Here is a 115,343-nt window from a genome sequence, read left to right as displayed (position 1 = left end):
ATCCAGCAGGTAGAACTGCGCCTGTTCGGCGGTGTGCGTCAGGGACATCGCCATGACCAGCGCGCGCAATGCGGTCGATTTACCCGATTGCGGGCCGCCGACGACCGCCGCATTGCCACGCGATCCCGACAGATCCACCACCATCGGGTCGCGGCGCTGATCGTAGGGCCGGTCGACGATGCCGACGGGGGCACGCAGGGCCGCGACGGGAGTCCAGTCACCGGTGAGGATCGACCGCGGCAGCAGTTCGTCCAGCGTGGGCGCCGCACCGAGCGGTGGCAGCCAGATCTCATGGGCCGGACGGCCGTACCCGAGTACCCGCGACACCAGCGTCTGCAGGTGGGAGATCTGCTCGGCGTCGGCGGGAGTCATCACCGGCTCTACCGGTTCGGGCAGCGGAATCCGGTCGGCGGGACGGAAATCCACGTATCCAGCGGTGAACGGTCGTACGGTCACATCACTCTCGCCGGATCGGGTGAACACCGCGGCGTCACTCTGTGACCGGCCGCCGACGTAGGGACCGGAAACATAGGCGGACTGGAACCGCTGAATCTCCCCGGAATCGGACTTCAGATAACCGCCGCCGGGATTGTTGGGCAGGTTGTAGGCGTCCGGTACCCCCAGCACCTGCCGAGATTCATTGGCGGAGAACGTCTTCAATCCGATCCGATAGGACAGATGGCTCTCCAGCCCCTTGAGCCGCCCCTCCTCCAGCCGCTGAGAGGCCAGCAGCAGATGCACGTGCAGTGATCGACCGAGACGACCGATCATCGTGAACAGTTCGGCGAAATCCGGGTGCTGCGAGAGCAATTCGGTGAACTCGTCGAGCACCACGAACAACGCGGGCATGGGATCCAGGTCCGCGCCCGCGGCCCGTGCCTTCTCGTATTCGGAGACATTGGCGAAATTGCCCGCCGCGCGCAGCAGCTCCTGGCGGCGGTTCATCTCGCCGGCCAGCGCGTCGCGCATGCGGTCGACCAGGTCGGCCTCCTGCTCGAGGTTGGTGATGATGGCCGCGACATGCGCCACCCCCTCCAGCCCGAGGAAGGTCGCGCCGCCCTTGAAGTCCACCAGCACGAAGTTGAGCTGTTCGGGCGAATGCGTCGCGATGAGCGAGAGCACCAGTGTCCGAAGGAATTCCGACTTGCCGGAGCCGGTCGCGCCGATGCAGAGCCCGTGCGGACCCATGCCGCCCTCGGCCGCCTCCTTGATATCGAGCACCACCGGCAGCCCGTCGGCCCCGATACCGAACGGCACCCGCAGCCGCTCCCGGCCGTAGCGCGGTTTCCACGCGGTCTCGGGGGTGAAGACGCCGATATCGCCCAGGCCCAGCAGCTGGGCCCAGCTGGAGATGACCTCACCGTCCTCGCCGGTCGCCTCGGCCGTGCGCGAGCCGGCGGCCCGGAAGGGCGCGAGCCGGCGCGCGGCCTGTTCGGCCCCGCGGGCGGTGACGCGGTCGATGACGGCGAAGCGCTCCAAACCCCCGGAGGCGCCGCGCCCGGCGCACTCGCCGTTCTCGACCACCAGCTGAATGCCCCGGGAGGCGGCCGGCCGGGGCGCGTAGCCGCACAGGTCGATGACCGTCACGCCCTCGAAGCCGTGCTCCCGCAGGGGATCTTCCCCGGTCTCGAGCAGTCCGCCGTCCACCACCAGCACGATCTGGGTCAGGCCCGGGTTGGGCGGCTGATTGCGGGAGTACCGGGTCCGGTTGTGCAGCAGGGGATTCAGATCGGCGTGCGCCTCACGGATGGAGCCGTACACCATGCGCCCGCTGCCGACGCCGTCCTGGGATTCGGGGTGCTGGGTGTGGGGCAGCCATTTGGTCCATTCCCATTCGCGGGCGGTGTCCGGTCCGCAGACCACGGCGATCAGCACCTGGTCCGGCGCTTGGAACATGGCCAGCTGCAACAGCATTGCGCGGGCCATGTCGCGGGCCTGGATGCGGTCGCCGGTGAGCTGGACGGCGGCGAAGCCCTTGACGGCCAGGGCGGTGGGCAGATCGGGCACCGTGGAGTGGGTACGCACGAACCGCCGCAGCGAGACCGCGGCAATGGGTTCGAGGTCCTCGACGGGCCCAGTTTCCGGGGCGACCAGTCTCGTAGCAAGTCTCTGGCTACCGACCCCGATGCGGGCGTGACAGAAATCCTTGTCTCCCGGCCGGCGTTCCCACATCCGCGTGGTCCCCGCCAGCATCCAGATCAGCCCGGGCTCGGGATGACTCCACTCCACGGCCGCCCGCTGCTGCCCGGCCGTCTCCTCCACATCCCGCCGCACCTGATCCAGATAGCGCAGATAATCCTTGCGATCCTCATTGGCTTCGGCCGCCTGCTGCCCCTTGCCGCCCTGCCCCGCATACATCCCGACCATGGAGAACACCATCATCATCGGGAACATCAGGCTCATCGGATTGGACGCCGGGCCGTTGCCGGAGGTGATCATGAGCGCGACCATCCCGAGCATGCCCACGCCCATCACCACCGGCATGAGCCTGGTGAACAGATTGGCCGGAACCGACCGCGGGATCTCCGGCGGCGGCTGCAGGGTCACCTCGCCGCCGGGCGAGCGGGGCAGCTCCCGGCGCGAAGGGCGCTGGAACCGTACGGTGCTCATCGCAGAAAATCCCCCACGGATTCGGATCGAATTGCGGCCACAGTGTACGGACGGCAACCATCATGCCGTACAGTGCGGGCGTGGCGCAGTCGCGTACCGATCAGCTCGAGGAACTCCGCGGCATGGTCCGCGCGCCGGATCTGGCACGAGTCACCATTCTGGCCAAGCACACCCAGGTCGACCTGGCCATTCCCGTCGATGTGCCGGTGGCCCTGGTGATTCCGAGCGTGGTCGACATGGTCGATCAGCACAATCGCGTCAATGACTTCGACCACAACGGGGAACAGGTCGAACCGCACGAGTGGGTGCTGGCGCGGATCGGGCAGCCGCCGTTCTCCAATTCCCTGAGCCTGACCGAGCAGGGCGTGCGCGACGGCGAACTGCTCATGCTGGAGAGCGCCGAATCCATCGCACCCACACCGCTGTTCGACGACATCATGCACAACGTCGCCATCGCCGACGCCGGCCATTTCCGCGGCTGGACCCCGCGCACGGCCCGGCTCACCGGATCGGCGCTCGCCGTCGCGATCATGCTGACCGGCTGCTTCGGCCTGCTGACCGCGCCCACCGCGATCCCCGGCTGGGTGAGCGCGACCGTGGCCACCTTCGTCGCCCTGCTGCTGGTCACCGCGGGCACGGTGCTCGGCCGCCTGTACCGGGACCGCGCGAGCGCGCTGGTGCTGGGCGGCTGCGCGCTGCCCACCGCGTTCAGCGCGGGCATGCTGTTCGTGCCGAGCCCCTACGGCTGGGCCAACACGCTGCTGGGCGCGGTTCTGGCCGGCGCCACCGCGATCCTGGCCTGGCGGGTGAGCGGCGTCGGGGCGGGCCTGTTCATCGGCGCGACCACGCTGGCGGTCTTCGTCATTCCCGCGGCGCTGGTGGGCCTGCTGACAGAACTGCCGGCGCATGTCATCGGCGGCGGTGCGGCGGCCCTGGGTCTCACCGGATTGTCGCTGGCGCCAAGGCTTTCCATGCTGCTGGCCGAACTGCCGCTGCCGCCGGTTCCCGCACCCGGCACCCCGATCGACCCCACCGAGGACGACCCCGACGACCATCGCGCCCTGCCCACCATGGAGGTGCTGTGCGCGAAATCCGCACGGGCGCGCGACTATCTGGCCGGACTGGTCGCGGCGACGACCGTGGTGGTCGCGGCGGGTGCGGTCGCCGCCGTGGATCCCACCGCCGCGACCCCGTACTGGCCGGGCCAGGCGCTGGCCCTGGTGTGCGCGGTGGTGCTCATGTTCCGCAGCCGCACCTATGCGGGCGCCGACCAGGCCGTGGTGCTGATCGCGGGCGGCACGGCCATCGTGCTGCTGGTGCTGATGGGCGCGGCCCTCACCCAGCGACAGCCGCTCACCATATTCGGGGTGGCGCTGGCGCTTTTCGCCGCCGCGCTGGTGCTGGGCTTCCTCGTGCCCCGGCAGCAGGCGACGCCGCCGGTGCGCCGGGCGGTGGAGCTGCTGGAGTACGGATTCGTGGCCGCCGTGGTGCCGCTGACCTTCTGGGTGGCCGACCTCTACTCGCTCGTGCGCGGGCTGTGATCGGCGATGTCCGGTAGCACCATGGGCAGCAGAGGACTTCATACCGCAGCCGCGGCTTCCGCGCTGGCGCTGAGTGTTTCACTCGGCCCTGTCATCCCGCCGGGTATCGCCGCCGCCGACCGCCCGCCGCCCATCGACGCCGGCCTGCTGCCGCCGGGCGGTCCGGCCACCCCGCCCACCGAGACCGAGCACCCCGCCAACTCCCCCTGCTTCAGCACCCGGTCCGGCGGCGACGGGCCGGCCATCCCGGCCGCCCAGCGCAGCCTGGACCTGACCGACGCGTGGCAATTCTCCCGGGGCGCAGGGCAACTGGTTGCGGTCATCGACACCGGGGTGTCCCCGCACCCCCGGCTGCCCGGCCTGATTCCGGGTGGCGACTACGTGTCCGCGGACGGCGACGGCACCGAGGACTGCGATGCCCACGGCACAGTCGTGGCCGGCCTGATCGCGGCCACCCAGGTCGCCGGGCAGGGCTTCGCCGGGGTCGCTCCGGAGGCGCGGATCATGGCCATCCGCCAGACCAGCGCGCTCTACCAGACCAAGGGCGCGGGCCGGGAGAAAGGGCCCGACGATATGCCGGACGGCTACGGCAAGATCTCCGCGCTGGCCGCCGCGGTGCGCCGGGCTGCCGACGCGGGCGCGGGAGTCATCAATATCTCCCTGGTCGCCTGCCCGACCACCGAGCCCGCGAGTGCGGAGATGGGTGCGCTGGGCGCGGCGGTGCGATACGCGGCCGTCGAGAAGGACGTGGTGATCGTGGCCTCGGCGGGTAATACCGATACCTGCAAAGCGAGCAATCCGGGTGCGGATCCCCTGCATCCCGCCGACGATCCGTGGGATCACCTGGCGTCGTATGTGATTCCGGCCTGGTGGGACGCCTACGTGCTGTCGGTCGGTTCGGTGGACGCCTTCGGCCGGCCGTCGAAGTTCACCGTCCCCGGACCGTGGGTGGGGGTCGCCGCGCCGGGCGAGAGCATCGCCTCGCTGGATCCCCGCAATACCGGTCTCACCACGGCCAAGGTGGCCAATCAGGGGCAGGTGATCCCCTACAGCGGAACGAGTTTCGCCGCGCCGCAGGTCTCTGGCGTCGCCGCGCTGGTGCGCGCCCGCTACCCGGACCTGCGCGCCGCCGACGTCATCGCGCGCATCGAGGCCACCGCGCACGCGCCCGGCGAGGGCTGGAATCCGGCCATCGGTTACGGCACGGTCGATCCCGTGGCCGCGCTCACCGCCCAGGTGCGAAACAGCCTGCCGCCCAAGCGTCCTGCCGGGCCACGCGATCAGCGGCTCGCCCTGCCGACGCCACCGCCCGCACCCGATCACACCTCGCGCGATGTCGCCCTGATCGGCAGCGCGATCGTCGCGCTACTGCTGGCGCTCGGCTTCCTCGCGTCCTTCCCGCTGCGCCGCGGATTCGGCAGGCGCGACACCGACGCGTGAACTCGACACCGACACTCGAGCTCAGTTCGCTTTCGGCGTCCGAGTTTTCACCGGTTCCGCGGCGGGATTCGGATCGGGCGCCACGCCGTCGTGGGCGACCATGGCCGCTTCCCGGCTGAGAGTCGGTCCGGGAGCCAGCAATCCGAGGATCGCCCACGGCGTCGGTTCCGGCCGCGCCCGCTCCGGGTCCATGCCCAGAGCCTTGGCGACATCCAGATTCTCGATGCCGAATCGCACCCCGTAGTCGGACACGAAGAACAGGCCGTCGTGGCGCTGACTGTCCGGCGCGATTCCGGTGGACTGCACGTATGCTCCCGCGCCCGGCTTCATATAGAAGCTGTCCACATTCGGCCCGCTGCCGTCGGCCTGCGCCAGCGGAACCAGCCTGGCGCGGTCGGGAATCGGCACGGCGTGCCCGGTGAGCATGGCCAGTTCGGCGTGCGTACTGCCGTCGGAGGTGTCGGCGGAGCGGACCGGTATCCAGGACAGGCAGTCGACGGGCTGATCCTTGCCGTCCACCAGAGCCGGGGCGCGGTCGGGATATTTCGACACCGGCAAGGCCGACGAAACAGGCGCGCCGGTGCGGTCGGCCTGCGCGATGTAGTCGTCGGCGGCGCTGGCGCGGTGGGCATTTCGGATGATGTCGGCGGTGAGCACCGAGACCGGTTGCAGGCCGTCGGGCAGCACCACGTAGTACCTGCTGTCGGTCCGCACCTGCACGACATCGCCGATGCGGTGGTCACCGATCGGGTAATCCGTTGCGGCCCCGGCATTCTCGATGCGCGGCGCGATCAGCGGGAGCACCTCGGGAATCGCGTTCAGCAGGCCGTCGCTGATGGGCCGCGGGGTCTGGCCGCGCAGATCGAGGGCGTCGACCACAGCCCGATCGTTCAGATCGACCTGGGCGCGGTGATTGTCGTAGATCAGGTACACGTGGTCGCGGCCCCGCACCAGCAGCGCCTTACCCGACGGCATGGGAGATGCCCTGTCCGCCTGGGCCGTATCGCCGGCCAGTACCGAGGTGGTGAGAGTTCGGCTGCCGTCATCGGAGAGCACGTCGCACACCGACCACGCGCGGCCGTCGCCGCCCGTGAAGTTCAAGGAGTTCGGCGCGCCGGGGATGCCGATCAGCTGCCCGCGCGGCTTCTCCGCGAGCTCGGACTCCTTCACGGTCGCCGACTTGGCCGCGTCGCCGGCGGCCAGTCGCGCCGAGGCCAGATTCAGCGCCGGATGCACCACATCGTCGAGCACGACGTAGACGGCGCCGGAGTCCTTGCCGATGAGGATCTTGCTGGACCCGATCTTGTCCTGCGGCCGGAGCAGAGCCAATACTCCGCAACCCGCCAGTGCGACACAGGCGAGGATGAGCCCGGCGGCGTACGCCCGCGACTGTGAGCGCATGGGGTCGTGCAGCATTCGCACGTCCCTGCGAACCAGGGCGTGCTCCATGCGACGGACGAGGAAGCGGTAGCCGCTCACCTGCCATCGGGTCGTGGGTTTCGAAGGCATCCAAGTCCCCGGCAAGTCGTTGCGTTCACCGAACACAGTACAGTGACAAGGACATTCATTCGTACTCGGCCACTGCGCGAGCGCACTCGGGCAGCGCGCGGGCCGACTTCGCGGAGCCGGGGACCGACGATGACGATCGAATCCGGACAGACGGCGACCCGGCCGTTGCTCGGCCGGATCTCCTTCGCGAACCTGGTGTGGGCCCAGCTTGCCGGACTGGTCGTTCTGATCCTCGCCATGGGCTGTGGACTGTCGCGGTGGAGCGCGGTCGCCCTCGGCATAGTGGTCGGTCTGATTCTTCTGCTACCGCTTGGCAAACGGACCGTTTCGGATTGGATCGCCACCCGCGGCAGCTTCCGCACCCGGCGCGGCCACCCGCCGACCGACATCATCGATTTCCGCGCCCCCGACGGTCGCTCGCTGGGCCTCTACCGTGACGGCAGCCGGGTCGTCGCGGTCGTCGAACTGCTGCCGCCCAAGGGCGGACTGACCCGGCTCGGCCGAGCCGCCGTGCGATCCACCCACCTGCTGCCGCTGCCGGAACTCGCGAAAAGCCTGAGCCGGCACGACGTTCTGCTGTCCGGCATCGACATCGTCTCGCACGGCTACCGCAGCCGCTCCGGCACACCCGCGGGCGCGATCTACGAAACCCTGCTCGGACCGCTGCCCGCCACCGCGCATCGCACGGTGTGGCTGGCCATCGCCTTCGACCCGCTCGTCTGCCCCGAGGCCGCGGCCCGGCGCGGCGGCGGACTGACGGGTGCGTGCCGGACGGTCACCATCGCCACCCAGCGCATCGTGCGCACCCTCGAGGACGGCGACTGCACCGCCCGCCCGCTCACCGCGCCCGAGATCCGGCAGGCCGCACTGCAGGTCACCGCGGGCATCGACCCGGGCGCACTGACCCAGCGCTGGCGCTACGCCGAACTCGGCCACAGCGTGAACATCGGTGCGGCCGTGGACCCCCGGCAGCTGACCTCCGATCTCTTGGCCCAGCTGTGGGTACCCGCCTCACGCGGCACCACGGTGGCCGTGCGGCTGCGTCCCGGCCGCAGCGCCGACACCGTGCGCGTCGGTGCGGCCTGGCGGCTCACCGCCCGGGAAGTGCCCGGGGAACCTGTGCAGCGGCACATGATCTCCATGAACGGCCGCCATCGGGAAGGCCTGCTCGCACATCTCCCGTTCGCCGTGCCGGGCTTGGACGCCATCGTGCCCACCGAGATCCGGGACATCGCGGACCTGGAATCCCTGGAACTGCCGGCCGCCGGCTGCGGCCAGCTGCTCGGCTCCGACGACAACGGCAACGGCGTCGCCATCCGACTTGTCGGGCAGGGCATTTCGAGCGTCTATCTGGCCGGGGAGCTCTATCTCGCCCAGCAGATCGTCTTTCGTGCCCTGGCCGTGGGCGAACGCCTCCTCATCCGCACCGACCGTCCCGACGCCTGGCAGCAGCTGGTCACCACCATCGGCAATCCGGAGCGGCTCACCGTCGCCATCGAAACCCACCAGTCCGACGCGGATTTCACCGCGACCCTGGTGGACGGCGTGCTGGCCCCCGCGCCGCACGCCGGCCTCACCACCATCTATCTGACCGGCGATCCGCTCGGCTGGCCCGGCACCACACCCGACCTGTCCGTCCACCAGCCCGGCGCCTCCGGCAACCGGATCGTGCTGCGCACCGGAACCACCGAGGCGCCGCTCACCCTGGTCTCCATCCCCCGCGAGGCGACGTACATCGGACAGCCCCGCGCCGCAGTCACTTTCGCGGTCTAACTACCCGGGTAGGGTTGCGCGGCCCGGGCGGTGCGCAGTGCCGCCGCCCACCAGGCGAGCTGACGCAGCATGCGGTCGGCGGCGTCGATGGCCGCGCCGTCCCGGGTCTCGCCGTCGGCGTCGAACTTGCGTTTGGCCTCATGGAAACTGACGGTCTCGCGGATGGAGACCATATGGATCTCGGCGACCACCTGCCGCAGCTGCTCGACCGCGCGCAGCCCGCCCGACAGGCCGCCATAGCTGACGAAACCGATGGGCTTGCCGCGCCATTCGCGCTTGACGCTGTCGAAGGCGGTCTTCAGCGACGCCGGGTAGCCGTGGTTGTACTCGGAGGTGACGGCCACGAACGCGTCCGCGCCCTCGACCCGCTGCTGGAACGCCCGCACCGCACTGGTCTCGGTGAGATCCAACGGCAGCGGCGTATCGAGGAGGTCGATGACGCCCACCTCGAAATCCGTATCGGCGCGGGCCCTCCGCAGGAACCAGTCCGCGACCACCGGCGCGAACCGCTGGGGACGCACGCTGGCGATGATGACCTCGAGCCGGAGCGGGGAGTCCATGCCGGGAGCCTATCGGCTGGACGGTCAGCGCCGCCCGATCCCGCGCGCCGCATAGTCGGCCAGGCCCTCGGCGGGCTCGGTACGCGCGGTGAAATCCAGGGCGTGCCGGGCTCTTTCCGGATGCGCGACGACATGGCGGATATCGGTGACACGGCACTGACCGGTCACCACCGGGGGCGGCCCGTCCACCGCCCTGGCCATGACCGAGGCAACCTCCCATAATGTCAGCGGCCGCCCCGACGCGATGTTCAACGGCACGAAACCGGGCACCTGGCGCTCCACCGCCGCGACCGTGGCCACCGCCGCATCCCGCACGTGCACGAAATCCCGCACCTGACCGCCGTCCTCGAACACCTGCGGCGAGCGGCCCGCCGCCAGTTCGGCCCGGAAGCGCGCCACCACACCGGATTCCGCCGACCGCACCCGGCGGCCGTCCGCCACCGGTTCCCCGTAGAGCTGGTGATACCGCAACACCGTGGCGTTCCCGCCGGTATTGGCGACCCACGCCAGCGCGTAATGCTCCTGCGCGACTTTGCTTGCCGCATAGGCGCTCCGGGGCCGCAGCGGGGCGTCCTCCCCCATCGGCTCCCAGGTCAGCACCTCCCCCGACCGCGGCGCGCGATGATCGAACAAACCCCGATCCAGGTCCCCGCGCCGCCGCAGGCCCGGATAGAACGGCCCGGAGCGCACACCCCGATAGCGGCCCTCGCCGTACACGGCCACAGACGAACCGAGCACCAGCCGCCGCACGCCCGTGTGCTCCATGGCGGCCAGCAGCACGGCCGTGCCCACGTCATTGTGCGCGGCGTACAGCGCGGCCCAGCGCATCCCGTCCGCGCCCGGCCGCCCCGCACCCGCCCGGTCCGCGCCGACCGGGGCGCGCACACACCGACCGGCTCCGTGCACGGCATCCTCGCGACCGGGCTGCCCGTCCCCGGAGACTCGGCGCAGATGCGGAACATCCTGCGGGGCAGGGAGATTCGACAGGTCTGCGTGCGCCGGCTCGAGCGCGCCCCGCAACTGCGGCAGCGGCACGGCCGCCGCCAGATGGCAGACCACGTCGATATCGGAGAGCAGGGGTTCCAGCGCTGCCTGATCACGGACGTCGATGCGGGAAACATCCTCGGGGGCGGCGGCATTCGCACCGTGCACGGTGTCCAGCAGAGCATCGATCGCGACGACCTCGTGACCGCCGGCCAGCAGAGCACGGTGCACATGGGAGCCCAAGTAACCGGCCGCGCCGGTCAACAACACGCGCACGGGGTCGTGACCACCCGCATTCATGGTTTCAGCCTATTCGACCGGGCTCCGACGCACATGTCCGTGGACAACGTCGCGACCGCATTCAGGTCTCTTCGCATCAGACGCATCGACTGATTTCGCGGCGATCAGGGCAACTCCCCGGGGACGTCCAGAATTGGCTTCGCACGCAACCGGCGGCACGGAGTGCCAACGGCGGACGGCTCTCAGCCGTCCGCCGACGGTGCGGGGAGGCTCAGGGCAGCTCGAAGGGCAGCTGCACACCGGTGCCCGTCAGCACGCGGCACTTGTCGCAGGTGTCGTCGCCCTCGACGGCGGCGACGGCGCGGCGCACCAGCGCCTTGAACGGCACCAGATTGCGCTCGAACTCGGCGAAGACGGCGGCGGCGCTGACGCCTTCACCGTTCTCCAGACCGGCGTCCAGGTCGGTCACGAGAGCGATTGCGGAGTAGCACATTTCGAGCTCGCGGGCGAGCACGGCCTCCGGGTGCCCGGTCATGTTGACCAGCTCCCAGCCCTGGCCGGCGAACCAGCGGCTCTCGGCGCGAGTGGAGAAGCGCGGGCCCTCCACCACGACCATCGTGCCGTGATCGTGCGAGGGCAGGTCGTCGCTCAGCGAGCCGATCGCGGCCGAGCGCAGCTCCTCGCAGTACGGGTCCGCGAAGGACACGTGCACGCCGCCGGTGTCGTAGAAGGTCTGGGCGCGACCGGAGGTGCGGTCCACCAGCTGGTCCGGCACGGCCACGGTGCCCGGGCCCCAGTCGGCGCGCAGGCTGCCGACCGCGCAGGGTCCGAAGATGCGGCGCACGCCCAGCGAGCGCAGGGCCCACATATTGGCGCGGTAGGGCACGGTGTGCGGCGAGAATTCGTGTTTACGACCGTGCCGCGGCAGGAATGCCACCGAGCGGCCCTCCACCTGCCCGATGGTGATGGGCGCGCTGGGGGCGCCGTAGGGGGTCTCGATTTCGACCGTGGTCGCGTCGTCGCCGAAGAAGTCGTAGAACCCGCTGCCTCCGATGATGGCGAGCGTTGCCCGTGGATCCGCACTCATGCCGACGATTCTCGCGCATGCGCGTACGAGTGGTGGGACCAGGGCAAACCATGTACCCTAGGGGGGTATTACTGCCCGGGAGTGAGGACAGCGCAGGTGACCAACGACAAGACCGCGACCACAGACACGGCTGCGCCCGCCGACGCCGAGTCCTGCCACGACCACGCCACCCACGGCTACATCACCGCCAAGGACGACTACCTCAAGCGCCTGCGCCGCATCGAAGGCCAGGCCCGCGGCCTGCAGCGCATGGTCGAGGAGGAGAAGTACTGCATCGACATCCTCACCCAGGTCTCGGCCATGACCAAGGCCCTGCAAGCCGTCGCCATGGGCCTGCTCGAGGATCACATCAGCCACTGCGTGGTCGACGCGGCCATCGCCGGCGGCCCGGAGGCCGAGGCCAAGATCAAGGAAGCCACCGACGCCATCGCCCGCCTCGTGCGGAGTTAGGCGGCCCGTCCGGAGTCGCCCCTCAGCAGGCGGCGGTGCCGCCGGCGGGATAGGTACCCAGCGACATCGGCAGCGCCCAGCGATCGGGGCCGGCCTGCCAGCCGGACGCGACCCGGCGAGAGCCCCGGCGCGCGGGAACGCGGTCACGCTCCTTGCGATCGCGGGTGGCCCGGGCCGAGTCGAACTGCGGGTCGCCGGTACCGGCGGCGTCCAGCTCCAGATCGGCGTAGAGGATGCCCTCCTCACCCTCCCCGAGCGAGGTGACCGCTTCGCTGCCGTCGGCGGCGTAGATGCGGGAGCAGCCGGTGGGATCGGCGACCCGATGCGCCCCGCCCATCCCGTCGAACGCCGACTCCCCCACCACCGCGGTGGGCGCGAGTACGAAGGCGCCGACCTCCAGTGCGTACATCCGGCTGACCGTGGTGCTCGAATCCGGCCCCGCCGCATCGCCGTACGGCGTGCCGGGCCAGGCGGCCACGTGGATCTGCTCCTCGTCGGCGCGCAGCGCGCGGGTGAGCAGCGGCCGCTGATTCTCCTGCCCGGACAGCGCGCCGTACTTGCCGATCGGAGTGTGGTGCACCGCAGGCAGATTCGGGGTTCCGGAGGCGAATATCTTGCGTTCGACACTGTTCAGTCCGGCTTTGCGACGTACGGACAGCAACTCGCCGGAATCGTCGATCACGGCCTGCGACATATAGATTCGGCGATCCTGCCGTTCTCCGAATCCGAGGATGACGTGAATGCCATGTGTAGCAGCAGCTTCCGTGATCGCACGCATTTCCACGCCGTCCCGGGTCATCGAGTTCTCGCGGCACCGACTCGAATACTCGACATTCCACTGATTGGTATCGATCCAGCGCCACCACGGATATCCCGGGAGAAACGCCTCCGGGAATGCGATCAGCCGAGCACCCTGCGTGGCGGCCGCCTCGATCAGTTCGACGACCTGCTCCACGCCGTCGGAGAGCCGCAGCCAGCTGGGTTCGGCCTGGACGGCGGCGACTCGCACCGTAATCCTCATCGCTTTTCCCTCATGGAACGTGATGCTTGCCAAGAGTTTCCACTTGAACAATGGCGATGAGTGCCGAATCACCGACTGATCATGCCAGGGTGCGAAAAGCCCCCGGAGTCGTGCCCATTTCCAAACGGAAGCTTCGGTAGAAACTACGCTCGGTGAGGAATCCCGATGCTTTCGCAACGGCCGAAAGCGGCAACTGTGGCGCATTTCGCAGCAGATCGCAAGCACGTTCGATTCGCATGCGGCGCAACACCGTCCCCGGCCCACCCTCGAACTCGCCGAACACCCGGTAGAGAGTACGCCGCGACATGCGGCAGCCTTCCGCGATCCGATCGACTCCGAGATCCGGATCCGAGCAGTTGCTGCGCATGAAGCTCAGCACCCGCTGCCGGTTCAGGGCGTCCGCGGACTGGTCATTCGGGGCCCGGCCCGACGCCGCGATCACCGCCGCCGCCAGCAGATCCATTCCCGGCTCGGCCAGCAGCGCGGCCCCGGCCGGATCGGTGCGCTGCAATCCCGCGACCCCCCGGAAGAATTGCGCCACGATTCCCGGCGCCGTTCCACTGGAAAACACAGTGGCCGTGGGGACTTCAGGATCGGCGATGCCATAGTGATCGCGCAGCCGGCCCAGCGGAACCTGGACCACGACCTGTTCCCACTCCTGCTGCAAGTCCCACTGATAGGGACGCGTGGTGTCGTAGAAGACGACAGAACCGGGACGAACGTCGGCCACCCGGCCGTCCTGCCTCAGGCGCCCCTGACCCGAAAGCGGAATACTCGCGATCAGATACTCGTCGCTCGTCTGCGCTATCAGCCGATCGGTACGGCGGATTGACTGAGTGGAGGATCCGACGACGGTCAGGTCGAGGTCGCCATATCGCGCGTGTTCGATTTGCCCAACAAAACGATCGGTCGGTTTTGGTGAAACCGCCAAGGGCACATAGGCATCGCTCACGTGCGCTTCCCAGCGCTCGAATGCCTCCGCCGCCGACTGCTCCGGTCCGGACCGCACCTCGATCCGATCGACCGCTTCTGACCCTTCCACTCCCCATCCCTCGATGACAATGGTCGGCCCATGTACGGCCGAATACTCGGGAGAGTGTGTCAGATCGGGGGAAAACGAGCCAATGGACCGGAACGGTACGCAGAGGTACCGCTAGGCCGCCGACCGAGAACTCAGGTCCAGTTCCAGATCGGCGTACAGCAAACCCTGTTCGTGCCCGGCCAGCGGCGACGCCAGTTCCTCGCCACCGGGCGCGTAGATGCGCGCATGCCCGCCCGGCCCGCGCACCAGCTGTTTCACCGGCTCCGAACCCTGGCGGCTCTCACTGCCCGCCACATCCATCACCGAGCACGCCGCGATCACGTTCAGCTGACCGACCACCGCGTACCAGAGCGTGGCCGCATTGTTCACGCGCACACCCCAATCCACGTCCCGCGCCACGATGAAACCCGGCCAGGACACCACGTGGATCTGCGCGCCGCTGCGCTCCAGCTCCCGCCGCGCCGGCAGATGCAGCTGCTCGGAGCCGCCCTGCACCGCGATGCGGCCGATGCCGGTACGGAACACGTGCGACTCGCCGGGCTCGCAGCTGCGGAAGATCTTGCGCTCCAGCGGCGTCAGCTCGGGCTTGCGACGGACTCCGAGCAGTACCCCGCGATCATCGATGAGGCACTGTGACATGTAGAGCGCGCCGGCATTGCGTTCACTGAATCCGAGCAGCACGTGAATGTGATGCCGCCGGGCGGCGTCGGCGATGCGCCGGAACTCGGTGCGGCCCACCGTCATCGAATTCGTGCGATAGCGCGCGAAGAACCCCTGGCCCCAGCTCACCGATTCCAGCCACAGCCACCACGGATAGCCGGGCAGGAACGTCTCCGGGAACGCCACCAGTTGCGCGCCGCCCGCGGCCGCTTGCTCGATCAACTCGATGGTCTGCTGGACACCGGCGCGCAGATCCAGCCAGCGTGGCTCGGCTTGGACGGCTGCGACTCGCACCTTCGTCGGCACGTCGGCTCCTTCGACGGTGATCGGATGATGTGCCATCACCCTTCGCCGAACGCGAGCGGGTCACAGCGACATACCGTGCCGTGCTACCGACCGGGCGTGCCTGCGTCCAGTTGTGACCGAAATTGACCGGGCGTCACTCCGGTTTCCTGGCGAAACGCACGGTAGAAGTGCCGGTCGGTGGCAAATCCGGATGCTGCGGCAATCGCCGAGAGCGGGCGGGCCGGGTCGGCCCGCAACAGCCGCCGGGCGTGCTCGACCCGCATGCGGCGCACCAGCGCGGCGGGGCCGCCGATGTCCTCGCACACCCGGTAGAGCGTGCGTCGCGACACCAGGCAGGCGTGCGCCACCTCGTCGACGGTCAGATCCGGATCGGTGTAGCGCTGCCGCAGCACCGACAGCACCTGCTGGCGGGTATAGAGCGAATCGGACGGCGCCGGCGAGGTCTGCCCGTTGGCCAGCAGCACCGCGGAGGACAGCATGGCCGTGATCTGCGATTCGAGCACATTCGCGGCCCGGTCGGTTTCCTTGACCGGGAGCGCCGCCATGCCCCGGAAGAAGTCGACCACCACGCCCATCGCCCCGGTCGCGGGCAGGGCCTTGGCGATGGGTAGCTCGGCACGCGCCAGCCCGGCATGGTCGAGCACCGCGCCCATGGGCGCGCGCACGATGGTGGACAGCGCGTTCTCGGTGGTGCGGCTCTCGATCGGGCGGGCGCTGTCGTAGAAGGCGATGGTCCCGGCCCCGCCCTGGGTGATCCGGCCGTTCTGTTCGGTCCAGTTCGCGCCCTCCACAATAATGTTCACCAGCAGGAAGTCCCCGGCGGCCTGGTCGAGCTGGCGCTTGGTGCGCACCACCCGCTGCGCGCTGGAGGTCATCATGGTGAGACTGGTGTGATCGAACTGGGTGCTGCGCAGTTTGCCGTGCCACTGCCCCTTGCCGAGCGGTTCGCAGATCGACGGCAACACCGCATCGGCGACGATGGCCTCCCACTGCTCGAATGCCTGCCGCGCGGAAACCCCTGAGGTCGTACGGACTTCGGCGCTGGCAGTGGACGCTATACCCACACCGTGCATCATTCCACTACCGACCGCCGGGAAACTGCGAATGATGCCGACCGATGCCACAAAACGGACCAGTTGCCCGGATTCTGCTGGTAATCAAGCCGATTTCGCGCTCCTGGACCAGAACCACCGGAGAGGCCGCCTGCCCGGTCGCCGGCGGCTCGAAGGCGGCGACCGGGCGGCGCCTCACCAGTATTCCCGGTCGCCGCGCCGTTGTGACTGCCCCGGCGTGCCATCTCACTGCCAATTGACGTCAGCCCCGATATAGCCCCTGATCAGGCATGATTCGACCGGAATTCGCCAGGGGTCATCCCCATTTCGCGCTTGAAGGCCCGATAGAACTGCCGCTCCGACACGAAGCCCGCCGCGGTGGCCACCGACAGCAGCGGCCGGGTGGGGTCGGTGCGGATCAGCGCGAGGGCCCGCTCGACCCGCATACGCCGGAGCATGGCCGCCACACCGTCCTCGCCGTGCTCGAACATCCGGTACAGGGTGCGGCGCGACACCGCGCACGCGCCGGCCACCTGATCGATGGTGAGTTCCGGGTCGGCGTAATGCCGTTGGATGAACGCCAGCGCCCGCTGTTTGGCCAGCGTCTGGGCAGGTTCGTCACGCGGCAGGTCGCCCGCCGCCAGCTGCACCACCGAGGCGAGCAGTCCCGTCCCGTGTTTGGCCAGCAGCGCCGCCTGGTCCGGTGCGGTGTACTGCAATTGCGCCAGACCGCAGAAGAAGCGGCCCACGATGCCGGCCGCGCCCTCGGGCGGGAAGCGCACCGCGGTCGGCAGCCGGTCCGCCGGCACCCCCGACGCCCGCACCACCTCCGCCAGCGGCACCTGCACCGACACCACGCCCCAGGACTGCTCGAAATGGGCGCTGAAGGGCCGGGAACTGACGTGCAGGGTGAGTCCGCCGTCCGCGAGTTCCCCGACCCGCCCGTCCTGCTCCAGCCAGCCGTGCCCGTGTGTGGTCACGCTGGCGAACAGAATGGGTTCCTCGGGCTCGTGGATCAGCCGCGGTATCCGGCTCAGGTGCTGTCCGCTGGCCGTCACCATCGATACATCGATGCCGTCGAATCTCGATTGCACGATGCGCGCCCGGAATTCTCCCGACCGCACCGGTGTCACGACGAGCGGAACATAGGCCGCCGCGACCACGGCCTCCCATTCCTCGAAAGTCTCCTGCTGCGAAACCTCCGGTGTGGACCGAACCTCCATCACCGCGGGCTCGACGCCGCCCCTCATTGCCCGATTCTCGCACCCCATGTCCACCCCGATCCGCGAATTCCCCTAACAACATCCAACTTTCATCCCATCGTCCGAATTTCCCCTTTCCGCGCAACTCGCACCACGAATCTTCATCCCGGACTTGCACTTTCACCCGCACCCCAGCCGTAATCACGCCCCGTCATTCCCGCCCGATCGAATTGGCCGCCCATGCCGGCCGCACAACGGCCCGGCCACCTCAAACGTTCGAGCCGATGGCCCGCAGCCGCGCCCACTCTCGCGTCTTCGGCCCCGCGGCAACACTTCGATTTCCCCACACCGAGGACTATCCGCCTGCGCACGGTCCACCACACGACGAAGGCGAACTTCGCACCCCCGAACCGAACAGGAAGCCGGACTCCGCCTTTCACATCGGCTCACGCGGCGACGAACGGAACCGTCGGCGACCCACCCGGGTCCAGACGAACGGCGGCCGTGGGTTGTCAGCGCTCGGCCCGCGCCGGACGGGCACGAGACGGGTCAGTCGCCGCAGCAGCCTTCGGGGCCGGGAACGGTGCGGACCTCGCGGGTCTGGGCATTGCGGGCGGCCAGGTCTGCGTCGTCCGGGTAGTCGACCGCGATCAGGGACAGGCCGTGCGCCGGGGCCACGGTGACCGAGCTCGAGCGCTCGCGTTCGTTCAGCAAACCGGCGATCCAGGCCGGGGTGCGGCGGCCCTCGCCCACGGCCAGCACGCCGCCCACCAGACTGCGGACCATGGACCAGCAGAAGGCGTCGGCGCTGACATAGGCGGTCAGCAGGTCGCCGTCCTGGACCCAGTCGAAGCGCTGCAATTCGCGGATGGTGGTCGCACCCTCGCGGCGGCGACAGAAGGCAGCGAAATCGTGCAGGCCCAACAGGTTTCGCGACGCCTCGCGCATCGCTTCGACATCGGGGCCCGGGCGGCAGGGGACGACACTGCGCGCCTGAAGCGGTTCCGCGCCATAGGAAGCCGTCGTCAGACGGTAGGCGTAGTGGCGGCGGATGGCGGAGAAGCGGGCGTCGAACTCCGGGGGCGCGAGGCGGACCGCCTTGACGCGCACATCCTTCGGCAGGAAACGCGCCAGCCGGTGCACCAGCTTGGGGCCGTCCACCTCGGTGTGCGTATCGAAGTGCGCGACTTGACCTTCCGCGTGCACACCCGCGTCGGTGCGCCCGGCCACGGTCAGCTGGATCGGTTCGCGCTGCACCTTGCTCAGCGCGTCCTCGAGCACGCCCTGCACGGTGCGCAGGCCGGGCTGGCGCGCCCAGCCGGTGAAATCGGTGCCGTCGTAACTGATGTCCAGCCGTACCCGAATCGAAATCGGCTCGGGCGTCGGATCCTCCACGGTCACAGCGATCTCCTGGTTAACATGGAGAAAGCCCGCCGACCCGGAGGGGACGGCGGGCTCTCTCATGGAATCTCACCCTCGGGGTTTCAGGGGAAGCCCCTGAAACCCCTTGTCGAGTCCGAAGGACCGGATTTACTCCGCGGCCTTGTCCTCGGCGACAGCCTCTTCGGCCGGAGCCTCGGCGACAGCCTCTTCGGCCTCGGCCTCGGCCGGAGCCTCGGCGGCCTTCTGCGAAGCGGCGACCCGGCGGGCACGGTCGGCCTCGTTGGTCACGGTCTTCTCGCGGACCAGCTCGATGATCGCCATCGGAGCGTTGTCACCCTTGCGGGGGATGGTCTTGATGATGCGGGTGTAGCCACCCTCACGGCCCTCGAACGAGGGACCGATCTCCGCGAACAGGGCGTGCACGACGTCCTTGGAGCGGATCACCTTCATGACCTCGCGACGGTCGGCCAGGGTGCCGCCCTTCGCCTTGGTGACAAGCTTCTCGGCGTAGGGGCGCAGCGCCTTGGCCTTGGCCTCGGTGGTCGTGATGCGACCGTGCTCGAAGAGCGCCGTCGCCAGGTTGGCGAAGATCGCCTTCTGGTGCGACGCCGTCCCGCCGAAGCGGGCACCCTTCTTGGGCTTGGGCATTGTTTGAATCTCCTGTGTTGAAGGCCGATTCGGGGCGCTACACCCCGAATGACCTAAAGCTGTTCGGTCTCGGCGTAGTCCTGCTCGCCGTTGTCGGTGTCGCTGAACGAACCGCTGTCGCTCCAGGTGCCGCTGGCCGCGTCGTAGCCGACGACAGAGGACGGATCGAAGGAAGCCGGGGAGTCCTTGAGGGACAGGCCGAGCGAGTGCAGCTTGACCTTGACCTCGTCGATGGACTTCTGACCGAAGTTGCGGATGTCCAGCAGGTCCGACTCGGTGCGGGCGACCAGCTCGCCGACGGTGTGCACGCCCTCACGCTTGAGGCAGTTGTACGACCGCACGGTGAGGTCGAGGTCCTCGATCGGCAGGCCGAACGAAGCGATGTGGTCCGCTTCGGCCGGCGACGGGCCGATCTCGATGCCCTCGGCCTCGACGTTCAGCTCGCGCGCGAGACCGAACAGCTCGACCAGGGTCTTGCCCGCCGACGCCAGCGCATCCCGCGCGGAGATCGAGTTCTTGGTCTCGACATCCAGGATGAGGCGGTCGAAGTCGGTGCGCTGCTCGACACGGGTGGCCTCGACCTTGTAGGTCACCTTCAGAACCGGCGAGTAGATCGAGTCCACCGGAATCCGGCCGATTTCCGCACCCGACGCCTTGTTCTGCACGGCCGGGACGTAGCCGCGACCGCGCTCGACCACGAGCTCGATCTCCAGCTTGCCCTTGTCGTTCAGGGTGGCGATGTGCATGTCCGGGTTGTGCACGGTCACGCCCGCCGGGGGGACGATGTCACCGGCGGTGACGGTGCCCGGGCCCTGCTTGCGCACGTACATGGTGACCGGCTCGTCCTCTTCGGACGACACGACCAGGCCCTTGAGGTTCAGGATGATGTCGGTGACATCCTCCTTCACGCCCGGGACGGTGGTGAACTCGTGCAGCACGCCGTCGATGCGAATGCTGGTGACAGCGGCACCAGGAATCGACGACAGCAGCGTGCGGCGCAGCGAGTTGCCGAGGGTGTAACCGAAACCCGGCTCCAGCGGTTCGATGGTGAACCGCGACCGGTTCTCGGACACGACCTCTTCGGTCAGCGTCGGTCGCTGTGAAATCAGCATTTCTTCCTCCTTCGAGCGCCCACCATTTGACGCCCACTATTTGGGAGCTTGCGCGAACCTCGGGGCTTGCGCCCCAACCCTTTTGGGGGTCCGGGGGCGATGCCCCCAGGTCCCCCTTTCCGGGGGTGTGGGGGCGAAGCCCCCACGGTCCACACCAGCGGCGCGTTAGGCGCCTATTACTTCGAGTAGAACTCGACGATCAGCTGTTCCTGCAGCGGAACATCGATCTGCGCACGCTCGGGGAGCTGGTGCACCAGAATCCGCAGCCGGCCGGGAACGACCTGCAGCCAGCCCGGAATCGGACGGTCGCCGACGGTCTCACGCGCCACCTGGAAGGGGTACATGGCCAGCGACTTCGGCTTGACATCGATGATGTCGTACTGCGAGACCTGGAAGCTGGGCACGTCCACCTTCACACCGTTGACGGTGAAGTGGCCGTGCGAGACCAGCTGACGGGCGCCACGACGGGTCCGGGCCAGACCGGCGCGGTACACGACGTTGTCCAGCCGCGACTCGAGCAGACGCAGCAGGTTGTCGCCGGTCTTGCCCTTCTGGCGGTTGGCCTCTTCGTAGTAGCGGCGGAACTGCTTCTCCATGACGCCGTACGAGAAGCGAGCCTTCTGCTTCTCCTGCAGCTGCATGAGGTACTCGGACTCCTTGATCCGCGCGCGGCCGTGCTGGCCGGGCGGGTAAGGACGACGCTCGAACGCCTGGTCGCCTCCGACGAGGTCGACACGCAGACGACGCGACTTGCGGGTGATAGGGCCGGTATAACGAGCCATTGTTTTCTACTCTTCCTTCCCGCTAGACGCGACGCCGCTTGGGCGGACGGCAGCCGTTGTGCGGCTGCGGGGTGACATCGGAGATCGTGCCGACCTCGAGGCCGGCGGCCTGGAGGGAACGGATCGCGGTCTCGCGGCCCGAACCCGGGCCCTTCACGAAGACGTCGACCTTCTTGACGCCGTTCTCCTGCGCCTTGCGGGCAGCGTTCTCGGCGGCGAGCTGAGCGGCGAACGGGGTCGACTTGCGCGAGCCCTTGAAACCGACGTGGCCGGACGACGCCCAGGAGATGACGTTGCCTTCGGGGTCGGTGATGGACACGATCGTGTTGTTGAACGTGCTCTTGATGTGCGCGTGGCCGTGCGGGATGTTCTTCTTATCCCGGCGACGCGACTTCTGAGTCTTCTTCGGGCCCGAGGCCCGGCTCTTCGGAGGCATACGCTATCCCTACTTCTTCTTGCCGGCGACGGTCTTCTTCGGACCCTTGCGCGTGCGGGCGTTGGTCTTGGTCCGCTGGCCACGCACGGGCAGGCCACGGCGGTGGCGGATGCCCTGGTAGCAGCCGATCTCGATCTTGCGACGGATGTCGGCCTGCACCTCGCGGCGCAGGTCACCCTCGACCTTGAAGTCCTGCGACTCGATGTAGTCGCGGAGCTTGGTCAGGTCGTCATCGCTGAGGTCCTTGGAACGCAGGTCCGGGCTGACGCCGGTAACGTCCAGGATCTCCTTGGCGCGGGTACGGCCGATGCCGAAGATGTAGGTCAGCGCGATCTCCATGCGCTTTTCGCGCGGGAGGTCGACGCCCATCAGACGTGCCATGGTTGGCGATTCCTTACTTTCGCGGAGGTCTGCTCCCTGTCCGTCCCCTCGTGAGCGGGGCCCCGGCCTCCGTACCGGGGGTAGGCCGCCATCCGTCCCCTACGGGACTCGGCGACGGCGACTGGCGCTGGGAGTTTCTTCTTTGTTGCCAATCCGAACCGCGTTCGGTGCTTGGCGGTGAGCGACCGGGGGCGTGAAGAATCCACTGTCCCGGCGATCACGGCACGAGGCCGCAATCAGCCCTGACGCTGCTTGTGGCGCAGGTTCTCGCAGATCACCATGACCCGACCGTGGCGGCGGATCACCTTGCACTTCTCGCAGATCGGCTTGACGGACGGCTGAACCTTCACGTCAGATCCAATCTGGGTCGGTGTTCACTGGCCGTGAACACAGTTTTTCCCCGGCCGGTTTGACCGGGGAAAACCCGGGACTCGCGCCCCGGAAGTCTCGTGCACCCTGGCGGGGTGACTCACTTGTAGCGGTAGACGATGCGGCCGCGGGTCAGGTCGTAGGGCGACAGCTCCACGACGACACGGTCCTCGGGCAGGATGCGGATGTAGTGCTGCCGCATCTTGCCGCTGATGTGGGCCAGCACCTTGTGACCGTTTTCCAGCTCGATCCGGAACATCGCATTGGGCAACGGCTCGATAACCCGGCCCTCGACCTCGATGGCCCCTTCCTTCTTCGCCATATCCTCCGCGATCCCGGTTAGGCTGAACCTGGTTGGTTCAAGCTCATTACGGCAGGTCGGCCCCGAAGATGGTGGTGCATTGCGGCCAACCCGGTGACATACTCACTGGAAGCGGCACTAGGACATGCCGCAGCCACTATGTAAGTCACCAGCGACCTAGCTTACCCGTTCCCCCAGACCCGGCCAAATACGGGTGCCGTGACATGCCCCGCTGCGCAGCGTCGATGCTTCGGGCTCCGTGCGACGGGCGATCGGGCGGACCGGATATGGCGGGCGCGCACCCCGCCGGAGATCGCTAAACTACGCCCTGTCCTGCGAAAGATCGAGCACCCGGGGGTAGATGTGAGTCGCGAGAACGACGGACTCCCAATGCTCCCGCCCTGGCTCTCCGAGAGCGACGTCGCCGCAACCGGTTACGAAGCTCCTGTCGAGAACCTCCCCCAGGACGACATCATCCCCGAGCAGAAGGGCGGCCGCGGCCTCTTCGGCAAGCGCAAGTCCCGCAAGGACGCACCCCCCAAGCGCGCCCCGAATCCTGTCCCTGGTCCCGCCGAGCCGGACCCGAGAACCCAGCAGCCCGGCACCCCCATGCCGATCCGCGACCCAGGCACCCATTTCAACCTGCCGCACCGCGACGACCAGCCGGGCACCGCGCCCCAGCAGTCCGGCGACGGCCGGCCGAACGGCCAGAACAGCCGACAGCCGCAACCCAATGGCCAGGGCGCGGCACAGCCGCCGAACGGCCAGGCGCCCACGCAGTTCCCGCCGAACGGCCAGCGCCCCGCGCCCCAGCCGATCAACGGCCAGGGCCCTGCGTCGCAGCCGTCCAATGGCCGGTTCTCCGCTCCCCCGCCGCCCAACGGTCAGGGCTCGATGCCGCCCAACGGTCAGGGCTCGATGTTGCCCAGCGGTCAGGGCTTCGCCGGTTCACCGCACCCGGGCCAGGCGCCCTCTCCTCCTCCGGGACCGCGCTTCGACGTGCCTCCGGCCAATGACGGGCAACCCGGGCCTGGTCCGCAATTCTCACCCCCGCCGACACCTCAGGTCGATCCGACGCGGCGCATCGCCGGTGCGGAACCGGCTCGGCTGGGCGGGCATTCGGGTCAGCTGGATCCGGCGCAGCGCCCGCAGTTCTCGACGCCGCCCGCCGAGCCCGCGAATCGGGCGGAGCTGTCCGCCCCGGCGCAACCGCGTCACGACCAACCCGAATTCACCCCGCCGCCGCTGCCGGCCTCGCCCAACTCACCGCAGAGCCCGAGTTCGGCCGAGTCACACCCGAGGGGCGCCTCCCTCGCCGGTGCACCGGCCGCGAGCGCTCCCGGCCCCGCCATCGCACGTCCCCCGGCCGATCCGACGACGCGCATGCCGCTCCCGCCCGCCCCCGGCGAAATCGACTCGGCCACAAACGATCCGGCACTCCGGCCCGCACGCCCGCCGCTGCCCCCGGCTCCCGGCGAAGCCGATGCCGAAACCCCGTCGGCGACCGATGTATCCGTAGCTGCGCCCACGATGTCGCACCCGCCGCTGCCCCCGGCGCCGGGCGACCTGGACGCGACCGGCTCCGGCATCATCGCCCCGGTCGGTCCGACCACACGCGTGCCGACCCCGTCGGCCTCCGAAACCGGTCCGGCCGCAGGCCAACCGGATTCCCATCAGCCCGATGACGCCGACCGGGCGGAACCGGACCAGGCCGCCACGGCCGGTCGACGCGGCCCCGGCAGTGCTGCCGGGGATACTCACGCAGCCACCGATCAGCGTCCGCCCGCCGACCCCACCACACGCATTCCCAGCCCGTCCGCCGCGAATGACGCCGCGCCCGTGCCGAGCACGACGGCCGCCGCCCACGAGCTGCTCGAGACCCAGCCGGCCGGCCTGACCGGCGCACCCGGCGCTGGCGAACAGGCCGACCCGAACACCGACTTCGACCAGTCGATGACGCCGGGCCGCCACCGCGCCGCGGAAGTCCCCCTCCCGCCGCCCTCGGATCCCCACCTCGGCAGCTCGGTACCGTCTGCACCGCAGGACAGTTCCGCCGAGTCCACGCACGGCCGACGCGACGGCCGCCCGCCACTGCCGCCGATGCCCGGCACCACACCGCCGCAGTCCGAGTCGGTACCGCAGGGCCCCAGCCCGATTGGCGCGATCCCGGGCACCGCACCGCAGGGCACCGGACCGATCCCGCAGGTTCCCGCACCCGGTCCGCAGGGAGCGGGTCCGCTGGCGCAGGGTGCTGGATCCGTCCCGCTGCCGCACCTTCCCGGGCCCGGGGCACAGATGTCCGGCGATGACGGCCAGTGGATGCCGCCGGCGCCGCCGATTCCGGGACCGATGCCGGGCATGCAGGGAATGCCGCCCGCAGCCGGCTCCGGGGTTCCGCCGATGCAGCCGAATCCCGGCTTCCCGGCGGGTCCCGTTCCGCCGCAGCCGAACCCGTGGGGGCAGGCGTCGGGTCCGAATTTCACCAATGCGGATGTCCAGTCCGGCAACCCCGATGGGGGTGTGAGCCCCTGGGCGAACGCGCCCATGTCCGAGGCAACCGCTGCCGGGTTCAACGGACCGCAGGCGAGCGGTCCGGGCCGGACCGATTCCGGAATGCCGCCGATGCAGCAGACCCCGGGCTTCCCGGCGGGTGCCGTTCCGCCGCAGCTGAATCCCTGGGCGCAAGGACCGGACGGTCCGATGTCGGGTGGCGTGGATGCCAACGCGGACGCGAATCCGTGGGCGAACGCCCCCATGTCCGAAGCGGCGGCTGCCGGGCTGACCGGCCCGCAGACCGTTGGTCCGGGACCACACGGAATGGGCACGCCGAGCGAACCCGCGCAGGGACAGCCGGTTTGGGGCGCGCCGGGACAGCCTGGTGCGGACGGGTCGCAGGGCCCGGGTCCCGGCGGGCAAATGCCCTGGGCCACATCGGGACAGGAACAGGGTGCCGTTCATCCGAACGGTTCCGCCGCTGATATGGGCGCGACGCCCGGCGGCCCGGGACAGCCGGGTGACCTGGGAGCAGCCGGTCACTCGGGTGTTCCCGGGCAGTACGGCGGGGCTCCTGGCCAGTACGGCACCGGCGCTCCGGGATCGGGTGGCGCAGTGCAGCCCGGACCCAGCGGTTTCGGGCAGTACGGCATGGCGTCCGCGCAACCGGGAGTTCGCGGGCCGGGCACCTGGGGCGCGAGCGGGCCGACCGGTTTCGCGGGCGGGTCCGCGCCGTCCCTGGACGATGTGCCGCTGCGCCGGGCCAAGAAGGCTCCGGAGTCGGGATGGCGCCGGGCCGTGCACCATATGTCCGGCGGCGCCATCAATCCCGGCATGTCGGCGGAGGAGCGCCGCCTGCAGGAGCTGGTCGCGCGGATCCGCCAGCCCGTGCGCGGGGATTACCGGATCGCGGTGCTGTCGCTGAAGGGCGGCGTCGGGAAGACGACGACCACCATGGGTCTGGGCTCGATCTTCTCCTCGATTCGCGGGGACCGGGTGATCGCGGTCGACGCGAACCCGGACTTCGGCACGCTGTCGCAGCGGGTGCCGTTGCAGACCCGGTCTACGGTGCGGGATCTCTTGCTGGACGAACACATTCAGCGGTATTCGGATGTGCGCCGCCACACCTCGCAGGGCAGCAGCCGGCTGGAGGTGCTGGCCAGTGAGCGGGATCCGGCGGCGTCGGAGGCGTTCAGCGAGGAGGAGTACCGTGCGGTCGCGCGGATCCTGCAGCGCTTCTACAACATCATCCTCACCGACTGCGGTACCGGCCTGATGCATTCGGCCATGGCGGGTGTGCTGGATCTGGCGCATTCGCTGGTGCTGATCTCGTCCTCGGCGATCGACGGCGCGCGCAGTGCCGCCGCCACCCTGGACTGGCTGTCACTACACGGCCACGATCATCTGGTCCGCAACGCGGTGGTGGTGATCAACCTGCCGCGCCCGGGCGCCCCGAATGTCGGCATCAATCAGCTGCGCGACTATTTCCTGTCGCGTTGCCGTGCGGTGCACATCATCCCGTACGACGCCCATCTGGGTGAGGGCGCGGAGATCGATCTGCACCGGCTGAGCAAGCCCGTGAAGCGCGCGTATGTCGAGCTGGCGGCCGCTGTCGCGGATGATTTCGGGGCCGACCACCGGCACTACCGGGGCTGACTCGCGGTCGGTTCCGGCGCCGGATCCGAATCCGTTCGGGGGCAGTCGCTTCGACCGGGAAGGCTGCGCATGACACGGCTCCGGCCGGGTGCTAGTTTGTGGCTCGATCGCGCCGCTCGCCTCGGTGCGATGCGGGTTTTGTTCGTACGGCCGACCCGCCACTGACCGGTGGGTGAGGGGAACGCATGCGTCTGAAGTCCGGGCGACTGTGCGCCGCCGGAATAGGTGCCGCCGCGCTGCTCCTGGCCACCGCGTGCGGGAACGACGGCGGCGCACCGGATTACGGGCCGTACTCGATTCACGGCGACAACGACTTCGATCGGCGGCCGAGCCGGATTCGCGGGATCTTCGCCGAGTCGTTGCGGCTGGCCGATCACATCGTCTTCGCGACCGACGTCGATCCCGAGCTGACGACGGTGCGCGGCGGGGGCATCTCCGCCGACGACCGCGGCTTCCACGAGACCGCGTTGTCGCCGCAGCAGCGGGCGGCGGCGCGTCCCTTCGGGGTGGCCGGTTCCTTCGGGATGGCGGCCGCGAATCGGGCCGCCGGTGACGGTCCGCAGAAATATCTGGCGTTGTCGCTCACGGCTTTCCGCGATGAGCGGTCGGCGTCGGCGGCCGCGGCCGAGATGGCCCGGGTCGATTTCGAGGCGAGTCCCGACAACGCGCCGGTCGGACTGGACGCGTTCCCGGCCGCGCTGAGTCACTGGCGGCCGGGTGTGCCGTCGCTGGGCAGTCTGCTGGCGTGGAAGAACGTGGTGATCCGGGTCTACGCCGAGCTGCCGGATCCCGATCCGGGCCGACTGGCCGACCTGGTCGCCACCGCCTATCGCAAGCAGGTGGCGGGGCTGGCTGGTTTCGACACCGCGTCCGTGCCGGATCCGGCCACGGTGCCGCTCGATCCGGACGGCCTGCTGACCCGGTTGGTGCGTACCGGTGATCCGCTGGGCGATCCGAAGACGTTCGCCGCGTTCGGGGTCCGCGCCTTCTCGGCGCTCTCCCCGGAGCCACCGCACACCTTCGGCAAATATTCCGGCAGCGGCGTGACGGCGCTGGCGGTGTCCCACAACAAGTACCTGTATCGGATGCGGGATTCGAAGGCCGCCGCACAGTACGGCCGGGATCTGGCAGCCGACCCCGAGAACTCGGAGTACACCTGGATGCGTAATGTCCGCGGCCTGACGGCCGCAACCTGTTCGCAGGCGACCCGCCCGGATCCGAAATCGGTGCGGGCCCGCCGATATCGCTGCGTAGTGGTGCGCGACGGGTTGGTGGCCGCGGTCTACAGCAATACCGAGACCGATGTCCGGCAGCTGGCGGCGGCACAGTACGCGATCATGGGCGATCCGCGATGAAGGCGCTGCTGCCCGACGATCCGCGCTGGATCGGCCCGCACCACATGATCGCGGTCATCGGCACCGGCGAGATGGGCCGGGTGCTGCTGGGCCGCACCCCCACCGGAAAGCTGGTGGCGGTCAAGCAGATTCACCGGTCGACCACGGTGGATATGGAATTCCGGGCGCGTTTCCAGCGGGAGCTGGAGACCACCAAACAGCTGACCGGCCCCTACACCACGGCCGTCGTGGACAGTGACGCGGACGCCGAGCGACCGTGGCTGGCCACCGAATACCTTCCGGCGCCGGATCTCGCGACGGTCGTCGCGGCGTGCGGTCCGTTGCCGGTGCCCGGGCTGCGCCTGCTGGCGACCGGCCTGGCCACCGCCCTGATCGAGGTGCATCGCGCGGTGCTGGTGCACCGAAATCTCAAGCCCGGCAATGTCTTGCTGATGCCGGAGGGCCCGCGCATCGTCGATTTCGGTATCGCCCGGGCGCGCGAGGCCGAGGGCTCTGCACACGCCGTCGCCGACGCTCCGCCCTACCTGGCCCCCGAGCAGGCCGAGGGCGAGCCGGTGACGTCCGCGGTCGACATCTACGCGGTCGGCATGCTGCTGGTGCTGGCCGCCACCGGATCCATGTCCGCCACACCGGATCTGCAGGCGGTCCCGCACGCGCTGCGCAAGCTGGTGGAATCGTGCCTGGCGCCCGATCACGCGCATCGTCCGTCGGCGCGCCAGCTGCTGGAGCAGGCGGAGCGGATTCCCGGGGAATCGGCGTGGCCGCAACCGGTTCTGGAGTTCCTGGAGTCGCATCGGGCCGACGCCGAGTGGTGGTCGTCCAGCGGCGAGCAGGAGACCCGCTATCGGGATCAGCTGGCGCGCTTGGCCGGTCGGCGGCGGCGCACGATCGGCTGGGCGGCGGCGGCCGTCACCGGCATGGTGGTGGTGAGCGGAGCGCTGGCCGGGTTCAGCCGGTGGTCGTCGACCGACGGTCATGCCCAGCCCCGCACGGATCCGTCACTGGACTTGACGGCCGCGGAGTTGCGGCTGCTCGATGTCTGCGCGGTCATCGACAAGGCCGTGCCCGGCAAACTCGGCACCCGCACCGGCGATCCGGAGGCTTCGGCCGAGGGCGGCTGCGGCACCACCGTGGTCGATTCGGCGCAACGCAAGGTCCACTACAACCTGGACATTCCCGACCATGCGATCGGTGTGGACCAGTTGACGCCTACGGGCCGGACGGCCGGCTGGGGCCCGATTCTGAGCGCCGGCGCCGCGGACAACAAGTGCGACACCGTGCTGGTCACCCAGTCCGGCGGCAATGTGCCGCTGCGGATGTCGGCCGAGGAGCTGGACCCGACGGCCCAGCCGGGGTCCGCGTGCGCCGCGTCGGAGGAGGCGCTGACCGCGGTCGCGCAACAGCTGACCTCGTACGTGCCGCAGCGAACGGTTCCGTCGAACTCGATCTTGCGCGTGGATCCATGTTCGGTGGTGCAGGACAGCACGATTCGCGAGATCGTCGGCGATATCTCCGACCATCAGCGTGCCCCGCACGCCTGCGCGACCATCGGCCGAGACGGCTGGGTCCGGGTCGACCTGGTCGACCAGAGTCGCCCCGATCAGGGCGAGTGGACCTATGAGACCCTGCAGGCCGGTGAATTCACCGCCTATGTCACCGGCGCGCGTTCCAGCAACGATTGTTATCTCAGCTACCTGGTGCGGCCGACGGATAAAGGCAATGCCGAGCAACTGAAGGTCACGGTGTCCGATCTGTCGAATTCACCGGACGCATGCGGCAAAGCTGTGAAATTGCTCAGCGAGGCTATCTCGCGACTGCCGAAGTAATCGGCTACCGCGATTGCGAAAATGATCTTTCGCGCAGAACTGTGCGGTCCGGACCACCCTCGGGCCCGGACCGCACAGTTTTCTTGCTATTTACCAGGCGGGCAGCCGCCGCCGACCGGCGAGCACATCACGGACGAGATCGTCGTAAGCGTCCGACAATTCGGCTAAATGGTGCCAAGCGCCGTGCAGCATTTCATCATTCGCGTCAAGGGTCATCAACGCGTGATGAGCCCGAACCGATGCCTCGGCAAGGCGGTCGATGACCGATCCGACGGTTTCGGTGTGCAAGGTCGCACCCAGCCGGTGCTGGGGAACCGAGCGCACGATCCAGTCGTCAATGGCCATGACCAATTCGATTCGGCGCCGCTTTGTTTCAACGATCGAGGTGGGATCGGTTTCCGGACCGATACCGCCGCGCCCGACCAGCCGCCGCCCGTGCAGCACCGCGAGATCGTGAGCGAACCACAGCAGTGGTCCGCCGATCACCCGGTGACCGCGACAAGCGCGCAGGAGTAGGTCGGAGGTCGGCAATAGGCCGGCAGCCAAGGGCTGTGCCTCCATATCCGCATACGAAGCGGACATGTCGGGCCATGCCACAACGACCGTGTTTGTTGTCTCCGAACCTGCCACGTTGCCTCGCGTTCTTCGACGTATAACAACACCGCATTCAGGACGTTGATTACAATAAACCTCAGAATGCTGGTGTCAAGCCTTACACGGCAGTAGAACTGCGGAGTAGACTTCTGAGCCTTGAAGCAACAACCGAGGAGCGAGATGGCGGACGGTCCGAGATATCAACGGATCGCAGACCTCCTCCGCGAGGAGATCCGCGCCGGCAAGTGGGAACCGGGTGATCGACTGCCGAGCCACAATGAGCTGGCCGACCAGATGCAGGTTTCGATTACGACGGCCCGCAACGCCATTCAACTCCTGGTTGCCGAAAACCTGGTTTATACAGCCACTTCCCGGGGCACCATCGTGCGCAGCCAGCAAGTGCTGGAATCCGTTGTCACCAATCACATCCGGCCGGACCGGCCGAAGGCGGCGCACGACATCTTCTCGGAGATCGCGCGGGCGGCGGGACGGGAGCCGTCCAAACAGTTCAGTGCGCGAATGGAACCGGCCAGTCCGGAGGTGGCGCACTGGCTGGGTGTCATGCGCCACGAGTGGGTCGTGTCGCGCACCATCATGCAGTATCTGGACAACGAGCCGTGGTCGTGGGAGGTCAGCTTCTACCCCCGAGATCTGGCCGAGGCCACCGGAATCGACGTGCCGCTCGACATTCCCGAGGGCACCACGCGGCGGCTGGCGGAGCGCGGTTTCGCCGAGACCGCCCATCGCGACACCGTGGTCGCGCGACCCGCCACAGCGGAGGAGGCAGCGTTGCTGGGCGTGGGCCCGGGTACGCTACTGCTCGACCATCTCCGCATCGGAGCGAATCATGAGCGAATCACTCGAGTGACGCGCCACCGTTCCACAGCGGCCCGCAACCGATTGGCATACGAATTGGGCGACGACGAGGGAACGGACATTATTCGCAAAACTCTGGGCGCTCCCTTTCCGTCCGGTAATTCCCATTCCTTCGGTAATTCCCTGCTACCCGGTTCGCCATGAAACCGCACCTGCGCCGGGCCCGCATCGCCGATCTGGGGACCATCACCCGGTTCCGGCTGCAGCGTACGAGCTGGCTGGCGGCGCGCGGCAGTGACCAGTGGACCCGAGCCGGGCGAGGTCTCCCCATCGAGACCTTCGTCCGGTCAGTGGCGCATGCGGTCCGTCAGGGTGAGACCTGGATCGCCGAGGTGGACGGCGAAGCGGCCGGCACCATCACCGTCAACGACCGCGCCGACGAAAACCTCTGGTCCCCCGGAGAACTCGCCGACGCCGTGATCATCCACTACATGATCGTCGACCTCCGCTTCGCCGGAAACCGGGTAGGCGAATCCCTCCTGGCCCACGCCGCCCACCTGGCCCGCCTCCAGCACCGCACCTGGGTCCGCCTGGACGCCTGGACCACCAACGACGATCTCCACGCCTACTACCGCCGCGCCGGCTTCCACCTGGCCCGTATAGCAGGCGGCGCAGCCACCGGCCCCTCCCGAGCCCTCTTCGAACGCCCCACCGCCGCCTGGCCCCACCCGGTCGCCCCCCGCCCCACCCTCACCGCAGGCGAACCCACCCACTTCACCCTCCCTTACGACACCACCCCCACCCGGTCCCTGACCCACAACCGCTTCCTACACCCCCACCCCAACCCCATCCCCAAACCAGGCCCAGCCCCCGCAACCTGACCCGCTCAACCCGCCATCGCCGCGATGAGCACGGCCCGCAGAACGATTACGGCCAGCACCGCAACGAGCCGTTCCCGGCCGGCCCACCCGGGGTCATAGGGGCCGGGTCGCGCTCCTGGGCGGTGGCGGCGTCGAGGCCGGGCACGTATTGCAGGGCGATCCACAGACTGCCCTCGTCCTCACCCTCGTTGTGGACCGTGACGATGTTCGGATGGTCCAGGGTCGCTGCCAGATTCGCTTCCCGGTCGAAGCTGGCGCGGAAATTCCGGGTCTGCCGCGAGGTGGCGCCAGAGGACCTCGAAGCGTCGCGGCGGGGCAGGGCGGGATGGGCGGCCAGGTAGACCGTGGCCATTCCGCCGCTGCCGAGAACGCGTTCGATGCGGTAGCCGCCGATGATCGAGCCGGGGCCGATGTTCATGCGAGTTCACTGTGTTCCGGCGGGTTACAGCGCGGGGAGGTCGGCGATTTGGATCATTTCGTCGCCGCGGGAGCGGGACCAGAGGATGCCGCGGCCGGGGGGCAGGCGCATGGGGCGGATGTCGCCGATGAGTTTGCCCTCGTCCCGGGAGCCGCTCATGAGCAGGGCGGGGACCGAGAGGTTCTTCATCGATCCGAGGACCTGGTCGTAGAGGGCTCGGGAGATGCCACCCATATTGCGGGAGATGATCACGTGCAGGCCGATGTCGCGGGCCTGCGGCAGGAGTTCCACCAGGGCGCCCAGGGGGTTTCCGCCCGCGACGACCATGTCGTAGTCGTCGACGACGACGTAGATCTCGGGGCCGCTCCACCAGTCGCGGTCGCGCAGCTGCTGGGGTGTGATGTCGGACCCCGGGATGCGCTTGGCGAGGTAGTTGACGACCTCCTTGATCATGCCGCCGCAGGTTTGCGAGGAGGTGGAGTACCCGGCCAGCTGATCGCCTTCCAGCACGCCCAGCAGAGTGCGGCGGTAGTCGATGAGGATGACGCGGGCGGTGTCGGCGTTGGAGTTCTCGGCCAGGCCGCGAATGATGTTGCGCAGCACCGTGGTCTTACCGGATTCGACTTCGGAGAAGACCATGAAGTGCGGGTCGGCGCTGAAATCCAGGGCGATCGGCTGCAGCTCGGATTCGCCGATGCCGATGACAACCTTGGTGGGGCTCTGCTGGATTCCGTGGCGGTGCGCCAGTTCCAGCGCGTGTTCGCGGGGCACGCTGCCCGGCAGGGTGCGCACGGCGGGTGCGCGGCGCTCGCCCCAGATGGCCTGCATCTCGGTGCGCGCGGCGGCCACACCCTCGGCCAGGTTCTGGGCGTTGGTGTCGGAGTCCAGGCGCGGCATCGCGATGAGCATGTGCAGCTGGTCCGGGGTGAGACCGCGGCCGGGCCGGTTGAGCGGGACGTTGACGGCGACGCGGCGGCCCATCTCGGAGTCCGAGGGGTCACCCAGGCGCAGTTCGACGCGGGTACCGATCATGTCCTTGACGGAGGCGCGGATCTCGCCCCAGCGGTTGGCGCCCAGGATCACGTGGATGCCGTACGAAAGGCCCTGGGCGGCAAGCTGTCCGACCATCGGCTCCAGGCTGTCGAACTCCTCGCGGATGACCTGCCAGTTGTCGATGACCAGGAACACGTCGCCGAACCGGTCGGCCAGCACCGGGTCGTCGGTCCGCTCGGAGGCGAGCGCGGCGTGCTTGCGCCGCCGGAACTCGGCCATGGATTCGATGCCCTGCGCGGCGAAGCGCTCCTCACGTTCACGCAGCAGGGTGCTGAGTTCGGCGATGGTCCGGCGCACCTTGTCGGAGTCGAGCTTGCCCGCGACCGAGCCGACGTGTGGCAGCCCGACCAGACCTGCCATCGAGCCACCACCGAAGTCGAGGCAGTAGAACTGCACCTGTTCGGGCGTGTGGGTGGCCGCCGCGGACATGATGATGGTGCGCAGCGTGGTGGATTTACCTGACTGCGGACCGCCGACGACCGCGACATTGCCCTGCGCCCCAGCGAGATTGATGGTGAGCACGTCGCGCCGCTGCTCGTAGGGCTTGTCGATGATGCCGATCGGCATCCACAGCTGCCCGTGCCGGTTGACCGGCGAACGCCAGTCCGGATCGGGCAGCAGCATGTCCACGGTCGGCGACTCTTCCAGCGGTGGCAGCCAAACCTCGTGGGCCGGGCGGCCGTGACCGGTCAGGCGTTTCACGACTGTCTGGAGCAGGCTGTCGGGCAGCCCTTCGTCGCCCGACGGTGGCGGGGGCGGCAGCAGGTCGAGCGGATCGAGCGGGTTCTCCGGCTCGGGCTGCTCGAGGATTTCGACCATCGCGGCGGTGAATTCGCGCGGCGGCGCTTCGACGACGGTGGTGCCGTCGGCGGCCTGCCGGGCCGCCCGGGGCGCGACGTAAGGGCCCGAGACATAGGTCGCGTTGAACCGCAGCGGATCCGACGCGTCGCTCTTGAGGTAGCCGGAACCTGGGACACCGGGCAGGTGGTAGGCGTCGGTGATGCCGAGCACCGCGCGAGATTCGTTGGCCGAGAAGGTGCGCAGACCGATGCGATAGGACAGATGCGAGTCGAGGCCGCGCATCTTGTTCTCCTCCAGCCGCTGCGAGGCGAGCAGCAGGTGGACGTGCAGCGAGCGGCCCAGTCGGCCGATCATGACGAACAGATCCGCGAAATCCGGCTTCTGCGAGAGCAATTCGGAGAACTCGTCGATGACCACGAACAGCGCGGGCAGCGGGTCGAGCGGCACACCTGCCGCGCGGGCCTTCTCGTACTCGTTGACGTTGGCGAAATTGCCGGCCGAGCGCAGCAGTTCCTGCCGCCGGTTCATCTCACCGGCGAGCGCGTCACGCATACGGTCGACGAGTTCGAGCTCTTCCTCGAGGTTGGTGATGACCGCCGCCACGTGCGGGAGCGGATCCATGCCGAGGAAGGTCGCGCCACCCTTGAAGTCGACGAGGATCAGGTTGAGCTGATCCGGCGAGTGCGTGGTCACCATCGAAAGAATCAGCGTGCGAAGGAATTCCGACTTACCCGAGCCGGTGGCGCCGATGCACAGACCGTGCGGGCCCATGCCGTTCTCGGCGGATTCCTTGATGTCGATCTCGACGGGCGTCCCGTCGGGAGTGATGCCGATGGGCACGCGCAGGCGTTCGCGTCCGGCGCGCGGCCGCCATACCTTGGCCGGATCGATCTGCGACGCGTCCGGAATCTTGAGCAGGTTCATCAGGCCGGGGTCGGCGGCGGAGGTGTTGTCGCCGAGGCTGACGATCTGTGCGGCGGTGGCGATGCGAAAGCGAGCCAGACTGCGCGAGAACGCTTCCGCCTCGGACAGCGTCACCCGGTCGGCATCGGCGAACTTCTCGGTACCGGCGGCGCTCTTGGCGAACACCTCCCCCCCGGAGGCCACCAGCTGCAGACCGCGGCGCGCGGCGAGGCTGTTCTCGGCGGCGCTCAGGTCGATGACGGTGACCGCGTCCAGACCGGATTCGCTGATCAAACGCTCACTGCCGCTGACGTATCCGTCGTCGATGATGACGACCAGGTGTATACGCCCCTGTGTCGGTTGCGGATTGCGCATGAACCGCCCGCGCTCGAGCAGGTCGTCGGCCAGTGCCGTCTCCAGCTCGCCGAGCGAGCCGTAGATCATGCGGGCCGCGCCCATGCCATCGCGCTGAGTCGAATGCTGTACGTGTGGCAGCCATTTCGCCCAGGACCACGCTTCGCAGTCGGGTTCGGCGGTGACGATGGCGACGCCGACGTGGTCGGGCCCGTGGAACGCGGTGAGCTCCATGAGCATCGACCACACCAGCCCGCGCACATCCTCGGCCGGACCCTCGACATTGATGGCGGGGAAGGCGCGCAACGACACCGCGGTCGGCAGGTGGTGTACCACGGAATGCGTTCGCACGAAACGCCGCAACGCGACGGTGGAGACCGGTTCCAGATCCTCGAGCGGTCCGGTTTCCGGCCGCGCCAGCTTGGCGGCGAGCCGGTGCGTGCCGATGCCGACGCGCACGTGCCCGAAATCGGGATCGTTGGGCCGCCGCTCCCACATGCGCCGGGTGCCCACGATGGATGGCAGGTCGGCGGGTTCGGGGTGACTCCAGACCAGCGTCTCCAGCTGCTTCTGACCGGTGCGCCGAACCTCGCGGCGGGTCTGGTCCAGATACCGGAAGTAGTCCTTGCGTTCCTCGTTCAGCTCCGCCGAACTCTTGCTGCTGCCGCGCTGACCCATGAGCATGCCGGCCATCGACATGATCATCATCATCGGCATCATCATCATGTACGGGTTGGTCAGCATGGACCGGCCCATCAGACTCATCATGGCGAGCATGCCGATCATGGCGACCACCATGACAACCGGCATCAGCTTGCTCATCAACGGCGAGGGCACGGGACGCGGGATCTCCGGCGGTGCGGTCAGCGCCATCTCACCGCCCGGGGCGCGGGGTGGCGCGATGCGGGGCCGGCGCACGAAACCTTCGGTAGCCATGGATATTTCTCCGGTCGTCAGTAATCGAGGTCGGGCAGCTCGTCGTCGCTGCGGCGGCGCCGGAACGGAATCGATACGGCGAGACCGATTCCCAGCGCGGAGAGACAGACGAGGGTGCCGACGGTGGCGACGAGCCGCGGCAATCGCGGTGGGCCGGCCGGCTGCTGAGGTGTGGGGAAAGCCTGAGGTTTCGTGGCCCCGGCGTGGATCGGCAGCTCGGGCGTCTCCGCGGTGAGCACGCTCGCCGGGAACTGCGCGGTGAGGGCGGCGACCGGATCGATCAGGCCCGCGCCGACGCGGTCATCGCGGCCGGTGCCGGGCTGATGCGCGGTGAGCATGATCTGGTTCATCACCTGCCGCGCGGTCCAGTCGGGGTGCTTCGCCTTCACCAGCGCCGCCAGACCCGCCACATAGGGTGCGGCGAAACTGGTTCCGTTGATGGGCTTCTGGCCCGAGTCCACACCGGTGGCGTTGATCAGTCCGGTCCCGCCGGGCTTGTTGTCGAGCGAGACGATATTGGTCCCGATCGCCGCGACTCCGACCCACGGGCCGTAGAGCGAGAAGCTGGACGGGCCGCCGGTCGGATCGACCGAGGCGACCGACAGCACGTACCTGCTGAACCAGGCCGGGCTGGAGATGGTCTTCACCTTGTCCCAGCTGGTCTTGCTGTTGCTGAACTGATCGTTCTGGGTCCCGCAGCCATTGCTCTGGTCCACGTTTCCGGCGGCGACGACCACCACGACGTTCTGTTCGAAGGCGAAGCGCACCGCGTCCCCGAGCGACGAGTCCGCGGTATCGCCGCCGGCCGACGTGCAGGCGTCCTCGGAGATATTGATAACGGTGGCACCCATATTCACCGCGCGCACGACCGCGGCTGCGAGCGTCTGCATATTGCCGTAGCCCGACTTGCTCATGCTGCCCGGCGTGTCCCCGCCGTTGGAGTCCTTGGCCTTGTAGGCATCGCTGAGCTGCCGGATCGACAGGATCTCCGCGTCCGGCGCGACACCCACGAAGGCGTCGTCCGCGCTGGGCTGGGCGGCGATGATGCCGGCGACCAGAGTGCCGTGGCCGTCGCAGTCCTCGGTGGTTCCGTCGCCATCGGAGACGAAGTCCCCACCGCCCTGCAGATTCGCCAGCCGCGGATGCCGATTCACGCCGGTGTCGATCACGGCGACCTTCTGCCCGGCGCCCTTGCGGTTCGGCCCCGGGTTGGCCTGCCAGGCCGCGGGCAGGTCGAGCACCTTTTGCGCGACGGGTTCGTCACGTGGAGTGTCGCCCTTGAGGGACTGCTCGACGCAGACTGCACTCTTCTGGGTCGCCACCGGCGGCGCGGGCTTACCCGCCAGCGCCTGGGCCTCGCCGAGATGGGAGAGGTCGGGGTCGGGCTGGCTGACGGCGGCCGCCGCAGTGCCGTGGGGTCCCAGCAGCGCACCGCCGAGAATCGCCGCCGCACACAGTGTTCGCGCCCAGTTTCCAGGACGCGGGCTCATATGTTCCGGGCCGTCGAGTAGACGTCCATCATCCACAGCACCAGCGGGATGATCGACACGATCAAGCCGTATTCGAAGATCTCGTTGAAGCGCCGGGTGACGGGGGTGACCTCGACATGCGGGCCGATGACACCGAATCCGATGGCCCCCACCGCGAATGCGATCAGCAGACCGGCTGAGACGAGCAGCATGCCGTCGTCGTTCAGTGCCAACAGCACCACCAGACCTACGAAAGTGACACAGCCACCGGCGATCAGCGTGGCGGCCTGGGTGAGGTCGGCGAACGAGCGTCCGCGCAGACAGAGAATGATCGAGATGACGACCGCGAGGGCGATGCCCTGCCAGCGGGCGGAGTTCAGCGGATCGGCCGCGCCGATCGCGCCGGCGACCGCGCCGATCGCACTGCCCATCACGATGCCGGTCTGGAACTGATTCGCGGTGCGGGCCCGCTGCCCGAGTCCGTGCGCGGAGGGCAGCACGGTCGCGCCGATCGCGCCGATACCCTCGATGGTGGGCCGGGGTTCGTGGTCGGCCGGGTCGATGGCGGCGCCGGCGGTGGGCACCGGCGGCACGGGTAGTCGCGCGAGCATGGCGGCCAGTCGCGGCACCATCGAGAGCACGATGATGGACGCGACAAGTACGCCCGCAGCCACTTTCGGCACTCCGGCATCCCAGATCATGCGGACGGCCGCGCCGATGCCGGCCAGGAGCACGACGGTCACGACGGCGGACACCACCGCCGCGCCGGCCCCGATGATGCGGTACCCGACCACGGCGAGCAGCAGGGTCGCGGCCGCGCCGAGCATGAGATGCGGACTGCCGACCGATCCCGGAACCGCCAGCGCCGCACCGCCGAAGGTGAGCAGCAGCATGCACAGCGTGAGCACGGTCGCCGTCAGCTCGTCCGCGTATTTGCGCATGGCGATGGCGCCGGCGACAAGTGCGGCGATGGCACCACCCAGCAGCAGTGGCGGCGCGACGAACTTGTCGCCGGCCGAACGGGAGAGCAGCCCCAGCACGACCGCGAAGGCCACCGCGGCCACTCCGGCCACGAGTCCGGTCCAGCGCGCGGCCGTCGGCGACCAGCTCCGGAACTCCTCGGCCGTCAGCCTCGACACAGCGTCGATGACGTCGTCGAACAGCGCGGGCGCTTCCTTGGCGGAAACCGCGCGCAGCACCAGCAATTCGCCGTCGTAGATCTCGGCGTCGTTGAGGGTCTGGCTGGGCGCGATCATGTCGCGTCCCAATTTGGCCAGCGTCCAATGCTGCGACTGGAGCGGTGTTCCCCCCTCTTCACCGCCGATCGGATCCGGATTGCGGGATTCGATGAGACGCACCAGATCACCGATGAACGCGGCGATCGGCACGTTGGCCGGCAGACCGACGTCGAGCTGGGTATTCCCCCCGATGACGGACACTCGGCACAATTCGGGTTCAGCCGCCCGCGGGCCGCTGATCGACTGTGCTGTCACTTGCTGAACTGCTCCCCTATAGCTCTCAACAGTTGCCCGCCCAGGGCGGTTAACCATAATGTATCCGACTGTCCGCAGCTGTGCGATCGCACCGCGTGGGTGGGGATTGTGAACGAAAGACCAACCAGGTTCGACGAATTCGGGGTTCGACTAGCATGATCGACACTCGCCAGGCCCAACGCGCCTTCGATGCGGGAGTGCTGTCACTGGGGTTGAGCATCGAGGGCCAGGAGTCGAACCGGGACCTCGACTACGCGAAACTCGCCTTTCAGCGCGCGACCGAGTGGGACCCCACCATGGCCGACGCCTGGCTGGGCCGGGCCGCCGCCGGTGAGGTCACCAAGGATGTTCTGAGCAACCTGTACAAGTGCAGCACCGTCTCGCTGGGACGGGAACAGCGCCGGTTGGGGCTGGCGCCGCGGACGCTTGCCGGACGTTTCCTGCCGGGCCTCTACATCGACTATCCGCTGGCCGGTTTCACCGAGATCCACCTGGCGTGGGCCGCGCATCTTATCTCCGAGAAGCAGTACGACGAGGCCGAGCAGGTCCTCGACGAACTCGACAAGCACCGACGGGCGCGGGCTTCGGAGCCGGACTTCGAAATCGACGGGCGCATAGCCAAGTACGTGCGCGGCATCCTGCACTACAACACCCAGCGCTGGCCCGATGTGATGACCGTCCTGAACGGGTCCGAGGGGTGGGAGGATCCGTACCTCGCCGCAGGCGCGCATGTGATGGTCGGCACATCCTGCGCGCAACTGGGTCTGTTCGGTGAGGCGATCCGCCGGATGGAAGCCGCGGAGGCCGGCCCGATTCCGGCGGCGCGCACCGCGGCCATGTTCTGCCGCGGGCTGTGCCTGCGCGAGAACGGGGCCGCGGACGAGGCGCAGGCGCTGTTCGAGAAGGTCTACTCGCAGGCACCGGATTTCGACGCCAACACCGCGGCCATGCGCGACCGCACCTACCGGATCACCCTCACCACCAAGGAGGTGATCGAGGCCCGCACCGACAAGTGGGATCCGGCCTCGGCGCCCTCCTTGGAGGAGAAGCAGGCCGCCGAGCACGAGGACCGGGCCAAGGAGATCCTGGCCCAGGCCCGCGCCGAGCTGGACAAGCAGATCGGCCTGAACGCGGTCAAAACGCAGGTGGCCAAGCTGCAGTCGAGTGCGCAGCTGGCGAAGATCCGTGCGGAGAAGGGACTTTCGAGTTCGGCCCGCGGTCAGCACCTGGCCTTCACGGGCCCGCCCGGAACCGGTAAGACCACCATCGCGCGCGTGGTCGCCAAGATCTATTGCGGCCTGGGCATTCTCAAGACCGACAAGGTGGTCGAGACCAAGCGCTCCGACTTCGTCGGCCAGCATCTGGGCTCCACCGCCATCAAGACCGACGCCCTGATCGACACCGCCATGGACGGCGTGCTGTTCATCGACGAGGCGTACACCCTTATCCAGCAGGGTCTTTCGGGTGGTGACGCGTTCGGCCGCGAGGCCGTCGACACGCTGCTGGCCCGCATGGAGAACGACCGCGACCGCCTGGTGGTCATCATCGCCGGATACGACGGCGAGATCGACCGCTTCCTGGCCGCCAACGACGGTCTGGCCTCCCGCTTCGCCAAGCGCCTCCAGTTCCCTTCGTACACCGCGGAGGAGCTCGGGCGGATCGGTGAAGTCGTTGCGTCCAAGCGGGATTCGGAGCTGTCCGAGGACGCGCTGCAGGCCTTGGTCGCGACGTGCGAGCGGCTCTACACCATGGAGAGCACCGACCAGAGCGGGCAACCGCGCCGCGGTGTGGACGTGGCCGGCAACGGTCGTTTCATCCGCAACCTGATCGAGGCCGCCGAGGAGGAACGCGAATTCCGGCTGGCCAATGACGAATCCATCGATCTGAGCGCCATCGACGAATCGGTGCTCATGCGGATCGAGGGCCCCGACATGAAAGCCGCGCTGAGCACCCTGCTCGCCTCGCTGAACCTGTCGTCGGCCGCCGACTGAGGGGCAACTGAACTGTGAACGACTTTCCGCGGGGAGCGGGCGGCTATCAGCCGGGCGGAAGTGGCGGGAATCCACATGGCGGGGATCGGGGCTACCCCGGAGAGGCACGGCAGGGCCGCCCACCGAGCGGTTATCCGCAGGGTGGTCAGGGTGGGTTCGGGCCTGGCGGCCAGATCTCGAATCCACCGGGAGGACGAGGTGATTTCGCACCCGGCCTGCCGGACAACGCACGCCGGTTCGCGCAGCGCGGATCGAGCGTCGCGGCACCGCCGCGGCCGGCGCCCCCGCAGCCGTCACCGGAGCCGCCTCGACGATCCGCACCGGAGCCTGCGGAGTCTCACCCGCAGCGATCCGTCGGCAGCCCCGCGGCTGCCGTGGCGGCGGAGTTGCGCTCCGATGATCTGTGGCTGCTACGGAATCTGCCGCTGCGACTGGTGATTCCGGTCGCGTTGATCGGCGTCGCGGCCTCGCTGGTGGCGGTCGCGTTGCACGCCCCCTGGTGGGCGGCGCTGGTGGCCGGCCTGGTGCCCGCGCTCATCGGGCTGGCCCCGGTCGCCGGAGTGCCGGTCGGGCTGCGGCTGGGCCGCTGGGTCTCGTATCGCTGGAAACAGGCGCGGCGCAAGAGTTTCGACGAGAACGCTCTGGTCGACGTTCCGCTGCCTGACGGCGGCAGCTGCGGATTGCGCTGGGACGGAACGTTGTTGACCACCATGCTGCGCATCGATCCGCCGCCGGACACGCTGACGCTGCTGCGCCGTGGCTCGCTGAGCACCGATCAGCTGTTGCCGCTCAACGAGATCGCGGCCTGCCTGCGCCAGTACGACGTCGAACTGCACTCGGTCGATGTCATCAGCACCGGCACCCGCACCGCGAGCACCGAGGCGGTGATCTCCGGCTACGCGGCCAGCATCGCGCCCCTGGGCCGCCTCTACGACGAGATCCTGGGCCCGCTGCCCGCCATCGCGCACCGCACCATGTGGCTGGTGCTGCGCCTGAACCCGCTCGACAACGCCAAGGCGGTCGACAACCGCGGCGGCGGACCGGAGGGCGCGCTGCGCTCGGCCCTGGTCGCCACCCGCCGGGTCGCGAATCGCCTTGCCGGACACGGCATCACGGCCTCAGTGCTGACAACCGCGGAGATGACAACCGCGATCCGCGAACTGACCCGCGGCATTCCGATCCCCGAATTCACCGAGAACCCGGACAACTTGGAGCACAACGGGGTTCACCTCACGAGCTACCAGATCGACCCGCAGCTCTTCAATTCCGATGGCCTGGCCAAGATCTGGGCGGTCCGCAGTCTCGCCACCACGGTGACAGTCCGCTTGCAGCCGGTCCCCGAGCCCGGCGCGAAGCCCGGCCAGCCCGCCGGCATCATCGAGGTGGACGCCCGCGTCCGCTACGACACCCCCTACGAGCACGGCGAGCCCCCGGTCGCAGGCCTGAAGGAACTCCCCCGCCGCCAGATGTGGGCGCTCATGGACATCCTGTCCTACGGCACCCAGGAGATCCGCCCCAGCGGCTACCGCGGCCCCGTCGACGTCCTCACCGACATCGCCATGCCGACCGCCGGTTGCGGCCAGCTCATCGGCGCCGACACCACCGGCAGCGGCATCGCGGTCCCCCTCATCGGCGACGGCTCCCGCCGCATCGACATCATCGCCAGTCTCCAACTGGCCCAACAGGTCATCCTCCGCGCCATCGCCCTGGGCGCCGGGGCGGTAGTCCACACCGCCCGCCCCGGCGCCTGGCAGGCCATGGTCGCGAATGTCGCTGCCCCGCAAGCCCTCTCACTGGCCTCCTCGGTCACGCACAGCTCCCGGGGCACCGCCGTCACCGGCCGCCTCCCCAACCCCGCCGCCACCGTCATCGTCTTCGACGGCGTCCCGGCCAGCGCACCCCCGGGCTCGGCCACCGTGGTCACCATCCACGAATCCATCTCCGCCGATTACGAACCCGACGCGGATGTGACGATCGTCCAGCACCCGGACGCACCGCACACCATCTCTGTGCATACACCGGCGACGATGACCACCGCCCAAATGGTCACCACCCCGGCTGAACAGCATTACTTGAGCGGGGCTATAGCCCGGCGCTGATCCGGGCCTTCGGCGGTCCTCTCTCAGTGTGCTCCGCTGAGAGAGGATCCTCTTCCATCACCAACCAGCGATCACCAGCACCGGTTTACCGGGAGTTCCGAGCCGTGTCCGGCAGGCGTGGTGCTCAGCGGCGCGGCAGGTTTCCGACAATCTCCTGCATAATGGATTTCGTTGCGGTGCAGATCTTCTGATAGAGATCTCCACCCTCGCCTTCGCCTTGCAGTTCCAACTGGACCAACTCGACCTTGTCGCCAGCGGTGCGGTAGGGGTATTCGAGCACGCAGATCGTGTCCACGACGTGGGTGTGCGGGATGGCCGTCGTGCCGTTGCCCAGATCGATCGGTGTGTTCGTAGCGACTTCTTCAGGCTTCACGAAGTTGAGCTGAAGTTTCACCTCGGACGTTCCGTGCCAGTGGCATTCGTGCGCCGAGACGTCCGAGGGCACGGCCGGAATCGGCCCGACTGTGCTGTTCAGCCGCTCGTTGGAAACCAGCCCGCACGGATCTATCCGACTCAGCGATGCGGTATCGGCTCGCTGCGGCGGTGAATTGCGGGTGGCGACCAGCCGGGTGAGCACCTTCTCGGCCAGGTCACACGACGACGCTTTCCTGAGCGAGACGACAATTCCCCACTTCTGGTTCAGGTCGGACAGCTCGACGCCTCGTTGACACTGGGAAAAAGTGGCGTCGTCGTCGGCGAGTATCTGCAAGCCATCCGTACTTCGCCCGGTTCCATCGAGCAGGGACGTGTCATAGCCGGGCTTGACCGCCAGGTATTGTCCTCCCGATGTGACTCCGCATTCCCAGCCCAGGTAGGTTTCCGTCTCCCATGTCGACACATCGCTGGGCCAGCCCGAATCCGGCGGGACCGAGCCCTGCATCGACTGCTGGAGCCAAGCGCAGGCATCGGCGTTGCGTAATCGAGCGAGCATCAAGTTGGCAGTCGGTGTTCCGGACGGCCTGTCCGACAGTCGAATCCAGGTGATCGCACCCGCAACCAACAGCAGCACCAGCAGAGCGGCCAGGCTCACCCGCCGGGCCGCTGTGCGTCCTCGTGACGTGCTCTTGCCCGATCCTGGCACATCGGCCACATCGAACCCTCTGCCCATGACAGCGGCCTGGTAGCCACTGCCCGAGACTATGACGGTCGCGTCAGGGTTCGCGGTCAGAGCGGTGAGCCCGGCGAGCTGCCGCTGGATTCCAGCATGCACCGGTCCCGGCCAAGGCGCGGCGCCCTCTGGCAACCATCCGATCTGTTCCAGCAATTGCGCCGGAGTGGGCCGAAACTGCGGCTTCTTGGCCAGGCATGGGGCGATGAGATGACGCAGCTCCGGCGCCACCTGGTCCCAATCCGGTTCCGAGTGCACGATATTGAACAGTGTGTACGCCATGGAAGGGGCAGCGAAGGGGCTTTTCCCAGTCGCCGCCATGACCAGTAGCGCGCCCAAGGAGAAGATATCGCTCGCCGGCGTGATCGGCTCCGCCGAAGCTTGCTCCGGAGACATATAGGCGGGAGAGCCCAGGGCGGAACCGGTTTCGGTCAACCCGCTCGGGTTCTCGTGGAGCTGCGCGATTCCGAAGTCGATAACCCGTGGCCCCTCAGTCGTGAGCATCACATTGGCAGGCTTGAGATCCCGATGCACGAGACCGAGCCGGTGAATGTCCTGCAGGGCCACCGCCAGACCGGCAGCCAGCGCCTTGACGGCGGGCACCGGTAGCGGACCGAACTCGGCCACCACCTTGTCCAGCGGCAGGCCGACCACGAATACCGAAGCCAACCAGGGATTTCCACTGTCTACGTCGAAGTCGACCACCGGAGCGGTGAAGGCGCCCGACACCTGGGTGCTCGCGTTGACCTCACGCCGGAATCGCGCCCGATATTCGTGCTCGCCGAGCAGGTGCTGATGAATCTGCTTGATCGCCACGAATCGTCCGTCGGGCCCGATACCGAGCAGCACCCGGCCCATTCCGCCCGAACCCAGCACTCCCAGAACCCGATAGCGGCCGATGACTCGCGACTCGGCGGGATCGAGTGGCTTGACCGCCATTACTTCGGCAGCCTCGGCAGGACATCGGCCATGACCTTCTTGGCCTGCTCGCACGCGCCCGTGTCTCCGGATCCCCAGTCACTGATCCGGACCCTGACAATTTCGGCATTGTCATTGGTGGTCAGGCGGGCCTGGTACTTCACTTCGCAGTTGCCATTCGGGTTCTTCATCCAGAGGTTCTCGATATAGGCCGTGGATTGCCCAATCTGAATGGTCTTGTACCGGGTGTTGCCCTTGTCGAGCCGATCAGTGTCGTCCAGCGTGACTTCCGCGGTCCCGACGCTGCCTTGGTAGTAGCAGTCGCCGGCCCCTTGCACACGCCGTGCGGGATCACCGGCGAGGCCACCCGCGAGCGTCGGGTCCAGCAACGAGCACGGGTCGACGCGCAGAATCGAGTTCCCCGGAAGCTTCAGCTGCGGCGCGTAGACGGTGAGCTGCTGTACGACGGCCGTGATCGCCTTGTCCGCCATCGAGCAGCCGTCACCGCCGCTGGATGCGTAGCCTGAGACCGAAAGGGCATTGCGACCACCGCTCTGCGTGAGAACGTAGCGTTGGCAGATCCCGAATCCATCCTTGTTTCGGAGGATCGGTGTCCAGCCCACGGTCTGGCCCGTGGGCGTCGTGGTCTCCTCCACCTCGTCGGCCGAGGTCAAGGTATCCAGTTCCACATCGATTTTGTGATTGTCCGAGTCGGTGACCGCAGTCCTGCAGCCGCCGTATTCCTTGTGCGGAGCTGTGACCCGCGTACCCAGCTTCGGCGTCACGAGATCGAGCACCTTGCAGGTATCGAGTTGTTGCAGCTCCATGGTCGTGACCGCCAACGAGGGATCTGCCATCGGCTGCGAATGCCCGCTCTGCATGGACATTTCGCGCACACCGAAGGTTCCCGCTCCGAGCGCTACCAACGTCGCCGCGGCTGCCGCCATCCATCTCAGCATTCTGCGTCGATTGGACTTCGCCTGCTCCAGCTCGTCCTCGAGCCTCGACTCCCGTTCGGCGGTGTGGACCCACCAGTCGGAGTCGGCGCGGTGCGCGTCGATCCGGGCTTTCACCGGAACGGGCCAGATGGGCTCGGGCTGAATCCGGCTCGCCGTGTCCAGCAGCTGGTCCGCTGTCGGCCTTCGTGCCGGATCCTTCGACAGGCAGGCGTCCACCAGATCCCGCAACGCAACCGGTACACCCTCGATATTCGGCATGGCGTGCATGACGCTGTAGAGGATCTGCGGTGTCGAAACGCCCGGGAACGGACTGGAACCCGTCGCCGCCATAGCCAGAATCGCGCCCACGGAATACACGTCCGCGGCAGTTGTGAGGGGCCGGCCCTCGGCCTGCTCGGGCGACATGTACGCCGGGGAGCCCATGACCGTCCCCGTAGCTGTCAGCGCGTCGCTGTCCTGGGCACGGGCAATGCCGAAGTCGATGATCCGGGGGCCTTCGGCGGTCAGGAGGACGTTGCCCGGCTTGAGATCTCGATGCAGCAGACCAGCACGGTGGATCTCGAGCAGCGCCGATGCCAGCCCGGTGGCGAGCAGCCGCAGCCCGCCGAGATTCATGGGCCCACATTCGTCGATGACCGTCTTCAGGTCAGGTCCGTTGATGTATTCGGTGGCCAGCCACGGACTCTCGGATTCGGTGTCACTATCGATCACCGCGGCGGTGTAAGCGCCGGTGAGTTGCCGGCAGGCCTGCACCTCGCGAGCGAACCGGCCACGGAATTCGGGATTTCCGGCGAGATGCTGGTGAATCTGCTTGATCGCCACCAGTCGTCCGGTCGGCGTGCGGCCCAGCAGCACCCGCCCCATACCGCCCCGGCCGATCATCGCGATGGTGCGATTGCGCCCCAGCCACTTCGGATCCTGTGGCGTCAGCGCCTTCATGCCGTCTCCCCCATGATCGAATACTGCGCGGCGGCCAGTTGGCGGACATCGGTATCGGTATTGCTGTACACCATGGCCACGTATGCGCCCCGCGTCACGACGCAACGAAAACGTCTGGCTTCCAAAGAATTCGGCGAAGGCTTGGACAATTGACGGCAAGCCACATCGGACAGTCCGGATACTCCACTGATGGGTGTGGACTCGGCGTCATCGTGCGGTTCACCGAGATATCCGGCGTACTTCACGGCCGTCGCGGCGTCGCGCATCTTGAAAAGGCGCTTGTTGTAGGAAACCGCCACCGCGGTGACGCCGTGATCGGTGTTCATCGCCGCATCCGCCGCCGGGCTCCCCAGCAGCGCGGAGTAGGCGTGTACACCCCAGACGGCGAACTTCATCGCGACAGGCGTGGGGTCGTCGGTCCGCACTATCCGGGTCAACAGCTTGTCCGGATCAATTTGCAGCTTGGGCAGATCCGCCGCCGGCGTCGGTGTGTAGTTCGCGAGGAGATCGATCTGCCGCTGGTATGACCGAGTGACCATGTCGACCAACTGCCCGAGATTCGGATCCGGCAACTGCGCGTAGACCCGGATCACCAACGTCTTGTATGCCATGACGCTGCCAAGCGTGGGAACGCCGGGCCGCCAATGGCTGATTGCGGATGGGAAGGCATCAACTGCGACAGGCACGTTGTCAGAATTCGCCTGGAAGTCGGCGCGATCCATATCGGTCGCCGCCGCGGCCGCAGCCGCCTCATCCGGAAACTCCAGGAGCGACGTGGCCAGGAACTTCTGCGACTGATCAGCCGTGTTGGACTTGTTCGCCGAAAGGGCCCCGAAGGCCGCGAGCGGGTCGTGAGCGTCCGCTGCGTTCGCTTCGGGGCCGGAGATGACCGAATGCTGCACGCCGAGATAATTGGCGAACACGCCGCCGCCTCGCCCGACCTTCAGTTCCGGATCGATGTCCGTTCCATACATGATGTGCTCGCCCAGCCGCAACGACTCCGCCAGCACGCCCCGGGCCTTACTGGGCTTCTGGTCGTATTCGGAATCACCGGGCTTACCGGAGTAAGGGCCGTAATTCGTGGTGCTCCCGGAACTTCCACCACAACCCGACACCCCCGCCAGTACGACAAGCCCGACCGCTGTTGCGGCGGCCCTCCTCAGCCTGAACCGCATCCACCCCTCCAAGGCCACCCCGCGCGTTGTGGGCGCACCCTCCAAAATCTTGAACGCCGAGCCGAACTATCCGCACTGCGGAACCGCCCAGGCTCAGTCAACCTAGCATCGGATGAGTAGCAAGACCATTCGGCGTCTAACGCGCTGCGGGGTCGCCGCTACTGCGTCGGCAGGGTATCCCAGCTCTTCAGGGCATCCTGCTTGGACAGGGTGGAGCCGGGAACCAGCTGACCGATGATCTCCCACGGCGCCAGGTGTGGTGTGGATCCCAGCCCGAGGATCTGTGCGGTTGCGAGATCCGGGATGCCGTATCGAATTCCGTTGTCGGTGATGTAGAACAGATTCTCGCGACGCTGACTGCCCGGTTCGATGCCGGTGGTGCGCACGAATTCGCCGGTGGTGGGCGGCACGTAGACGGCATCGACTCGGTCGCCGGCGGTTCCGTCCTTGGTCGCCAAGTCGACCGGCTTCCGTGAATCCGGCAGCGGCAGACGCGTGCCGAGTAGCAGCTGGACCGTTGCCCGGTCCGAGGGTCCCTCGGTGGCATCCGGCTGTTCCTTGCCGAGACCGCTCTTCTTCGCCCAGGTGATACACGCGACCGGGTTGTCCTCCGCGGTAACGATCTTCGGCGTGGCATTGGGGAAGTCGTCGACCGCCAGCGAATGCACGATGGGCATTCCATTGAGCACATCGGGTGTCACGGATTTGAAGCCGCTCATGCCCTGCGAGTTGTCGGCTCCGATGACCTGCGCGGTGAATGCGGAGATACGCTGCACGCCGTCGGACAGCACTACATACAGGTCAGTTCGATCGGAACCATCCATAGCGGCGACCTTGATGATGCCGCCCACCGGCACAGTGCTCAGCTTGCCCAGACCGTTCTCTCCGACATGCGGAATAGCGGGCGGAACCAAGGGCGGCACCCTGACCGCAGCGCCGATCAGGTCCGTCGTGGCGGGCCGCGGCCGCTTGCCGCTCAAGCCCAGTGCTTGGGCCACCGAGTCCTTCGTCCGATCGAACTCCGCGACTTTGCCGTCGTAGATCAGGTAGTCCTTGCTGCCCTTGCTCGCCCAGATCGCCGAGCTCGGGTCGGACACCTTGATGCGGTCGCTGAGTTCCAAAGTGCTGGAGATGACCGTGGTTTCCGCTCCCGCGGACGAAGCTGCCCCGCCGGATGCCGACAGCGGCACCTTGTCACAGAGCGTCCACTGAGACCGTTCTCCCTGCCCCGTCCCCGGCAAAGCCGCGGGCACACCGGGGATTCCGAGGATCGGGCCACGCGGCACCGAATTGAGCTTGCTGTCCTTGACCGACTTCGGAGTTTCGCTCGTGCCCGAGATCAACCGCGCCGACGCGAGATTCAGCGTCGGATACAGGGTCATCTTGTTCTTGTCGTCTTTATCCCGAACGACGACGTAGAGTGCGCCGCTGTCCTTGCCCATCACAATGTTCGCATCGCCGATGGAGCCCTGCGGGCGAATGAACGCCATGATCGCCGCACCGGCGACCACGAGCAGCGCGAGAACAGCTCCGACCATCAGCGATCGAATCTGCGACCGCATCGGATCGTGGAGCATCCGTACATCGCGCCGCACCAGCGCGTGATCGAGACGGCGCAGCAGGAAGCGATACCCATTGACCTGGGCACGGGTGGTCAATTGGGCTGGCACTAACCAAATCCTCCGTCGAACCGGGAACTGCGGATACGTAGATTACTGAACGCCGACGGACGGCAGCGCACCTCTCATCGGTAAGGGAGGAGAGGTGCGCTGCCGTCCATGGCACCGACGATTTGTCAGTGGCCGAAGGCGTTGCGGACCTTGAGGTCCGCAGCGAGGGCGTTGTTCAGCGCGTTCTCGACCGCGGTGGCAACGGCGTCCAGGGTCGACAGGCACTTCTCGGCATACGCGCTGTCCCATTCGGACTTCGCGGCGATAACACCTTCCAGCGCGCCGTTCTCAGCGCCACTGTTGGGGTCCGACCACGCCGACTTCAGCTTCTCAACGGCCTGGCCGAGGTCGCTGGAGGTGTCGACCGCGGCAGTGCCGTCACCGGCGACAGCGACCAGATCCTTGTGGTACTGCCGGAGGTCGTGCACGAGGGTGGTCATGCCAGCCTTGTCGTAAAGCATGTGTAGTCCTTTGCAGAGTTGGAAAGTTGATGCGGGCGTCGACCGGACTATCCGAGGTTCGTGAGAGCCTTCGAGAAGTCGTCCTTGTTGGTGATGTCCACATTGCTGAACACGTCGGTTCCCTGACCGACCTTGTCCTGGAAATCATCCATGGCCTTGTTCAGCTTCACGGCTTCGTCGTCCCACGCCACCGCCGCAGCCTTGAACGCGTCGGCCGCGTCACCCGAGAAGCTGTTCTTGGACGAGTCCACGCGGTCGGTGATCTTGCTCAGAATGTCCTTGATCGAGGCGACAACGTCCGCCATGTGGCTCTGCGCCGCCTTGGCAACTTCCGCTTCATTTGCAACCATCGTCTGTACCTTGCCTTTTCTTGGGAATGGATAGGCGATGCGTTGCGCATCACCGGTTCGGGTCGATCAGCTGTTTGTGGGTCACAGATGACTCACGACAGCCACCTCCCCCCAGGCAGCGAGTCGATCAATGTTGAAATCGACTGCGCGATACGGTGATCACTGCCCGGTGTCAGCGTGGACCAGAGTTGCTGGTCCGAGGCGACCCCCGGTGCGGCCACGATGCGGCCCCGTGCGGTGTCGTAGACAGCGACGGCTCCGGGCGATCGGTCTGTGAGGCCGTCGGCGTAGGCGTAGGCCACGATTTCGGCGTAGGCGTGGGTGGCGGACAGGGCGAGGCCGTAGCTGGTGGCGTCGGTGTCGGGCACGCCGAGGTTGTAGACGGTGCTCGCGTAGTCCGCGGAAGTCGTTGCGGTGTCGAGGCGTTCGGCCAGGTCGGCGGACTCGGCGCTGAAGGCTGCCAGGTCGGCGGGCGGGCAGGGGCCGAGGGCCTCGAGCAGGGGGCGGGCCAGGGATTCGCCGGAGCCGTCGGACCAGAGGGGATGGATGTCCAGGGTGTCGCCGCGACGGACGGCGACGGCGTGGTCCTCGGAACGGCGGGTGACGCAGACTCGGATGAGGCCATCGGCGGTGTGGACACGCATGGCCAGTTCGCGATCGGGCTGAGCCAGGACGAAAAGTGCTGTTGCGGTGTCGGTGTCGACGTCACCGTGCACGTCGACGATGCGGCGGGCGCGTAGGTCGGCGCGGGCTAGCTCCTGGGCGTATTCCCATTCCTGGTACGAGTCCTGTTGCGGACCGATCGACAGCACCAGCGGCAGAGTCTGCACACCTAGGTGGCCGGCGAGTGCGATCACGCCGTCGTTGGTGAGGGTCGTCATGAGGCGGCCTCTCTACTTCCCCCGGACTCTGTGGCCCCGGAGGAACTTTCGGTTCCGGTGCTGCCCGCATTGAAGGCGATGTCGACCGGTGCGCGCTGGCCCGCAGGGTCGACTCCGCCGAGCACCGCGGGCGCGACCTGCATGCCGGAAGTGAGGCCCAGCTCGGCGTCGCTCGTGGGCGCACCCACGAGTCCGGCGCGCGGGATGTGCTCCTCGTCGCTGTCCTGACCGGCGTTGCCCATGGCGGTAGGCGCCATGGACGTACCGGACTGCTGGACCGTAACCGGCTGCGTCACAACGCGTTGCGTGGTCGTCTCCTTGGCCTCCACCGTTTGTGCGCGCACCTGCGCGAGCGGCATCGGCGGCAGGTTGAGCGAGTCGAGAGACAGGGTCGGCAGCGAAGTCGGCGCGACCGTTGGTGTTTCCGGGGTCTCCACGGGCTCGGCCGGCTGCTCGGCAGGCGTCAGCCCCGCGGTCACCTGCGGTGGCGCCTGGTGTTCCCAAGGCTTCGCCAGCGATTCGGTCGCGGCCTCGTACGTCCGCATCACCCGGGCCGCTTCGGCTTTCGCCTTCTCGGCGTCGGTCTCGGTCGTCGCCAGTCCGCCCAGCAGCGGCAGACCGGCGGCCAGACCGAGCTGCTGCATCACCTGCTGGAGGTCCTCGAGCTTCTCGACCTCGTCGACGTCCGGCATGGTCAGTTTCGCGAGTTCATACGCGGCAGCGTGCGATTCGGCCTGTGTCGCGTTCCCGGCCGCAGCCGATGCGGACGCACCGAGCCAATCCCGCAGCGCCTTGATGCGTTCGATGAACGGCCCGCTGTTCTTGGATTCCCAAGCGCTGTCCAGGATTACGAGAATCCGCTCGTACTCGATGGCGGCAGCCGCGAAACCGGCGCTCAAACGCGTCCACGCGAGACCGGCCTCGGCGGCGGGTACCGCGCCGGCACCCGTCACCAGGTCGCGTGCCAGCTGTTCGGCCGGCCGGGATTCCCAAACCGTCTCGGTGAAGCCGGGTTTCGTCGGTTCCAACATCGAGGAAGGTCCTGGCTCAGCCGGCGAAGCCGAGGACGGACTGCTCCTCGACCTGGCCGAAGGCATCGAACTGGCTGCGCAGCGTCGAAGCGAGAGTGCGCAGTTCGGTGACGCCGTCGCCGCCGGAGGCCACGAACGACGCCGCCACCGCGTTGAGGGTCTGCGCGGCACGCACCGACACCTCGTCCGCCCCGGCGGGCGCGAAGTCGAGCTTGGCCTGCTCGACGCCGAGTCCGCCGGCGATCCGGTCGGCGAGCGCGTCCAGCTGGGCCGCGGCGTCGCGGGCGGTCGAGGCGTCGAAGCGCAGACCGTCGAATGCGTTGGTGCTCATGCCAATCCTCCTGTTACCCCTGGCAATTCAAGTTCAGAGTGTGAGCGCCTTGTCCGGCGGCTCTTCGATGGCCTCGATGGCGCCGACAACCGGCAGAACCACGCCCTCGATGACGCCGACGACCTCGTCGCCGTGCGCGCCGGTGACCAGACCCGAGCGGTCCGACGTGGATTCTTCGTCGGCGGCGCCGGCCCGTCCCGCGGCGCCCGCGCCCGAGGCCATCCCCGGCGAGGTGGTGGCGGTGGTGCGACCGCTCGCCTCGGTGGTGGTCTTGGGGACTCCGGAGCCGGAAGTGACCTCACCGGTCGGAATCCGGCTGGTGCTCAGCGTGTTCGTCGGTGTCGTGGTGGTCGGCGTACCGCCGAACAGCGTGCTGAGCGGACTGCCGCCGCCACCGTCGGTCTTGGTGGTGTCGGGGCTGTCGGTCTTCGCGGCGTCGTCGGTCTTGGTGGTGGTGTCCGTCGGCGTGTTGGTCTTGGCGTTCGTATTGGTGTTGGTGTTCGTATTGGTATTGGTGTTGCTGTTGCTCAGGGCCGAGCTGATATCGCTGACACCCGTGGAGACGACCGACGCGCCCTTCTCCGCGAGATCGGTTGCGGCCGTGGGCAGGGCATTGGTGATGGGCTGCAGCGCGGTACCCACCATGCTCACCAGCGACTGGATATTGGACGCGATCGGCGCACCCGCGATCATGATCTTCGTTCCGGCCGCCGTGATCTCGGCGGTGCTGCCCGCGAGCTGAAGGCTGGTCTTGGCCGCGATGGCCATTCCCGCCTGGATCGCCACGGTCGCGGTTCCGATCAGCCACGGGATGCCGGCGGGCGTCGCCAGCATAGCGATACCCGCAGTCACCTCCGCGACGAAATTTGCTATGAGAGTGCTCATTTCGCCGTAACCCTCGGCGACGATCGCCTCGGCGGCGATCAGGATGCCGTGCTGCTGCGTCCCCTGCGCGGCAACCTCGCCGCTCTGCGCCTCGACCGCGTTGCTGGCCGCCTGAGCCGTGTACGCGGCATCTCCGGTCCAGCTGTTCATAACCGTACTGGTGGCGGACTTGCTTTGCGACGCAGCGGAAGTCAGCGCACTGACCAGCGAAGTCAGGATGGTCGCGGGATTGAAGCTGCTGTTGCTCAGGCTCCCCGTCCCGAACGACTGCAGCAGGCTGACGACCGGCTGGATCAGCGAGGTCACATCGATCGTCGGCAACGTCGGCAGCTGTATCCCCGACAGATCCGGCAGGGTGATGGACGGAAGCTGCGGCAGCTGCGGCAGCCCCAGGTTGCTCAATACGTCGGTGACCGGCGTATCGAGGTAGGGGCCGATGGGACTGCTGCGCAGCTCGTCCAGCACCGTCGGGTTGGACGGATTGGTCACAGCGTCGATAGGAAGCTGGCCGCAGAGGTGATCTCATTGGTGCTGTAGGCGCCGACGGCCGCGTACGCCGTGGTCGCGGTGTTCGCGTGCACCGCCGCGATCTCCGCCGAGGACATCAGGAAGTTCCCTTGCGCGACAGCGAAAGCCGCCAGGAACTCCTGCCCGATCAGCCCGAACACCGGCACCGCCTGCGCGAGCGCGGTGCCCACATCGGCCGCGGCCGTTCCCGCGACCTGCGCGGCGATGCCCGCCTTCTCGGTGCCATACGCCAGAATCGGCGGAAATTCCGCCGCCACGTGATCGGCCATGAGTGTCCCTCCCACTACCTATGATCTTGCCCAGACTACAAGTGCGAAAATTCTTGTGCCAGACCGTAAGATGCAAACTCTGGCGCAAACTTCTGTTAACAAACCGGCCTAGCCGGCCATCTCCTCATTGAACCGGTTCACGACCTCGGCCCGCCGCTCGAACGCCCGCCGCGCCGCCTGCGCCGCCGTAGTCACCACAGCCTGCTCGAACTCCGCCGGCGTCATCCGCGAAACAGCGCTCGTGAACTGCAGATCCTTGAGCGCGCCATTCCCGTCGACCTCGGCCGTCACGGCCCCGTCCTCGGAAGTCTCCCGCCCCCGAACCGCAGCCATCTGATCCGCCAGGTCCTGAAACCGATACAGCTGCCGCCGAACCTGCTCCTGCAGCTCATCCATGGACGAAACCATGTGCGCCCCCTCTCACACCGACCTGAGCCAACTCTGCGGCTCAGTATCGTAGTCCTGCTCCTCGACAATCTCTTGCCGAGCAACATCGGCCTCGGTAGGAAGCCCGGTCCGGGCAAGGCCCTCAGCCCCAAGCCCGGCCTCCTCCAACCGCTTCCGCAGCGCGAGGCCGGCGCGGTTCGCAGCCTTCTGACACAGCCGTAGGACTTCCCCCGCCAGCTGAGCTGGATCTCGGTGCAACTCAGCTGGATCCACCTTGATGGCCAGCGGAAGCCCTTGCTCGGTGGTCCGTACACGAATGGAGCCAGTAAATGTGGCGGTGGCCACCGAGGGCCAATCCTCTTGAACTGCCTCGGAACTCACGTCCCCCTCGTCCGTCAATCGCGAACTCCCTCCCAGTTGGCTTGGCGTATGAATACCATACGGCAGCACCGAGCTGCCATCGTTTTTCCATGACCGACGGTCCGATAGCCCGTGGTACGGTGGCGCCGTGTCACACTCGGGGGCTCGTCAACATAGGGGCGAGAGGATCGCCAGGCCAATAAGGGATCTTCGTTCGGAGAGTCGGCGCGATGGGCACTACTAACTCACCAGCGTCCTGGACCGACGAACGCAAGAACGCCGAAGCGGGACTGCTGACATACACGCCAGATGTTGCGATCTCCGCGATTAACATCTGCAATGACCTGCTCGGTCAGATGTTGGATGTCCAGTTCAGCCTGAACAACAACAACATCACCGAGATGAAAGACTTCGCGGGGCCATCGGACCCCTTCAAATCCGGTCACCGGATCACTCAGGTGTTCAATGATTGCGGCACCAATTTCAAGGACGTGCTCAAGAAGCACATCGACACCGTTACCGACATGGCCGAAACTTTCAAGGCCGCAGGCAAAGCATTCGAGGGAGCCGATCAGAATTCAGCGGATGCCCTGGACAAGATTGCAGTAACGAATCAGCCCGCCGGCTCCAAGATACCGCCTGTCGACTATGGACATGTCGCCGGAGTACCGAAAGACGCGGCCAAGACTGCCGCCGACATAACTGTCACTTCTACCGATTTGAAAGCGGTACCTTGCGAAAATTCCACATCATTGTCATGGGAGAGCCTGCACCTTCTCAAGGTCAATATTGATGCCAACGCTCCCGCCATAGCCGGGAAACATTGGGATTGGATGGCCAGCGAGCTCAGTGCTGCATTTGGTGACTTCAGGAACCAGATCGTGGGACTCAAAGGGGAATGGAAGGGCACCGGCAGTGACAGTGCCCAGCAATCGGTGAACAAGTATGCAACCGAGGCCGACCAGCAACTGACACCCGGAATGAAAGCCATCAGCAAGGCTTTGACGAACCTGTCTGGATGGCTGGCTGCCACAAGGGAAAAGATGCCGGATAAGGAACATGAGCCCGCTCCCCCTGCCTCGGATGGCCAATACATGAACCCGGGGACCGGGGACATGTACGTTGATGGCGACAGTGACCTCAGCCTCGCTGAGTATCAAGACCGATTCAGCAAAACATACGCGGTCGGAATAAAGGAATACAACGAGGCACTTCCGGCCAGTCTGCCGGATCCAGCTGTATCTTTCGTTCCGGTTCAGCCAACGCCCCCAGAACAACCGCAGTTGAGCCCCGGGCCGGGCGGCACCAACCCTTCACCCGGCGGCACAACTCCCGCTTCGCCGACCACTCCGACCACTCCGACAGTACCGACCGACCCCAACACCCCAAGCAACCCCAATAATCCAACCACCCCCAATACCAACAATCCGACGAACACAAACGATCAAACGTTGACGACGGTAGTCTCCGCAGTCGAGAACCTGGCACAACAAGGCGTATCGCTCGTGGAATCACTGGCTCAGTCGGGCGAAACAATGGTCCAGCAAGGCATTACCTCACTGTCGTCCCTCTTGACAGGTCAGCAAACCCAGCAGACCACGACGACCGAACAGCAGCAGATGCAGCAGCTGCTCTCCTCGCTGACGAACCCTGGGAGCGTTCCGGCTTCACCGGGAGGGTCGCCCTCGGTTACACCGACTGGGTCGAATCCGACACCGGCGAAAGACAATCCCCAGAGCAAGCTCTTTCCCCGCGCGGGCATTCAGTCGAATACCGACGACAAGGAAGAAGCCGTCACCGCCACACGCGCAGGGCTCGCGACTGGTGGATCAACCACAACCACTTCGGGCACGTCGGGCAGCAGCGGTATGCCGATGAGCGCCGGCGGACAAGCGGGTAGTCAGGGCGGCAGCAAGGAACACAAGCGGCCCGAATTCCTGCGCTCCGGTGAGAATCTCGACTCGGTGTTCGAACAGATTCCGGCGGCAGTGAGGCCGGTGGCCGAAGAATGAATCAACAGTGGCGGTTCGGTGACCTGGAGTTCCTGGTGCTTGCCGAGCGGCTCGGACACGACTATCTGCCCAAGCCCTTCACCTTCATGAGCCGGACTCCGTTGCACGACGACTATGTGCGGGAGAAACGGGAGATGGTGCAGCAGGTGAGCAGCAGGCTGCACGCCGATGGGTCGTTGAACCGGGTCCTGGAGTCGCTGGTGCAGCCCGACATTCGGATCGTGATCGAGGGTTGGGACGGACGCGATCCGAAGCGTGCGGACAAGAGGATTCGGATGATGGCTGCGCGTCGAGGCGGTCACGGCGTGCTGGTCACGCAACTGCCAGGTGAAACCTATATGCACAGCGGTGGATTCACGCTGACCGAGTGCGACCCGATCATGTTGGCGGATGGGATCGTCGCCGAGCTGCCAATGGGTGAGCCCGCAGGTGATGCCGAGCTACCTCTGACTCCGCCGGATGAGAAACGTGACGACGTCGATTATGGATACGGTCATTCCCCGATCGGCGCGCCAGTGGAAGACGACCTGGGACGCATGACTCAGCGGTTCTTGAGAACACCTGTAAGTCTGGTCGGCACGATCAACGTCATCCAAGGAACCTCCGTATATGGTCCCCGCGGAATCACCGAGCACCGGCTCGAGTGGCGAGATCTGGAAGGACAAGGGCGGTACGCGATTGGACACGCGCCCCCTTGGAAGGCCGTCCCTGCGGATGCTAGGCGGTTGACTTCGATGATCAATGCCCGTATCGCCGAGGTGATTCGAGTGATCAAAGAAGAGCGCGGGTGACAGGGCGGACGATGAACCAGCCTGAAGGCCCGTCGGCAGCGTTGCCCACAGAGCTGCGCTCGGTGTAAGCGTCCTGTCGAACAGCTACCTGTGGGGGACGGCTGCAAGGATATCCCGTGCGAAGGCGAAGGCGGTTGTACTGGCTGCGTCAGGGTCGGGGTGCCCGGTGGCATCCGTGGACCCACCGGCGAAAACCCGAACGCATGCGTTCGACCGTCGCACGACGAGATCCGCCCGGGGCTGGCTATCGGATCCGCTGCGGCCGAACATGCCCGAGATCAACCATCCTTCATCGACGTCAGGTCCATTGGAGCCGAGTTGCACGAGCGTTCGTTGTGTTTGGGATGAGTAGGACGGTGCTGCGGTCTTCATTTCCTGCCGAGCGTTCGCGAAGCAATTTGTCGCGGCTCCCACCGTTACCGTCGCCTCGACGGCCGAGGTGCCACCGGAGCCGCTTGTCCATCGGGCATACCTGGTCTCGGGGACGTTGTCGCGGGAGTCGCACGTTGCGTTCTGTACGTAGGTCTTCACCGTCGCCGCCGTGACGAGGGCGCATCCCTGCTCCGCGTCGGCGAGGGAGTAGGTCGGCGCACTCTCTCGGAAACCGTTCAGGGCGAACGCGATCGTTAGCCCGAGAACGAACACGACACCTAGGACCAGCACACCCGCTGTCCTCCGTGAAAGGTGCGGGATCCCGCTCGGTCGGGCCTTCAATCGACGTTCCATCAGTTCGAGCGCCGCGTCGGGAAAAAGGGCACGTGGGAGAACTGAGCCCCGCGTGCCCTGTTCTCGGAGAAAGATCCCTCCACCGATGGCGAACAGGTCCTTGACCTTGCAGTAGGGGATGGTGATCGTGCCGGTGGCCAGTATCAGTTCCAGCGAATCATGGTGGAAGCGGGCCGATACGGGGGTTCCTGGGGACGTGTAGGCCGCGATGCTCGGATTGCGTTTGAGCATCTGGATGCCGGTGGCCACGAGGCCCATGCCGACTGCGATCACCAGCCAGACGAAGTACGACAGGAACAAGCTCGAGACGCTCCAGCCTGGTGAGTTGGCGGCGATGAAGATCTCAATGAAGCGGCGCGACATCAGAATCAGCGGAATCAGAAGCACGAATCCCCAGGTGTACGGGGAGCGCCATCGCGCCAGTGCCAGGACTCGGCTCAAGCGTCGGGTGGTTTCGGCATCCGACACGACGGTCACTTCCATCGGCAGTCCGGGTACCGCCGCACCCGACGCTGAAAAAGGCTGTTGCGGCTGGTTCATCGATGCCCCCGATCAATCGTGTCCTGCCCGGCACGATAACGCATGTGAAACCGCCTCGACCACTAGTCGACAGCGGCCGGCGCCACCGGCCGCTGTGCGATTCATCCACACCTGTGGCGAGCTCGAGCTCCCCCATACGAACCCGCTCGTCTGAAGCCCTGCTGATGCTGGATCCGACGGCCGGCGTCGCCGGGATCTGGGTAATCGGCTGAGCGTTCCTGGACAGCGAGACCTGTGCTGCCACAGCAGAAGTCGACCCTCAACGCCACGCCGGGATTGGTTAACCTGATGTTCGCCTCGAGTACAGCGCCATGGCGGACATGCGGTAGAGGATCGGGACGGAGCTTTTCGTTCACCTCGGGGTGGGGCATGTCATGGACGACCGCGCTCGGGAACAACATTCCGAGCTGGCTGATGTGGGCGCTGAATTTCGGGCAGGCGTATCCGAAGGGCGATGAGGATCGGCTCTACGCGCTGGGAGATGCCTGGCATCAGGCCGCGTCCGCGCTGGAGAACTACGAGCCCGAGCTGAAGCACATCACCGGGCAGGTGCCGCAGTATTACGAAGGCGACGGGGCGACCGCGGTCGGCAAGGAATTCGCGGACCTGTTCGACGCGAATTCGGAGCACTCGATTCCGAAACTGATCGAAAGCATGCACGCACTCGGTCACGACACCCGCGCCACCGGAACCGAGATCGAGTACGTCAAGATCCAGGAGGAGGTGTTCGCCGCCCTCACCCTCTGGACCGTGCTCTCGCTGATGGCGTCGCTCTATGGTGATGCGCTGGTTCCCGGGTTCCTGCGCGCCGCACAGAAGGTCGTGGCCGAAATGGCCGACGCCGCCGCCGATCGCATCGGCGCTCTGGCGGCTCGCGCGGGTCTGGACACCCTGGCCAAGCCGCTGATACGAGAGATCGTCATGCCGCTCACCGAGGCGACGGCCCGCAATGCCCCTCTGCGATATGGCCTCCGCACCCTGGGCGGGACTGTGGGCGGCGCGCTGATGGGCGCTGAACTGGACGCCAGCACGCAAATCGTGCAGATGTGGGAAGGGCATCGGGACGACGGTTTCGACCTGAAGAAGACCTTTCAGACCTCGATCGCATGGGGTGCGGGCGGCCTGCTGGGCGCACCCGCCCACCTCGGAGCAGCCGAGCTGCTCACCAATCGATTGTCCTCGCGGCTGGGTGGTTTGGCGGCCGGCGGGATCGGCGGAATGGCCGGGGGCGTCGGCATGTACGCAGGTGGGCTCGGGAATCAGATCTACGACCACTTCACCAATGGCGCCCGGGTCGATTGGGACTTCGATCCGAAGTTGCTCGTCGGTGGTGCCGTACTCGGCGGTCTGGGCGGGGCCAAACACGGTCTGAACAATGGCGGCAGTCCGGATGGCGATCTGCCGGGCGGAGGGACCGGACCTGATACTTCGCGCGCCGGCGATCCGGAGGGTCCGAAGGGACCGCCCGTCATCACACCGGAGTCGGATGCCGAGGGTCTGAGGCTGTTCCGGTCCTTCGCCAAGGAGGCCCACTCCGATGTTCTCGGCAATCAGCCCGAGCACATCCAGCAGGTCGGCGAGGATCTCACCAGGCAGGCGCTCCGGATCCGCGAAACCGCCAAGGACCAGGGCGGATTCAGCGAACAGCAGGTCACGGCGCTCGAGGACCTGCGGTCGCAGTGGCATGCGGTGAAGCCACCGGACGGCAGCGCGCCCCATCCGGCCGGAAATCAGACTCCGGAATTCCGCGCTGGGGCAGCCGATCCGACGGCACGCCCCGTGCAAGCACCGGTGCTGACTCCCGAGCCCGCGGTGCGCCCGCCTGCTCCAGAGCGGACGGCGCTGACCGGCCTGGAATCGAACGGGCGGGCCGCGGTAGTCGGACCAGAACGTGGTGCTGGACAACCTGATTCCCGAATCGAAGGCAAGCCGACCGGAACGACGCCGGAGGTCGGCCAGGACGAGAAGAGCACGACCCACCTGACCGGGCGGCACACCAAGCGGGTGCCCGCGGTCGTTTATCTGATGGCCCTGTAGCGGATTCCCCCGGCGCACGAGGTCCAGGTAGTGCTCCATCACCGTAATTCGGCTACCGCATCGGGGCGGCTCGTGGAGCCGACTTCGACCGTTACCTCGAGGTCCCGGCCGGTGACGTCGTCGTGACTGGCATGTCCACCTCTGATGACGGGGCTGCCGTCGGGCCGGAAGATCCGTTCGCCCCCAGGTGAAGCCGGGTGATGTGGGTACCATCCTGGATAATCTGGCTAACCATGGGGCCGGCCGAGAGATCGCGGAGGCCATTGCGTCCCGACGATTCGAGGAGGTCCCCAACTATTCGATGGTGGTATCGAGCACTGTCCGTCCCAACTTGTTTCCGGGCGCACTGGAGCAGGTACGACTCGGCGGGCGATTGCTTGACAGCGGGTATACAGATATAGCATTCGAGATAAAGCGGGGCGGTCACGAAATCAGGCCGGGTGTATTCACACAAAAGGAAACCGATCTAGACGTCACGGCCAAGGACACCGACGGCAAGACTCACGGCTGGCAATTCAAAAACGTTGCGTCAACCAATCCCGGCAAAGTGGTCGGAAAAGTATTCTCGGAAATGCATCAATTGGTCGACTCGAATGCCGATTACCAGACCTTCGTCTTGGATACCGTAGTTTCGATGCAGGACTTGGCGCCACATCTCGGACGGCTTGAGAATAACTTCGCAGACAAAGGCGTACAGGTCATTATCCGAACCCCGGACGGAATAGTGTTTATCCCGCCTGATGGAACATTCATGCCGGAAGGAGCGCAATGATTACAACTACGCCGGTCGCTCGCTGGACCTGGGGACACGACCATGACGGAGGCGTGGACACGGTTGACCTATGCCTGCGAGACCTGCTGGGCGCATACCGCGCGCTCGTGTCCCATCACCTAGTGGTGGACTCGACCATCATCCATATCAGGGTTCCCGAAGCAGGAAAACCGAAGCACTTACTGTTCGACGGCAGTTTTACCGTGAACGTATCCGAACCTCAACAAGTAATCGCATCACGACTCGCGGGTCAAGTTCGATCCAGTCGTCACGTCGGCATTCCAGGCTCCGTCGATGGCACTATCGACTGCACGGGAATCATCAAGAATCCAGGGCAAGATGTTATCCAACCGGAGTTGTTCCGATTGAGCACTCATGCGTATAGGGATTACATCACAACCAGTTTGGTTACGTATTCGGATATCTGGATGCAATATGACCTCAAAGGTCGCGCTCAGCCCGACATTCATGCCGCGAACCAACCAAGCTTGGCAGCCGCATTGACAGAGCTTTCGGAAGTTCTGGATTCAGAGACCGAACCCGATGACCCCACCTACTTCGGGACACCAACCGAATCCGGAGTAGACAATTACTTCGAGCCGGATGGCAGCCCGTCCGATGTCTGGTCAAGATTCGAACTTTAATTACCCGATCCCGAAACTCCGACAGGGGCGAGAACTTCCGTGAAATCGGAAAAGGAACGCCGGGCGATCACATCACTCAACGAAATTGACAGAGCATAGCAGAATGGCGAGACCACGATGAGCGATTGGAATCGCAGCATTCGACTGGACTAGTTCAAATTCCATCATCGCAGAGTTCGAAACCAGCCCGGTTGGAGTGGAGGAGCCCCTGCTTCGATTGCCGTCCTGGGAACAATGCCGACAGACTCACACTCCGCGCTGACGGCGCCGCTCGCCACCATAGCGTCCGATCTCGCGAACGGAGAGTCGACCACCGAACCGAGAACCACGTTCCGGACTTCGGACCGGTCCCTGAGTGCCATCAGCCGACCCGATCCAGCCGAATCCAGTTCGCCTCGAGTCTCCGCGCACGACGCGTCGGTGGATCCGACCAGTAGGCTGGGCGGCGTTCATAGTCATGCGATATCGGGGGTACACGGTGTCCGGATCGACGACGGCGGGTGGGTTGAAGCCTGTCGGGATCTACCGCGAGATGTACCGGAAGGTGCGGGAGGAGTTGCCGTTGATGCGGGACTCTTACGCGCGGCATCCGGTTGAGGATCGAAAACTGGTGGCGGAGTATATGAAGGCGGCTACGCCGGTGTTCGATGTACCGGGGGAGGTCAGCGATATGCTCGACACCGCGAAGACGATCCGAAGCGGTCCGTCGCTGATGTCGGATGGGGTGTGGATCTGGCGAGTCGATTCGATCCACTATCTGGAGAACTACGCGCTGGAGATTCCGGCCGAGTTCCTCGACCACGTACGAGGTTTGAACTACCGGCCCCGCGGTGGCGTCGACGTAGCCGACGCGAAGTTCGACGCCGCGATCGCGGCCTACTTCTGAGCGAGGAGTCGTTCATGCAGCTACCGCCCTTGCCACCGTGGATGGACCCTGCTGAGCCCGACAAGCAGCGGGAGATCGACGAACAGACCGCGGCACGGATGGGAATCACCGTCGAGCGATTGCACGAGATCGACCGGCAGATGGCAGCGGATATGCGGGCTCGTGACGCATTGGATCTCACCGAGCGCGTCATCGACGATAATCCCAAGTTCACCAAGGGATTTGGCCCGGTGACACCGGAGAACATCATTGCGCCAGGCGAGTTGCGTGCCCATTACGAGTCGTCGGAGCAACCCGAGCGCTGAGGCCTGGGGTTCAAATCACCACAGTCTGATGGCGCCGTCGTTGATCATCTGCATCCGGCGTTGGCCGGGGAGGTCGAGGTAGGGACAGTCGGCGGCACCGGATCGGAGGGTGATGGTGGAGTCTTCGGGAGCAATCCACAGGAGCTTGCCCGAGTCCAGCCAAGGGCGCAGATCAAAGGAGTACTCGTCGGGGTCCTGGGGGTGTTCGCTCCAGGCTCGCCAATGGCCCGCATCATCGTAGAGGTCGTATTTCTGTGTGCCCCACGTGTTTTCCAGGGGGATTCGGTGGGGGCGGCGGGTGGTGAAGTAGGTGATGGTCCATCCGGTGTGGTGACCGACGGGTACCTGGGCGATGACCGCGCGAGTTTCGGGCAGGTCCAGCAGGCGCGGAACAACGTAGGGTACGTCGGGCCCCGGCATGCAGAAGTCGAACGGCATCGGCGTCAGCGGTTGGGACAGGCGCATGGCCCCACCCATGGCCAGCCAATCCGAGGGAACGGTCGACCGCCCGCGCCGGGCAGGGTTGTTCCAGTTCCAGAACCAGCCATCGAGATCGACGGTGTCGATCGGCCAGGTCGTGAGCTGGTTGGTGAACGGGCTGCGCGCCACCGGAACGTCGGGCAGCCACTCCAGGTATCGCTCGAGCACCTTGCCGCCTTTGTCGAACGCGTCCTGTCCCTCGGGTGTGGTGCCGAGTCGCTCACGGAGCGCTTTCAGGTGATTGCCCTCGGCCAGCAATTCGTTGCGATAGCGGCGAGTTTCGCCGGCGTCATCAGAGCGCGCGCTCTCCAGAGGGCTGTCGACAGCACGCGCAGACTGCGAGCGCTCCTCGAGTTCAGTGAACCTGCGGTCCCGCTCCGCCCGCCAGCGCGCGGTATTGCTGCCATCCAACTGCCCGGCGAATGCGCGACGAGCAGCGCCCAGGAGATCGTCGGTGACAGCCGGGTACGCCTTGGCGATCATCCACAGCGCTTCTTGGGTTTCGGTGTCGAGACCGCTAGAGCTCGGAACACCGTCTCCCGAGAGGACCATCGACAGCACGCGTTCGAAGCTCTGCTGCAACTGTTCCTTGGTGGGATGGCCACGCCGCACGTCGGACCCCCTTCTGTCGAGCGGACCTTCAGCATCGCACACAACTCGCGACCCCACGGCAGCCGAACTATCCGCTCGGGTCGCCACCTCGGCAACCAGCCCCGAAGGATAGAGTGCGTTTTGTCTGGGCGGGAATCTCCGACCACCGGTCAGTGGTCACAGTGGGTGAATTGGAGAGGCTACGAGTGTTCCACGAACGCAACACATGCCACTTTTGTGGACGATTCGTACTGGAGGTCGAGGGGTGGGCTGAGTCCATCCCGCCCTACCACACGATCCTCGCGACCTGGGACGACGACGCAACGTTCTTCACCGGCTCGTTCCATCTGGAATGCGTACGCAGTTTCGACCGCCGCGCAGAGTTCCGGCAAGCGCTGGTCGATTGGCTCACCACAACCAGCAGGCTGGTCGTTGTGCACGATGAGGACGGCCAACCACACGAAATCTCGAGCACCGGGCTGGGGTACACCGAGAAGGTCGCCGAGCTGCCGGACGGCGAGATCTACGAGGACCCCCGGTTCAATCGGTGGGTCTTCATCGAAGAAGCCGGTCCGTACCATTTCCTCGAGCTGCGGGCGGTCGAGGCGTTGTGCACCGGTGAGCGTGTACGCGGCGATAGTGGGGGGACCTCTGCTGTCCTGCCCAAGAAGCCCGCAGCGAACATCGAGTCATGGAACCTGCCCGAACTCTTGGATTTCCTCGAAGTGCGCGATCTCTATCAGGGCCTGCTGGACACGCTTGAACCGAAGTACAAATTCTGGGAAGGCGGTTTCGGCAAGGCGGGCTACGTCCAGACCTACTCGCTGTCAGCGGTCCGGCCTATCCCCAATAGTGTCCGTGACTTCTTCGCTCAGTACCTCCCAGGCTATGGACGCAAGCGGTTGGAGGATGCCTGAGCATTATGGCCGGCGATCGCCGCAAGCCGTACACCTTCAATGCATCCGAGAGGCTACCCCCGTGCTCTGGCTCCGAGAATCCCCGTCGTACTTCCGGTTTCGGAACGGAACCATCCGTCTCGAGGAACCCGTTCACGATGAAGTGACCGGCCACAAACTCAACATCGACACGGGCGCCTTCGAACCCGCTACGCAGGACGACATCGACGCAGTCTTCGAACCCGGTGCGGACCTGGACTTCTCGGCACTCACCGAAGAACAGTTCGTCAAGGAAACCGAGGAGGCTCGAAATCACTATCTGCGGGGGGAGGGACCGATCTTCGACATCTACCGGCAGATCGACCAGATTCTCGATCAGGCCCGGCAGGAGCGTCGACAGCTCGAGCCGCGAGAACACGAGATGTTGACGGTGCTGCGCCGCAAGACGTTCGACATGTGGGAGCAAGAGTTCGCTCGCCGCGCCGCAGGAGAACCGCCCTCGTTCCGCTATTCCGGCGACGACGCGCAATAGACAAGGGACTGCGAACGCGGATCGTGCCGTCGGTCCGCATAGGGTTCAGCAGCGCCGCCGCAGGACCGATCGGCTACTTGTGTGGGAGCTCTGTCTCCATGGCGAGCTTGTCCAGCAACCGGTTTCCGGCATCGGTGGCCTGAGTGTCGTTGAGCAGCCAGGGGATCGAGTAGGAGACGGCGGTGTTGGGTGGTAAGGCGGAGGAGAGTTTGGAGTTGCAGGTGGTGAAGCAGGGCTGGCGTTCGCTGTAGAGGGAGGTGATCTGGCCGGGATTGAAGCCCCTGGCGGTCAGCTTGCTCAGGAGGTCGTCCTCGGAACGGCCCGAAGCGTCGCCGGGTTGGGCGTCGCCGGAGCCGATGACCAGGTCGCCGTTGGCGGGGTCGTTCCAGCCGGGAACCACAGCGATGAGGATGTTCGCGCCCGAGCCGGGGTTTCCGGTTCTGCGGGTTCGATCGGCGGCCTGGCTGAGTTTGTCGCTGCCATAGGGGATTTGCTGGTACGTGCAGGATTGGCCGCAGGTGTCGCGGTTGCGGCGAGTGTCTTGTTCGGCGCGGACTACGGTGACCAGCTTGTCGATTTCGGCCTGCACCATGGCCACGGCTTGGACTTCGACGTGGCTCTTGATGCTGATCGAGTATTCGACCTTGACATCGCGGTTCTGGGCGCGGGCCTGCGCGTCGGCCTGTGCCTGATGCTGGGCATTGATGCGAGCGATGATCGGGGCGACGCTAGCGTCGACGCAGTTCATGACGGAATTGCCGTTGATGGGTAGGGTTTGGGCGGCTGAGCAGCCGGCGCTCGGGGTGCCGTCGACGGTCAGGGACGCCTTCATCACGGCAGAGACATTGCCCGACAGCTGGGCGGCGTGGGCCGTGGTCGTCGTGGTGGACACGCTCGTGGAGACGGTGCAGCTGTCGTTGGTGCACTTCAGATCGCCGGATTGCTGGAAGTTGAACTGTATTCCGACATCAACGGCGTCGGTCAAGCTCTGAGTCTGGGCGATGATGTCCTTGAACGCCTGGTCGCGGTCGGCGGGAGTCATCACGGTGAAAGCTATGGGGCCCAAAGAATCATCGTCGGCAGGAGTCGAACCGCCACCGAGGACCAATGAGTCGGGCGTCGTGGTGGCGGAGGGATGCTGGTCTTTGCGCTCGGGATCCCAGCGTAGGAGGTGGTATGGCGCAGTCGCCGAAACATCCAGCGTGCCATCGGGTGTCACAACCTCGTAGGCTTGGTCGGCGCCCACCTGCACAGTGGAGTCACCGACCCGAGGGAAGGTGTGTGCCTTGTCGAGCGCCTGCATCAGCGCAGCGGCCATACTGTAGGGAGACTGGGCGCCGGCCGGAACCAGCTTGGCGAGATCATCGGATCCAGACACCCACTTGCCCGCCACCGACGAAGGCGATACTCCCGACGGGAGATCCGAGACCTGGCTGCCTGCAGAGGGTTTGACGTAGGTCTTGCCACCGATGGACAGGACACCCACCTGTGGCTGCCCCTGCGCGCCCACACTCCCCAGCATCTCGCCGGCAGCGGTGGTGCGCATATCCCAGGTGCCGCCTTGGGAATTGGTTCCGGTGTAGTGCGCGACCTGCTGAGTCATGAGGTCGAGGACCGCGGAGTAGAACGGGGTGGTGTTGGGTGCAGCTACGGGGTGGCCTGGCACAGAGGAGCATCCGGCGACGAGCAGAGCAGCGGACAAGGCCGCACCGGTGAGCGCGATTCGACTGTCACGCAGTCTCACCGGACCTCTCAACTCCTGATCACGCGCGTTCGGAGCCCATTTGGCCGGCATCCTGATTCCCCCTGATCAGCGAGTGTTGACCGAAAGCCGATCACCGCCGGCTCAGTGTCGACTGATCTTAACCAGGTCCCGAAAACATCGCTGGCCATGGAACATAGCTATTGACTAGCAGACATTCGATGCGGCGGTCAGGCTGCGTGGCGCAACGCTTCCCAGATGACCTGGCCCCGGTTCCTCGCCGCCGCAACCGACGACGACACCGGAATCAGCCTGATGCGAGAGTTCTACGAGGAGAACCCGAACCTGGTCGACCCGGGGCCGTTCATCGAGCTGATCATGGTGCGAGACGAGTGCAAGAAGCCGGATGCGAACACGACGGTCCGCAACGTGGCCGAGTAAGCGCTCGACGGCCCGACCCGGTTCAGCGCTACGACACTGATAATGAGATCCAGCCGTGCGCTTCGCCGATATTGGCCCACATGACCAGGAGCACGACGATGTAGCCCAGTACGCTGCAGCCGCCGATCCAGACCAGCCCTCTGCCTATCAGGTTCTTCTCGCCGATTTCGGGATTGCCTTTCACCAGGGTCAACAGGGGAATGTGGTATTCGCTGTTGTCCCCGCCGTCGGGCACGGTGAAGGCAGCTACCAGCAGGAACATGTCTGCGAGTTGGAGTAGCGAATGCTGTTCGGGGGTGGACAGATACGCAGCGAACAACAGCGGAGCGCACACCACGAACGCCGGCAAGCCGAGCGTCCAGAGGGTCATCAGGATCAGCCATCCGGGCGCGAGCAGTCGGATCAGGATGAGGCCGAGAACCAATGGCCACTGCCACGAAACGATCGTCAATTCGCGCTCCCACTCCCCGGCATAGCGAACCTGACCTCAGACACCATACCGCTGCGCAGGCGGGCCTCCGCGAATTCACGAGACCATCGCCATTCACCAAATGTCAACGACCCTGGCGTCTTTGACTGCCAGCGGGCCGAGTTGGTCCCTTCCGACACCGATGCCATCGCTCTTCTGCAGAAATCAGCCATCACCGCTCTTCCGAAGCTGAGCTCTCAGCCGAGCCGACAAGCAGCCCTCTGGCCACCGGCACTACGTGTTCCACGTTGGCATCGACAGGACAGGCCAATTAGTGTCGGCTCCCGTATCCGATGGGGGAGGAACAGTCATGGCCGACGACAGTGCGCGCACGTCTGAGCCGATGCGCCAGGACGGTCGGTGACGTCGTGGCGCTACTCGTCTATTACCGGCAGGTTCGGGATGAGCCTGCGGAGGCGGAGTACTGGTTCGGGCCGGCGCATGAGGAAATGAGCCGGACTCTGATCATCGACAAGGTTCGGCGGGCGGCTCGGACGGATGGGGCCGAGGATGGACTGTTCCGGGCGGCGGCGGGGCATATCTTGCTACGGGAGAGGCGCGAGAATCTATGGCCTACACACGGAATGAAGGCTTCATGAATGGGCCCGGGCAGGCGCCGGGGAACACGGTGCCTGGGGTTGGGAAGGTCGGGCGGGTCAGTGGGTTTTTGCTGATTGCGGCGGCGGTGTTGACGGTCGCGATGTTCTGGCTGCCGGTGACGACTCTTCGGTTCCACGGCAGTTCGCGGGATTGGTATGTCTGGAGGAGCGCGATGCGGGGAGGGGGGCTGCGAACCTCCGACTATCTCTCCGCTGTGCCGTATGTGCTGATGGTGATCGTCGCCGGTGTGGCGGGGACGTTGCTCGCGGTGGGGATGGGGGCTCGGCGCGGGGTGCTGTTCTGGGTGGCGGCATTCGCGGGCGGGCTGGTGCTGCAAATCGCGTCCGGCGATGTGGTGGGCTATGCGCGAGGGTTCGGGGAGGACAGTTCGCCGGGGCCCGGATTCTGGGTGATCACGCTGGTAACGCTGGTTGCCCTCGCGGCTCTGGTGACCGGGTTGCGTGATGCCGTGGTGTCGAAACGCGGTGCGGCGCAGGAGATGGGCGGGGCGCCGAGCGGCGGCGTGGCGGACCGGGTCACGGGCGTGTTCCTGGTTGTCGCGGCGGCGGTCGGATTCGGGAGTTCGTTCGTGCCGCTGGTGGGCGACCGCTCGATTTTCCTGAGCATGTGGCGTACGGGAGAGGGCGGCTCTGTTCCGTTGTTCGCCGTGCATTTCACCGTGGGATCGCTCGCCGTGGCTGTCGTGGCCATCGCCTTGCTGGCGGGTGCCGGCCTGCGGAATCCGGCTGTGCGCGCGGCCGGCGGGGCTGCTGCCGCGGTCATCGTCGCGAACGCGACCGGCGGACTGAGTCTCGTGTTCGCCGTGCTGGGCTTCAACTTCTGGGAATACGCGGGTGTCGGGTTCTGGTTGACGGTGCTCACGCTGGTGCTGTCCTTCGCCGCGGCCGTCGCGGGGCTGGTGGCGCAGTTGTCGCGGCCGCGGCTACCGGCCCATCCGAGGGTGGGCTACGCACCGGGATTCATGCCGCCGGGTTCTATACCCGCTGGGCCGGTCGGCGCGATGAATCCGTACGCGGTCGCCCCTGGAGCGAATCCCTTCGCGCCTGGTGGTCAGCCAGGTGCGGCTGCGGGGAATCCGTTCGCATCATCGGCCTCGCCGTCCAATCCTTTCGCGCCATCGGCCTCGCCGCCCAATCCTTTCGCGCAGCCGACCGCTGCACCCAATCCCTGTGCGCCCGAGGGCATTGCGCCGAACCGTGTCGCAGCCACCGCACCGGATGTCGAAGCCACCGTGAAACGTTCGCCCGAGTCATCCTTCGTGCAGCCGCCACGGATGGCCAAGGTGTATGACGGGAAGGACGCTGAGGGGCGGCCGGTGGTGGATCGGCCTGCGGTGGAGGGGAATACGCGGACCGCGGTGCTGGCGTATTTGGAGTCGGCGCCGATTGTGCTGGCGGCCAGGAGCTTCGAGCAGGATGAGTTCGCGCCGGCGGATCGGGATGTGCCGTTGAATTTCCGGACCGATGGGACCTGGGTTTGGGCGGGGGCGGTGTCGCACTATCTGCACAAGCACGGGGTGGCGCCGGAGGCGGAGCTGGTGCAGCACATCGTGAGTCGCGGGTTCCGGGTCGGGACGGTTGACGACGCGGCGCAGGATGCGGCCATCAAGGTGATTACCGGGGGTTGAGGCGGGTGGGTCAGTTCTCGATCGGGTTTCCGGACTCGTCCCAGGTCCGGGTCTCGATCGGGTCGCCCTCGTCGTCGAATTCCTGCTCGCTCGCGAGCTGTCCGTTATGGTGCCAGGTGCGCCAAATACCTACCGGCACACCGTAGTTAACCTGGCCTTCGGACTTGATCGGGCCGTCCGCCCACCATTCCCGGTCGGGGCCGTGCGGGATGCCGTCGACGTAGAAGACCTGGAAGAGGAGCTGGTCGCCGATGGTCTCGACCGCTTCACCGGTGAAGGGCTCGCCGCGATAGGTGAGGCGCAGGTCGTCGTCCGTGGCGATCTCGCGCCGGCTCACGCTGTAGTCGATCCGCTTCATGCTGTCCCTCTCACCGGCGGTCTTCACCCGAACCATCGAATCGTATGCAATGCCCGGCTAGCGGCCGGCGAGGGCGGCGGCGTAGGTGTCGCGCAGGGCCTGCAGGCGGGGGCGGGTGAAGCGGCCCGGCTCGGCGGTGTAGGTCGCGTGGCCCCTCGACGAGGTGAAGGCCGCGGCGGGGATCCGGTCGCCGCTCGGCGGGAGGAACTTCAGCGTTTCCTCGACGGCGGCCAGGGCGGTGGCCAGGGTGTGCCGGGCGGCGCGTTCGGCGCGGGCGTCGAGGCCGGCGAGTGTGGGTGGGACCTGGCGGATGCAGTTGTCGGAGTACCAGAGCCACACACCGGGATCGAGCAGCTCTGAGGGGTTGTCCAGGCCGAAGCGGACGGATTCCGCCGGCGGCGGCAGGATGTCGGCGGGGAGCCGGAATTCGTATTCGCGGGCCGCGCCGCAGGAGGGGCATTCCCCGGTGTAGCGGCTGGCCAGCTCACCGTCGATGGTCACCACGGCGCTGCGGAACCGGCAGCGGGCCGCGCCGCAGGTGGGACACGGCTGGAGGGTGAGATAGAGGCGGGCTTCGGCATTGGTTCTGGCCAGCGGGAGGGTGCCGGACATGGGGCTCCTTTCGGCCTGCCGGATGCTGCGGGTTCGATCTTGCCAGGCGGACGGCGGCACGTCTCGTTCATGTTGTGTTCACTGATCGGTTGTGGGACAGTCGATCTTGCTGTGCTGGGCATGGCGTCACGGAATCCGTTTACTCGCAAGGGGCATGTCATGGCCGGGAGAGTGCAGGTAGATCCGGATGCGGTGCGCGACGCCGCGGCAATCGCCGGGGACATCCAGGCGCGATTGCAGTCCATGGCCGACAATGCCCGGTCGGCGGTCTCGCCGGGGACCTCGGGGTGGGGTGACGACGATTTCGGCGGCAAGTTCGCCGACGGCGCGAAGGGCTTCTCCACCAGCAGCGCGAACATGGCCACCGGGACCGAGAATCTGGCGAATTCGTTCCAGAATCTGCACCGGGGGCTGAACAAGTCCGCCACGCGGCTCGAGAACATGGAGCACGGCAACTTCGACACGTTCGCCTAGGCCGGCGAAATGGTGAGGGAGAACGGGGAAGTCGCGAAGTCCGCGATACTCGAGGGATTCACGACGCAGATGCGGGAGATCGCGGAGGCGTCGCGCAAGCGCACCCAGCTGATCTCCAGTGCGAGCGCGGCGGGCGGGCGTGTGCAGGTCACGGTGAACGCGGACGGCGTGGTGATCGCCACGCGATTCTCCTCCGACATCGGCGAACTGACCTATGAGGAGATCGCCAAGGCGGTCACGACGGCCGCGCAGAACGCTGCGAACGATGTGGCCCGGCAGGGTCGAGAACTGTTGCAGCCGTTGCGGGATCAGCGCGCCCGCATGCCCAGGCTGTCGGAGCTGATCGAGGGGATGCCGGATCTCGAATCCAAGGCGCCGACAGTCGAGCCGGCCTCGCTGGCACCCCCGCGATCGCGGGAACGGCTGTCCCAGCTCAACGAGCCCGCGCCCGACTTCGGTAATGCCGTCGGCTACGAGACGTGGACCGAGGGGCAGGAGAATCGCGGAGCTACCGACTCCGGATGGTGAATCACTCAGGCGCCCGGCGCAATTCGGGATAGTGGGTGCGCTGGAAGGGTGACAGCTGGGAGACCGCCAGCTGGCCCGCGCCCCGGCAGATCGGGCACACCCGGGCACCACGGCATTCGGGGCAGGTTTCCCCGCCGGCCAGCCGTCCCCGGCCGCCGCATTCCGGGCAGGCGCCCAAGCCGTCGCACTCGTAGCAGAGGACATGGCCGGGAGTCAGGGTTTCAGTAATGCGCACCGGGTCCGGCCACCGGAACTCCTCCGGATCGCGGAGCGCGAGCGCCGAGGTCCGGCCGCTGAACATCACCGCCGAAGTATGGTCGCCCACACGCACTTCGATACTGCTGCCATCGCGGTGACCGGTGATCACCACGGCGGGATACGCGCCGGTGGAGTCCGATGACTCGCCGACCTGCCAGCCGGCCGCGGCGAGCAGGGCGGCCGCACGGCGGGCGAGATCGGCGGCCGGGACAGTGGCGGGGCGCTCGCCGCGGATCAGACCCGAATAGTGGTAGCGCGGCGGCTCGGTCCACTCGGCGATCGTCGGTTCGTCGAGGAACAGCAGGCCGAGGTCGGCGCCCGGGGTCAGATCGGTGACGAGTTCGGTCAGCTGCGCGCGCAGAGCCGCGCCAAGCCGGTCCAGTTCGTCACGTGCACCCGAGATGTCGCCCATGCGGCCTCCTTACCGCCGGACCTTACCACCGCCGGGTGTACTCGAATCCGTCACCGGCGACTCATTCGCCGTTCGTGTTGAGTTCACCTGTATCCCTGTGGCACAGTCGGTCTCGCCGAAGATCAGATCAGACCGGCGTGAGGTGGCCTGTGGCGCTGGAGTTTCCATCGTGGCTCGAGTGGATGAGCTGGCTGGTGGGCTCCACATGGCCGCATGGCAACGAAGACACCATGTGGCAGATGGCGCGTGATCTGGAATCCGTTGCGGGACAGGCCGATGACCTGCTGCAGGACCTCGATCATCTGCTCGGCGCGATCGGCGACGCCTATCCGGACGGCACCGGTGGCGACGAGATTCTCAAGTGGCTGAAACCGCTGCGCTACGGGGACGATTCCGGGCACGGCTCAGTCAAGGAATTCGGCGACAACTACCGCCAGCTGTCCACCGCCGCCGACGGATTCGGCGATCAGTTGCAGGCGGCCAAGCTCAACTTCTATATCGCGGGCGGGTGGCTGGTGGCCGAACTCGCCTGGGCTGCTGCGACGGGGCCCTTCGCGCCGGAGTCCGAGGCCGCCGTCATCTCGATCGCACGCGTGACGTTCCGCAGGCTCGGCGAGATGTTCGCGGACCGGATCGCGGAGCTTGTCGAGAGCCGGATCACCAACGCCCTGCTGCGGGAGATCCTGCCCAAGCTCATCTACGAGATCGGCCAGGGCGCGGTGATCTCCACCGTCCAGGCCACCGCCCAGGAACTGCTCGTCGAGTCCATCCAGAATCTGGACGGGCACGGACATGGCTTCGACTGGAACGCGATCGGGAAGAACGCGCTGGTCGCCGGGCTGTCCGGCGGGGCGGGCGGCGCGATCGGGTTCGGCGCGCACAGCGTCCTTCCCACCGGAACGGGCGGCTGGAAGGGCGCGTTCAACGGCATGCTCACCGGGGCGACCGCCGGGGTGGGCGGGGCCGGAGCGGGCTGGCTGGCCAATGGTCTCGTCAACGGCGACTGGGAATTCGACCCGCGCACCCTCGCCGGCGGCGCCTTCGCCGGGGCGGGGCCCAGCGGCCTGCACGGATACAACGGCGAGTCCAATCACGCCGGTCGCCCGATGGGCAGCGACGGCGACGGCAGCGCGCGCGTTCCCGGCGAAAACGGCAACAGAACCACCACATTCGACCACCCGGGCACGGCGCCGGACGGCCATACGACGGGGTCCGATGCCAATGGCAACGGTCACGACACATCCGGCGACCCGAACGCCGACCGGAACGGCGGCGCGGACGAGACGAACACCAGCAGACGCCACAGCATCGTCGGCGACACGAGCACCGCTGGGCAACAGGGGAACACGGGCGATTCGACCGGCGGGCAGGGAGGCGAACAGTCCGGCGGTCCCAGTCTGCACCCGGCCAGCGCGACCACGGCCACGGACGCCCCGCCCACCGACCAAGCACACGATCAGTCGACGGACCACAGCGGCGACTCCACGCGGTCCGACAACAACGGCTCGTTCGCGTCCGACGGCCGGCGGGAGCGGCAGGACGCGAACGCGGAGGATACCGGCGGCGCGACCGATTCCGGGTCGCACCGCCCCGCCGATACCGCGACGTCGGGAGGCGACCACACGGGAGACTCGTCCGCCGGCGATTCGACGCGGGCCGACGGGAGCGGCGCGCCGGAGTATCGCGCCGGGGACGGCACGGCCGCAATGGATCCAGCCGGTCGTGCGCACGACACCGGAATGGATTCGCGCACTGCGGAATCCACGTCGGACCACTCGGAGCCGGTCAGGGATACGAATTCCACTGCGGCGACGAACTTCTCGAACGAAGGCAACACCCGCCCGGGCGGTGAGCCCGGCAAGGGCGTGACGACCGGACACACCGGCACCGCGAACAACGCCCCCGAGACTCGCGCACCGGCAGCGGATCCGGCCAGGGCCACTGGCACACCGCGTGATCCGTTGCGCACTTCGGCGGACGGCAGTTCGCCCAAGCCCGTGGAAGGCAGCACCCCCAAGGCCCCCGACACCCGTGCCGGAGTCGATCGTGCCACCCGGCCGGATGCACCGGTGCAGGCAACCCGCACCGGCCTCGAACCGACTGCGCATCTGGCCGAACCGAATACCGGCGGCGACCACGAGCAGCATGCGGACGCGCATGCGGCCGGACCGGACGATTTCCTGAACCTGCCGGGCGACACCCCACGGCCACCGGTCGATCACGACGCTGTGCCGCACGACCGGGCCAGTAGGTCCCAGGACGACAATCGCCTGGCAGATGACCGCGGCGGACTTCCCCGCAATCATCGCGCGCCCGATGATCGCGCGGATTCGCCCGGTGGGCACCCGGAGGTAGCGCCCTTCGTCCCAATTCCCGTCGATGCGCCACCGCCCGCGGACCGGAGCACCCGAGCCGGAGACGGGCGCAGGTACGAGCCCGCCGCGGCCGGTCCCGTCGGCGATTTCCATGGAAACGCCCGGAGCGACGGCGATCTCACACCGGAGTTCGTGCACGGGCAGATCCAGGACAATCTGCGGCTCATCACGCCCGAGGGGGTGGCCTGGAATCCGGACGAGCGTCATTTCGTCCTGTCGGACGGGCGCATCGTGCGGATCGAGGTCGGTCCGACCTCGGACGGGCATGTGGCCGAATTCGCGCCCAGTGCGGACGGTTACGACGTGCGGGTGTCGAACAAGGCGCGCGACGAGGACGTGGTGCGGGCGCTGGCGCACGAACTGGCCGAGATCCGGCTGTCGCAGGACGACGACATTCTGATCGACACCCGGGATGACCGGCCCACCCGGATGTCCACCCACCTGGGCGGCCGCTTCGCCGAATTGCGTGTGCTCGCGGCCCATATCGATCGCGCCGTCATGGATCCGGCCCGCGCCGCCGAGCTGCCGAGGCTGCGGCACGATCTGCACGATCTGAGGGATCACCTCGGATTCCGCGATCCGGCACACGCGCCGACCGTGGAACGACTACTGGCCGAACATGATCCGGGACTCGCACGACGGATGGAGCTGGAGCGGGCGGGCGTGCTCACCGACCGGCCGGCCTTCGACCCGCATCTCACCGAGGACGATTTCCGGCACGCCGCCGAGAACCACCTCGACCGGCTGCGCGAGCTGATGACCGGCGACCACGCCGCCGATCTGGTGCGCGTCGAGGAGCACGGGCTGAACGGCCGGATGCGCGAAGAGCTTTCGCGGCGCGTGTTCGAACCGCTCTTCGAGGCCGAGGCCAAGGCCGCCCGGCGTCAGGTGCCCGGCCTGCTGCCGGCGCTCGATCCGATCAACGCTGCCATCAACCATCCATCGTTACGCGGGCCGGAACAGGCGGCGGCCCTGCATCGCGCGATCGACGAATTCCATGACGGCATGCCGCAGGCGGCGCGCGACGCCCTCGGCGCCGACCGCTTCGCGCGGATGCACGCCGCCGCGGACGCGTTCGAGACCGCGCCGGACCGCGTCACCGGCGTCATCGATCACGCGACCGGGCGCATGAAGATCGGCAGCGAGCACACCACCCTGGCGAACTTCCTGCACGGCATCGACCGCGCCAATCGCGCCGCGGCCGAGCACGGGCTCAATGTCGAGTACACGGTCGTGCTGCACGATGCGGTCGACGGCCTGTCCACCGTCGAGGTGCTGCCCCGCCCGCAGCCACAGCACCGGCTTCCGTTGGAGCAGTATCGCTTCGGCGCGGACAACGAGGCCATCGAGCACCAGCCGCGGCCCTCGGTTCCCGCGGCCGCGGCGGGTGGCCACACCATCGATGTCGGTGTCGGCCGCGGCGCGTTCGCCGTCGAGATGACTCCGGCGGCCGATCGGGCCGGTGGCGGGCTGATCATCAAGACCGAGCTCGCCGATGCCGCGATCGGCGCGCAGCGCCGCCGTGATCTCGGCATTCTCGACGCGGGTCCGCTCATGGAACCGGGCACCGTCATGGTCTACGGCGACATGCTGGGCAATGGTCACCTGCTCGGCGGCGATATCGCCCGGGTCTTCATCAACAATGTCAGCGCGGATCTTCCCGAGGCGGCGTACCACGGGATCGCCGAGCATCTTTCGGAGATCCTGGCACCCGGCGGGCGCGTCGAGATCCAGTGGGACATGAAGCCCGACACGGTCGGCGGGGAGCCGGGCAGCCGCAAACACATCCTCGGCACCAAGCTGTGGGAGGCGCTGGAAACCCTGCACCGCGACGGCCGGAACCCGTTCACGCTGACCGAACGCGAGGAATTCCCGCATCCGGGCAACCGCGACTACTACTACACCATCGACGCGGGCTCCAGTAATGCCCTGCCGCACGAGCGGATGGCGGAGTTCTCGCCGCCCCAGCCCGAACATCGGTGGACGATCTCCCGCGATGTGGATTCGCCTGGGACACACGAGACGCTGCGGCCCCAGTCGTCAGCGGTACCCACCGCCGAATCCGCGCAGCCGCAAGAACATTCGCGCACTGATGACCATCGTTCGGACAACTCGACGCCTCATCGGGCCGGCGCGACCGCCGCCCACGAGCGCGGCGCTCCCGAATCCGCGCACGAGACAAAGGACTCGGCGGCCGAGACATCCGCGGACCCGCACCAGGTCCATCCGTCGAGCACGCTGAGCCACGATCATTCGGAAGCGCCGACCACCCCGGACACCAAGCCTGTCGCGGACCTGAACCAGCATCCGGGTGGTGTCGAGCGGACCGGCGAGCTGATCACCGCTGTCGACGGCAGGCCCGTCCAGGAGCATGTCGACAGGATCGCGCGTGAGCGTGCCGACAAGTTCCGCGCCGCCTCCGACAGCTTCTCGGCGCAACCGGGTGAGAAGCCGATCAAGACGCAGAAACGAGTGATCAAAGCCCAGGCGGATGGCAGCTACGTAGGGGTGAAGTCACACGGCAGCGTGACCGCCACGGTGGTCGACCTGCGGACCGGCATCGCCTACGAGGGGGCCAACGGCGGCCGCAACGAGGTCGTCCCGAAGAACGAGCGCCACCCCACGCTGCAGGCCAATATCGACGCGATGAAAGCCGCCGGGCTGGCGCGTCCCGAGGGTGGTTACCCCAACCTGAGCCGTCACGGCGGACCCGACAGTCAAACCTATCCGGGCTACGCCAAGGAGGTTCGGCCGTACCCGCATTTCGACCGGCCCTGGGGCCACGCCGAGGTCAAGGCCGCCAACGCGGCGCTGTGGGCGCGAGAGCGCGCGAACGTGGAACGTCGCGAGCAAGGGCTTCCCGAATACCCGACCGGCCCCGAAGCCCTGGCCGAAATGTATTCGCAGACCTACAAGCCGTTCGAAGGCGACGCACCGCGGGCCTGCCCCTACTGCGCCAACTGCAACCACACCATGGGAGAAGCCCACAACTTCAGTGGCCGCTACACCGGCTTCCCCTCGGGACCCGACAATCTCGTCGATCGATACCGCCCTTCAGCGGAACCCGATGACCCCGTCGGCACTTCGCATGCGGATCCGCCGGCCGATCACGGAACGGCGAGCCCGGTCGGCGAATTCCGCGGTGACGCGCGGCCGGGCGACGCGGACCCGCTGACCCGGGAATCCCTGGTCGACAAGGTCGAGCACAATCTGCGGCTCATCGAACCCGCAGACGTCGCGTGGAATCACGATGCGGGCCGGTTCGAGATGGCGCACGACGCACGGACCCTCGACATCACCGTGGACGTCGGGCCGACCACCGGCAATGCCGTCGCCGAATTCACCGCCCACAGAGACGAATCCGGCCGGATCACCGGATACGACATCCACGTCTCCCCGCACGCCCGTGACGAGGACGTGGTCCGCGCGGTCGCGCACGAGCTGGCCGAGATCCGGCTGGCCCAGGACGACGACGTGGTCATCGATCCGGTCGACGATCGGCCCACGCGGATGACGTCGCATCTGGGCGGACGCTTCGCCGAGCTGCGCGTGCTGGTCGACCAGATCGGTGATGCGGTCGCGGCGCGGGCCAAGGATGTGGTCCTCGCACCCCTGCGCCGCGATCTCGACGACCTCATGTACCACCTGGGACTGCACGATCCCGAACATGCGCCCACCGTGGAACGGCTACTGGCCCAGCATGATCCGGGACTGGCGCGCCTGATCGATCAAGCGCGCATACCGGATTCGGGCATCCTGCGACCCGGGCCGGTCGATCACGACGCCACGCCGACCGCGCACGATCTCGGGCGGATCCGGCAGTTGCGCGAGCTCGCCGAACGGGCGCCCGACGGCAACACCCATCACGAAGCGCTGGCTTTGGTCGAACGCCTCGGCTTGCGGGAGGGCACACCGGGCGCGGCCGACCGGCGCGCGATCATCGCCGACCATCTGACCGAACACGCGCGCCGGCAGGTGGCGGATCTGCTCGCCGATGTCGGCCGGCGCGAATCCGAACTGCCCGCCGCCGATCGAGACCATGCGGAGACGGTCCGCCTCGAACTCAGGGCAGCGGATGCGCTCGACTACCTTTCGATTCCGTTCCACAAGGCCGTGATGAAGGCCCACATGGCATTCCGGGCCGAAATGGCGGTGCATCTCGCGCGCACACTCGACGCGGCAGCCGACGCGCCCGGCTCCGAGACGGGCTCGCAACACCTGCGGCTGGTGGGCGACCACATGGTCGAGGATGTGCGTTCCGGGGAGAAATGGTTCCGGTGGCCGCCGGGCACCGACGAGTCACCCGAGCACACGCCGGTGCCGGATGTCGGACTGCCCACCGATCCCGACCACCGGCTGCCGGTCGACCCGCGGCAGCTGTACGAGGCGTGGCAGCGCCTCTCCCCCGCGGAGAAGGACGCCTGGCATGCCGCGGACCCGTTCATCGGAAACCGTGACGGCATACCGCAGTCCGACCGCGATATCTACAACCGGAAAACCCTCGAGATGCTGTGGGAGCAGGCCCGGTTGGCGCAGGACGAGGAACGGCTGGCGATCCTCCGGGACATGAAGGAGAACTATCTCGACCTGCCGACCCCCGAGGGCATGCCGGCCGTCCATCTGTCGTACCTCGACGAGAAGCTCCAATACATCTACGCCCTCGGCAATCCGGATACCGCCCAGAACATCGCCGTCGAACTGGCCGGAGCGTTCCGGCGGCGCAGCGGCGTCGGCTACGCGCTGGAGACGCTGGCGCAGGTACGGCAGGCCGCCCTGGCCATCGATCCGACCGCGGAGACGTCGGTGATTCTGTTCGGCGCCTACCACAATCCGAATTCGCTGGTCGAGGCGCTGCATTCCGGTCACGCGGAGGACGGTGCGGCGAAGGTGCGGGAATTCCACGACGGCCTGCGCGTCACCCATCAGGGCCCGCCCGCGAACACCACCACGATCGCGCACTCCTACGGTGGCGTCACCGGCGGGCATGCGGCCGGGCACGGGCACGAGCTGAACACCGACGCACTGGTCTTCCTCGGCAGCTGGGGCACCGGCGCCGCGCATGTCGGGGATCTGCGACTGACCGGTGTCGACCCCGCCGACATCGGCGAGCACGTCTTCGCGACCATGGCCGAGCACGACTCCATCCAGCTCATGCCGCCCACCCACGGCCCCGCACCGAGCGATCCGGCGTTCGGCGCTAGGGTTTTCGAATCCGGCACCGCACCCAGCCGGACACGATTGGGGTGGAATCCCGACGACCATGTGGGCAGGAACTACTTCAGCTCCGGCCACCAATCCTTCCGGAGCCTGGGACTGATCCTGACCGGCAATGCGAATCTGCTGCGCTGAACGGCCCCCACGACCGGACGGATCGACGAAACGAGGACGGAATGCCCACGGCGACAACGCAGGCCGCCGCCCGCGCACAACTGCTACGGCATCTCAGCGAGACGCTGCGAGAGCTGCCCGAACTGGCACTGGTGCTCCGCCATCCGGATCTGCCCAAGGCGCAGTTTCACGCCGGGGTCACGCTGCCCTGGGACGACAGCGATCCCGACAATCCGCTGATATTCCTGGACATCAGGTACTGGGTGCTCGGCGCGACACCGGAGACCTCGGATCAGGATTTCGATCTGATGCTGCGGGGCTGGCAGGACCGTGGCTGGGCGACGAGCACCGAGCACGACGCACGGCCGCGCATCGGGTACGCGCGCACGCCCGACGGATACACCTTCGCCCTCACGCAGAGTGTGAACGGGTATCTCAGCCTGGCCGGGTCCACTCCACCCTTCGACCCGGAATCGAAGGCGGGAGAACCGCTTCCCGCCCGCATCGACCACCCGTCCGCACCGCCGCGGTGAGGCGACCGGTCGCAGGTTGACGAAGACCGGTCAGAGGTTGGTGAAGTCCGTCGCGTTGTCGACCTCGACCTGGCCGAAGGTGTTCGCCTGATCGCGCACCACCGCGGCCAGCCTGCGCAGCTCGTCCACGCCGGCACCGCTCTGCGTGACGAACGACGCGCCGACCGCGGTGAGAGTGTCGGCGGCGGCCAGCGAGACCTTGTCGGAACCCGCGGCGGGCACCGAGAGGGCCGGGGTGTCAGCGCCCAGCGCGGTCTCCAGCCGATCGGCCATGGCTTCCAGGTCAGCGGCGGCGGCCAGCACCGTGTCCGCGTCGAAACGCACACCGCCCAAGTTGAATTCGCTCATCGTCCCTCCCTTTCCGCGCGAATCCTACCGCGTCGCCCCGACATACACCGACCGGGTTTCCGCGTCGCCGCGCTCGTTCACTGTGCCGGGCGCGGGCCGTTGGTGCCGACCGCGCCGACGACCGGCACGCCGGTGTAGCCCAGCTCGCCGACGACCTCGTCGCCGTGCTCGGCGGTGACCATATTCGTGCGCACGTCCTCGTCGGCGTCACCGGCCTGCGCGGCCACGCCGGCGGCGCCCATGGGCGGCACCATGCCGCCACCCATACCCGCGCCACCGGTGGCGGGCATCGGTGCGGGCACGGGGACGGGCGGGGTGGTGGTCGCGCTCATGGTGCGGGGGCTGGTCTGACCGAGTGGAGTGGAGGGCGTGCCCAGGCCGCCCAGCCCGCCCATCGGGGCGAGACCGCCGCCCCCGAGCGCACTCGAATCCGTCGGCGCGGCAACCGGTTCGGCGTCCGGAGTCGGCTCCACCTCGGCGGTCTGGCTGATGGACTGGAGCTGCTGCAGTTGCTGCACGCCGGTGCTCGCCGCGCTGCTCAGCGGTGAGATCATGCCCAGCAGCTGCGTCACCTGCGACAGCGAGTCCACACCCTTCGGGGCGTCCGTGACCTTCACCTTCTGTCCGGCCGTGGTCATATTGGCGCTGTGCACCGTCATCTCGGTGCGGGTCTTGGCCACCACCGCGGTCGCCTCCGCGGCCGTCTCGGTGGCCAGCGACAGCAGGAACGCCTGCCCGGGCGGGGTGCCGATGAACGGCGCGGCCACCGTGACACCGGTGACGAACTTGGTGATGATGGCCGACATCAGGGCCCCGCCGGTCGCCACCGACGTCGCCGCGCCGGCCATGACCGTCTTCTGGTGCAGATTCTGGCCGGCCAGTTCCACCGCGTTGGTCTGCGCGGCGGCGCCCTTCTCGGCCGCACCGGTCGCGCCGGAGCCCTGCCACGAATTCGAGTTGGCCAGCGACATGACCGACTGAGCGATCGACATCACCTGCTGCAGCGCAGACGACACGCCCGACAGCATCTTCGACGCGTCCAGCCCCTGACCCAGCTGGCCGGTGCCGAACGCGGAGGCCAGATCGGTGAGCGGCTTGGTGAGCGCGGTCAGATCCAGGGTTGGCAGCGGCGGCATGTCCGGCAGCGGGGGCACCGCCGGCAACTGCGGCAGCGCGGGCAGGCCCAGGGTCTGCAGGACATCGGCGACCGGACTGTCCAGCAGCGGCGCGAACGCGGTGTCGCGCAAGGCATCCGCGACCGACTGGCCAGTCGCCGCCGTGGGCGTGGCCTGGACTGCCCCGGTCGAGCCCTCGAAAGGAGTGCTCACAGGTCCCGCGACAGCGAGAGGAAGTCGACACCCGAGGCCTCGTCGGTGGCCTGGTAGCCCGCCGCCGCCTCGTGGGCGGTGACGGCGGTGCCGGCGTGCACGGCGGCCAGCTCGGCCACCGACGACAGGTGATTGCCCTGTGCGCCCGCGTAACTCAGCAGGAAGTCCTGACCGATCAGGCCGAAAACGGGTACCAGGCCGACGACCGTGGCGACCTGGTCGACCGCGGCGGCGCCGGCGACAGCGCTCGCCATGGCGGCCGACGCATCTCCGTAAGCGCGAATCGCATCCGGTGTGGCAACGAGGTTGCTCATAAGACCCCCATCAGGAAGATCATTTCGAATCGAACTATACAGAGCTGACATTCGCACGGCATAGCGAAGAGTTCACGAAACTGAAGAACAGCGCGGTGAACGCCGGGTATCCAATTCCGCCTCCCCGGAACTTCAGCGGGCTGCTCGCGGAGCGCCGCAGGCCGTGCATCCGTGTCAACGTGCAGTGTCACAACGATTTTGGGCGTACCCGGCGAGTTGCCCTCGCCTCCCGAAACCAGTCGTCACGTTGGGACCGAACGACGTTGGCGCATCATATATTTCATCACGTCTCAGCGGATCTTGACGTCCTTGGTCAGGTCACCGGCCGCGTTCCAGCGCTTTCTCGTCATCTCCTGGCCGTCCGCGTCCAGCACGACCTGCTCCGACATCTGGCCGTTCTCGTGCCAGTACCGCCACTCCCCCACCGCGGAGCCCATTTTGGTGACGCCCTCGGCGCGCTTGTTCCCATTGGGCCACCACTCCTGCTGGAGGCCGTTCTCGATGCCCTCGTAGTAGGTGGAGAGCTCCACCAACTGCCCGTTCTCGGCGTACTCCTCGACTTCCCCGGTGTAGAGCGCGCCGTCGTGGCTGATGTAGCCGAATTCGTCGCGGTACACCTGGTCACCGCTGATTCGCATGATTCACTCCATCGCGGGTCGGGACACGGCCTGGCGGCCCAGGTCGGACGGGAACACAGTATCGGGGTGGTCCAGTCGGACCCGGATCGGCTCAGATCGGGCGCAGCCAGCTGTCGGGTTCCGTCTCGTACTCCTGTTCCTCGACATACTCCTGGCGAGTCACCTCCTCCGCGGTCGGCAGGCCGGTCAGGGCCAGCAGTTCGGGGGCCAGCCCGGCCGCCTTCAACTGGGCACGCCGCTCGATCCCGGCGCGGGCCGCGGACTGACGGCACAGGCGCAGGATCTCCGCGGCCAGCAGGTCCGGGTCCTCCCGCAGCCGGTCGCGTTCCACCGAAATCGCCCGGGGCAGGCCCGCTTCCGTGGTGGTCACCACGATCGCGCCGGTCCGCGAGGACAGCGTGAACTCGGTCGGGAAGTCCGGGGATCCCATGGGTGCGCTCCCTTCACTCATCGGCCATCACCTGCACCACCTCGGCGATGTGGGCGTCCAGCGTGGCGACCATGCGGCGGCGGTCCGCGGCCGCGGCCACCGGGGGATGGTCACCGGTCACCACATAGCGGCCGTCGTCCTCGAGGTCACGCCACTGCAAGCGATAGCGGGCGATGCCGCGCGGGCCGAAACGCGAACGGCCCTGCACCACGTCGATGCTGCCCATGCTCGGCACGGGCGCGGCCAGGAAGTCGGCGGCCCGGGTCACCGTCGTGCCCTCCATCGTCTCGTGCGCGGGCGACATGCCGAATTCGTAGTCGACCTCGTCGACATCCTCGGTTTCGGCGAGCACCAGGTCACCGCCCTGAGCGCCCGGGAAATCCCGGCCCGCGGGGGTGTCCGGCAGCGCGGCCACCACGCGTTCGGCGAGCTCCTCGGCATAGAACTCCGAGAGCGTGAAACCGCTGCTGTGCCGGTAGGTTTCGCCCGGATGCTGCACCAGCAGGTACCCGGCCTCGCCCGAACGGATGCCGAGCAGCCGGATGCTGCCCGACGCCGAGAGCCGGTCCCGGCCGTCCCAGCCGTGCACCTCGACCCGCACCTCGGGCATGAGCAGGGCGTGCAAAACCTCGGCGTAATCGGCTTCGCGGATCCGCAGGCTCTCGCGGGCGCGCGCCATATTCGCCAGATGATCGTTCCACCACTCGGTGCGGCTGGCGAAGCTCAGCGGGTACGGCAGGAACTCCTCACCGAGGTCCTGCCACAGCGACAGCAACTCCAGATCGGTGAACTTCCAGGTTCGAAGCACCGATTCAGCCCTCCACCACGGGTTTCGCGACGATCGGCGCCTTGCCCATGGCCTCGTCCAGATACTCGTTGGAGTCCAGGAAGTCGGGGCGCTTGTGCTCCTTGCCGCCCTGGGCGCCGTGCGCGCCGCCGCCATGGCCCATGCCGCCCATACCGCCGCCCATGCCACCCATGCCGGCACCGGAGGCTGCGACACCTGCACGGGCGACACCGGAGACGCTGGACTCCACCGCTTCCGCCGCCACGGCCGCCCGCGGGAACAGGCGGGCATTGGCCGCCTCCAGCAGCGGCTTGGCGGGCGAGCCGCCCGGTCCGCCGCCACCGGGAGAACCACCCGGCTGCTTCAGGTCATCGAGCAGGTTGGTCAGCGGGGAATCCTTCAGCGCGTCCTTCAGGTCCTGCTGCTTCTTCTGGTCGGTGTTCTGCGACGCCGCGGACGTCATCGACTGCAGCGCGCTCTGCAGACCCGACAGGCCGGAGTTCTGGCCGGAAGTCGACGAGGAATTCGGGTTCGACGAATTCTGGTTCGTGCCATCGGGATTCGAGCCGGTGCCGTTCGGGTTCTTGCCAGTGGGATCGGTCTTGCCCCCGTTCGGGTCCTTGCCGTCCTTGCCGTGGGAGTCCTTGCCGTCCTTGCCGTTCGGATCCTGGTGATCCTTGGCCTTCGGGTCGTCCTTGCCCGGATGCGTGCCCTTGGGATCGGTCTTGCCTCCGGGCTTCTTCGAGCCCGGATCACCGATGGCGCCCGGCCCGGTCGGCGAGACGGAGCCGTGCGGGCCGCCGCCCCGGTTATCGGGTCCGGACCCGCGGTAATCGTTGCGCGGGGACGACGACGGCGCGTGCGACGACGGATCGGTCGGATCCACCAGAATCGGAATCGTGGTGCTGGAGTTGCCGATTCCCGGGATGTACCACGAGGTGAAGGCGGCGGTGCCGGTCTTGATGATGTACGTCTCGGTGGAGGTCCCGCGGTAGTCCTCCTGCCAGACCAGTGGCATGCCCGCCTTGGTCTGGCTCAGCCAGGTGGCGGTGTACAGCAGGTTCTCGGCGACGGCGTACAGGTCCGTGGAGAACTCCGTGGCCTGGGCCTCGAAGTCCCGCGACGCCGCGATCGCGGCCTCGACACCCTGCCCCGTCCAGTGACCGTCGGACTCCAGGCGTTTGACACAGCCGGTCAGGGTCTCGAAGGACGAGGAGATCACCTGCGCGATCCACTTCCACAGCGCGCTGCGGTCGGCGATCGGCGTCGGGTTGATGCCCTGTCCCACATCGAAGAACCACTTGCCGTCGTGGTGGGACGGGTCCTCGGAACCGATCGAATCGGTATAGCGGCCGGACTTCTCCTTCGCGACCTTCGCCATGTCCCCCATGCCGTTCGCGTCGGAGGGCGTCGGTGACGACTGATCCGACCAGGTCGACAGTTGGGTCGCACCGTCCAGCGGAATTCCGTCGAAGTGCACGTCGATGTTCGCCTGGGTCTTGATGGCGTCGAAATCCGACTTCGACTGATCGTCGGTCATCCGGTACGTCTTGCCCGCGGCCACGAAGGTGTCGCCCATGGCGTTCAGCAGCGCGATGTAGTCATCGATGATCCCGCCGACCCGGCCGCCCTGCTTGGCGAACCGGTCCTGCAGGTTCAGGGCCGATTGCAGGACGCCGTTATTGCTGAAGCCCGAGTACTGATCGAGCAGATAGGCGTAACCCCGGGCCGCGTTGAGCGAGGTGATGGCCTCGGCGGCGTACTTGGCGCCGGCCTCGGCCGAGCCCGGGTCCAGCCGCAGCCGGTCGTGTTTCGCGTGCGCGTCCCGGGAAAGCCCGAGCCACGGGTTGTCGACCTTGCCACCGTCACCCATGTACCGCTCCTAACTCGACCAACACATGAAAGATTACGGGCCGTCGCCACCGATTCCGCACTCCTCCGACCGGCCTCACTGCGAATGTCGTTGGCGGAAGCGCTGTTCCAGACCAGGCAGATAGACCGACGCGGGCATGCTGGAGGTGGTCGCCTCCACCACGCCGTCGTCGGCGACGTAGTAGAGGGCGCGGTCGATCACCGGATCCTCGGCATCGGCGGGGAGGTAGACCATCCAGCCGACCGGAAGCCGTTCCGCGCGAAGCTGATCGAGCGGAAACGCGGTGGTGTCGATGCCCTCGGTGCCGACATGGTGCCGGACGGCGTCCAGGGCTTCACGCTGAGGCAGCGGCTCCGGGCCGATGCGCGCCACCCCGGCCATGGCCAGCTGGTAGTGAGCGGCATCCAGATCGCCGGACGCACCGAACGCCGCGTCCAGCACGGCCTGCGTGACATCGCGGCGCTCGGCGGCGGCGACGAATTCGGCTACCGCGGAGCGCTGTTCATCGGTGGGATCGACGGCGACCAGATCGCTGATCACGCCCGTGACGGTGGCGGCGGTCCAGATGCCGGGCACGGCGGGGGCGAGTTCGGCGGCGACCGGGGAGTCCCCGCGGTACCAGCGACCACGCTCCCACCAGTAGCAGAAGGTGAGCATGCCGCCGCTCGCCCGGGTGTTCAGCACCGGGTTGGCGACCCACTCGGGGGCGCCGGCGTACAGGTTCGGATGCGCTGCCTCGCCGTCGTAGGCGGCGGCCAATTCCGGTGCGTTCCAGACGCCTCCGGACAGCACCGCGCGGCCGCCGGGCAGCAGGTAGAGCGATGAACCCGAGCGGCGGGAACCCTCGAACCAGCCGAACGACGGGAGCACCCGCGGGCCCCATTCGGAGCCGATCGCCACGAACGCGGCGGCAATGGCGGCCCAGCGGGCCCACAGCACCGGCAGATTCGGGAAGTCGTTCTCCGAAACCGTTGGGAAATAACCTGATTCCCGGTCCGCGCGGGCCGCGACCGCCGCTTGACCGGGGGTCCGGGACTGGCGGTCGCCGTGCCGCAGGAGGGCGGCCAGCCAGGTAGGCAGGGTGTCGCGGGGGTGGGCCTCCAGGTCGGCCAGATAGTCCTGCGGAGTGAGCATCTGGTCGGCGGGGAAGGGCTCGTCGCCGTAGTCATGGTCGACGGTGAGCTCGCCCGCCACCGTCAACTGCAGCTCGAGCCGCCACCAGGGGTCACCCAATTCGATGGCAAGCTTGCGGTGTTCGACCACCAGGGCGAGGATTTCGGGCGATGCGGGCAGCTGCAGGTGGCGCATCTCGTCGTCGGAGTAGTCGATGCGCGCGCGGTGATCGGTCACGGTCAGCGCGAAGGCCGCGTGCACGCGCGCCCAGCCCTCCGGGGCCTGGTCGCGCAGTTCCTGAGCGATACGGTGCGCCAACCTGCGGGCGCGCTGCGGGATATCCGGTTCGGCCGCGGTCATGCTGAAACCGATATCGGGGGCGGGCTCCTCGGCGGGTTCCCCGACACCGATGACCGCGGCCATACTGTCGAAGTCCGGGGTGTCGGCGGCTGCCTCCGTTGTGCCGCTGGGGTCTTCGTTGGGCTCGTGCGAAATCGTCACGCGATCGTCTCCTGTACGCGCCGCTAGCTCTGGCCCGCCGAACCGAATTCGGCGATGCGGCGGGACATCTCCGCGCGCCAGCGCTCGGCATTGCTGCCGTCCAGCTGACCGGCGAAGGATCGCTCGGCCGCGGCGATCATGGCATCCGGGATCTCGGGGTGCGCGCGGGCGATCGCCCACAGGGCGTCCTTGGTGGGGGCGTCGAGGCCGGTCTCGCTGCGCACGCCGCTCCCCTGCCTGGCCGCGGCCAATGCGGACTCGAAATTGTGCCGCAACTGTTCCTCGCTCGGCCGGCTACCGCGCACGTCCGCCCTCCTCCGTATCGAAAACCAACTGTCAGCATCACATATCGCGAATGACTGTGCGGTTGCCGAAACCATAAGAATCGGCGAACTCACACGTTCGAGCCTTTGACGATCATCCGAAGATGCCCGCCCGGCGCTCCGGATCGGCGAGCACGTCGCGGATCAGCAGACCCAGGTCCGCGTCCGCGGGCACGGTGCGATAGCGCACCTCGCACTGCTGATTCCCGGCCACGCCGACCAGCAGGCGGTTGTAGCCGTGCTGCGTGCGCTCCCAGCGGACCTCCGCCCCGAGGCGGTCCACTTCGAAGGCCTGGTCGCCGATGCGCAGCACCAGGCCGGACTGGCGGTCGCGGTAGAAGATCACCCGCAGGCCCTCCAGGTTGTCGTACACGCCGGCCAGCGCGCCCACGCCCACCGGGATCGACTGCAAATCACCGGTGTTCGGGTCCAGGGTCGCGAATTCGCCGTAGCCGGAATGGGATCGCAGGTAGATGCCGTTGCCGCCGCCGGAGGCCGGGGCCGAGGCACGCGGGAAGCGGCTCGAGCTGCGTCCGCGGCCGTTGGCCGCCCCACCCGGCTGTCCGCCGGGTGTGCCGCCGCCCATCGGCGCGCCGCCCGGGAACCCGCCCGGCATGCCGTTCGCACCGGATCCATTGGCGGAGCGGCTGTTCCAGCCGTTGCCCGGATCCTGGCTCGGTGGCGCGAAGCCGCTCGGCAGATGGGGAGGTTGCAGCGGCGTCCCGTTCGGCGCGGACGGATGGCCGACCGGTCCGCCACCCGGCGAGCCGGGCGCGTGCGGGCCATTCCCATTGGGGCCCGACGGCGCCTGCGGCGAGCCACCCTGATTCTGCTGCCAATCACCCGGGTCCTGCTGTGCGCCCTGATAATTCGAGGTTCCGGGGGCCTCCGGCCAACCATTCCGGCTCCACGGCGTCCCCGGAATCTGATGCCAGCCCGGATTATTCGCGCCCGGGATCTGCGGCCAGCCGCCCGGCGGGGCCACCGGCGGCGTCGGGATGTGCGGCGGCTGCGCAGGGGGCGTGAGCCACTGCGGCATGCCCGGATCCGTGGGCGAATGCGGGCCGCGCGACGGTACCGCGCCGCCCGACTGTGAAGGTCCACCCGGATAACCCGGCCCACCTGGGTAGCCGGGTCCACCCGGGTTGTTCGGCCCGCCCGGATTGTTCGGCCCACCAGGGTTGTTCGGGCCGCCGGGGCTGTTCGGATCGTTGTCGTCCGGCGGCAGCGTCCACGGGTACGGCTGCTGCGACGGCTGCGGCGTGTAGTTCGGGAACGTCGGATTGAACGGTCGCGGCGGATGCGGCACATGCGACCGCCAGACGGGGTTGCGGCGCTCGGGTGAGCCGCCGCCCGGCTCCTCCTCGTCATGACCCGAATCATCGTGCGGCGGGCCATCACCCGAATCCGGGCCGGTGCCCGCTCCGTCGTCACCGTCCGCAATTCCGTCATCGTGTCCGGCCTGCGTCCCTGCCTCGGTCTCCGGCTTGACGACGTTTACCCGACGCCCGTTCTCCGCGCCGCCATCGCCCTCATGCTCCTCGGCATCCTCAGGGCGTGGCTCGGTTCCGTGCGCCTGGTTCTCGTTCGGCACCGCGGCGCCGCCACCCTGCTCGGGTTCGACCGGCCCTGCTGGCCGTCCCGAATCCGCCTCGGACTCTGGCGTGACCTGCTCGTCCAACAGGAGCGGGTTCGTGTGCGCGCCAAGCTCATCGGGCCCGGCCGCCTCCTCGACCACCGGTTCGCTCGGATCCACAGCAGAGTCACCGATGTCGTGCGTGACCGCGGGTCCGCGACCCGACAGCGGGGATTGGCGGGATTCCTCGTGGGCAGGCCGGGGCTCGGGCGGTTCCCCGACCGCCGACCTGTCGGGCATGCCGGACTCGTGCAGGATGACCGGTTGTGGCGGAGTCGCCTGAGGCCCGGTCGGATTGGGTCGCTCGCCTTCCTGCACGGGCGTTGCGGCTCGTTCATTGACGGGGGCCGCCGCTGCGGCCGGCGGGGCCTCGTGCGGGACGGGCGGCGGAGTCGCCGGAGCTGCCTCTGGGAGGTAGCGGGTGGCGCGGACCTCGGTGAGGGTGCCCTGTATGAGGACCTGGGAGAACTCGTCGGGGAGATCGTAGATCGGCTTGAAGCGCCAGGTGGCGCCCTCCGGCGGGGCACCGGTGCGCCATTCCACGATGAGGCCGTCGCCCTCGGCGAAATGGCCTGCGATGCGCGGGTTCCGGGTCCAGGAGGTGGCGTCGCTCTCGGCGCCGAGGTGGGAGGTGTGGCCGTCGTAGTCGAGGTCCAGGGTGCCGCGCGCGCTCACGATGCCGCGCAGTGCGTTCAGATAGGCCGGGTTGGTGCTGCCGTCGGGGAGCAGGCGTGGGATACCCCGGTACAGCGCGTCGTCGCCCGGCGGGAGACTGCCCTCGTACAGCACCGCGCCATGCTGAGCGGCGGCCGCCGCGGCGACCATGGCGGGATCCACACCGGCGTCTTGCTCACCACTCTGCTCGTTCCCGGCGGCCTCCGGCCCGGCTTCGCCTTCGGCCCGGGAGGAGGGGGCATGCGGGGTCGCAGCGGCAGGTTCGCCCGCCGGATGGCTGGGCGGAGTCGCGGCCACAGAGCCCGGGTCACCCGACAAACGACCAGGCGGAGTCGCGGCCACAGAGCCCGGGTCACCCGACGAACGACCAGGCGGGGCGGCGGCCACAGAGGCGGGGTCGTTCGGGGGACGGTTGGGCGGGGTCGCGGAGGGGTCGGCGGTGCCCGGATCACCTGGGGGACGGACGGTTTGGACGGTGATGGTGCCGTCGTCGGCCACGTGGATGCGGCGGTATTCGATCGGGACGCCCTTGGAGGCGAGGTCGTCTCGGATCTCGGACCCGATGACGTGGCCGGGGTCGTCGAGGTGGGTGACGACCACGACCTTGGGCGGGTTGCCGATCATGCCGACACCCGGGCCCACCGGGCGCGTGGTGGTGTTCGCCAGGATGTCCTCGGCGGCCTGGTGGTTCGCCTGTTCGCGCAGGCGGAACGCCGCTTCGGAGTGGGCGCGGTAGGCGTCGAGATGGCCCGCCGCGGCGCGGCGAATGTTCGGCAGCTCGGCTATGCGCGCCTCGGCCGCGGCGACCTTCTGCCAGTACGGGCCGTGCCCCGCGCCGGTGACGCCCTCGCCCTGCCACCAACTCTGGTAGCCCTCGATCTCGGCCCTGTCGGCCTCGCGGATATCGCGCGACAGCTGGTCCGCCGACATGTCGGCCAGCCGGCTCTCCACCTCGCGCAGACGGGCGTTCCGCTGCTCGGGCGTCAAGGTCTCGTCGTTCCGCAGGGCCTGCGCGTGCATGTCGCGCGCCAGGTCTCGCAGCGCCCGGTGGGCCGCCGCGGCCGCGTCGGTCTCCGTCAGCGCCTTACCCATGAGCTCGGTGATCTCGGCCTCGACCCGCACATCGACCGGCACGTGCTGCTCCGGCGGACCGACCGGCTCCCACCCACCGACCGGCTCCGAACCATGCTGTGCCACCGCCGGATCCACGCCAGCGGGATCGGTCGCGACGCCGCCCGCGGGCTGCTGCGGATCGGACGCGGGCTGCTGCGGTTCGGACAGGTTCCGCTCTTCACCATGACCGGACTCCGGCTCGCGCAGGACCGCGCCCGACTCGCGCGGCATGGCATACGCCTCGCGCGAATCCGGCCTCGCCGCGGCGGCACCGTGATCACCGGAACCGGGTTGACGCGGATCAGGGGTGGCCGGGGTCGCGCCCGGGTCACCGGAATCCGATTCCGGCGGCATGCGATAGGCCTCGCGCGAATCGGAAGTCGCGGCCATGGCGCTCTTTTCGCCTGTGTCCGACTCGCGCGGCATGGCATACGCCTCGCGCGGGTCCCGCGGCGGAGTCGGAATCGCGGCGCCGAGGTCGGATTCGGGGTGCCTGCGATAGGCCTCGCGGGGGTCCGGGATGGGGTCGGGCCGGGTGTGAGCGTTGATGAAGTCGGCGAAAGCTGCTGCACGGTGGAGGGATTCGGTGGCGTGACGCAGCGCGGTGACGGCACCGTGGGGGTCGCCGTTGGGATGGCGAGAAGCAGTGGCCTCGAGGGCGTCCAAGGCGGCAGGGGTCAGGTCGTCACGGGTGACGACGAGACCGGTTTCGTCGGCCAGGCGGATGATGGCGTTGTCGAGGGCGGTGCGGGCGTTGTCGAGGGCGCGCGCCGCGGCGGCGCGCGGGGTGTCGGCGGCGATGACGGCGTCCACACCGAGGTGGTCGCGCTGCGTTTCCCAGCGGGAGACCCGATCCTGGGCGTCGCGGTAGCGCTCGGAGTCGCCCGCCGCCGCGGCGTCCGCCATATCCTGCTGGGCGGCAAGGAGTTCACGCTCTGCCCGCTGGTGCGGGGTCTCGGCCACGTGTGCCGCCGCGGCCGCGTCGCGCTCGGCCAGGCCGAGGAATTCGCGCGCGGACTCGTAGCGGTGCACGGCGTCGCGGATCGGGGTGAGCTCCGGAGTCCAGACGTCGCCGGCGTCACCGGGCAGCCTCGACATCCAGTCGATCTGCTGGATGACCTGATCCAGATCGCCGGAATGCCAGACCACCGGCGAGGCGTCCACCACGGCCGCCAGATCGGCTCGGGCGCTGTCGACTTCGCGCCGCCACGTCTCGACGGGGGTGTCCGCCGGGCGCGCGGTGTCCTCGACCGACGAGCGCAGCGCGGACTCCAGGTCCCGCACCCGCTGGTCGGCCTGGTTGAACTCACGGGCGGCTCGCTCGAGATCGCTGATCCGGGTCTCGTAATCGGCCAGGTGACCGCCCTCGTCGGCGGTGCGGGTCCGGAGGTATTCGACAGTGCCGTGCAGATGCTCCGGCGTCAGATCGCCGTCGGCCAGGGGCCGGTTCTGCTGCAACCACATCCGGTCCTTGGCCTGCTCGCGGTGTGCGTTCGCGAGGGCCAGGTCCCGCCGCGCCGCGGCCAGGTCGGCCGCCAATTCCCGTGGGGTGCGCGGGACTTCCGGCGGACGCCAGGGCTCGGTGAGCTTGTTGTGCTCGTCGGCCAGCCGCTGCAGGGCGTCGATATCGGCCTCGCGGGCACGGATCTCCTCGCGCAGGCCTTCGATCAGCCCGGCCAGCTCGGCGGGCTTGGGCCGCTCATGCTTCTCGATCTTGCCGTCGCGGTAGACCTCGTACACCTCGGCGGAGCGGGCGTGCCGGACCTGCCTGACCACCTGGTCGAGCTCGGCCTGCGACAGCGGCTGATGCAGCGGGTCCGGCGTGCCGCCGCGCAGCACCTTCTCCAGTTGCTCGGGCGAGAGCCGATCGTGGAGCTCGGGCAGCCGGTCCCGATACAGCTGGACCATGCGGTCGACGTCGTGGACGTCCACGCCCAGCAGCCGCGACCAGACCCCCGCAGCCTGCGACGGATTGTCGGAAACCGGTGGCTCACCGAAGGAATCGCTCATCAGGCGCTTCAGGATCGCCGGCGCGTCGTGATCGTAGATCGGGACCACGCCGTCCGCCGCGCGCGGATCGGTCCGCGCGTCGAAGCGCATGCCCGACCGGAAGGGATCGAGTTCGGCGATGGTGTGCGCGTACTCGGCCAGCGCGGCCAGCAGCTCCGGGCGCTCGCCCGAACGCTTCAGCACATCGTTGATGGCATGCAGCAACGCCTTCGGCTTGGAGCTCTTGGGATCCGGCCCGTAGCCGACGATCTTGCCGTCGCCATCCTTGATGTGCCTGGACGAGTACAGCTCCGCGGGATCCACCCCGAGCCGGCGCGCCAACCGGTCGCGCGCCTCCAACACCGCCTTGGCGTCGTTGTTGTCGCGCAGCACCTTCGCGTAATCGAGCAGATCCTCGATGCGCTGCATGCGGCGGACCTTGGCCACGTCCGGATCGCCCATCGCCGCGGCGAGCCGCTCCGGGGTGAGGTGCTCGGGATCCACGCCCAGGGTGTGCGCGAGGTTGTTGAGCCGGCGATCCAGGTCGTGGAAGTTGTCGATGGCATCGCTGCTGCGGATGAAGTCCGCCATGCCCTCGATCTGCGCGGCCCGCAGGGCATTGTCGTGGCGCAGCGCCCGGATGGTCTCCGCGAGCTGTCCGGGCTCGGGACCGAGGTCCATGAGGTAGACCGACAGCCGCGCCGCGACCTCATTGCGTTCGGCCCGAACCACATCGGGGTCACGCGGGACGGCGTGCGCCGGGTCGGCGCCGGGCAGTTCGGTGGTGTGCGGCGTGGTCGCGGGCTCGTGCGGTCCGTGCTCGCCGGGTTGCACCACCTGCCACGGCTCGTTGCCCTCGCGCACCATCAGCACCGGGGTGCGCTCGCCGTTCACGTCCAGCTCGTGGAAGCGGGCCTGGGGCGGCTGGGCCTCGCGGACCACGACATGGCCGTCGGCGTCCGCGCCGACGACGCGGTAATCCAGTTGCAGCTCACCGCGATTGAGCAGTTCGCCCAGATCGGGATGGGCAGCAAGGGCGTCGGCGAGCCGGGCGTCGTGGTCGTCGTCGCCGCGGATCACGACCAGGCGGTTGGGGTCGCCGGGGCGCTCACCCGGGCGCACGCCCACGCCGTCTTCCAGCATGGTTCCGCCGTGGGCGTCCAGCCAGGCGTGTGCGGTGCGGTCGCTGAGCTGCCGGGTCAGATCGTGGGCCTCATTGTCGAGGCCGATGAAATGCTCCGTCGCCTGGGCGAATTCGAGCAGCGCGGCGGCATCGTCGCGGACCCGCATGCGCAGATCGGCGATGGTGTGCGCCAGCTGGTTGGGATCCTTCTCGGTCGGGATCAGTTCGTCGAGGCCGACCCCGAGCAGCTGCGCCCAGTTCGAGCGCTCCTCGCGGATCTGGTCGCGCCGCAGGGCGTCCTCGAAGAGCCGGCCCTCCTCGCTCTGGAGGAAATCCGGTTCCGGATCGTCGAAGTGGCGCGCCCATTCGCCGCCATTGTTGACGCCGGGGTGATCCAGCGCCGTGACACGGGGCTTGCGCGGCTGGAGGAATCGGGCCGCGTTGTCCTCCGAGGCCCCGTACCGTTCCCGTCGGCGCGCCGCGCGCTCCTCCTGGCGCTGCAGCTCCTTGACCTCACGGACCTCGCGCACATAGCGACCCAGCGGATCCTTGTCATTGATGCTGACTTCCCGGAACGGAACCGCCTCGGCCTCGACATTGAACCGCTCGGAGGCGTCGCGCAGGGCCTCGATGGCGCCGGCGCGGCGCATGAGTTCGTAGGTGGCGTTGTCGACCGCGCGGCGCAGCGCGGCCGGGTCGGCGTCGGTCAGCTCGATGCCGTGGTCGGCGGCCAGGCGCACCAGCTCGGTGAGGGCGGCATCGCGGGCGTCGAGGGCGTCGACCACCGGCTGCGGCACATCGTCGGCCAGGCGGCGCTCCGGCGGCGCCTGCAGTTCGGAGTCGGGATCCTTGGGCGGCGCGGGGGTTTCGACGTAGTCGTCGGGATGGCTCAGGCGGAAGAGCGCGACGCTCTCTTCGTGGGCTCGACGCTCCTCCGCGCTGCGCTGGTTGTCGGTCTCGGTGCGCCAGGGCTGGTATTCGCCGCCGTCGCGGGTGCGCATGGGACGGATATCGGCCGAGACATCGGCGATCTTGCGCGTCAGGTGCTCGAGCAGCGGCATCTGCTCGCGCACCTTCAGGATGGTCACGACCTCCTTGACGATGCGGGCGGGGTTCACCTTGACGTCGTGCCAGTCCTCGTGGAACACATCGCCCGCGAGGTGGACCAGCTCGGACTGACCCTGGCCGTCGAGACCGGAGCCGGACGGGTATTTCGGTGTGTGCGGATCGAATCCGCCTTTCAAGCGGTTCCAGAGACGGCGCATCAGGCCCGGTTTGGCGGACTCCGTCGCGGCGACGGCGTGTTTGGGCGCGTCGGGCAGGCCGGGGCGGTCGACGACCTCGACGTGCCGGTTGCCGGCGGCGTCCTCGGTGACCTTGACGTGCACGCGGTGGCCGTCGGACTCGAGTACCAGGTGCTGCCCGGCGGCCGGGTCCTGGGCGTGGTGGGTCGCGGCCATCAGGTCCGCGACATCCGAAGCGCGGCGCAGGGTTTCGTCACGCAGCTCGACCAGGGTGCGGGCGGCATGCTCGGGCTGCACCCGGGCCGGGTCGATGCCGAGCAGGCGGGCCCACTCGTCGCGGGCCTCGGCGAGGCGCTGGTGGTCGCGCGGATGGGAATTCGCGTGGAGGTCGATCACGTTCCGCAGGGCCTCGACCGCACCGGCGCGCAACAGGTTCCGGTACTGCAGCTCGCCGACGACCTCGGACAGGTGCGCGGGGTCCAGGTCCTCGGGGCGCAGGCCCAGCTCGGCGGCCAGCTCCTGGCGCAGTTCATCGAGGGTGAGCGCGCGCGGTTCATCGCGCGCCGTCCGGTGATTCGCGTCCGACCACGGTTCCAGCGGGAGGCTGCGCGGGGTCTCGCCGGGTATCGGCTCCGAGCGACGGGGCGCGATCCGTTCCCGGTTGTCGAGACGGCCGTAGTCCTCGGCGCGCGTCGCACGCGGCGGCACACCGCGGTCGGGATCGCCGAAATTGCCACGGGCGCGGGCATTCTCGGCGATATCCCGGAAGGCCGCCAGCGGATCGCGATTTCCCAGCGCCCGGCCCAGCCCGAGCGCGTCCCGCAGTTGACGCCCGTACTCACGCTCCTCGGGCGAATGCGGGCGCAAGCCCGGCATGGCCGCACTACGGCCCAGATACTCCGACACGGCACGCAGCGCCGGGGACGCCTCCACCGGATCGCGCGGCACGACCACCGGGTCCGTCTCCTGGTGCGGGACAGCGACTTCCGCCGTCGGCGCTTCATGCGGCGCAACCGCACCACCCTGCTGCAACTCGACCGTCGCCGCATTGGGGTCGTGCACCGCGGACCCCGGGCGCGGCACCTCGACCGTCGCCGCATTCGGGTCGTGCACCGTCGAGACCGGGCGCGGCTGTTCGACCGTCGCGGCGTTCGGGTCGTGCACCGCCGACTCGTTGCGCGGCGTCTGAACCGTCGCCACCTCCGGATCCGAAGCCGCGGACTCGGACTTCGGGAGTTCGGCAGTCGCGGCGTTCGGGTCGTGCACCGCGGACTCAGAACGCGGCACCTCGACCGTCGCCGCCTCCGGATCCGAAGCCGCGGACTCGGACTTCGGGAGTTCGGCCGTCACCGCGTTCGGGTCGTGCACCGTTGAGTCCGGGCGCGGCTGTTCGACCGTCGCGGCGTTCGGGTCGTGCACCGCCGACTCGTTGCGCGGCGTCTGAACCGTCGCCATCTCCGGATCCGAAGCCGCGGACTCGGACTTCGGGAGTTCGGCAGTCGCGGCGTTGGGGTCGTGGACCGTGGACTCCGGGCGTGGCGGTTCGACGGTTGCCGCGTTGGGGTCGTGGACTATGGGGGTGGGGCGCGGGAGTTCGGCGGTTGCGGGGTTGGGTTCGGGGCGGCCGCCGGCTATCTCCCAGAGGAAATCGGCGCGGTGGGTGGCCATGCGGGCGCGCCAGTCGGCATGATCGGCCTCGAAGTCGGCGCGGAAGCGGTCGAAGCTGCCGGGTTCGAAGAACTCAGCGGCTTCGCGCAGGAACTCGGCGCGCTTCTGCTCCATCCGCATTTCCCAGTCGGCCTGGATGGCGCGTTGCCGCTCCAGCCAGGAGCCGCTGGATTCGGCCGGACCCGTTGGGACCGACCAGGCGTCGTCGGGGCGCGGCGACCAATCGGGAGCGGTGTCGTGGCTCGTGGAATCACCAGCGTTGTGGTCGGTTTCGCCGCTGCGGCTCGAATCATGTTCCGCCGGAGTGTGTGCGGCGGGGTCCTCGGCATGATGCGGCAGGGTGACGTGTTCCGCCACCGGGACGCGGCGCTGCGCCGGACCCTCCGGAGCCGGACGCTCCGGGGTCGAGCCGTGTTCGGCCGCACCCGGATCTGTTGGCGGACGGAGGGTTTGGACGGTAATCGAGCCGTCATCGGCCACCTGGACGCGGCGATATTCGACCGGGACGTCCCGGTCGGCGAGCGCGGCGCGCAGGTCGGGGTTCAGGACGTGACTCGGGTCGGCGCGATCGGTGACCACCAGGACGGAGGGCGGATCGCCCTTCAGGCCGATGCCGGAGTCGAGCGGGTGCTCGGCCTCGGTCCGCAGCACATCCTCGATGGCCAGGGCGTGCGCTTCCCGGCTCAGGCGCGCCGCCTCGAGATTCTGATCGAAGTATGTGGCGAATTCGCCGCCCGCCCGCTCGGCACCGCCGGCCTCGTCGACGGCACGCTCCAGCGCGCGCCCGGACAGCGCCTCGGGCTCGGTGATGCCCAGCTCTCGTGCCAGGTCGTCGAGCCGGGCGCGACTGGCCGCGGCCTTCTCGCGGGCCTGCCGCGCCCGCTCAGCGAGCTCCTCGACGCGGGCCTCGACCCGCGCGTCGGGCGGGACATGCGGTTCCGGCGAACCGACCAGCTCCCACTGTTCGTGGGCGTTCGAAGCTTGCTGCTGAGCCGGTTCCGGCTCGCGCGGCATGGCGAAGTCCAGTCGCGGATCCCGCGGCGTCGTACCCGAGCCATGCTGCTGAGCCGCATTCGACTCGTGCGCAACCGGAACGGCCGCTGCCGCCGGCTCGGCCCCCGGCTCCGGATCGTGCGACATGGCGTAGGCCCGGCGGGGGTCGTCGGGCGGAGTGTGGTCCTTGATGAAGTCGGCGAAGGCGTCCGCGCGATGGAAGGCATCGGTGGCCATGCGCAGCGCGGTGACGGCTCCGTGGGGATCGCCGTTCGGGTGGCGCGGGATCTCGGCGTCGAGCGCGGCGAAGGTGACGGGGGCGTTGTCGCGGGTCAGGTCGGCGACGGTGATGTCGCGCCCGGTTTCCTCGGCGAGGCGGGTGATGGCGGCATCGAGGCCGGTCCGGGCATTGTCGAGGGCGCGGGCGGCGGCGGTGCGCGGAGTGTCGGCGGCAATGGCCGGGTCCACGGCAAGGTGATCGAGCTGGGCTTCCCAGCGGGAGACACGATCCCGGGCGTCGAGGTGGTGTTCGGCGGCATCGGCCAGTGCCAGGCGAGCGCGGTCCTCGGGTGTGAGTTCCCCGGGCGGGGTGTCGCCCAGCTCATGGCGGGTCGCTTCGATCCAGGAGCGGGTGAGCTCCCGCTCGCTGAGCGGCTGTCCGAACAGGGCCGTGTCTCGCGCCGCCTCGGTGCGGGCCAAATCCGCTCGCGCGTCCTGAAGTTCGCGTTCGGCGCGCTGGTGCGGCGTTTCGGCCGCCCGCTCTGCCTCGAGCGCGTTGTGTTCGGCTTCTACGAGGTGTTCCCGCGCCGCCTGATAGCGGTGCACGGCATCGCGTACCGGCTCGAGTTCGTGCGGCCAGGCGGTGCCCGACTCCCGCGAGGCCTTCGCCATCGATTCGACCTGGCGGATGACCTGATCCAGATCCCCGGAATGCCAAGGCCCGGGCGTGGTGTCGACGGTGCCCGCGAGATCGGCGCGCGCGTTCTCGACTTCGCGCTGCCATGCCTCGACCGGGCCCGCCGCCGGACCAGCGCCGTCCTCGACCGCCGAGCGCAGCGCGGACTCCAGCTCCGTCACCCGCTGCTCGGCCTGGTTGAACTCCCGCGCGGACCGCTCCAGATCCGCGATGCGCGTCTCGTAATCGACCAGATGGCCGCCCTCTTCGGCGGTGCGGGTCCGCAAGTACTCGACGGTGCCGCGCAGGTGCTCCGGCGTCAGATCGCCGTCCGCGAGCGGGCGGGTGTCCTGCAACCACATCCGTCCCTTGGCATGCTCACGATCATCGGCGGCGGCCAGCAGCCGCTGCTTCGCCTCGGCCAGATCTGCCGCCAATTCCCTTGGCGTGCCAGATGTTTCGGGAGGCGCGCTGCTGGTGAGGTCGTCGTGTTCCTTCGCGAGCCGGTAGAGCTCCTTGATATCGGCGTCACGGGTGGCGATCTCGTCGCGCATCTTCTCGATCAGCGCGTCCAGCTGCTTCGGTTCGGGCCGCTCGTGCTTGTCGATCTTGCCGTCGCGGTAGACCTCGTATACCTGGCTGTAGCGGGCATGCTCGACCTGGTGGACCAGCCCGTTCAGTTCCTTCGCCGACAGCGGCTCGTGCTCGGGATCCACGCCCATGAAGTACTCGGCGTACAGCACACGCGGATCCGCCTTGTCGGCCCTGCCGCGCAATATCTTGTCCAGCTGTTCCGGCGAGATCCGGTCGTGCAGCTGGGGCAGCTCGTCGCGATAAAGCTTCACCTGGGCGTCGATGTCGTGGACATCCACCCCGAGCAGATGCGACCACGCCTCCGACGCATGGGAGAGCACGTCGGAAATCGGTGGCTCGCCGAGGGATTCGTGCATCAGCCGCTCCAGCAGCGCGGGCGCGTCCGGGTCGTGGATCGGGACCACGCCGTCGGCGGCGCGTGGATCGGCGCTCGGGTCGAAGCGCATCCCGGACCGGTAGGGATCGAGTCCGGCGAGCGTGTGGGCGTATTCGGCGAGCGCGCCGAGCAGCTCCGGCTGCCGGCCGGACCGCTCCAGCACATCGTTGATGGCGTCGACGACCGCCTTCGTGCTGGTGCTCTTGGGATCCGGCTCATAGCCGACGACCTCGCCCTTGTCGCGGCCCTCCTTCGGGATGACGTGCTTGTTCGCGTACAGCTCCGAGGGATCGATGCCGAGCCGGCGCGCCAGCCGGTCGCGCGCGGCCAGGACGGCCTCGGCGCCGCCGTTGTGCTTGCCGTTGTCGCGCAACGCTTTCGCGTAGTCGAGCAGATCCTCGATCCGCTGCGCGCGCGCCGCCTTCCTGACATTGGGGTCCGTCATCGCCTCGGCCACGCGCTCCGGCGTCAGATGCTCCGGATCCACCCCGACAGAGTTCGCGAGATAACTGAGGCGTTTGTCGAGGTCGTGAAATGTGTCGATGGCGTCGCTGCTGCGGATGAAGTCCGCCATGCCCTCGACCTGCGCCGCCCGCAGCATATTGGCCTGGTGGAGCGCATTGATCGTCTCCTCGAGGTTGCGGCCCAGGTCCATCTGGTAGGTCGAGAGCCGGGCGGCCACCTCGTTGCGTTCCGCGCGAACGACATCCGGATCGCGGGGCGCGGACTGCCGGGGTGCGGATTCGACCTCCTCGGGCGCGTGCCGCACACCAGCGAGGTCGTGGGACCCGTGCTCGTCGCTCCGGGGATGCACCACCCGCCACGGCTCGCTTCCCTCGCGGGCCATCAGCACCGGGGTGCGTTCGCCGTTCACCTCGATCTCGTGGAAGCGAACCTGCGGGGCCTCCGCCTCACGGACCGAGACGTAGCCGTCGTCCAGGTGGATGACGCGGTATTCCAGCCGCAGCTCACCGCTATTGAGCAGGGCTGCCAGATCGGGGTGGGCAACCAGCGCGTCGGCGAGACGGACGTCGTGATCGATGTCACCGCGAATCACGACCAGGCGGTTGGGGTCGCCGGGGCGCTCACCCGGGCGCACGCCGACGCCGTCTTCCAGCATCGTGCCGCCGTGCGCTTCCAGCCAGGCGTGCGCGGACCGATCGACGACCTGGTTGCTCAGCCACTTGTTCTCGGCGTCCAGATGCTGGAAATGCTCTACCGCCGCGGCGAATTCGAGCAGGTTGGCGCGATCGTCGCGGACCTGCATGCGCAGATCGGCGATGGTGTGCGCCAGCTGGTTCGGATCCCGCTCGGTCGGCTCCAACTGGTCCAGGCCGACATCGAGCAGCTGGGCCCAGTTCGAGCGTTCCTCACGAATCTGGTCGCGCCGCAGGGCGTCCTCGAAGAGCTTGCCCTCCTCGCGCAGCGGCAGGTCCGGGTCCGGATCGTCGAAGTGGCGCGCCCATTCGCCGCCATTGTTGACGCCATCGGCGTCCAGCGCCGTGACGCGGGGTTTGCGCGGCTGGTAGGCCCGGATCGGGGTGTCGTCCGGAACCCCGTCCCGCTCCCGGCGGCGCGCCGCCCGCTCCTCCTGGTACTGCTGTTCCTTGACCTCGCGGACCTCACGGACGAAGCGGCCCAGCGGATCCTTGTCATTGATGCTGACTTCCCGGGACGGAACCAGCGCTTCCAGTTCATTGAATCGCTGGGATACCTCGCGCAGGGCCTCGATCGCGCCCGCGCGGCGCATCAGCTCATAGGTGGCCTCGCGGACGGCGCGGTGCAGGGTGGCCCGGTCCACTTCGGTCAGGTCGATGTTGTGGCGGGCGGCCAGCCGGACCAGGTCCACCAGCGCCGCGTCCCGGGCGGCGGACGCGTCGGCCAGCGGCTGCGGGACATCGGCGGCCATTCGGCGGTCCGGCGGCGGCGCCTCGCTCTCCGGAACATGTTGCGGCGCAGGGGTTTCGACAGCGTGATCCGGGTGGTTCAGGTGGTAGAGATCGACGCTCTCCTGATGGCTGCGGCGCTCCTCCGGGGTCCACCGGTGATCGACCTCGGTGCGCCAGGGCTGGTATTCGCCACCGTCGCGGGTCCGCATCGGATGGATATGGGCGGAGAGATCCTCGACCCGGCTCGTGGTGCGCCGGAGCAGCGGAATCTGCTCGCGCACCTTCAGCAGGGTCGCGGCCTCCTTGACGATGCGGGCCGGATTCGCCGAATCGATCTCGTGGTAATCCATGTGGATCACGTCGCCGACGAGATGGACCAGCTCGGACTGGCCCTTGCTGTCGTAGCCGGAGCCCGACATGTATTTCGGTGTGTGCGGCTGGAATCCCTTCATCATGCGACGCCAGGCGCGTCGCATCAGGCCCCGCCGCTCTTCGGGATCGGCGGGGGATTCCTTGGCCTCGACCGGCCGATCGGGGCGCTTGGCCGGCTCGAAACGGCGGTTGCCGTGCCTGTCCTCGGTGACCTCCACGTGTATCCGGTGGCCGTCGGACTCCAACACCAGATGCTTCGCAGCCGCCGGATCCTGGGCATGGTGGGTCGCGGCGAACAGATCCGCGACATCCGCTGCGCGGCGCAAGGTGTCGGCGCGCAGTTCGGCGAGGGTGCGCTGCGCGTGCTCGGGTGCCACCCGATCCGAGTCGATGCCCAGCAGGCGGGCCCACTCATCGCGATTCGCGGCGAAACGCTCGCGCTCGCGCCAGGCGGTGGCGCGGTCGAAACGGTCGACCGCGTCGCTGAGCGCCTCGATCGCACCGGCGCGCAACAGGTTCCGGTATTGCAGATCACCGACGGTCTCGGAGATGTGCTCGGGAGTCACGTCCTCGGCACGCAGACCCAGCCGGACGGCCAGCTCGTGCCGCAGCTCGTCGAGAGTGAGGGCACGCGGCTCACCGTGAACCGGGCGGTTGACCTCCGACCACGGTTCCAGCGGGAGCGCTCGCGACGGCTCGCCGGGCACATGTTCGGAGCGCGGCTGCGGATCGAACCGCTCGGGGCCCTCGAGATGGCCGAAGTCCTCGGCGCGCATGGGACGCGGCGGCACATTGCCCTCGGGATCGCCGAAACGACCACGGGCACGCGCGTTCTCGGCGACATCCCGCAGGGACGCCAGCGGGTCGCGGTTCTTGCCGATCGCCCGGTCCACGCCCAGTGCCTCGCTCAGGCGGCGGCCGTACTCGCTCTCGCCCGGCGTGTGTTCGCGGACGCCCGGCGGCGGCGCGCCGCGGAACAGATGCTCCGCCGCCGCGCGCAGGGCAGGAGACGCCAGGACCGGATCGACCGGAATCGGACGCGCGGGCGGTTCCGGCGCGGCCATTTCCGCCGTCGGGGCCTCGTGCACCTGGACCTCGGCACCCTGCGGCTGCGCCTCGGTGCTGTGCGGCTGCGCCGGCAGATCCGGCTGGGTCGGAGTATAGCCGGGGCGGGACGGGTCCGAACCGGCCTGGCCCGCAAGCGGATCCGGGCCCCGCTGCCCCGCCTCCGCGGGCTGGCGGGCGCCCTCGGCATCCAATCCGGACCACGCCGCCCGGGGATCCGGCCCCGCAGGTTGCTTGCCCTCGGAGCCCTTCCCGGTATCGGGGGATTCGTGATCGCCCGCGCCCGCGTGGGGAGCGGTCGGCGGGTTGCCGCCCGAGCCGCGGCCCGCCCCGGCGCCGGAGGGATCCAGTCCGGCCCAGCTCGCCCGCGGGTCCGGTCCGGTGGGCTGCCTGCTCTCCGTGCCCTTCCCCACACCGGCGGCCGGAGTGGGCTCGGGCGTTTGGGCATTCGTGTCGCGTGCGGCGGCGGAGGGAGACTCCTCCGTGCGGCCGCCCGCGATCTCCCAGAGGAAATCGGCGCGCTGCGCGGCCATCCGGGCCTCCCAGGCAGCGCCCTCGATCTGGGAGTCGGCGATCCGGCGCTCTTCGCTGCCGGACGGGTACAGATCGGCGATCTCGCGCAGGAACGCGGCGCGCCGCTCGGCCATATTCGCCGTCCAGTCGGCCTGGATGGCGCGTTGCTTCTCCAGCCAGGAGTCACTGTGGCCGACATCCGTTGGGGTGGAGGGTGTTTCGCCAGGGATGTCGCCGCCCCGGGGATCGGGGTCGGCTCGGTGCTCGCTGGGTTCGTCGCCGGGGAGCCCGCGGCGCTGGGCAGGTTCGGCGGTGCGGTCGTCCCCGCCGCCGGGTTCCGCGGCGCGATCGGCGCGCGCCTGGTGGGCGTCGATGAGGGCCTGGCTGAGCACCTTCGACTGTTCGGTGGCCCGCGCGCCGTTGAGGACGTCGTCGGTGAACGCCTCGGCCATCGCCTCGGCGGGATCCCACTGGCCGTGCTTGTCGAAGGCGTAACCGCGCTGGTCGTTGAACCAGTCCTCGAAACCGTCGAGGCTGCCGCGGGTTTCGACGTAGTGCCGCATCATCGCGTCGAAGGCCAGGTGGTGGGCGTCGAGGCCGCCGGAGAAGTCCAGGGCGTGCGCGAATTCGTGCACGATCGTCGAATACACCGGGCGCTCGGCCGATCCCGGGGCGAGGTAGCCGGCGTCCTCGGCGCGTGCCACCCGGCGAGCGAGATCTTCGGGCTTGTGCGCGAAGCGCTCGTTGAGGGTGATGCGCTCGACGCTGATCCGGCCGTTCTCGAGACGGCCGGGGGTGGTCTCGGCATAAACGTGCGACTCCTCGAGCGGGCCGACGTGAATGCCGGGCCGCCGCGTCGGGTCGGGGAAGTTCGTGAACATCTCTTCGACGGCGCGCGCGTACTCGCGCAGCGCCTCCACGTCGAGGTGCTTGTCGAAGCCGGTGACCTGGACTTTCCAGTCCGCCGCGAGCTTTTTCGCGATTTCGCCGTGGTCCAGGCCCGACCATGTGTCGTTGGGCCGCGGCGACCAGTCGAGATTTGGCTCATGGGTATCGGCAGCGGGATCGTGCGGCGCGGCCGCGTCGGGTTCTGCCGGACCGCGCCGCTGTGCCGGGCTCTCCGGTCCCGGATGCTCGCCTGGGCGCGTCATTTCTCGCGGACCGGCCGCCGGGGCCTCGGGACCACGGCCGTCGTGGGCTGCGGGCCCCCGGCCGCTGAGGGCTTCGGGCCCCCGGCCGGTGAACCGGTCGGTCATGCGCCGCCACAGCGAGCGCGCCCGCTCCGGCTCGGTGGCGTGCAGCGGGGCCGAGCCGTCCTGCAGCATGTCGCGAATCCGGTTGGCCAGCTTGACCGGATCCCGATCGCGCATGCCCTGGAAGCGGGTCGCCAGCGCATCCGACATGTCACGCTTGCCGGTCGCGGCGGGCACCCGCCAGCCGCCTTCGCCGTCCCGTTCCAGCCACAGGCGCAGGGTGGTCGAGCCGACCTCGAACTCATGCAGGGTGAACCGGTCGGGCGAGCGGTACCGGTGGGCGTCGGGACCGGACTGCGGTCCCAGCTCGACCTGGCGGTTCATCAGATCGCGGGCGACCGCCGCCGGGTGCGGGTGATCGAGCGCCCTGGTGCGCTCGGCCATCCGGTGCCCGGCCGCCATGAAGCCGTCCGAGAGCCGCACCGGCGGTTCGCCGCCGCGCAGGCGGGAACGACGGGGCCGAGTGGTCGGTTCGAACGCGTCGTCGCCCAGGCCGCGCATCCATTCGTCGAAACCGACGCTGACCCGGCCGTCCTCCCGGTAGCGCAGGTAGTGCGCGAGCATCTCGCCCATCGCCTCGTCCGGCGTCGGCCGGCGCATCGGGCCCTCGGCCACATCGGGATGGATCTTCTCCACCCAGGCGCCGTGCTCGCCGTCCGGGCGGATCTCGCGATACTCGATGCGCACCATGGGGTTCGTCAGCGCTTCCGCGTACCGCGGATGAGCCTCGGCCAGCTCCCGCAGGGCCCGCATATGCCCGCCCTCGCCCGCGTAGACGACCAGGCGGCTGCCGGTGATGGTGGTGTCCGGCAAACGGACCACATTGTCGGTGAGGCGTTCGAAGCCGTTGCGCACGTTGCTCATCTGGATTTCGGAGACCTCGCGCGCCAGCGCACGGTCCCGTTCCTCGGACAGGCGCGGGCCGTCGGCGGCGGGCTCGTGCACGGTGTCGGCCGGGAACAGCAGGTCGCGCAGGTTCGGGTTGCCCCAATGGGTGTCGCCGGACTCGCCGAAGGTACGCGCCACGTCAAAGGCGATCTCGGCGTCGTGCAGGCCGGTGCGCTCCAGATAGCGGCGCAGCGCGGTCAGTCCGGCCTCGCGCACGCTGGACTCGGAGGCGTGCGGCCGCTCGGCAGCGGCCGCCTGGGCGTCACGGTAGGCGCGCTCGGCCGGGCCGACCGGGATCGGCGACCCGGCGTCACGCAGCCCGCGCAGCTGCTCGATCTCCTCGGCGTACTCGCGGGCCCGCCGATCGCGCGCCTGCGGGGTATCGCGGGCCGGGCGCGACGGCCGCACCGGTTCGCCGGACTCCCGAATACCGTGCGCCCGATCCCAATTCGCGGCATGGACGGCCGCCGGATCGCGGCCCTCCACGCGCGGGCCGTCCGCCGCGAGCCGCGTCTCGACCTCTCGGACACCGGCCCGGTAGGCGGCGGCCTCGAGCATCCGGTCGGTCGCGGCGTTCCCGCCGCGGTAGGCATCGCGCGCGGTCTGCAGCGCCTCGTCGTGGGCGCGTCGGTAGGCACGCTCCAGCGGATCGGCCGGGCGCGGGCGGGCGCCGTCGGCGGGACCGGGGGCGGTGCGATTGTGCTCGTAGGCCAGGGCCAGCGCCTCGGCCTGACGGGCCAGCATGGTGCGCACGTACTCGTCGCGAGTGAGCGCGAAACGCTCGAGCGGACCCTCCACCCGCGCGCGGGCCTCCACCTCCGAGGCGGCGCGCACCAGTTCCGCCGCGTGCTCGGCGGGAGAGGAATCCCGGTGCAGCACCACGGTATTGGTGGCCGGATCGTATCCGGCCAGCGGGCCGCGGTCCGCGCGGCCCTTCGGCCCGGCCGTCACGGCGGCGGCCGGATCGTCGGTGACCCGGAGGTCGACGCCGTGCCGGCTCAACGTCTCGAGCGCCCACCGCGAAACGTCACTGCCCGACGCGTGGTTCAACGCGAATTCCCGCATGTCCCAGTACGCGTCGTCGCGACGCGGGTCGGGCTCCTCGGCGCGGGCCGGAGTGGGCTCCTGGCCGCCGGCCGGGTCGTGCGCGGGATCGGCGGCGTCGCGAATCACGGTGTCGCGCGCCGCGGGCGATTCGGCGTAGTGGTCCGCCAGCGGATCGGCACGGTGTTCGCCGCCACCACCGGTGAAACGGTCGTCGGCCAGCAGCGCCTCGACGCCCGCCGTGTGCGCGATCTCGCGCGCCCGCTCCGCCGACAGGTCCGGATCGGCGGCCCGCGCGCGGTCGACCGCGGCGTCGGCCGCGCTCTGGTAGGTGTCGCGGACACCCTCGGTGTAGGTGCTGTCCGCGGTATCGTGCAGCGGGCCGCGGCCGGGGTCGTAGCCCGCGTCCCGCAGCTCATGTACGAATGCGGTTTCCCTGCCGAAGGATTCGGCGGCGCCACGAACCGGATCGGACCCGCTGGACTGCGCGCCGGGAGCCTCCAGGTGCGCGGCGGCCGCCACGATGGCCGCGGCCTGATCCAGTTCACCGCGCTCATGCGTATCGATGATCAGTTCACGACGGGCCGGATCGTAGGAGTGGCCGGGCGATTCGCCCCCGCCGTCGACCAGGCGGACCGTCACCCCGGCCTCGTGCAGGGCCGCGAGGGTGGCGCGACCGGATTCGGTGTGCGCCAGCACTTCCCCGACCGCCACCAGCCGCGGGTCGGCGCCCTGCGACAGCTTTCGCGGGTCGTCCTCGCCCGCGTAGACCAGCTCGCGCACGGCCTGCTGCTCCGGCGTCACCGCGTCCTGGGACGGCAGATCCTCATCGCGACGTACCGAATCCCGGGGCTGCGGCGGGGCTTCCGGTGTCTCGACAGGTGTGGATCGCCCGGAGTGCCCGGCGGGTTCCTCGGACTCCGGAGGCGCGAGCTGCGCCCCGCCATCGCCGGTTTCGGGACCAGCGGGCCGGCGCCCGCCCGCGCCGGGGGCCGGGTCGTCATCGCCCGGCTCGTGGCCGGGGGCCGTCGGACCGTCGGCCTCACCGTCACCCGGTTTCGGGGTGGTGGCAACGGATTCGGGAGTGGCGGTGGTGGTCTCGTGCGGGATCTCGGGCGGAATCACGCCATCGGGCAGGTTCGATCGGTAGTCCTTGGCGTTGAACAGAATTCGACCGGCGTTGCTCGGGATGTCGTGCAGCAGTGAGCTGCAGTTCGCGCATGCGGGCGCCGCATCTCCCACGTGCAGGATTTCGCCATTGTGGGTCCGCTCGGCGATCCAGCGCGGGTCGAAGCGCAGCTGCTTCAGCACCTCGCGACTCAGCGGTGGCGGGGTGGAATCGGCACCGTGCCGGTCACGCCACTCCTGCTCGTGGGTGCGCTGACGCTCCCACAGCAATTCGTTGACGGCCTTCACCTCGGCGTGGCGGAGCGGCTTGTCCTCGTGTGCCTGCCCCTGCAGGATCCAGTCGCCCTTGGCCGGCTTGCCGTCGGGGCCCAGCAGCACCTTGCCGTCGGGACCCCGGAGGCCCTTGCCATCCGGACCCATCAGCGGCGCCTGCACATGCGTGTTCTCGGAGCTCATGACCGGGTGCTGCCAGTCGCCGAGCGCGCGGTAGTTCTCGCGCAGCAGCGGATGCAGGTGACGCTCGTCGATCAGATCGGTCCCGCGGCCGTTCACCCCCTCGGTGATCAGACCCGTCTTCAGGTCGATCGCGAGGGCACTGCAGGGGCCTTCCTTCTTGCCGCCATAGTTCTCCGCGTGCTCCAGAGCGCGAGCGCGGGAGCGTTCCGCCAGGTACTCGTGCACGGGCTTGTCGTCGACCGTGTGAATGAGGCCGTCCCGCAGGACCACTCGGCTCCCGTACGGATCGATCTCCTCGACGATCGCGCCGCGGGTCTTGTCCTGCTCGAAGCCTTCCTCGCGAATGTCCGGCGCCGCGCCGGGATCCAGGACTTCCTCCGGGAAGACCTTCGGGCGCTCCGCGGGCTCGGTGGCCGACGGCGGCTTGTACGGCTCGTCCTGCCCGTGGTGGGTGTGATCGGCGCCGTCGCCCGCACCGCCTCCGGCGTGGTCGTCCTCCGGTTGCTTGGCCGCGGCACCGTCCTCATGCGAGGTGAGCGGGTGCTCCTCGTGGTCGGGACGGGCGTGCTCCTCGATCCGATCCAGGCGCTGGCGCATGGCCTCGTGCCAGTCGGGGTGACCCATCCGCTCGAATTCGGGCTTCAGGGCATCCAGCCGCTCACGCACCTGGGCGATCTCGGAGCGAGTGAGATCGTGGTCGTGCCAGACGGTTCCGCCGTCCGCACCTCGTTCGGTGAAGTGCGTGGCGAACTGGCTCGGACCGCTCCCGGGGCGGCCGCCGCCGAAGGCCAGACTGTGGTCGATACCGCTGATGCCGCCGTCCGGGCGGACCATCCAGTTGGCGGCATTGCGGTCCGGCATGTCGATCAGCGCGTCGAACAGGCCCATCCGCCGGCCCTGGGGGGTATCGCGGTACAGCGCGGCCGGATTCAGCTCGCGCGGATGGTGGTCGTTCGCGGTCTCCCCCGGCACCACCTCCATGTAGACGACGCGCTCGCTCTCCCAGTGCACGCGCGGGACATCCGCGCCCGCCGCGTGGCCCACCAGCGCCGCGAGATGCTCGGCGTCGGCGTGGGACGGGACGGTGACCGTCTTGCGGATGAGCTGGGTGCCGTCCTCGAAGGTGACCAGCTCGACCCGCTCGGCGCGGCGCATGGCGCCCTCGCTGAGCAGTTCGGACGAGACCTCGCCGGACGCGACGGCGTCGCGGACCTTGTCCGAGAAGACGCGCTGGTCCGGAACCGGTTCCTTCCCGATCGCGGGGATGTGCTCGGGCTCGGCGTCCTTGACCTCGCCTCGCTTCTCGGGATCGTCTGCGGCCTGCGGTGTTTCGGGATGCTGGTGGGGTGCGAACTTCGGGTCGAGGCCGTGGCGGGTGCGGATGCTGAGCGGGTCCACCGCCCTGCCGTCCGGCTTGAACAGGACGGCGTGGGTGCCCTTCGTCTCGACGGGGACGATGGGCGGGTGGCCGTGCTCGCGGCCCGCGACCGGGTCCTTGACCACGATCTCGCCGCCCTCGTTGACCAGCAGGTAGGCGTGCGCGCCGACACCGTGCTCGTCGACGGGACCCGCGTAGTGGTCGACGACCAGGGCCGCGGCGCCGGGGCCGAGTTCCCGCAGGCGATCGGCGATGGCGTCGTGATCGCCGAAGGTGCGCAGCCGGCCGCCCGCCGCGGCCACCAGCTGCTTGGCGGACATGCCCTCCGGGCCGATCTCGTGCTCGGGCACGACGATCGAGTCATTGCCGGTCAGCTGCTTCAACAGCTCCAGCGACATCGCGCCGCAGTTGCCGCGCCGCGGGTCGGCCGGTGCGGGCTCGTCCGAATCACGCTGCGCGGCAGTGGCATCGGATGGCTCGTCGAGGTGGCCGGGGTGCGCCGCCGCGCCATCGCCGCGTTCGGGCACGCCCGCGCGGCCCTCGGCGGGCCGTTCGGCGGATTCGCCGCGCTCCGAACTGCGCTCGCCGCCGGTGGTTTCGTGGACGCGCTCCCCGGCCGGTGTGTGCCGGGTACCTTGCTCTGCGCCGCGCGGGGCCGGATGATCGCCGAACGGGATCGGGGCGACGAGAAGACCGTCGCTCGGTGCGCCGACGTCGTGACGATCCTCGTTCTGCGCGGAATCATGGTCGCGCTCAGCCGGTTTCACCGAACCGTCGCCCGCAGGGCGCTCGCTCGCCGGATGAGTCGCGCCGAGCTCGTTGCCGGGATGCCCGGGTGTCTGCCCCTCGGAAGGATCACGGGGAGATCCGGTCGATTCCGGCCGATCGGCAACATGAGCGGGTGCGTCATCACGGGCGCGCGCGTCCGGTTCGGACGGATGATCGTCGCCACGCGAACGGGAGTCGTCACTCGCGAGAGCGGGATCGTCTGTGCGCGAGCCGTCCTCACGTTCGGCGGGCGGCGCGTCCTCCGCCTCGGGACGCGTGGTGGGCTCACCCCCGTCGGCGACCGGTTCCGGCTCGTCCATGCCCGGGTGGGGCTCGACCTCGGACTCGGGGTGGGGGCGGGCCTCGCCGTCGGCGGCACGCGGTTCGTCCGCTCGGGCATGCTCGGCCTCGGGCTGCCTCGCATCCGGCTGTTGCGCAGGGCGGTCGGACGGCTCTCGCGGGGTCTCATCCCGCTCAGACCGCGATGGCGATCGCTCGTGATCCGTGGTGGCCGGGTGCTCCGGGTCGTCGTGAGCAGCTGCCGGATCGGGCGTCTCGTCGCCTTCGCGCGGGGCGGACGGGTCGTGGGCTGCGGAGCCATCCTCGGGGCCCGGCTCGACGATCTCCTCCGCGTCGGCACGGGGTGCGCTTTCCGGCGAATCCGACTGTTCCGCAAGATGATCCGGGGGCACGACCTCGTCCCGGGCGACGGGCTCGCGGGCTGCACCGGCGCGGGGCTCGGAATCGGCCGAGGGCGGTTCGGGTTCGTGTCCGACGGCAGGCCGTTCGGATTCCTCAGCGAGAGCGGAATCCCGTTGGCTCGCAGGCAGATCGAGGTCGGTCGTCACGGGGCGATCCGCACCGGCCGGAATCGCGTCACGGGGTTCGGTCCGGTCCGAGGCCTGCTGGCCGGCGGGGATCGTGTCGGCGTCGGTGACGATGGGCTCGGGGTGCTCGGAGGCCAGACTCCGGCCGGGCTCGGCGCCTTCGGGGCGGGCCGTCGAGCGAGCGTCGGTACCTGCCTGCGGGCGGGCGTCCGTACCGGCTTGGGGGCGAGCGGTTTCCGGGCGGCCGGTGCCGGTGGCGTCGCCGGCCCGGGCCGGAACCGGGCGGGGGTCGGGTGCGGTGTTACGCGGGGCCTCGAGGCGCGCTTCCGGGGTGGAGGTGCCGTGTTGCGGGCTCGCCGCGTGAGTGGCCGGCGCGGGAGCCGGGGACGCGGCGGCCAGAGTCGGGCGGTCGGCCGCGACGGAGGGGGTCGCGACCGGGGCGGCTCCGCTCGAGGAGGCGGCGATCGGGGTGTCGGCCGGGCCGGAGGCGGAGGACGCGTCGTGCGGGGCCGCGCCGGGGGCGCTCTGGGGGGACAGGCCGTGGGCCGGCACGCTCGCGTCGGGCTGAGCGG

Annotated in this window: 77 protein-coding genes and 1 pseudogene (1 of these 78 running past the window's edge); 26 read left to right on the top strand and 52 right to left on the bottom strand. The window is 68.2% G+C overall.

Annotation, left to right across the window (positions count from 1 at the left end):
• Nucleotides 1-2,610 carry the 5' portion of a type VII secretion protein EccC gene (locus ON33_RS04635; RefSeq protein ID WP_040855491.1) on the bottom strand. Its footprint begins 1,422 nt before the window's first position, so only the first 2,610 of its 4,032 coding nucleotides appear in the window; the start codon lies at nucleotides 2,608-2,610; the stop codon falls past the left edge of the window.
• Between the two features lie 80 nt (nucleotides 2,611-2,690).
• Between ON33_RS04635 and eccD (ON33_RS04630) the strand changes: the two genes are divergently transcribed.
• Both eccD (ON33_RS04630) and mycP (ON33_RS04625) read left to right on the top strand, forming a co-directional pair.
• A complete protein-coding gene (eccD, locus tag ON33_RS04630) occupies nucleotides 2,691-4,151 on the top strand; it encodes a type VII secretion integral membrane protein EccD (protein WP_085996673.1) in 1,461 nt (486 codons plus the stop codon).
• A gap of 21 nt (nucleotides 4,152-4,172) precedes the next feature.
• On the top strand, nucleotides 4,173-5,591 hold the full coding sequence (mycP, locus tag ON33_RS04625; protein ID WP_083868594.1) for a type VII secretion-associated serine protease mycosin: 1,419 nt from the start codon (nucleotides 4,173-4,175) through the stop codon (nucleotides 5,589-5,591).
• Between the two features lie 21 nt (nucleotides 5,592-5,612).
• Here mycP (ON33_RS04625) and eccB (ON33_RS04620) read toward each other — a convergent pair whose 3' ends face one another.
• On the bottom strand, nucleotides 5,613-7,100 hold the full coding sequence (eccB, locus tag ON33_RS04620) for a type VII secretion protein EccB (RefSeq protein WP_040855488.1): 1,488 nt from the start codon (nucleotides 7,098-7,100) through the stop codon (nucleotides 5,613-5,615).
• A 129-nt stretch (nucleotides 7,101-7,229) separates the two neighbouring features.
• Between eccB (ON33_RS04620) and eccE (ON33_RS04615) the strand changes: the two genes are divergently transcribed.
• Nucleotides 7,230-8,873 (top strand): type VII secretion protein EccE, encoded by a 1,644-nt coding sequence (gene eccE, locus ON33_RS04615; RefSeq protein WP_083868593.1) that lies wholly within the window; start codon nucleotides 7,230-7,232, stop codon nucleotides 8,871-8,873.
• Here eccE (ON33_RS04615) and ON33_RS04610 read toward each other — a convergent pair.
• The 3 genes from ON33_RS04610 to ON33_RS04600 form a co-directional block, all read right to left on the bottom strand.
• Nucleotides 8,870-9,433, bottom strand: a complete 564-nt coding sequence (locus tag ON33_RS04610) for an NADPH-dependent FMN reductase (RefSeq protein WP_040855486.1) — start codon at nucleotides 9,431-9,433, stop codon at nucleotides 8,870-8,872. The two genes, eccE (ON33_RS04615) and ON33_RS04610, sit on opposite strands and share 4 nt — an antisense overlap.
• Before the next feature lie 24 nt (nucleotides 9,434-9,457).
• Nucleotides 9,458-10,717 (bottom strand): NAD-dependent epimerase/dehydratase family protein, encoded by a 1,260-nt coding sequence (locus tag ON33_RS43055; RefSeq protein ID WP_063710939.1) that lies wholly within the window; start codon nucleotides 10,715-10,717, stop codon nucleotides 9,458-9,460.
• A gap of 211 nt (nucleotides 10,718-10,928) precedes the next feature.
• Entirely contained in the window at nucleotides 10,929-11,744 is an 816-nt protein-coding gene (locus ON33_RS04600; RefSeq protein WP_040855484.1) for an S-methyl-5'-thioadenosine phosphorylase, read from the bottom strand.
• Nucleotides 11,745-11,840: 96 nt separating this feature from the next.
• Between ON33_RS04600 and ON33_RS04595 the strand changes: the two genes are divergently transcribed.
• Nucleotides 11,841-12,194, top strand: coding sequence for a metal-sensitive transcriptional regulator (locus ON33_RS04595; protein WP_040855482.1), 354 nt, complete (start codon nucleotides 11,841-11,843; stop codon nucleotides 12,192-12,194).
• A 22-nt stretch (nucleotides 12,195-12,216) separates the two neighbouring features.
• Here ON33_RS04595 and ON33_RS04590 read toward each other — a convergent pair whose 3' ends face one another.
• From ON33_RS04590 to infA, 13 genes are all read right to left on the bottom strand, one after another.
• Nucleotides 12,217-13,215: a nitrilase-related carbon-nitrogen hydrolase gene (locus ON33_RS04590; protein ID WP_157184409.1), complete on the bottom strand. Its 999-nt coding sequence runs from the start codon at nucleotides 13,213-13,215 to the stop codon at nucleotides 12,217-12,219.
• Nucleotides 13,216-13,294: 79 nt separating this feature from the next.
• The gene (locus ON33_RS04585; RefSeq protein WP_040855480.1) at nucleotides 13,295-14,257 is read right to left on the bottom strand and encodes an AraC-like ligand-binding domain-containing protein; all 963 of its coding nucleotides are present in this window, start codon (nucleotides 14,255-14,257) and stop codon (nucleotides 13,295-13,297) included.
• A 111-nt stretch (nucleotides 14,258-14,368) separates the two neighbouring features.
• On the bottom strand, nucleotides 14,369-15,223 hold the full coding sequence (locus tag ON33_RS04580) for a nitrilase-related carbon-nitrogen hydrolase (protein ID WP_040855603.1): 855 nt from the start codon (nucleotides 15,221-15,223) through the stop codon (nucleotides 14,369-14,371).
• Between the two features lie 83 nt (nucleotides 15,224-15,306).
• Nucleotides 15,307-16,287 (bottom strand): AraC family transcriptional regulator, encoded by a 981-nt coding sequence (locus ON33_RS37935; protein WP_169336774.1) that lies wholly within the window; start codon nucleotides 16,285-16,287, stop codon nucleotides 15,307-15,309.
• Between the two features lie 272 nt (nucleotides 16,288-16,559).
• Nucleotides 16,560-17,525 (bottom strand): helix-turn-helix domain-containing protein, encoded by a 966-nt coding sequence (locus ON33_RS04570; RefSeq protein ID WP_040855478.1) that lies wholly within the window; start codon nucleotides 17,523-17,525, stop codon nucleotides 16,560-16,562.
• Nucleotides 17,526-18,026: 501 nt separating this feature from the next.
• Complete coding sequence (truA, locus tag ON33_RS04565; protein ID WP_083868590.1) at nucleotides 18,027-18,941, bottom strand: tRNA pseudouridine(38-40) synthase TruA; 915 nt, start codon at nucleotides 18,939-18,941, stop codon at nucleotides 18,027-18,029.
• Between the two features lie 66 nt (nucleotides 18,942-19,007).
• The gene (gene rplQ / locus ON33_RS04560) at nucleotides 19,008-19,508 is read right to left on the bottom strand and encodes a 50S ribosomal protein L17 (RefSeq protein WP_040855477.1); all 501 of its coding nucleotides are present in this window, start codon (nucleotides 19,506-19,508) and stop codon (nucleotides 19,008-19,010) included.
• A gap of 53 nt (nucleotides 19,509-19,561) precedes the next feature.
• On the bottom strand, nucleotides 19,562-20,620 hold the full coding sequence (locus tag ON33_RS04555; RefSeq protein WP_040855475.1) for a DNA-directed RNA polymerase subunit alpha: 1,059 nt from the start codon (nucleotides 20,618-20,620) through the stop codon (nucleotides 19,562-19,564).
• A 176-nt stretch (nucleotides 20,621-20,796) separates the two neighbouring features.
• Complete coding sequence (gene rpsD, locus ON33_RS04550) at nucleotides 20,797-21,402, bottom strand: 30S ribosomal protein S4 (RefSeq protein WP_040855473.1); 606 nt, start codon at nucleotides 21,400-21,402, stop codon at nucleotides 20,797-20,799.
• A gap of 22 nt (nucleotides 21,403-21,424) precedes the next feature.
• On the bottom strand, nucleotides 21,425-21,838 hold the full coding sequence (rpsK, locus tag ON33_RS04545) for a 30S ribosomal protein S11 (RefSeq protein WP_040855472.1): 414 nt from the start codon (nucleotides 21,836-21,838) through the stop codon (nucleotides 21,425-21,427).
• Nucleotides 21,839-21,847: 9 nt separating this feature from the next.
• Complete coding sequence (gene rpsM, locus ON33_RS04540; RefSeq protein ID WP_040855471.1) at nucleotides 21,848-22,219, bottom strand: 30S ribosomal protein S13; 372 nt, start codon at nucleotides 22,217-22,219, stop codon at nucleotides 21,848-21,850.
• Between the two features lie 236 nt (nucleotides 22,220-22,455).
• A complete protein-coding gene (gene rpmJ, locus ON33_RS04535) occupies nucleotides 22,456-22,569 on the bottom strand; it encodes a 50S ribosomal protein L36 (RefSeq protein WP_033085975.1) in 114 nt (37 codons plus the stop codon).
• Nucleotides 22,570-22,688: 119 nt separating this feature from the next.
• The gene (gene infA / locus ON33_RS04530) at nucleotides 22,689-22,910 is read right to left on the bottom strand and encodes a translation initiation factor IF-1 (protein WP_040804562.1); all 222 of its coding nucleotides are present in this window, start codon (nucleotides 22,908-22,910) and stop codon (nucleotides 22,689-22,691) included.
• A 369-nt stretch (nucleotides 22,911-23,279) separates the two neighbouring features.
• On the opposite strand from infA, the gene ON33_RS43050 reads away from it, so the two are divergent.
• The 3 genes from ON33_RS43050 to ON33_RS37925 all read left to right on the top strand — a co-directional run bounded on the left by ON33_RS43050 (nucleotide 23,280) and on the right by ON33_RS37925 (nucleotide 30,219).
• Nucleotides 23,280-27,038, top strand: a complete 3,759-nt coding sequence (locus ON33_RS43050; protein WP_245550301.1) for a MinD/ParA family ATP-binding protein — start codon at nucleotides 23,280-23,282, stop codon at nucleotides 27,036-27,038.
• Between the two features lie 185 nt (nucleotides 27,039-27,223).
• On the top strand, nucleotides 27,224-28,393 hold the full coding sequence (locus ON33_RS04515) for a DUF7373 family lipoprotein (protein ID WP_040855468.1): 1,170 nt from the start codon (nucleotides 27,224-27,226) through the stop codon (nucleotides 28,391-28,393).
• Nucleotides 28,390-30,219, top strand: coding sequence for a serine/threonine-protein kinase (locus ON33_RS37925; RefSeq protein ID WP_051151631.1), 1,830 nt, complete (start codon nucleotides 28,390-28,392; stop codon nucleotides 30,217-30,219). The genes ON33_RS04515 and ON33_RS37925 overlap by 4 nt, the downstream gene beginning before the upstream one ends.
• A gap of 90 nt (nucleotides 30,220-30,309) precedes the next feature.
• Here ON33_RS37925 and ON33_RS04505 read toward each other — a convergent pair whose 3' ends face one another.
• Nucleotides 30,310-30,780: a DUF4254 domain-containing protein gene (locus ON33_RS04505; protein ID WP_040855587.1), complete on the bottom strand. Its 471-nt coding sequence runs from the start codon at nucleotides 30,778-30,780 to the stop codon at nucleotides 30,310-30,312.
• 213 nt (nucleotides 30,781-30,993) lie between these two features.
• On the opposite strand from ON33_RS04505, the gene ON33_RS04500 reads away from it, so the two are divergent.
• Nucleotides 30,994-31,833 (top strand): GntR family transcriptional regulator, encoded by an 840-nt coding sequence (locus ON33_RS04500; RefSeq protein WP_051151629.1) that lies wholly within the window; start codon nucleotides 30,994-30,996, stop codon nucleotides 31,831-31,833.
• Nucleotides 31,830-32,510, top strand: a complete 681-nt coding sequence (locus tag ON33_RS43900) for a GNAT family N-acetyltransferase (protein ID WP_083868589.1) — start codon at nucleotides 31,830-31,832, stop codon at nucleotides 32,508-32,510. Before ON33_RS04500 ends, ON33_RS43900 begins: the two co-directional genes overlap by 4 nt.
• Before the next feature lie 127 nt (nucleotides 32,511-32,637).
• Here ON33_RS43900 and ON33_RS04490 read toward each other — a convergent pair.
• The 4 genes and pseudogenes from ON33_RS04490 to eccD (ON33_RS04475) all read right to left on the bottom strand — a co-directional run.
• Nucleotides 32,638-32,928: pseudogene (locus ON33_RS04490) on the bottom strand (serine/threonine-protein kinase); the annotation flags it as partial.
• A gap of 24 nt (nucleotides 32,929-32,952) precedes the next feature.
• Nucleotides 32,953-36,975, bottom strand: coding sequence for a type VII secretion protein EccC (locus ON33_RS04485; RefSeq protein ID WP_040855464.1), 4,023 nt, complete (start codon nucleotides 36,973-36,975; stop codon nucleotides 32,953-32,955).
• 17 nt (nucleotides 36,976-36,992) lie between these two features.
• Nucleotides 36,993-38,501, bottom strand: coding sequence for a type VII secretion-associated serine protease mycosin (mycP, locus tag ON33_RS04480; protein ID WP_306307502.1), 1,509 nt, complete (start codon nucleotides 38,499-38,501; stop codon nucleotides 36,993-36,995).
• Nucleotides 38,462-39,883 carry a type VII secretion integral membrane protein EccD gene (eccD, locus tag ON33_RS04475; protein WP_245550300.1) on the bottom strand — a complete coding sequence of 474 codons (1,422 nt, stop codon included), beginning with the start codon at nucleotides 39,881-39,883 and terminating at the stop codon, nucleotides 38,462-38,464. Before eccD (ON33_RS04475) ends, mycP (ON33_RS04480) begins: the two co-directional genes overlap by 40 nt.
• A gap of 209 nt (nucleotides 39,884-40,092) precedes the next feature.
• Between eccD (ON33_RS04475) and eccA the strand changes: the two genes are divergently transcribed.
• Entirely contained in the window at nucleotides 40,093-41,928 is a 1,836-nt protein-coding gene (gene eccA / locus ON33_RS04470) for a type VII secretion AAA-ATPase EccA (RefSeq protein ID WP_040855460.1), read from the top strand.
• Between the two features lie 386 nt (nucleotides 41,929-42,314).
• Nucleotides 42,315-44,027, top strand: a complete 1,713-nt coding sequence (eccE, locus tag ON33_RS04465; RefSeq protein WP_245550299.1) for a type VII secretion protein EccE — start codon at nucleotides 42,315-42,317, stop codon at nucleotides 44,025-44,027.
• 124 nt (nucleotides 44,028-44,151) lie between these two features.
• Here the strand turns inward: eccE (ON33_RS04465) and ON33_RS04460 are convergent, their stop codons facing one another.
• The 12 genes from ON33_RS04460 to ON33_RS04405 all read right to left on the bottom strand — a co-directional run bounded on the left by ON33_RS04460 (nucleotide 44,152) and on the right by ON33_RS04405 (nucleotide 55,928).
• Nucleotides 44,152-46,074, bottom strand: coding sequence for a serine/threonine-protein kinase (locus ON33_RS04460; protein WP_051151628.1), 1,923 nt, complete (start codon nucleotides 46,072-46,074; stop codon nucleotides 44,152-44,154).
• Nucleotides 46,074-48,056, bottom strand: a complete 1,983-nt coding sequence (locus tag ON33_RS37920) for a serine/threonine-protein kinase (RefSeq protein ID WP_157184407.1) — start codon at nucleotides 48,054-48,056, stop codon at nucleotides 46,074-46,076. Before ON33_RS37920 ends, ON33_RS04460 begins: the two co-directional genes overlap by 1 nt.
• Nucleotides 47,948-49,126 (bottom strand): DUF7373 family lipoprotein, encoded by a 1,179-nt coding sequence (locus ON33_RS04450; RefSeq protein WP_444543754.1) that lies wholly within the window; start codon nucleotides 49,124-49,126, stop codon nucleotides 47,948-47,950. Before ON33_RS04450 ends, ON33_RS37920 begins: the two co-directional genes overlap by 109 nt.
• Before the next feature lie 158 nt (nucleotides 49,127-49,284).
• Nucleotides 49,285-50,796, bottom strand: coding sequence for a type VII secretion protein EccB (gene eccB, locus ON33_RS04445; protein ID WP_040855456.1), 1,512 nt, complete (start codon nucleotides 50,794-50,796; stop codon nucleotides 49,285-49,287).
• A 125-nt stretch (nucleotides 50,797-50,921) separates the two neighbouring features.
• Nucleotides 50,922-51,257, bottom strand: coding sequence for a hypothetical protein (locus ON33_RS04440; RefSeq protein WP_040855455.1), 336 nt, complete (start codon nucleotides 51,255-51,257; stop codon nucleotides 50,922-50,924).
• A 47-nt stretch (nucleotides 51,258-51,304) separates the two neighbouring features.
• Complete coding sequence (locus ON33_RS04435) at nucleotides 51,305-51,607, bottom strand: WXG100 family type VII secretion target (protein WP_083868587.1); 303 nt, start codon at nucleotides 51,605-51,607, stop codon at nucleotides 51,305-51,307.
• A gap of 92 nt (nucleotides 51,608-51,699) precedes the next feature.
• Complete coding sequence (locus ON33_RS04430; RefSeq protein WP_040855453.1) at nucleotides 51,700-52,488, bottom strand: ESX secretion-associated protein EspG; 789 nt, start codon at nucleotides 52,486-52,488, stop codon at nucleotides 51,700-51,702.
• Entirely contained in the window at nucleotides 52,485-53,519 is a 1,035-nt protein-coding gene (locus ON33_RS37915) for a PPE domain-containing protein (protein WP_051151626.1), read from the bottom strand. Before ON33_RS37915 ends, ON33_RS04430 begins: the two co-directional genes overlap by 4 nt.
• A 16-nt stretch (nucleotides 53,520-53,535) precedes the next feature.
• Nucleotides 53,536-53,850: a PE family protein gene (locus tag ON33_RS04420; RefSeq protein ID WP_040855452.1), complete on the bottom strand. Its 315-nt coding sequence runs from the start codon at nucleotides 53,848-53,850 to the stop codon at nucleotides 53,536-53,538.
• A gap of 33 nt (nucleotides 53,851-53,883) precedes the next feature.
• Nucleotides 53,884-55,224: a hypothetical protein gene (locus ON33_RS04415; protein WP_040855450.1), complete on the bottom strand. Its 1,341-nt coding sequence runs from the start codon at nucleotides 55,222-55,224 to the stop codon at nucleotides 53,884-53,886.
• Entirely contained in the window at nucleotides 55,221-55,532 is a 312-nt protein-coding gene (locus ON33_RS04410; protein WP_040855449.1) for a hypothetical protein, read from the bottom strand. Before ON33_RS04410 ends, ON33_RS04415 begins: the two co-directional genes overlap by 4 nt.
• Before the next feature lie 108 nt (nucleotides 55,533-55,640).
• Nucleotides 55,641-55,928 carry a YbaB/EbfC family nucleoid-associated protein gene (locus ON33_RS04405; protein WP_245550298.1) on the bottom strand — a complete coding sequence of 96 codons (288 nt, stop codon included), beginning with the start codon at nucleotides 55,926-55,928 and terminating at the stop codon, nucleotides 55,641-55,643.
• Between the two features lie 581 nt (nucleotides 55,929-56,509).
• On the opposite strand from ON33_RS04405, the gene ON33_RS40920 reads away from it, so the two are divergent.
• Complete coding sequence (locus ON33_RS40920; protein ID WP_157184406.1) at nucleotides 56,510-58,291, top strand: hypothetical protein; 1,782 nt, start codon at nucleotides 56,510-56,512, stop codon at nucleotides 58,289-58,291.
• Entirely contained in the window at nucleotides 58,288-59,082 is a 795-nt protein-coding gene (locus ON33_RS04395; protein ID WP_040855445.1) for an ESX secretion-associated protein EspG, read from the top strand. The genes ON33_RS40920 and ON33_RS04395 overlap by 4 nt, the downstream gene beginning before the upstream one ends.
• Nucleotides 59,083-59,166: 84 nt before the next feature.
• Here the strand turns inward: ON33_RS04395 and ON33_RS04390 are convergent, their stop codons facing one another.
• Entirely contained in the window at nucleotides 59,167-60,291 is a 1,125-nt protein-coding gene (locus tag ON33_RS04390; protein ID WP_040855442.1) for a hypothetical protein, read from the bottom strand.
• Between the two features lie 426 nt (nucleotides 60,292-60,717).
• Between ON33_RS04390 and ON33_RS04385 the strand changes: the two genes are divergently transcribed.
• From ON33_RS04385 to ON33_RS04375, 5 genes are all read left to right on the top strand, one after another.
• Complete coding sequence (locus ON33_RS04385; RefSeq protein WP_040855440.1) at nucleotides 60,718-62,385, top strand: WXG100-like domain-containing protein; 1,668 nt, start codon at nucleotides 60,718-60,720, stop codon at nucleotides 62,383-62,385.
• A gap of 202 nt (nucleotides 62,386-62,587) precedes the next feature.
• Complete coding sequence (locus ON33_RS40915) at nucleotides 62,588-63,157, top strand: hypothetical protein (RefSeq protein ID WP_157184405.1); 570 nt, start codon at nucleotides 62,588-62,590, stop codon at nucleotides 63,155-63,157.
• Nucleotides 63,154-63,801 (top strand): hypothetical protein, encoded by a 648-nt coding sequence (locus ON33_RS40910; protein WP_157184404.1) that lies wholly within the window; start codon nucleotides 63,154-63,156, stop codon nucleotides 63,799-63,801. Before ON33_RS40915 ends, ON33_RS40910 begins: the two co-directional genes overlap by 4 nt.
• A 544-nt stretch (nucleotides 63,802-64,345) precedes the next feature.
• A complete protein-coding gene (locus ON33_RS04380; RefSeq protein ID WP_157184403.1) occupies nucleotides 64,346-64,687 on the top strand; it encodes a hypothetical protein in 342 nt (113 codons plus the stop codon).
• 14 nt (nucleotides 64,688-64,701) lie between these two features.
• Nucleotides 64,702-64,992, top strand: a complete 291-nt coding sequence (locus tag ON33_RS04375; protein ID WP_157184402.1) for a hypothetical protein — start codon at nucleotides 64,702-64,704, stop codon at nucleotides 64,990-64,992.
• 15 nt (nucleotides 64,993-65,007) lie between these two features.
• Here ON33_RS04375 and ON33_RS42495 read toward each other — a convergent pair whose 3' ends face one another.
• The gene (locus ON33_RS42495) at nucleotides 65,008-65,955 is read right to left on the bottom strand and encodes a hypothetical protein (protein WP_174391479.1); all 948 of its coding nucleotides are present in this window, start codon (nucleotides 65,953-65,955) and stop codon (nucleotides 65,008-65,010) included.
• A gap of 314 nt (nucleotides 65,956-66,269) precedes the next feature.
• On the opposite strand from ON33_RS42495, the gene ON33_RS04365 reads away from it, so the two are divergent.
• Nucleotides 66,270-66,980, top strand: a complete 711-nt coding sequence (locus ON33_RS04365; protein ID WP_040855436.1) for a hypothetical protein — start codon at nucleotides 66,270-66,272, stop codon at nucleotides 66,978-66,980.
• 142 nt (nucleotides 66,981-67,122) lie between these two features.
• Nucleotides 67,123-67,491, top strand: coding sequence for a hypothetical protein (locus tag ON33_RS04360; protein ID WP_218001370.1), 369 nt, complete (start codon nucleotides 67,123-67,125; stop codon nucleotides 67,489-67,491).
• A gap of 73 nt (nucleotides 67,492-67,564) precedes the next feature.
• Here the strand turns inward: ON33_RS04360 and ON33_RS04355 are convergent, their stop codons facing one another.
• Nucleotides 67,565-69,001, bottom strand: a complete 1,437-nt coding sequence (locus tag ON33_RS04355; protein WP_157184400.1) for a nucleic acid/nucleotide deaminase domain-containing protein — start codon at nucleotides 68,999-69,001, stop codon at nucleotides 67,565-67,567.
• A 450-nt stretch (nucleotides 69,002-69,451) separates the two neighbouring features.
• On the opposite strand from ON33_RS04355, the gene ON33_RS04350 reads away from it, so the two are divergent.
• Complete coding sequence (locus ON33_RS04350) at nucleotides 69,452-69,634, top strand: hypothetical protein (RefSeq protein ID WP_040855431.1); 183 nt, start codon at nucleotides 69,452-69,454, stop codon at nucleotides 69,632-69,634.
• Between the two features lie 28 nt (nucleotides 69,635-69,662).
• Here ON33_RS04350 and ON33_RS04345 read toward each other — a convergent pair whose 3' ends face one another.
• The gene (locus ON33_RS04345) at nucleotides 69,663-70,085 is read right to left on the bottom strand and encodes a hypothetical protein (protein ID WP_157184399.1); all 423 of its coding nucleotides are present in this window, start codon (nucleotides 70,083-70,085) and stop codon (nucleotides 69,663-69,665) included.
• A 586-nt stretch (nucleotides 70,086-70,671) separates the two neighbouring features.
• On the opposite strand from ON33_RS04345, the gene ON33_RS37910 reads away from it, so the two are divergent.
• Nucleotides 70,672-72,351 (top strand): hypothetical protein, encoded by a 1,680-nt coding sequence (locus ON33_RS37910; RefSeq protein ID WP_157184398.1) that lies wholly within the window; start codon nucleotides 70,672-70,674, stop codon nucleotides 72,349-72,351.
• A 10-nt stretch (nucleotides 72,352-72,361) separates the two neighbouring features.
• Here the strand turns inward: ON33_RS37910 and ON33_RS04330 are convergent, their stop codons facing one another.
• Nucleotides 72,362-72,736, bottom strand: coding sequence for a toxin-antitoxin system YwqK family antitoxin (locus ON33_RS04330; protein WP_218001369.1), 375 nt, complete (start codon nucleotides 72,734-72,736; stop codon nucleotides 72,362-72,364).
• Nucleotides 72,737-72,766: 30 nt separating this feature from the next.
• Complete coding sequence (locus tag ON33_RS04325) at nucleotides 72,767-73,321, bottom strand: hypothetical protein (protein WP_040855423.1); 555 nt, start codon at nucleotides 73,319-73,321, stop codon at nucleotides 72,767-72,769.
• A gap of 159 nt (nucleotides 73,322-73,480) precedes the next feature.
• Between ON33_RS04325 and ON33_RS04320 the strand changes: the two genes are divergently transcribed.
• Nucleotides 73,481-73,795, top strand: coding sequence for a WXG100 family type VII secretion target (locus tag ON33_RS04320; RefSeq protein WP_157184397.1), 315 nt, complete (start codon nucleotides 73,481-73,483; stop codon nucleotides 73,793-73,795).
• A gap of 9 nt (nucleotides 73,796-73,804) precedes the next feature.
• Entirely contained in the window at nucleotides 73,805-74,323 is a 519-nt protein-coding gene (locus ON33_RS04315) for a YbaB/EbfC family nucleoid-associated protein (RefSeq protein WP_040855419.1), read from the top strand.
• A gap of 1 nt (nucleotide 74,324) precedes the next feature.
• Here the strand turns inward: ON33_RS04315 and ON33_RS04310 are convergent, their stop codons facing one another.
• Nucleotides 74,325-74,993, bottom strand: coding sequence for a hypothetical protein (locus tag ON33_RS04310; protein ID WP_051151623.1), 669 nt, complete (start codon nucleotides 74,991-74,993; stop codon nucleotides 74,325-74,327).
• A 182-nt stretch (nucleotides 74,994-75,175) separates the two neighbouring features.
• Here ON33_RS04310 and ON33_RS04305 point away from each other — a divergent pair, with 182 nt between their 5' ends.
• Nucleotides 75,176-82,717 (top strand): WXG100-like domain-containing protein, encoded by a 7,542-nt coding sequence (locus ON33_RS04305; protein ID WP_444543755.1) that lies wholly within the window; start codon nucleotides 75,176-75,178, stop codon nucleotides 82,715-82,717.
• Between the two features lie 41 nt (nucleotides 82,718-82,758).
• Complete coding sequence (locus ON33_RS04300) at nucleotides 82,759-83,229, top strand: hypothetical protein (protein WP_040855405.1); 471 nt, start codon at nucleotides 82,759-82,761, stop codon at nucleotides 83,227-83,229.
• Between the two features lie 30 nt (nucleotides 83,230-83,259).
• Here ON33_RS04300 and ON33_RS04295 read toward each other — a convergent pair whose 3' ends face one another.
• From ON33_RS04295 to ON33_RS04250, 10 genes are all read right to left on the bottom strand, one after another.
• Nucleotides 83,260-83,577: a PE family protein gene (locus tag ON33_RS04295; protein WP_040855403.1), complete on the bottom strand. Its 318-nt coding sequence runs from the start codon at nucleotides 83,575-83,577 to the stop codon at nucleotides 83,260-83,262.
• A 77-nt stretch (nucleotides 83,578-83,654) separates the two neighbouring features.
• Nucleotides 83,655-84,905, bottom strand: coding sequence for a hypothetical protein (locus ON33_RS04290; RefSeq protein WP_051151622.1), 1,251 nt, complete (start codon nucleotides 84,903-84,905; stop codon nucleotides 83,655-83,657).
• Nucleotides 84,902-85,219, bottom strand: a complete 318-nt coding sequence (locus ON33_RS04285) for a type VII secretion target (protein ID WP_040855400.1) — start codon at nucleotides 85,217-85,219, stop codon at nucleotides 84,902-84,904. Before ON33_RS04285 ends, ON33_RS04290 begins: the two co-directional genes overlap by 4 nt.
• A 290-nt stretch (nucleotides 85,220-85,509) precedes the next feature.
• The gene (locus ON33_RS04280; RefSeq protein WP_051151621.1) at nucleotides 85,510-85,857 is read right to left on the bottom strand and encodes a toxin-antitoxin system YwqK family antitoxin; all 348 of its coding nucleotides are present in this window, start codon (nucleotides 85,855-85,857) and stop codon (nucleotides 85,510-85,512) included.
• Between the two features lie 91 nt (nucleotides 85,858-85,948).
• On the bottom strand, nucleotides 85,949-86,308 hold the full coding sequence (locus ON33_RS04275) for a hypothetical protein (RefSeq protein ID WP_245550297.1): 360 nt from the start codon (nucleotides 86,306-86,308) through the stop codon (nucleotides 85,949-85,951).
• Nucleotides 86,301-87,095 (bottom strand): ESX secretion-associated protein EspG, encoded by a 795-nt coding sequence (locus ON33_RS04270; RefSeq protein ID WP_040855394.1) that lies wholly within the window; start codon nucleotides 87,093-87,095, stop codon nucleotides 86,301-86,303. The genes ON33_RS04275 and ON33_RS04270 overlap by 8 nt, the downstream gene beginning before the upstream one ends.
• Before the next feature lie 4 nt (nucleotides 87,096-87,099).
• Complete coding sequence (locus ON33_RS40905) at nucleotides 87,100-88,947, bottom strand: hypothetical protein (protein ID WP_040855392.1); 1,848 nt, start codon at nucleotides 88,945-88,947, stop codon at nucleotides 87,100-87,102.
• Nucleotides 88,948-89,022: 75 nt separating this feature from the next.
• Nucleotides 89,023-90,561, bottom strand: coding sequence for a hypothetical protein (locus ON33_RS04260; protein WP_245550296.1), 1,539 nt, complete (start codon nucleotides 90,559-90,561; stop codon nucleotides 89,023-89,025).
• A 23-nt stretch (nucleotides 90,562-90,584) separates the two neighbouring features.
• Nucleotides 90,585-90,866 carry a hypothetical protein gene (locus ON33_RS04255; protein ID WP_040855389.1) on the bottom strand — a complete coding sequence of 94 codons (282 nt, stop codon included), beginning with the start codon at nucleotides 90,864-90,866 and terminating at the stop codon, nucleotides 90,585-90,587.
• A 112-nt stretch (nucleotides 90,867-90,978) separates the two neighbouring features.
• Nucleotides 90,979-115,323: a toxin glutamine deamidase domain-containing protein gene (locus ON33_RS04250; RefSeq protein ID WP_218001368.1), complete on the bottom strand. Its 24,345-nt coding sequence runs from the start codon at nucleotides 115,321-115,323 to the stop codon at nucleotides 90,979-90,981.
• Between the last annotated feature and the right edge of the window lie 20 nt (nucleotides 115,324-115,343).

This window comes from Nocardia niigatensis NBRC 100131, assembly GCF_000308655.1.
Lineage (GTDB): Bacteria > Actinomycetota > Actinomycetes > Mycobacteriales > Mycobacteriaceae > Nocardia > Nocardia niigatensis.
The sequence above is the reverse complement of the archived record's forward strand: the minus strand, read 5'-3'. Positions and strand labels throughout refer to the sequence as shown.

Bases quoted from the DNA above. Each gene is read 5' to 3' on its own strand.
- rpsK (WP_040855472.1), bottom strand. From the start codon at position 21,838: ATGCCTCCGAAGAGCCGGGCCTCGGGCCCGAAGAAGACTCAGAAGTCG.
- ON33_RS40905 (WP_040855392.1), bottom strand. From the start codon at position 88,947: ATGGGTGACGGTGGCAAGGTCGACAACCCGTGGCTCGGGCTTTCCCGG.
- ON33_RS40910 (WP_157184404.1), top strand. From the start codon at position 63,154: ATGATTACAACTACGCCGGTCGCTCGCTGGACCTGGGGACACGACCAT.
- mycP (WP_083868594.1), top strand. From the start codon at position 4,173: ATGGGCAGCAGAGGACTTCATACCGCAGCCGCGGCTTCCGCGCTGGCG.
- ON33_RS04600 (WP_040855484.1), bottom strand. From the start codon at position 11,744: ATGAGTGCGGATCCACGGGCAACGCTCGCCATCATCGGAGGCAGCGGG.
- ON33_RS04515 (WP_040855468.1), top strand. From the start codon at position 27,224: ATGCGTCTGAAGTCCGGGCGACTGTGCGCCGCCGGAATAGGTGCCGCC.
- ON33_RS04555 (WP_040855475.1), bottom strand. From the start codon at position 20,620: ATGCTGATTTCACAGCGACCGACGCTGACCGAAGAGGTCGTGTCCGAG.
- ON33_RS37925 (WP_051151631.1), top strand. From the start codon at position 28,390: ATGAAGGCGCTGCTGCCCGACGATCCGCGCTGGATCGGCCCGCACCAC.
- truA (WP_083868590.1), bottom strand. From the start codon at position 18,941: ATGAGAGAGCCCGCCGTCCCCTCCGGGTCGGCGGGCTTTCTCCATGTT.
- ON33_RS04505 (WP_040855587.1), bottom strand. From the start codon at position 30,780: ATGGAGGCACAGCCCTTGGCTGCCGGCCTATTGCCGACCTCCGACCTA.
- ON33_RS04375 (WP_157184402.1), top strand. From the start codon at position 64,702: ATGCAGCTACCGCCCTTGCCACCGTGGATGGACCCTGCTGAGCCCGAC.
- ON33_RS04485 (WP_040855464.1), bottom strand. From the start codon at position 36,975: ATGGCTACCGAAGGTTTCGTGCGCCGGCCCCGCATCGCGCCACCCCGC.
- ON33_RS04320 (WP_157184397.1), top strand. From the start codon at position 73,481: ATGGCCGGGAGAGTGCAGGTAGATCCGGATGCGGTGCGCGACGCCGCG.
- ON33_RS04350 (WP_040855431.1), top strand. From the start codon at position 69,452: ATGACCTGGCCCCGGTTCCTCGCCGCCGCAACCGACGACGACACCGGA.
- ON33_RS04280 (WP_051151621.1), bottom strand. From the start codon at position 85,857: ATGCGAATCAGCGGTGACCAGGTGTACCGCGACGAATTCGGCTACATC.
- ON33_RS04440 (WP_040855455.1), bottom strand. From the start codon at position 51,257: ATGCTTTACGACAAGGCTGGCATGACCACCCTCGTGCACGACCTCCGG.
- ON33_RS04420 (WP_040855452.1), bottom strand. From the start codon at position 53,850: ATGAGCACCAACGCATTCGACGGTCTGCGCTTCGACGCCTCGACCGCC.
- ON33_RS04430 (WP_040855453.1), bottom strand. From the start codon at position 52,488: ATGACGACCCTCACCAACGACGGCGTGATCGCACTCGCCGGCCACCTA.
- ON33_RS04385 (WP_040855440.1), top strand. From the start codon at position 60,718: ATGTCATGGACGACCGCGCTCGGGAACAACATTCCGAGCTGGCTGATG.
- ON33_RS04405 (WP_245550298.1), bottom strand. From the start codon at position 55,928: ATGGATGAGCTGCAGGAGCAGGTTCGGCGGCAGCTGTATCGGTTTCAG.
- ON33_RS04310 (WP_051151623.1), bottom strand. From the start codon at position 74,993: ATGGGCGACATCTCGGGTGCACGTGACGAACTGGACCGGCTTGGCGCG.
- ON33_RS43900 (WP_083868589.1), top strand. From the start codon at position 31,830: ATGAAACCGCACCTGCGCCGGGCCCGCATCGCCGATCTGGGGACCATC.
- ON33_RS04590 (WP_157184409.1), bottom strand. From the start codon at position 13,215: ATGAGGATTACGGTGCGAGTCGCCGCCGTCCAGGCCGAACCCAGCTGG.
- ON33_RS37915 (WP_051151626.1), bottom strand. From the start codon at position 53,519: ATGTTGGAACCGACGAAACCCGGCTTCACCGAGACGGTTTGGGAATCC.
- ON33_RS04435 (WP_083868587.1), bottom strand. From the start codon at position 51,607: ATGGTTGCAAATGAAGCGGAAGTTGCCAAGGCGGCGCAGAGCCACATG.
- ON33_RS04610 (WP_040855486.1), bottom strand. From the start codon at position 9,433: ATGGACTCCCCGCTCCGGCTCGAGGTCATCATCGCCAGCGTGCGTCCC.
- infA (WP_040804562.1), bottom strand. From the start codon at position 22,910: ATGGCGAAGAAGGAAGGGGCCATCGAGGTCGAGGGCCGGGTTATCGAG.
- rplQ (WP_040855477.1), bottom strand. From the start codon at position 19,508: ATGCCCAAGCCCAAGAAGGGTGCCCGCTTCGGCGGGACGGCGTCGCAC.
- ON33_RS04275 (WP_245550297.1), bottom strand. From the start codon at position 86,308: ATGAGTGAAGGGAGCGCACCCATGGGATCCCCGGACTTCCCGACCGAG.
- ON33_RS04305 (WP_444543755.1), top strand. From the start codon at position 75,176: ATGAGCTGGCTGGTGGGCTCCACATGGCCGCATGGCAACGAAGACACC.
- rpsM (WP_040855471.1), bottom strand. From the start codon at position 22,219: ATGGCACGTCTGATGGGCGTCGACCTCCCGCGCGAAAAGCGCATGGAG.
- ON33_RS43050 (WP_245550301.1), top strand. From the start codon at position 23,280: ATGCTCCCGCCCTGGCTCTCCGAGAGCGACGTCGCCGCAACCGGTTAC.
- ON33_RS04285 (WP_040855400.1), bottom strand. From the start codon at position 85,219: ATGAGCAACCTCGTTGCCACACCGGATGCGATTCGCGCTTACGGAGAT.
- ON33_RS43055 (WP_063710939.1), bottom strand. From the start codon at position 10,717: ATGAATGCGGGTGGTCACGACCCCGTGCGCGTGTTGTTGACCGGCGCG.
- ON33_RS04570 (WP_040855478.1), bottom strand. From the start codon at position 17,525: ATGAGGGGCGGCGTCGAGCCCGCGGTGATGGAGGTTCGGTCCACACCG.
- ON33_RS04450 (WP_444543754.1), bottom strand. From the start codon at position 49,126: ATGCGGTTCAGGCTGAGGAGGGCCGCCGCAACAGCGGTCGGGCTTGTC.
- eccB (WP_040855488.1), bottom strand. From the start codon at position 7,100: ATGCCTTCGAAACCCACGACCCGATGGCAGGTGAGCGGCTACCGCTTC.
- ON33_RS04410 (WP_040855449.1), bottom strand. From the start codon at position 55,532: ATGGCCGATCACGTGGCGGCGGAATTTCCGCCGATTCTGGCGTATGGC.
- ON33_RS04295 (WP_040855403.1), bottom strand. From the start codon at position 83,577: ATGAGCGAATTCAACTTGGGCGGTGTGCGTTTCGACGCGGACACGGTG.
- ON33_RS04300 (WP_040855405.1), top strand. From the start codon at position 82,759: ATGCCCACGGCGACAACGCAGGCCGCCGCCCGCGCACAACTGCTACGG.
- eccA (WP_040855460.1), top strand. From the start codon at position 40,093: ATGATCGACACTCGCCAGGCCCAACGCGCCTTCGATGCGGGAGTGCTG.
- ON33_RS04395 (WP_040855445.1), top strand. From the start codon at position 58,288: ATGAATCAACAGTGGCGGTTCGGTGACCTGGAGTTCCTGGTGCTTGCC.
- ON33_RS04500 (WP_051151629.1), top strand. From the start codon at position 30,994: ATGGCGGACGGTCCGAGATATCAACGGATCGCAGACCTCCTCCGCGAG.
- eccE (WP_083868593.1), top strand. From the start codon at position 7,230: ATGACGATCGAATCCGGACAGACGGCGACCCGGCCGTTGCTCGGCCGG.
- ON33_RS42495 (WP_174391479.1), bottom strand. From the start codon at position 65,955: ATGATCGCCAAGGCGTACCCGGCTGTCACCGACGATCTCCTGGGCGCT.
- ON33_RS37910 (WP_157184398.1), top strand. From the start codon at position 70,672: ATGGCCTACACACGGAATGAAGGCTTCATGAATGGGCCCGGGCAGGCG.
- ON33_RS40920 (WP_157184406.1), top strand. From the start codon at position 56,510: ATGGGCACTACTAACTCACCAGCGTCCTGGACCGACGAACGCAAGAAC.
- ON33_RS04325 (WP_040855423.1), bottom strand. From the start codon at position 73,321: ATGTCCGGCACCCTCCCGCTGGCCAGAACCAATGCCGAAGCCCGCCTC.
- ON33_RS04390 (WP_040855442.1), bottom strand. From the start codon at position 60,291: ATGGAAGTGACCGTCGTGTCGGATGCCGAAACCACCCGACGCTTGAGC.
- ON33_RS04315 (WP_040855419.1), top strand. From the start codon at position 73,805: ATGGTGAGGGAGAACGGGGAAGTCGCGAAGTCCGCGATACTCGAGGGA.
- ON33_RS04460 (WP_051151628.1), bottom strand. From the start codon at position 46,074: ATGGCGGTCAAGCCACTCGATCCCGCCGAGTCGCGAGTCATCGGCCGC.
- rpsD (WP_040855473.1), bottom strand. From the start codon at position 21,402: ATGGCTCGTTATACCGGCCCTATCACCCGCAAGTCGCGTCGTCTGCGT.